Annotated in this window: 110 protein-coding genes, 3 tRNA genes and 2 pseudogenes (1 of these 115 only partly in view); 60 read left to right on the top strand and 55 right to left on the bottom strand. The window is 67.8% G+C overall.

Annotated elements, in window-relative coordinates:
- Positions 1–736: the 5' end (the start) of a site-2 protease family protein gene (locus tag ACT4MF_RS02610; protein WP_444681650.1), read on the bottom strand. 1136 nt of this gene lie to the left of the window's left edge; only the first 736 of its 1872 coding nucleotides appear in the window; the start codon lies at positions 734–736; its stop codon lies beyond the left edge, outside the window.
- A gap of 138 nt (positions 737–874) precedes the next feature.
- On the opposite strand from ACT4MF_RS02610, the gene ACT4MF_RS02605 reads away from it, so the two are divergent.
- Entirely contained in the window at positions 875–1114 is a 240-nt protein-coding gene (locus ACT4MF_RS02605) for a DUF8024 family protein (RefSeq protein ID WP_099253742.1), read from the top strand.
- A 22-nt stretch (positions 1115–1136) separates the two neighbouring features.
- Here the strand turns inward: ACT4MF_RS02605 and ACT4MF_RS02600 are convergent, their stop codons facing one another.
- The 3 genes from ACT4MF_RS02600 to ACT4MF_RS02590 all read right to left on the bottom strand — a co-directional run bounded on the left by ACT4MF_RS02600 (position 1137) and on the right by ACT4MF_RS02590 (position 4724).
- Positions 1137–2822, bottom strand: a complete 1686-nt coding sequence (locus ACT4MF_RS02600) for a methyl-accepting chemotaxis protein (RefSeq protein WP_444681825.1) — start codon at positions 2820–2822, stop codon at positions 1137–1139.
- Positions 2823–2982: 160 nt separating this feature from the next.
- Positions 2983–3966 carry a 5,10-methylenetetrahydromethanopterin reductase gene (locus ACT4MF_RS02595; protein ID WP_444681649.1) on the bottom strand — a complete coding sequence of 328 codons (984 nt, stop codon included), beginning with the start codon at positions 3964–3966 and terminating at the stop codon, positions 2983–2985.
- A gap of 2 nt (positions 3967–3968) precedes the next feature.
- Positions 3969–4724: a coenzyme F420-0:L-glutamate ligase gene (locus tag ACT4MF_RS02590; protein ID WP_444681648.1), complete on the bottom strand. Its 756-nt coding sequence runs from the start codon at positions 4722–4724 to the stop codon at positions 3969–3971.
- Between the two features lie 477 nt (positions 4725–5201).
- Here ACT4MF_RS02590 and ACT4MF_RS02585 point away from each other — a divergent pair, with 477 nt between their 5' ends.
- The 5 genes from ACT4MF_RS02585 to ACT4MF_RS02565 all read left to right on the top strand — a co-directional run bounded on the left by ACT4MF_RS02585 (position 5202) and on the right by ACT4MF_RS02565 (position 8034).
- Positions 5202–5705: a DUF367 family protein gene (locus ACT4MF_RS02585; RefSeq protein WP_444681647.1), complete on the top strand. Its 504-nt coding sequence runs from the start codon at positions 5202–5204 to the stop codon at positions 5703–5705.
- Positions 5706–5766: 61 nt separating this feature from the next.
- The gene (locus tag ACT4MF_RS02580; RefSeq protein ID WP_099253738.1) at positions 5767–6240 is read left to right on the top strand and encodes a redoxin domain-containing protein; all 474 of its coding nucleotides are present in this window, start codon (positions 5767–5769) and stop codon (positions 6238–6240) included.
- A gap of 115 nt (positions 6241–6355) precedes the next feature.
- Positions 6356–7342 carry a hypothetical protein gene (locus ACT4MF_RS02575; RefSeq protein WP_444681646.1) on the top strand — a complete coding sequence of 329 codons (987 nt, stop codon included), beginning with the start codon at positions 6356–6358 and terminating at the stop codon, positions 7340–7342.
- Positions 7343–7427: 85 nt separating this feature from the next.
- Positions 7428–7727, top strand: a complete 300-nt coding sequence (locus ACT4MF_RS02570) for a WNWW family protein (RefSeq protein WP_099253736.1) — start codon at positions 7428–7430, stop codon at positions 7725–7727.
- Positions 7728–7857: 130 nt separating this feature from the next.
- Positions 7858–8034 (top strand): hypothetical protein, encoded by a 177-nt coding sequence (locus tag ACT4MF_RS02565; protein WP_180271678.1) that lies wholly within the window; start codon positions 7858–7860, stop codon positions 8032–8034.
- A gap of 53 nt (positions 8035–8087) precedes the next feature.
- On the opposite strand, the gene ACT4MF_RS02560 is transcribed toward ACT4MF_RS02565, so the two are convergent.
- Positions 8088–9152 (bottom strand): type II glyceraldehyde-3-phosphate dehydrogenase, encoded by a 1065-nt coding sequence (locus tag ACT4MF_RS02560; RefSeq protein WP_444681645.1) that lies wholly within the window; start codon positions 9150–9152, stop codon positions 8088–8090.
- 177 nt (positions 9153–9329) lie between these two features.
- Between ACT4MF_RS02560 and ACT4MF_RS02555 the strand changes: the two genes are divergently transcribed.
- Entirely contained in the window at positions 9330–10280 is a 951-nt protein-coding gene (locus ACT4MF_RS02555) for an aminopeptidase (RefSeq protein WP_099253755.1), read from the top strand.
- A gap of 22 nt (positions 10281–10302) precedes the next feature.
- Here ACT4MF_RS02555 and ACT4MF_RS02550 read toward each other — a convergent pair whose 3' ends face one another.
- Positions 10303–11196 (bottom strand): HVO_0234 family beta-propeller protein, encoded by an 894-nt coding sequence (locus ACT4MF_RS02550; RefSeq protein ID WP_444681644.1) that lies wholly within the window; start codon positions 11194–11196, stop codon positions 10303–10305.
- 120 nt (positions 11197–11316) lie between these two features.
- On the opposite strand from ACT4MF_RS02550, the gene ACT4MF_RS02545 reads away from it, so the two are divergent.
- A complete protein-coding gene (locus tag ACT4MF_RS02545) occupies positions 11317–12300 on the top strand; it encodes a nucleoside recognition protein (protein ID WP_099253733.1) in 984 nt (327 codons plus the stop codon).
- A 71-nt stretch (positions 12301–12371) separates the two neighbouring features.
- Here ACT4MF_RS02545 and katG read toward each other — a convergent pair whose 3' ends face one another.
- Together katG and ACT4MF_RS02535 are read right to left on the bottom strand one after the other, a co-directional pair.
- Positions 12372–14513, bottom strand: coding sequence for a catalase/peroxidase HPI (gene katG / locus ACT4MF_RS02540; protein ID WP_444681643.1), 2142 nt, complete (start codon positions 14511–14513; stop codon positions 12372–12374).
- Positions 14514–14837: 324 nt separating this feature from the next.
- Positions 14838–15224, bottom strand: coding sequence for a cupin domain-containing protein (locus ACT4MF_RS02535; protein ID WP_099253754.1), 387 nt, complete (start codon positions 15222–15224; stop codon positions 14838–14840).
- 169 nt (positions 15225–15393) lie between these two features.
- Here ACT4MF_RS02535 and ACT4MF_RS02530 point away from each other — a divergent pair, with 169 nt between their 5' ends.
- On the top strand, positions 15394–15627 hold the full coding sequence (locus ACT4MF_RS02530) for a DUF2249 domain-containing protein (protein WP_099253753.1): 234 nt from the start codon (positions 15394–15396) through the stop codon (positions 15625–15627).
- 56 nt (positions 15628–15683) lie between these two features.
- On the opposite strand, the gene ACT4MF_RS02525 is transcribed toward ACT4MF_RS02530, so the two are convergent.
- A complete protein-coding gene (locus tag ACT4MF_RS02525) occupies positions 15684–16049 on the bottom strand; it encodes a glutamyl-tRNA reductase (protein ID WP_444681642.1) in 366 nt (121 codons plus the stop codon).
- Positions 16050–16184: 135 nt separating this feature from the next.
- Between ACT4MF_RS02525 and ACT4MF_RS02520 the strand changes: the two genes are divergently transcribed.
- The 3 genes from ACT4MF_RS02520 (at position 16185) to ACT4MF_RS02510 (ending at position 19484) form a co-directional block, all read left to right on the top strand.
- A complete protein-coding gene (locus ACT4MF_RS02520; RefSeq protein WP_444681641.1) occupies positions 16185–17504 on the top strand; it encodes a phosphoribosylamine--glycine ligase in 1320 nt (439 codons plus the stop codon).
- A 98-nt stretch (positions 17505–17602) separates the two neighbouring features.
- Positions 17603–18175: a helix-turn-helix domain-containing protein gene (locus ACT4MF_RS02515; RefSeq protein ID WP_099253730.1), complete on the top strand. Its 573-nt coding sequence runs from the start codon at positions 17603–17605 to the stop codon at positions 18173–18175.
- An 82-nt stretch (positions 18176–18257) separates the two neighbouring features.
- Positions 18258–19484 carry an HD domain-containing protein gene (locus tag ACT4MF_RS02510; RefSeq protein WP_444681640.1) on the top strand — a complete coding sequence of 409 codons (1227 nt, stop codon included), beginning with the start codon at positions 18258–18260 and terminating at the stop codon, positions 19482–19484.
- A gap of 29 nt (positions 19485–19513) precedes the next feature.
- Here the strand turns inward: ACT4MF_RS02510 and ACT4MF_RS02505 are convergent, their stop codons facing one another.
- On the bottom strand, positions 19514–19918 hold the full coding sequence (locus tag ACT4MF_RS02505) for a universal stress protein (RefSeq protein ID WP_444681639.1): 405 nt from the start codon (positions 19916–19918) through the stop codon (positions 19514–19516).
- 135 nt (positions 19919–20053) lie between these two features.
- On the opposite strand from ACT4MF_RS02505, the gene ACT4MF_RS02500 reads away from it, so the two are divergent.
- From ACT4MF_RS02500 to ACT4MF_RS02485, 4 genes are read left to right on the top strand one after another with little or no spacing between them, the layout of a single operon-like run.
- Positions 20054–21298 (top strand): HD domain-containing protein, encoded by a 1245-nt coding sequence (locus ACT4MF_RS02500; protein ID WP_444681638.1) that lies wholly within the window; start codon positions 20054–20056, stop codon positions 21296–21298.
- Between the two features lie 57 nt (positions 21299–21355).
- Complete coding sequence (locus ACT4MF_RS02495) at positions 21356–22420, top strand: amidohydrolase family protein (protein ID WP_444681637.1); 1065 nt, start codon at positions 21356–21358, stop codon at positions 22418–22420.
- 49 nt (positions 22421–22469) lie between these two features.
- Positions 22470–22925: a hypothetical protein gene (locus ACT4MF_RS02490; RefSeq protein WP_444681636.1), complete on the top strand. Its 456-nt coding sequence runs from the start codon at positions 22470–22472 to the stop codon at positions 22923–22925.
- 58 nt (positions 22926–22983) lie between these two features.
- Positions 22984–23610, top strand: a complete 627-nt coding sequence (locus ACT4MF_RS02485; RefSeq protein WP_099254334.1) for a thymidine kinase — start codon at positions 22984–22986, stop codon at positions 23608–23610.
- A 33-nt stretch (positions 23611–23643) separates the two neighbouring features.
- Here the strand turns inward: ACT4MF_RS02485 and ACT4MF_RS02480 are convergent, their stop codons facing one another.
- The 4 genes from ACT4MF_RS02480 to ACT4MF_RS02465 all read right to left on the bottom strand — a co-directional run bounded on the left by ACT4MF_RS02480 (position 23644) and on the right by ACT4MF_RS02465 (position 26412).
- Positions 23644–24822 carry a PAS domain-containing protein gene (locus ACT4MF_RS02480; protein WP_444681635.1) on the bottom strand — a complete coding sequence of 393 codons (1179 nt, stop codon included), beginning with the start codon at positions 24820–24822 and terminating at the stop codon, positions 23644–23646.
- A 71-nt stretch (positions 24823–24893) separates the two neighbouring features.
- Complete coding sequence (locus tag ACT4MF_RS02475) at positions 24894–25166, bottom strand: DUF6199 family natural product biosynthesis protein (RefSeq protein ID WP_444681634.1); 273 nt, start codon at positions 25164–25166, stop codon at positions 24894–24896.
- 75 nt (positions 25167–25241) lie between these two features.
- Positions 25242–25751 (bottom strand): transcriptional regulator FilR1 domain-containing protein, encoded by a 510-nt coding sequence (locus ACT4MF_RS02470; protein WP_444681633.1) that lies wholly within the window; start codon positions 25749–25751, stop codon positions 25242–25244.
- Positions 25744–26412 (bottom strand): class I SAM-dependent methyltransferase, encoded by a 669-nt coding sequence (locus tag ACT4MF_RS02465; protein WP_444681632.1) that lies wholly within the window; start codon positions 26410–26412, stop codon positions 25744–25746. Before ACT4MF_RS02465 ends, ACT4MF_RS02470 begins: the two co-directional genes overlap by 8 nt.
- 59 nt (positions 26413–26471) lie before the next feature.
- Here ACT4MF_RS02465 and ACT4MF_RS02460 point away from each other — a divergent pair, with 59 nt between their 5' ends.
- Complete coding sequence (locus tag ACT4MF_RS02460) at positions 26472–26999, top strand: CinA family protein (protein WP_444681631.1); 528 nt, start codon at positions 26472–26474, stop codon at positions 26997–26999.
- A 43-nt stretch (positions 27000–27042) separates the two neighbouring features.
- Here ACT4MF_RS02460 and ACT4MF_RS02455 read toward each other — a convergent pair whose 3' ends face one another.
- A complete protein-coding gene (locus ACT4MF_RS02455) occupies positions 27043–27246 on the bottom strand; it encodes a hypothetical protein (protein ID WP_099254329.1) in 204 nt (67 codons plus the stop codon).
- A gap of 184 nt (positions 27247–27430) precedes the next feature.
- Between ACT4MF_RS02455 and ACT4MF_RS02450 the strand changes: the two genes are divergently transcribed.
- The 3 genes from ACT4MF_RS02450 (at position 27431) to ACT4MF_RS02440 (ending at position 30448) form a co-directional block, all read left to right on the top strand.
- A complete protein-coding gene (locus ACT4MF_RS02450) occupies positions 27431–28675 on the top strand; it encodes a tyrosine-type recombinase/integrase (protein WP_444681630.1) in 1245 nt (414 codons plus the stop codon).
- Between the two features lie 704 nt (positions 28676–29379).
- Positions 29380–29967: a nucleotidyltransferase domain-containing protein gene (locus ACT4MF_RS02445; protein WP_444681629.1), complete on the top strand. Its 588-nt coding sequence runs from the start codon at positions 29380–29382 to the stop codon at positions 29965–29967.
- Positions 29960–30448 (top strand): DUF8154 family protein, encoded by a 489-nt coding sequence (locus ACT4MF_RS02440; protein ID WP_444681628.1) that lies wholly within the window; start codon positions 29960–29962, stop codon positions 30446–30448. The genes ACT4MF_RS02445 and ACT4MF_RS02440 overlap by 8 nt, the downstream gene beginning before the upstream one ends.
- Before the next feature lie 791 nt (positions 30449–31239).
- Here ACT4MF_RS02440 and ACT4MF_RS02435 read toward each other — a convergent pair.
- Both ACT4MF_RS02435 and ACT4MF_RS02430 read right to left on the bottom strand, forming a co-directional pair.
- A complete protein-coding gene (locus ACT4MF_RS02435; RefSeq protein ID WP_444681627.1) occupies positions 31240–32586 on the bottom strand; it encodes a restriction endonuclease in 1347 nt (448 codons plus the stop codon).
- A gap of 87 nt (positions 32587–32673) precedes the next feature.
- On the bottom strand, positions 32674–33954 hold the full coding sequence (locus ACT4MF_RS02430; protein ID WP_444681626.1) for a PD-(D/E)XK nuclease family protein: 1281 nt from the start codon (positions 33952–33954) through the stop codon (positions 32674–32676).
- Between the two features lie 123 nt (positions 33955–34077).
- Here ACT4MF_RS02430 and ACT4MF_RS02425 point away from each other — a divergent pair, with 123 nt between their 5' ends.
- The 3 genes from ACT4MF_RS02425 to ACT4MF_RS02415 are packed head-to-tail and all read left to right on the top strand — an operon-like array spanning position 34078 to position 41416.
- Complete coding sequence (locus tag ACT4MF_RS02425; protein ID WP_444681625.1) at positions 34078–34269, top strand: hypothetical protein; 192 nt, start codon at positions 34078–34080, stop codon at positions 34267–34269.
- A 3-nt stretch (positions 34270–34272) separates the two neighbouring features.
- Positions 34273–38472 (top strand): Eco57I restriction-modification methylase domain-containing protein, encoded by a 4200-nt coding sequence (locus ACT4MF_RS02420; RefSeq protein WP_444681624.1) that lies wholly within the window; start codon positions 34273–34275, stop codon positions 38470–38472.
- Complete coding sequence (locus ACT4MF_RS02415; RefSeq protein ID WP_444681623.1) at positions 38465–41416, top strand: helicase-related protein; 2952 nt, start codon at positions 38465–38467, stop codon at positions 41414–41416. The genes ACT4MF_RS02420 and ACT4MF_RS02415 overlap by 8 nt, the downstream gene beginning before the upstream one ends.
- 720 nt (positions 41417–42136) lie before the next feature.
- On the opposite strand, the gene ACT4MF_RS02410 is transcribed toward ACT4MF_RS02415, so the two are convergent.
- The 4 genes from ACT4MF_RS02410 to ACT4MF_RS02395 form a co-directional block, all read right to left on the bottom strand.
- Positions 42137–44257, bottom strand: coding sequence for a DUF7845 domain-containing protein (locus ACT4MF_RS02410; RefSeq protein ID WP_444681622.1), 2121 nt, complete (start codon positions 44255–44257; stop codon positions 42137–42139).
- Between the two features lie 138 nt (positions 44258–44395).
- Positions 44396–44469, bottom strand: a tRNA-Thr gene (locus tag ACT4MF_RS02405).
- Between the two features lie 91 nt (positions 44470–44560).
- On the bottom strand, positions 44561–45109 hold the full coding sequence (locus ACT4MF_RS02400) for a GNAT family N-acetyltransferase (RefSeq protein ID WP_444681621.1): 549 nt from the start codon (positions 45107–45109) through the stop codon (positions 44561–44563).
- A gap of 101 nt (positions 45110–45210) precedes the next feature.
- On the bottom strand, positions 45211–45825 hold the full coding sequence (locus ACT4MF_RS02395; RefSeq protein WP_099254327.1) for a CBS domain-containing protein: 615 nt from the start codon (positions 45823–45825) through the stop codon (positions 45211–45213).
- Positions 45826–46027: 202 nt separating this feature from the next.
- On the opposite strand from ACT4MF_RS02395, the gene udk reads away from it, so the two are divergent.
- Positions 46028–46723, top strand: a complete 696-nt coding sequence (gene udk / locus ACT4MF_RS02390) for a uridine kinase (protein ID WP_099254326.1) — start codon at positions 46028–46030, stop codon at positions 46721–46723.
- A 66-nt stretch (positions 46724–46789) separates the two neighbouring features.
- A complete protein-coding gene (locus ACT4MF_RS02385) occupies positions 46790–47185 on the top strand; it encodes a hypothetical protein (RefSeq protein ID WP_444681620.1) in 396 nt (131 codons plus the stop codon).
- A 22-nt stretch (positions 47186–47207) separates the two neighbouring features.
- Here ACT4MF_RS02385 and ACT4MF_RS02380 read toward each other — a convergent pair whose 3' ends face one another.
- Positions 47208–48605 (bottom strand): DEAD/DEAH box helicase family protein, encoded by a 1398-nt coding sequence (locus ACT4MF_RS02380; protein WP_444681619.1) that lies wholly within the window; start codon positions 48603–48605, stop codon positions 47208–47210.
- Positions 48606–48654: 49 nt separating this feature from the next.
- Between ACT4MF_RS02380 and lipP1 the strand changes: the two genes are divergently transcribed.
- The 3 genes from lipP1 to ACT4MF_RS02365 all read left to right on the top strand — a co-directional run bounded on the left by lipP1 (position 48655) and on the right by ACT4MF_RS02365 (position 51546).
- Positions 48655–49638, top strand: coding sequence for a LipP1 family hormone-sensitive lipase (gene lipP1, locus ACT4MF_RS02375; RefSeq protein WP_444681618.1), 984 nt, complete (start codon positions 48655–48657; stop codon positions 49636–49638).
- 121 nt (positions 49639–49759) lie between these two features.
- Positions 49760–50131: a hypothetical protein gene (locus ACT4MF_RS02370; protein ID WP_444681617.1), complete on the top strand. Its 372-nt coding sequence runs from the start codon at positions 49760–49762 to the stop codon at positions 50129–50131.
- Between the two features lie 209 nt (positions 50132–50340).
- Positions 50341–51546, top strand: coding sequence for an inorganic phosphate transporter (locus ACT4MF_RS02365; protein WP_444681616.1), 1206 nt, complete (start codon positions 50341–50343; stop codon positions 51544–51546).
- Between the two features lie 11 nt (positions 51547–51557).
- Here the strand turns inward: ACT4MF_RS02365 and ACT4MF_RS02360 are convergent, their stop codons facing one another.
- Both ACT4MF_RS02360 and ACT4MF_RS02355 read right to left on the bottom strand, forming a co-directional pair.
- Positions 51558–51989, bottom strand: a complete 432-nt coding sequence (locus ACT4MF_RS02360) for a universal stress protein (RefSeq protein WP_099255340.1) — start codon at positions 51987–51989, stop codon at positions 51558–51560.
- A gap of 76 nt (positions 51990–52065) precedes the next feature.
- Entirely contained in the window at positions 52066–52515 is a 450-nt protein-coding gene (locus ACT4MF_RS02355; protein ID WP_099255339.1) for a universal stress protein, read from the bottom strand.
- An 81-nt stretch (positions 52516–52596) separates the two neighbouring features.
- On the opposite strand from ACT4MF_RS02355, the gene ACT4MF_RS02350 reads away from it, so the two are divergent.
- Together ACT4MF_RS02350 and ACT4MF_RS02345 are read left to right on the top strand one after the other, a co-directional pair.
- Positions 52597–54192, top strand: coding sequence for an amidohydrolase (locus ACT4MF_RS02350; RefSeq protein ID WP_444681615.1), 1596 nt, complete (start codon positions 52597–52599; stop codon positions 54190–54192).
- Between the two features lie 85 nt (positions 54193–54277).
- On the top strand, positions 54278–54529 hold the full coding sequence (locus ACT4MF_RS02345) for a SelT/SelW/SelH family protein (protein WP_099255337.1): 252 nt from the start codon (positions 54278–54280) through the stop codon (positions 54527–54529).
- Between the two features lie 7 nt (positions 54530–54536).
- On the opposite strand, the gene speB is transcribed toward ACT4MF_RS02345, so the two are convergent.
- From speB to ACT4MF_RS02325, 4 genes are all read right to left on the bottom strand, one after another.
- Complete coding sequence (gene speB, locus ACT4MF_RS02340) at positions 54537–55367, bottom strand: agmatinase (protein ID WP_099255336.1); 831 nt, start codon at positions 55365–55367, stop codon at positions 54537–54539.
- Positions 55368–55376: 9 nt separating this feature from the next.
- Positions 55377–55754: a translation initiation factor IF-5A gene (locus ACT4MF_RS02335; protein ID WP_099255335.1), complete on the bottom strand. Its 378-nt coding sequence runs from the start codon at positions 55752–55754 to the stop codon at positions 55377–55379.
- A gap of 86 nt (positions 55755–55840) precedes the next feature.
- A complete protein-coding gene (locus ACT4MF_RS02330; protein WP_099255334.1) occupies positions 55841–56116 on the bottom strand; it encodes a hypothetical protein in 276 nt (91 codons plus the stop codon).
- Position 56117: 1 nt separating this feature from the next.
- On the bottom strand, positions 56118–57239 hold the full coding sequence (locus ACT4MF_RS02325; protein ID WP_444681614.1) for an aminotransferase class I/II-fold pyridoxal phosphate-dependent enzyme: 1122 nt from the start codon (positions 57237–57239) through the stop codon (positions 56118–56120).
- A gap of 154 nt (positions 57240–57393) precedes the next feature.
- On the opposite strand from ACT4MF_RS02325, the gene ACT4MF_RS02320 reads away from it, so the two are divergent.
- The 9 genes from ACT4MF_RS02320 (at position 57394) to ACT4MF_RS02280 (ending at position 66410) form a co-directional block, all read left to right on the top strand.
- Positions 57394–58422 carry an AI-2E family transporter gene (locus ACT4MF_RS02320; RefSeq protein ID WP_444681613.1) on the top strand — a complete coding sequence of 343 codons (1029 nt, stop codon included), beginning with the start codon at positions 57394–57396 and terminating at the stop codon, positions 58420–58422.
- Between the two features lie 70 nt (positions 58423–58492).
- Positions 58493–60163 (top strand): succinic semialdehyde dehydrogenase, encoded by a 1671-nt coding sequence (locus ACT4MF_RS02315; protein WP_444681612.1) that lies wholly within the window; start codon positions 58493–58495, stop codon positions 60161–60163.
- A 66-nt stretch (positions 60164–60229) separates the two neighbouring features.
- Positions 60230–60502: a hypothetical protein gene (locus ACT4MF_RS02310; protein ID WP_444681611.1), complete on the top strand. Its 273-nt coding sequence runs from the start codon at positions 60230–60232 to the stop codon at positions 60500–60502.
- A 57-nt stretch (positions 60503–60559) separates the two neighbouring features.
- Positions 60560–61390 carry an orotidine-5'-phosphate decarboxylase gene (pyrF, locus tag ACT4MF_RS02305; protein ID WP_099255330.1) on the top strand — a complete coding sequence of 277 codons (831 nt, stop codon included), beginning with the start codon at positions 60560–60562 and terminating at the stop codon, positions 61388–61390.
- 207 nt (positions 61391–61597) lie between these two features.
- Complete coding sequence (trmY, locus tag ACT4MF_RS02300) at positions 61598–62266, top strand: tRNA (pseudouridine(54)-N(1))-methyltransferase TrmY (protein WP_444681610.1); 669 nt, start codon at positions 61598–61600, stop codon at positions 62264–62266.
- A complete protein-coding gene (locus tag ACT4MF_RS02295; protein WP_444681609.1) occupies positions 62247–62672 on the top strand; it encodes a CHY zinc finger protein in 426 nt (141 codons plus the stop codon). Before trmY ends, ACT4MF_RS02295 begins: the two co-directional genes overlap by 20 nt.
- 95 nt (positions 62673–62767) lie before the next feature.
- A tRNA-Pro gene (locus tag ACT4MF_RS02290) sits at positions 62768–62840 on the top strand.
- A 428-nt stretch (positions 62841–63268) separates the two neighbouring features.
- Entirely contained in the window at positions 63269–65497 is a 2229-nt protein-coding gene (locus ACT4MF_RS02285; RefSeq protein ID WP_444681608.1) for a PGF-CTERM-anchored ABC transporter substrate-binding protein, read from the top strand.
- Between the two features lie 211 nt (positions 65498–65708).
- On the top strand, positions 65709–66410 hold the full coding sequence (locus tag ACT4MF_RS02280; RefSeq protein ID WP_444681607.1) for a TVP38/TMEM64 family protein: 702 nt from the start codon (positions 65709–65711) through the stop codon (positions 66408–66410).
- Between the two features lie 30 nt (positions 66411–66440).
- Here ACT4MF_RS02280 and ACT4MF_RS02275 read toward each other — a convergent pair whose 3' ends face one another.
- Together ACT4MF_RS02275 and ACT4MF_RS02270 are read right to left on the bottom strand one after the other, a co-directional pair.
- The gene (locus ACT4MF_RS02275; RefSeq protein WP_444681606.1) at positions 66441–66863 is read right to left on the bottom strand and encodes a GtrA family protein; all 423 of its coding nucleotides are present in this window, start codon (positions 66861–66863) and stop codon (positions 66441–66443) included.
- Positions 66863–68365, bottom strand: a complete 1503-nt coding sequence (locus ACT4MF_RS02270) for a sulfatase (RefSeq protein ID WP_099255431.1) — start codon at positions 68363–68365, stop codon at positions 66863–66865. Before ACT4MF_RS02270 ends, ACT4MF_RS02275 begins: the two co-directional genes overlap by 1 nt.
- A gap of 276 nt (positions 68366–68641) precedes the next feature.
- Here ACT4MF_RS02270 and ACT4MF_RS02265 point away from each other — a divergent pair, with 276 nt between their 5' ends.
- The 3 genes from ACT4MF_RS02265 (at position 68642) to ACT4MF_RS02255 (ending at position 70459) form a co-directional block, all read left to right on the top strand.
- Positions 68642–69628: an alpha/beta fold hydrolase gene (locus ACT4MF_RS02265; protein ID WP_444681605.1), complete on the top strand. Its 987-nt coding sequence runs from the start codon at positions 68642–68644 to the stop codon at positions 69626–69628.
- A 79-nt stretch (positions 69629–69707) separates the two neighbouring features.
- Positions 69708–70034: a cupin domain-containing protein gene (locus tag ACT4MF_RS02260; RefSeq protein WP_099255429.1), complete on the top strand. Its 327-nt coding sequence runs from the start codon at positions 69708–69710 to the stop codon at positions 70032–70034.
- Positions 70034–70459 (top strand): rhodanese-like domain-containing protein, encoded by a 426-nt coding sequence (locus tag ACT4MF_RS02255; RefSeq protein WP_099255428.1) that lies wholly within the window; start codon positions 70034–70036, stop codon positions 70457–70459. Before ACT4MF_RS02260 ends, ACT4MF_RS02255 begins: the two co-directional genes overlap by 1 nt.
- Before the next feature lie 10 nt (positions 70460–70469).
- Here ACT4MF_RS02255 and ACT4MF_RS02250 read toward each other — a convergent pair whose 3' ends face one another.
- The 4 genes from ACT4MF_RS02250 to ACT4MF_RS02235 all read right to left on the bottom strand — a co-directional run bounded on the left by ACT4MF_RS02250 (position 70470) and on the right by ACT4MF_RS02235 (position 75323).
- Positions 70470–72605: a hypothetical protein gene (locus ACT4MF_RS02250; RefSeq protein ID WP_444681604.1), complete on the bottom strand. Its 2136-nt coding sequence runs from the start codon at positions 72603–72605 to the stop codon at positions 70470–70472.
- A 141-nt stretch (positions 72606–72746) separates the two neighbouring features.
- Positions 72747–73658 carry a Vms1/Ankzf1 family peptidyl-tRNA hydrolase gene (locus ACT4MF_RS02245; RefSeq protein ID WP_444681603.1) on the bottom strand — a complete coding sequence of 304 codons (912 nt, stop codon included), beginning with the start codon at positions 73656–73658 and terminating at the stop codon, positions 72747–72749.
- Between the two features lie 237 nt (positions 73659–73895).
- Complete coding sequence (locus ACT4MF_RS02240; protein WP_099255425.1) at positions 73896–74240, bottom strand: DUF5802 family protein; 345 nt, start codon at positions 74238–74240, stop codon at positions 73896–73898.
- Between the two features lie 159 nt (positions 74241–74399).
- Complete coding sequence (locus ACT4MF_RS02235) at positions 74400–75323, bottom strand: decarboxylating 6-phosphogluconate dehydrogenase (protein WP_099255434.1); 924 nt, start codon at positions 75321–75323, stop codon at positions 74400–74402.
- Between the two features lie 154 nt (positions 75324–75477).
- Here ACT4MF_RS02235 and ACT4MF_RS02230 point away from each other — a divergent pair, with 154 nt between their 5' ends.
- Positions 75478–75954, top strand: a complete 477-nt coding sequence (locus tag ACT4MF_RS02230; RefSeq protein WP_099255424.1) for a cupin domain-containing protein — start codon at positions 75478–75480, stop codon at positions 75952–75954.
- Positions 75955–76045: 91 nt separating this feature from the next.
- Positions 76046–76759 carry a helix-turn-helix domain-containing protein gene (locus ACT4MF_RS02225; RefSeq protein ID WP_444681602.1) on the top strand — a complete coding sequence of 238 codons (714 nt, stop codon included), beginning with the start codon at positions 76046–76048 and terminating at the stop codon, positions 76757–76759.
- Positions 76760–76804: 45 nt separating this feature from the next.
- Here the strand turns inward: ACT4MF_RS02225 and gcvPB are convergent, their stop codons facing one another.
- The 4 genes from gcvPB to fen all read right to left on the bottom strand — a co-directional run bounded on the left by gcvPB (position 76805) and on the right by fen (position 81274).
- The gene (gcvPB, locus tag ACT4MF_RS02220) at positions 76805–78235 is read right to left on the bottom strand and encodes an aminomethyl-transferring glycine dehydrogenase subunit GcvPB (RefSeq protein WP_444681601.1); all 1431 of its coding nucleotides are present in this window, start codon (positions 78233–78235) and stop codon (positions 76805–76807) included.
- Positions 78236–79564 carry an aminomethyl-transferring glycine dehydrogenase subunit GcvPA gene (gene gcvPA / locus ACT4MF_RS02215; RefSeq protein ID WP_444681600.1) on the bottom strand — a complete coding sequence of 443 codons (1329 nt, stop codon included), beginning with the start codon at positions 79562–79564 and terminating at the stop codon, positions 78236–78238.
- A 150-nt stretch (positions 79565–79714) separates the two neighbouring features.
- Positions 79715–80098, bottom strand: coding sequence for a glycine cleavage system protein GcvH (gcvH, locus tag ACT4MF_RS02210; protein WP_099255420.1), 384 nt, complete (start codon positions 80096–80098; stop codon positions 79715–79717).
- 198 nt (positions 80099–80296) lie between these two features.
- A complete protein-coding gene (gene fen, locus ACT4MF_RS02205; protein ID WP_444681599.1) occupies positions 80297–81274 on the bottom strand; it encodes a flap endonuclease-1 in 978 nt (325 codons plus the stop codon).
- Positions 81275–81382: 108 nt separating this feature from the next.
- On the opposite strand from fen, the gene fer reads away from it, so the two are divergent.
- Entirely contained in the window at positions 81383–82039 is a 657-nt protein-coding gene (gene fer, locus ACT4MF_RS02200; RefSeq protein ID WP_099255418.1) for a ferredoxin Fer, read from the top strand.
- A gap of 73 nt (positions 82040–82112) precedes the next feature.
- On the opposite strand, the gene ACT4MF_RS02195 is transcribed toward fer, so the two are convergent.
- Positions 82113–84242, bottom strand: a complete 2130-nt coding sequence (locus ACT4MF_RS02195) for a DHH family phosphoesterase (RefSeq protein ID WP_444681598.1) — start codon at positions 84240–84242, stop codon at positions 82113–82115.
- Between the two features lie 122 nt (positions 84243–84364).
- Positions 84365–84979 (bottom strand): YIP1 family protein, encoded by a 615-nt coding sequence (locus ACT4MF_RS02190; protein ID WP_444681597.1) that lies wholly within the window; start codon positions 84977–84979, stop codon positions 84365–84367.
- Positions 84980–85117: 138 nt separating this feature from the next.
- Here ACT4MF_RS02190 and ACT4MF_RS02185 point away from each other — a divergent pair, with 138 nt between their 5' ends.
- Positions 85118–85573: a type IV pilin domain-containing protein gene (locus ACT4MF_RS02185; protein ID WP_444681596.1), complete on the top strand. Its 456-nt coding sequence runs from the start codon at positions 85118–85120 to the stop codon at positions 85571–85573.
- A 51-nt stretch (positions 85574–85624) separates the two neighbouring features.
- Here ACT4MF_RS02185 and ACT4MF_RS02180 read toward each other — a convergent pair whose 3' ends face one another.
- Together ACT4MF_RS02180 and ACT4MF_RS02175 are read right to left on the bottom strand one after the other, a co-directional pair.
- Positions 85625–86758 carry a Gfo/Idh/MocA family protein gene (locus tag ACT4MF_RS02180; RefSeq protein WP_444681595.1) on the bottom strand — a complete coding sequence of 378 codons (1134 nt, stop codon included), beginning with the start codon at positions 86756–86758 and terminating at the stop codon, positions 85625–85627.
- Positions 86759–86792: 34 nt separating this feature from the next.
- Positions 86793–87521: pseudogene (locus ACT4MF_RS02175) on the bottom strand (sugar phosphate isomerase/epimerase family protein).
- A gap of 174 nt (positions 87522–87695) precedes the next feature.
- Here ACT4MF_RS02175 and ACT4MF_RS02170 point away from each other — a divergent pair.
- On the top strand, positions 87696–88625 hold the full coding sequence (locus tag ACT4MF_RS02170) for a PspA/IM30 family protein (RefSeq protein ID WP_099255413.1): 930 nt from the start codon (positions 87696–87698) through the stop codon (positions 88623–88625).
- A 67-nt stretch (positions 88626–88692) separates the two neighbouring features.
- Here the strand turns inward: ACT4MF_RS02170 and ACT4MF_RS02165 are convergent, their stop codons facing one another.
- The 4 genes from ACT4MF_RS02165 to ACT4MF_RS02150 form a co-directional block, all read right to left on the bottom strand.
- Positions 88693–89739, bottom strand: coding sequence for a dipeptide epimerase (locus ACT4MF_RS02165; protein WP_444681594.1), 1047 nt, complete (start codon positions 89737–89739; stop codon positions 88693–88695).
- Positions 89736–90794 (bottom strand): N-acetyltransferase DgcN family protein, encoded by a 1059-nt coding sequence (locus tag ACT4MF_RS02160; protein ID WP_444681593.1) that lies wholly within the window; start codon positions 90792–90794, stop codon positions 89736–89738. The genes ACT4MF_RS02165 and ACT4MF_RS02160 overlap by 4 nt, the downstream gene beginning before the upstream one ends.
- Positions 90795–90911: 117 nt before the next feature.
- Complete coding sequence (locus tag ACT4MF_RS02155; protein ID WP_444681592.1) at positions 90912–91835, bottom strand: bifunctional methylenetetrahydrofolate dehydrogenase/methenyltetrahydrofolate cyclohydrolase; 924 nt, start codon at positions 91833–91835, stop codon at positions 90912–90914.
- Positions 91836–91937: 102 nt separating this feature from the next.
- Complete coding sequence (locus ACT4MF_RS02150; protein ID WP_444681591.1) at positions 91938–92702, bottom strand: aldo/keto reductase; 765 nt, start codon at positions 92700–92702, stop codon at positions 91938–91940.
- A 272-nt stretch (positions 92703–92974) separates the two neighbouring features.
- On the opposite strand from ACT4MF_RS02150, the gene ACT4MF_RS02145 reads away from it, so the two are divergent.
- Together ACT4MF_RS02145 and ACT4MF_RS02140 are read left to right on the top strand one after the other, a co-directional pair.
- Positions 92975–93571: a hypothetical protein gene (locus ACT4MF_RS02145; RefSeq protein WP_444681590.1), complete on the top strand. Its 597-nt coding sequence runs from the start codon at positions 92975–92977 to the stop codon at positions 93569–93571.
- A gap of 91 nt (positions 93572–93662) precedes the next feature.
- Positions 93663–94460: a hypothetical protein gene (locus tag ACT4MF_RS02140; protein WP_444681589.1), complete on the top strand. Its 798-nt coding sequence runs from the start codon at positions 93663–93665 to the stop codon at positions 94458–94460.
- 19 nt (positions 94461–94479) lie between these two features.
- Here the strand turns inward: ACT4MF_RS02140 and ACT4MF_RS02135 are convergent, their stop codons facing one another.
- Entirely contained in the window at positions 94480–95163 is a 684-nt protein-coding gene (locus ACT4MF_RS02135) for an HAD family hydrolase (RefSeq protein WP_099255406.1), read from the bottom strand.
- A gap of 265 nt (positions 95164–95428) precedes the next feature.
- On the opposite strand from ACT4MF_RS02135, the gene ACT4MF_RS02130 reads away from it, so the two are divergent.
- A complete protein-coding gene (locus ACT4MF_RS02130) occupies positions 95429–96568 on the top strand; it encodes a CBS domain-containing protein (RefSeq protein WP_444681588.1) in 1140 nt (379 codons plus the stop codon).
- A 135-nt stretch (positions 96569–96703) separates the two neighbouring features.
- On the opposite strand, the gene ACT4MF_RS02125 is transcribed toward ACT4MF_RS02130, so the two are convergent.
- The 3 genes from ACT4MF_RS02125 to ACT4MF_RS02115 all read right to left on the bottom strand — a co-directional run bounded on the left by ACT4MF_RS02125 (position 96704) and on the right by ACT4MF_RS02115 (position 98357).
- Positions 96704–97225, bottom strand: coding sequence for a PGF-CTERM sorting domain-containing protein (locus tag ACT4MF_RS02125; protein WP_444681587.1), 522 nt, complete (start codon positions 97223–97225; stop codon positions 96704–96706).
- A gap of 25 nt (positions 97226–97250) precedes the next feature.
- On the bottom strand, positions 97251–97958 hold the full coding sequence (gene radB / locus ACT4MF_RS02120) for a DNA repair and recombination protein RadB (protein ID WP_444681586.1): 708 nt from the start codon (positions 97956–97958) through the stop codon (positions 97251–97253).
- 192 nt (positions 97959–98150) lie between these two features.
- Positions 98151–98357, bottom strand: a complete 207-nt coding sequence (locus tag ACT4MF_RS02115) for a cold-shock protein (RefSeq protein WP_004595330.1) — start codon at positions 98355–98357, stop codon at positions 98151–98153.
- Between the two features lie 349 nt (positions 98358–98706).
- Between ACT4MF_RS02115 and ACT4MF_RS02110 the strand changes: the two genes are divergently transcribed.
- The 6 genes from ACT4MF_RS02110 to ACT4MF_RS02085 all read left to right on the top strand — a co-directional run bounded on the left by ACT4MF_RS02110 (position 98707) and on the right by ACT4MF_RS02085 (position 102454).
- A complete protein-coding gene (locus tag ACT4MF_RS02110; protein ID WP_444681585.1) occupies positions 98707–99402 on the top strand; it encodes an SCO family protein in 696 nt (231 codons plus the stop codon).
- Positions 99399–99944 (top strand): TlpA family protein disulfide reductase, encoded by a 546-nt coding sequence (locus ACT4MF_RS02105; RefSeq protein ID WP_444681584.1) that lies wholly within the window; start codon positions 99399–99401, stop codon positions 99942–99944. The genes ACT4MF_RS02110 and ACT4MF_RS02105 overlap by 4 nt, the downstream gene beginning before the upstream one ends.
- Before the next feature lie 16 nt (positions 99945–99960).
- Positions 99961–100626 carry a cytochrome C biogenesis protein gene (locus ACT4MF_RS02100; protein WP_444681583.1) on the top strand — a complete coding sequence of 222 codons (666 nt, stop codon included), beginning with the start codon at positions 99961–99963 and terminating at the stop codon, positions 100624–100626.
- 95 nt (positions 100627–100721) lie between these two features.
- Entirely contained in the window at positions 100722–101378 is a 657-nt protein-coding gene (locus tag ACT4MF_RS02095) for an AIM24 family protein (protein WP_444681582.1), read from the top strand.
- A 45-nt stretch (positions 101379–101423) separates the two neighbouring features.
- Complete coding sequence (locus ACT4MF_RS02090) at positions 101424–101618, top strand: hypothetical protein (RefSeq protein WP_444681581.1); 195 nt, start codon at positions 101424–101426, stop codon at positions 101616–101618.
- Positions 101615–102454 (top strand): glycerophosphodiester phosphodiesterase, encoded by an 840-nt coding sequence (locus tag ACT4MF_RS02085; protein WP_444681580.1) that lies wholly within the window; start codon positions 101615–101617, stop codon positions 102452–102454. Before ACT4MF_RS02090 ends, ACT4MF_RS02085 begins: the two co-directional genes overlap by 4 nt.
- Before the next feature lie 69 nt (positions 102455–102523).
- Here ACT4MF_RS02085 and ACT4MF_RS02080 read toward each other — a convergent pair whose 3' ends face one another.
- The gene (locus ACT4MF_RS02080) at positions 102524–103879 is read right to left on the bottom strand and encodes a sodium-dependent transporter (protein WP_099254360.1); all 1356 of its coding nucleotides are present in this window, start codon (positions 103877–103879) and stop codon (positions 102524–102526) included.
- Positions 103880–104073: 194 nt separating this feature from the next.
- Here ACT4MF_RS02080 and ACT4MF_RS02075 point away from each other — a divergent pair, with 194 nt between their 5' ends.
- The gene (locus ACT4MF_RS02075; protein WP_099254361.1) at positions 104074–105462 is read left to right on the top strand and encodes an NAD(P)/FAD-dependent oxidoreductase; all 1389 of its coding nucleotides are present in this window, start codon (positions 104074–104076) and stop codon (positions 105460–105462) included.
- A 33-nt stretch (positions 105463–105495) separates the two neighbouring features.
- Here ACT4MF_RS02075 and ACT4MF_RS02070 read toward each other — a convergent pair whose 3' ends face one another.
- Positions 105496–106617 carry a M24 family metallopeptidase gene (locus tag ACT4MF_RS02070; protein WP_444681579.1) on the bottom strand — a complete coding sequence of 374 codons (1122 nt, stop codon included), beginning with the start codon at positions 106615–106617 and terminating at the stop codon, positions 105496–105498.
- A 169-nt stretch (positions 106618–106786) separates the two neighbouring features.
- On the opposite strand from ACT4MF_RS02070, the gene ACT4MF_RS02065 reads away from it, so the two are divergent.
- The 3 genes from ACT4MF_RS02065 (at position 106787) to ACT4MF_RS02055 (ending at position 107945) form a co-directional block, all read left to right on the top strand.
- A tRNA-Val gene (locus tag ACT4MF_RS02065) sits at positions 106787–106861 on the top strand.
- Between the two features lie 117 nt (positions 106862–106978).
- Positions 106979–107326: a 4a-hydroxytetrahydrobiopterin dehydratase gene (locus tag ACT4MF_RS02060; protein WP_444681578.1), complete on the top strand. Its 348-nt coding sequence runs from the start codon at positions 106979–106981 to the stop codon at positions 107324–107326.
- A gap of 136 nt (positions 107327–107462) precedes the next feature.
- Positions 107463–107945 carry a hypothetical protein gene (locus ACT4MF_RS02055; RefSeq protein WP_099254368.1) on the top strand — a complete coding sequence of 161 codons (483 nt, stop codon included), beginning with the start codon at positions 107463–107465 and terminating at the stop codon, positions 107943–107945.
- A 71-nt stretch (positions 107946–108016) separates the two neighbouring features.
- Here the strand turns inward: ACT4MF_RS02055 and ACT4MF_RS02050 are convergent, their stop codons facing one another.
- From ACT4MF_RS02050 to ACT4MF_RS02040, 3 genes and pseudogenes are all read right to left on the bottom strand, one after another.
- Entirely contained in the window at positions 108017–108922 is a 906-nt protein-coding gene (locus ACT4MF_RS02050; protein WP_099254369.1) for an ATPase, read from the bottom strand.
- Positions 108919–109248, bottom strand: coding sequence for a DUF5827 family protein (locus ACT4MF_RS02045; protein WP_099254370.1), 330 nt, complete (start codon positions 109246–109248; stop codon positions 108919–108921). Before ACT4MF_RS02045 ends, ACT4MF_RS02050 begins: the two co-directional genes overlap by 4 nt.
- 150 nt (positions 109249–109398) lie before the next feature.
- Positions 109399–109494, bottom strand: a pseudogene (locus ACT4MF_RS02040) (superoxide dismutase); the annotation flags it as partial.

The following is a 109494-nucleotide window of genomic DNA, read 5'->3' as shown; positions in this document are numbered from 1 at the left end:
GCCGGTCGCCGTGCGCGATGTCGACTCCCGCAGCCGGCGACTCGGGGGCGACCTCGCCGACGGCGTAGCCCGGGGCCGGCGCGATCGCGCCGACGACCGGGCCGAAGAGGAGCGCGAAGACGAGGACCGTGAGGATCGTGTTCGCGGTGACGCCGGCGGCGAACATCCGGGCGCGGGCGCCGCGAGTGGCCTCTTGGGTCGCCTCCTCGTCCGGCTCGACGAAGGCGCCGACCGGGAGCAGCGTGAAGAAGACGAGTCCCATCGACTCGATGTCGATCCCCTCGACGCGGCACAGCAGGCCGTGTGCGCCCTCGTGGACGACCATCGCGATCGCGAGGCCGGCGACGATCTCGGGCGCGACCGAGAGGGGGAGGAAGTCGTTCACGCCGGGGATGATGAGGAAGTTCTGCGGCTGCTGGATCGCGGAGGGCTGGACGGTACGGACCGCGGAGAGCGCCGACGAGAGGATGAGGACGAACGATCCCACCATCGCGACGAGCGCCCCGCCGAGCCCGAGGTTCGCGACGGCTCGCCAGAGCCGTCTCGGGGCGGCGAGGCGGTCGAGAAACACTCGGCCGCGGAGGGTCCTGAGGGTCAACACCGGTCCGGAGACGCGGACGGCCTCGGGGAGAATCCCGCGCTCTCGGAGCCACATCGCGGCCGCGGAGTACGCGAGGATCCCCGTGAGGACCCACAGCAGCGTGTTCTCGGCGAACAGCTCCGTCAGGGCGTTCATGACGAACAGGTCCGTGTCCGTCGGGTGTAAGCCGTTCGGTTGTCGAAACCGTTCGCCGGCCCGGTGCCGGCTCGCGGTTACGGGGGAGGATGGGCCGCGAACTCAACACCCAAGTACCCCCCGCTCCAACTGCCGGGCATGATGGCGCTCATCGACTTCGTTTCGCGTCTCGTCGGCGATATCGGTCGCTTCATCGACATCTTCCTGAACGACCTGATCCTCGGCGCCGGCGACCCGGTGTCCGCGCTCTTGGTGGTCGTCGGGCAGGTCCTGCTCGTCGGCGCGGTGGCCGTGTTCGGCTACGCGGCGGTCGGCGCGCTGTTGCGGGAGATCGGCGTGACGCTGCCGTCGCTCGGCGGTCGCGGCCCCGCGGAGTAACGCGTCGCGCTCCGGCCCCGTTTCAGTCGTCGTCAGCGGCCGGGGGCGACGCCCCGGGACCCTCGGACCCCGAGGCGGGCGCGGTCCCCTCGGTCTCGGAGACGACCCCAGCCCCCTCCTCGCCGTCGGGGACCTCGAACGCGTCGAGCGTCGCGAGCAGCTCGTCGGACTGGTCCGAGAGCGCGTGGACGCGGCGAGTGACCTCCGAGACGGTGGCGGTCTGCTCCTCGGCCGCGGCGGCGACGGTCTCCGCCTCGGTCGCGGTCTGCCGGCTGACCGACGCGATCCCGTCGACCATGTCGACGACCTCCTGGGTCGTCCGGGCTTGGTCGTCGGTCGCGTCGCTGATCTCTTGGACCGTCTCGTCGACGGTCGTCACGTCCTCGACGACCTCCTCGAACTCCCGGAGCGTCGACTCGATCGTGTCGACGCCGTCCGACACCTGCGACTCCATCGCGTCCACGTCGGCGGCGGTCTCCGTCGATGCGGCCTGCACTTCGTCGATGCGCCCGGAGATCGCCGCGGCCTCCTCGCGGGTCTCCTCGGCGAGCGCCTTCACCTCGTCGGCGACGACCGCGAAGCCGTCCCCGGAGCCGTCGGCCCGCGCCGCCTCGATGGAGGCGTTCAGCGCGAGCAGGTTCGTCTCCTCGGCGATCCCGTCGATCACGGAGGCGATCTCGTCGATCTCGCCGATCCGGTCGACGAGGTCTTCCACCGCGGTCGCCGTCTCGGCGATCCGGGCTTCGAGCGCCTCCAGCTCCGCGATCGCCTCGGTCGCCTCCTCGCGACCGGCCCGCCCGCGCTCCGCCGCGCTCCGGGCGGTCGCCGCCGCGTCGTCTGCCGACGCCGCGATCTCCTCGACGGTCGCCGAGAGCGTGCTCATCTCGCCCGAGACGGACTCCAGCTTCTCGGTCTGCTCGGCCGCGCCGTCGCTGATCTCCTGGACCGAGCGCGCGACCTCCTCGCTGGCGCCGTCGACCTCGTCCATGCTCGCACGCACGTCAGCGCTCGCGTCGGCGACCTCGCCGGTGAACGACGCGACGTCGCCGACCGTTCCGCCGAGGGTGGTCACGAGCCGATTGTAGTTCTCGATGAGCTCGGCGTATCGGTTCTCGTCGGTCGCCAGCGCCTCGTCGTCGATCGTCGCGGTCAGGTCGCCGTCCCGAGCGCGCCCCGCCGCGTCGCCGAAGGCGTCGACGAGCGACTCCAACTCCGTCGTGTACGCCTCGAGGTTCGCGGCCATCTCGTCGAGCGAGTCGCCGAACGCGCCCGGAACCTCCTCCTCAAGCGCGGGATCGTCGAACTCCTGTGCCGCGAGCGCCTCCGCCTGCGACGAGACGACCCCGAGGTAGCGCTCGACCTCGACGAACGAGTTCACGAGCTTCCCGATCTCGTCGGGCTGATCGCTTCCGGCCAGCCCGGACTCGGGGAGGTCTTTCGATTCGCGTATCGCGATGTTGCCCGCCGCGATCGCGTCGGCACCGGTCTCGAGCTGCCGGATCGGCGCCACGAAGTCCCGGCGCACGATGAGGAGGGTGTTGTAGATCGCGACGACGGCGCCGAGGAACAGGGCGCCGGAGAGGACGTACGAGAGCACCCCGGAGACGAGAAACGGCACGAGAAAAATTCCGACGGTGACGAGAAACTGGATTCCGACGGCCGTGACGACCTTACGCTCTATCGACTCGGAGATGCCGAGCCGGTCCATCGCCCCCCACAGGAGGGCTTCGTACCGCCCGCGGAGTCCCGGGCGCCGCTGTCGTGTCGTCGACATGGAAGGAACTCGGCGGGAGCGGCTTATGAACCTCACCCCGGAGTTATCAGGGGCGATTCTCGATTCCCGGCGGGCGGGAACTCCGGCGTCCCGTTTAAAAGTGGCCGTCGACGGCTTCCGCCGCGAGATCGACCGCGTCCTCCAGGTCGGGGCCAAGCGGCGATCCGACGACCAGCCCGTCGGCGTGGTCGGCGACGGCGGCCGCCCGTTCGCGGACGGTCTCGGGGTCGCCCGCCATACAGAACGCCTCGATCATCTCGGGCGTCACGCGCTCGAAGGCCGCGGAGAACTCGCCGGCCGAGACGTGCTCGCCGATCTCGGCGGCCGCGTCGGGATCGATCCCGTGGCGCTTCAGGACCGGGGGAGCCGCCCCGCCGACGATGAACGCGACGGGCGGGCGGGCGGCCTCGCGGGCCGCTTCCGCGTCCTCGGCCACCGAGACCGCGGCGTACGCGATCAGGTCGAAGTCGCCGCGGCGGTCGGGTCGGTCGCCGAGCCCGTCGTCGACCTGCTCGCGGGCCCACGCGAGGTCCTTCGGATGCGAACCGTTGTACAGCAGGCCGTCGGCGTGTTTCGCTGCCATCCGGCACATGTGTGGCCCCTCACCGCCGACGTGGACCGGGATCGACGCGCCCTGCGGCGGTTCGTAGTTGAGCCCCGCGCCGGCGGCGTCGAAGGTTCCCTCGTGGTCGACGCGCTCGCCGGCCCACAGCTTCTGGGCGGTCTTGAACGCCTCCAGAACGGGGCGAAGTCCGCGCTCGTCTTCGAGGCCGAGGTTCCGGAGCGTCGACGGATCGCCCGGGCCGAGACCGAAGACGGCCCGGCCCTCGGAGAGCTCGTCGAGGGTGGCGACCTTCGAGGCGAGCGTCGCGGGGTGGGTCTCGTACGGGTTGGCGACGCCCGGGCCGAGCCGGACCGACTCCGTGGCGGTCGCGAGCTGCGAGAGGAACGCCCACGGGTCGCGGTTGTTGTAGTGACACGTCGAGTAGACGGCGTCGTAGCCGGCCTCCTCGGCGCGGACGCCGAGGTCGACGAGGCGATGCAGGTCGTGTTCGGGGGTGAGTTCGATGCCGAGCATGGTTACTCCTGAAAGCGCCACTGCCGGAGGGCCTGCCGCACGAAGTCGCCCTCGACCGCGCGGAAGTGGTTGTCCGAGCCGTCGTGGTCGCCGAACGTCCAGTCGCGAACGACGACGACCGGGGTGCCGCCCGCCCCCTCGCCGGCGACGAGGTTCGCCGCCGACGCGAGTTCGTCGATCACGTTCTGGACGGTGACGCCCATCTCGCGCCCGTCGCGGTCGCGCTCGCCGCGCCAGTCGCGGCTGGCGGGCAGCCCGGCCCACCCGATCGCGACCCCGCGCTGGCCGTGTCTGAAGGGGCGACCGCAGGTGTCGCTGACGACGACGCGGTCGGTCGCGAGCCCCTCGCGGATGCGTTCGGCGCTCTCTGTCGGGCGCTCCGGGAGCAACAGCAGGTCGCCGCCGGGGACGTTCGACCGGTCGATACCCGCGTTGACGCCGATGTGGCCGAAGCGGGTCGCGGTGAGGAGGAACGGCGCCTCCATGATCAACTCCGTCGACTCCTCGATGACGGCCTGCGCGAAGCGCGGGTCCTTCTCCTCGCCGGCGATCGCCGCGAGCCGGTCGGCGATCTCCTCCGCCCGCGGGCTCGCCGGGAAGTCGTCGAGGTCGACGGTTCGCCCTTCCGCCTTGGAGACGACGGTGCTGGCGACGACGACCACGTCGTCGTCGCGAAGGTCGACGCGCTCGTCGATCATGGCCGCCAGATCGTCTCCTTCCCGGATCTCCGGGAGGTCCGGGACGGCGAACAGCTCCATACGCATTACTGCGTGGCGATGACGAAAAACCCCGCCGGTACCGGGCCGGTTTGACGGTATTCTGAAACCGGGTGCGAGCCGCCGGAGCGGGGTGCGGAGATTCACCCGTCGCTCGCGGCGCCCAACTGCTCGCCGCGCAATTCAAAGAGTAATCAATTAAACACCGAACACCAACTTGTTCATAAAGATAGGAGACACAGTAGGAAACGTATATTAGGAGATAACCGGAATAATGATTCATTCTTGCAAGCGCTTTTGTGTACGAACACGCGAGCACCGCCCGCGATGAGCGAACCACCGACCGACGACGAGACCGCACCGATCGAGACGCAAACGCGTGTACCGGCAGAAAGCGACGACCCCGAGCCGATCGTGACGCAGACGCGCGCCCCGTGATCGGGCGCGGCCGACGGTTCTGCCTATTTTTGCGCCGGGTCCCTCCGCACGGCTTATACACGGCTCCCCCGAACGCCGGGTGTGGACCTGCACGTCCGGTACGAGGGCGACGACGACCCCGACAAATGCACGGCGCGGAAGCTCGCGCGGTTCGACCTCGCGGAGCTCCACCGCTCCGATCGCGCCACGCCGTACGGCGTCGTGCTCAACCCCCACGCCGAGCGCGCGCTCTCGCCGGCGGACGCCGACCTCGCCGCCGAGAACGCGCTCGTCGCGCTCGACTGCTCGTGGGAGTCGGCGGGCGAGAAGATGTTCAGCCTCCCGGGCGAGCACCGCGCGCTCCCGTACCTCGTCGCCGCCAACCCCGTGAACTTCGGGCGCCCGATGCAGCTCACCACGGTCGAGGCGTTCGCGGCCGCGCTCGCGATCCTCGGCGAGCCCGACCACGCCGAGCGGATCATGGCGAAGTTCACCTGGGGCGAGACGTTCCTCGACCTCAACGAGGAGCCCCTCCGGCGGTACGCGGCCTGCGAGGACTCCGCCGAGGTCGTCGCGATCCAACAGGAGTACCTCGACCGGGAGTAGCCCTGCCCGCTGTCGGGGGACGCGGCAAGCCTTTTGGGTGAATCGGCCCTATCCGATACCGATGGTATCCACAGGCGACGCCGCACCCACGTTCACCGCGACAGTCGGCACGAGCGACCACGAACCGTTCGACCTCGACGACCACATCGGCGACGGACCGGTCGTGCTCGCCTTCTTCCCGGGCGCGTTCACGCCCCCGTGCACGAACGAGATGGTGGCGTTCCAGGAGCGCGCCGCCGCGTTCGAAGACGCGGGTGCGACGCTGTTCGGCGTCAGCGCCGACTCCCCGTTCTCGCAGGGCGCGTTCCGCGAGGAGCACGGGATCGAGTTCGACCTCGTGAGCGACATGGGCGGCGACGCGATCCGGGCGTACGGGTTGGAGATGGACATCGCCGACCTGGGCCTCCACGACATCGCGAACCGCGCCGTGTTCGTGATCGACGACGACGGCGAGGTCGTCTACGACTGGGTGGCCGACGACCCGACGAACGAGCCTGACTACGACGCCGTTCTCGACGCGGTCGAGAGCGCGTAGGACGCACTCGGTCGCCGGGGAGCGGCTTCGGTTCCGGGCTCTTTCGCGATCACAACTCATCTTCTGCCCGGCGCGACGACCGGAGTTTAACTTCTCGCTGGCCCAACAAGCGCTCATGCCCTCCGAGTCCGGTGCGTCGATCGACGGGATCCGATCGCCGGCGGATCGCGAGCGCGTCGGGGACTCCGGTCCCGATTCCGACTCGGACCACGATCTGGCTCCCGTCGAGTGGGGCCCGGTACGGTTCGAGCGCCTGCGGTCGCTGGCGCTCGGGGCGAGCGTCACCGCCGGCGTGGTCGTCCTCGCCGCGCTGGTGGTCCTCGCCGTCGGCGTCGCCGCCTCGCTGCTCGAGGGGGGTGGCCCCCCGGCGTCGACGTGGGCGGTGCTCGTCGTCCTCCTCGTCGGCGGGCCGGTGTCGCTTTTGTACTGGATCGTGGCATACGGCCAAACCTCTCCGGAGCGGCGCCGAGAGCTCCGATCGCAGTTCGGCGACTACTCGTTCGATTCGTCTCGGTTCCGGCTCGGCTGGACGCTCGCCGGCGCGGGCGCCGTCGTCGCGGTCGGGGCGGCAGCGGTCGGGCCCGGTCCGTTCTCGGCCGTGCCGTCGCTGCTCTCGGGGCTCACCCCGCTGTTGATTTCTCTCCTCGTGTTCCTCCCGATGATCGCTGGCTCGCGGGGGAGCGACGTGCGCCTCGACCCGGCCGCCGAGGCGATCGAGCGGACCGACCGGAGTCACGACCGGACGCGCTCGGACGACCTCGGGTCCGTGGTCCGGACGCGGCGGATCGACCTCCCGTGGGTGACCGTGTTCCTGCTCGCGTACCGCGGAAACGCGTGGTACCGCTCGACGCCGTGGCTGTTCGTTCCAACCGACCTCGCCGACCGCGTCGAGCGGGGGCTGGACGCGACCCTCGCGCGGAGCGACGGACCGGATCGGGCCAGCGTCCCGGAGCGCGTCATCCTCGCGATCGTGGGCTCCGCCTCTCTGGTCGTCGGCCTCGCGATGGCAATTGCGGCCGGCGAGCCCGCGGCCGGAGCGCTGTTGGCGCTGCTGACGGCGCCGTTCAGCCTCCTCTTCCTCGCGCTCGCGGCCCGGCTGTGACTCGGTGCGGGTCGCACTCGCGCCGACACCGGATGTGCTACCCCCTACCACGCGACTCATATACTCGGGCCCCGTAGGTCCGTTCATGGACCGACAGCGTCTGGAGAAGGCCTTGGAGTCGGAGTTCGGCGGGACCGAGGCCGAGCGGCGGGCGGTCGCTCGGGCGGCCCACGACCTCGCCGACTCGGGGCGGCCCTCCCGAGACCGCGGGCACGCACTCACCGTGCCCGGCGTGATCGACCACCTCGGTGACGCGCCCGACGGCTCCTCGATCGTCGAGCGCTGGAACTGGTGGTTGGGCGCGCTCGACGCCGCCTACGGCGGCTACGACTACTTCACCGTGCGGTTCGTCGAGGGCGACGAGGAGGCGGGGCTCCGACGGTAGTCCGCGTCGCTGGCCGAACGTCGCGAGCGGCGTTCGGAACATCCCCGCCTTCGACCCGCTGAGACCTCCACTTTCACTTTCACTCCGCGGATGGCTCGCTTATACGGGCGTTCCGGCCCTCGGGAGACGTATGAGCGCAACGAGCCGCGATCAGCCGCGATACGCGACGCCGACCAAGGTTGATGTCACTGAGTGCCGGACCGACCGGATCCCCGACCGCGCACGGCTGAACCGCGTCCGCGGCAGCGAGGTCCACCTCGAACGCCGCGGCGGCCGGACGTTCCTCGTGACGACGCCCGCGGAGTGAGGCGGGGAGAGAGGGCGAGACACCCGGTCACCCGTCCGAAACGAGACCCCCGGTCAGTCGTCCGCAGCGACCTGATCGCGGGAGGGACCGCCGCCGGACAGCAGGCTATCGAGTCCGACGCCAAGCGCCTCGTTGGTCCGCGTCACCGACGCTTCACGGGACGCGTCGCTCGCCAGCGTGCGGATCGCGTCGACGTTCTCGGGCACCACGTCCGCCTCCTGGTGGACGTTCTGGAACAGGTACAGGTCTCGCCCCTCGGCGCGGATCGACTCCTCCCAGATGCAGTTCTCCCAGAGGTCGCCGCGGGGACGCCCCACGTCGGCCGCGTAGTCTTTCAGCGTCCCGGCGCCGTCGATACCGGAGCCCTCGGGAATCAGGAACAGCCGCGCCTCCGCGCGGAGCAGCTCGCGCACCTCCGCGGAGGTCGGCTGCTCGTCGAGCGTGACGTTGACGCTGTGGGTGTGCATCCCGGTGACCGGGGCCTTCAGCGCGGCCGTGTCGATGTCGACGTCCGGGAGGATCGTGTTCACGTCGGGGCCGTGGTGTGAGGGGACCGTCTTCGGATCCGGCACCACGTCGTTTATCGGACCGCGATCGGTTTCGCTCGGGTCGCCGCCCCGCCGCACGAGGGTCACGCGTGCCTTCTCCACGCCGTACGCCTCCTCGAGCGGGGCGAGCAGCCGCGACAGCCCCGTCGTGTTACAGGAGACGACGCGGAGCGAGTCGGCGTCGCTGATCTCCGGACTCCCGCGAGCGTTGAACGAACCGTCGGCGAGGGCGGCGTCCTCGCCGCCCTGGTAGATCGCGGAGACACCGTGGGCCTCGTAGGTCGGCCGATTGCGTTCGCCGACCCCGGCCGGCGCGCAGTCGACGATCACGTCGACGGCATCGAGGAGATCCCCGAGGGTCCCCGCGATGCCGAGGCCGGCGTCCTCGAACGCGCCGCTTCGGTCGTCGATCGCGGCGTACAGGTCGTATCCGCGCCGGATCGCGGCCTCGGCGCCGTAGTCCGGACTCGTCTTCGTCACGCCGACGACCTCCATGTCGGGCTGGGCCGCGACCGCGTCCGCGACGCGCTTCCCGATCGTCCCGTACCCGTTGACGCCCACGCGTATCATGGATACCGCTCGCTCGGGGAACCGCATAATGTTTTCGAGTGATGCGAAGAGAAATTAACTACGGCGAGAGTAATCCGTCAGTTAATTCCGCGCCCCGACAGTGAAACTGAATTACGAAACAAAGTAAATTAGTCGTCGATGGGAAGGACTAACGCCCGCCGTCCCCGATCGACGGACATGTCGAGCGATCTTGCGGACGCCGCCGAGACCGCCGTCGAGCAGTGCCTGCGCGTCGCCCCGGGAGAGTCCGTCGTCGTCGTCACCGACGACGAGCGGGCGCCGATCGGCGAGGCGCTCTACGAGGCCGCGAGCGCCGTCACGGACGACGCGACGGTCCTCCGGTACCCGCCGGCCGACCAGCACGGGACCGAGCCGCCGGCGCCGGTCGCGGCTGCGATGGCGGACAGCGACGCCTTCCTCGCACCGACGACGAAGAGCCTGAGCCACACCCGCGCCCGCGGGAGCGCCTGCGAGGCCGGAGCGCGCGGCGCGACCCTCCCCGGGATCACCGCCGACGTGTTCACCACGGGACTCGATGCCGACTACGCCGCCATCGACGCGGCCTGCGACGACGTGCTCGCGGAGGTCGGCGACGCCGACGAAGTCCGGGTGACCTCGCCCGCGGGCACTGACATCACGTTCGAGGTCGGCGACCGCGAGTGGCTCGCGGACACCGGGATGGTCCACGACCCCGGCGACTTCTCGAACCTGCCGGCCGGCGAGGTGTTCGTCGCCCCCGAGGCCGCGACCGGGACCTACGTCGTCGACGGGACGATGATGCCGCACGGCCTGCTCGACGAGGGGCAGCAGTTGACGTTCGAGGTCGAGGACGGGTTCGTCACGTCCGTCAGCGACGACGCGGTCCGCGCGGAGATCGAGACCGCCGCGGAGTCGGTCGGCGACGCCGCGTACAACCTCGCCGAACTCGGGATCGGGACCAACGTCGGCGTCGACGCGCTCGTCGGCTCCGTGCTCTTGGACGAGAAGGCGGGGGGAACGGTCCACATCGCGATCGGCGACAACGCCGGGATCGGCGGCGAGACCGACGCGCCGATCCACCTCGACGGGATCCTCCGCGATCCGACCGTCTACGCCGACGGCGAAGCGATCGACCTGCCGAGCGCCTGAGACCGACCGCCCCTTCGACGCGTCACTCGACGAGCGCGAGCGCGACGCCGGCGACCCCCCGCACGCCGACGACCTGGTGTCGCCACCCGTCGCCGGCGTCGACGCAGAGCGTGCCGGCGTCGGTGACCGCGACCGACACGCCGGGGCCGTAGCCGAGCGCGACCGGCTCCTCGTCGACCGGCAGCGCCGCCGCGGTCCACGCCTCTGCGTCCCACCCCTCGCCGTCGCTCGCGTGGACGAACAGGTCGCCGTCGACGACCGCCATCGCGTGGCCGTCGCCGTCGGCTGCGACCGCGGTCGCGTCGCCCTCCAGCGCCGTCATCCACCCGTTCCCCAGCCAGTAGACCCCGGACGCGGTCGCCGCGAGCGGCACGCCGGCCCCCGCCACGTCGCGGGCGTCGTCGAGGCCGACCGCCGCGAGGGCGCCGCTCGCACTCGCGCCGTCGCCCTCAGTGAGCCGGTGGACCCCGTCGCCGGCGGCGACGAGTGGACCGTCGATCGCGCGCGGGTCCGACACGCTCCCGAGACGAGTCGCTGTCGGCTCGGAACCCCCGTCACCGAGTTCGATACGGTCGATTCCGCCGTCCTCGCCCGCGAGGACGAACGCGCCGTCGTGAACGCCGACCGCGACGACGGGGTCGTCGGTGACGGGTCCGAACTCGGGGTCGTCGACGCCGGCGACGCACAGGCCGTCCGCGGTCGCGATCCCGACGCGGTCGGGGCCGCCGTCGCGGGCGAGGACCGCCGCGTCGCTGGCGGGGTCGCTCGCGACCATGTCGAACGCGCCGATCTTGTCGGCCGAGAGCGCCACCCGGACCACGCCGCTCTCGGTGGGGACGTACGCGTCGGTCCGGCCCGCCGTCCCGGCGTACACGCGCTTCTCTTCGATCGAGATGTCGTCTTCGGCGGGTGCCATTGTCGGGGGTTCGGTCGGGGGTCTCATAAGCCCCGCGCGGCGCCCCGAGCGCGGAGCGGGACGGGCGGGCCGCCGGCCCCTTCCGATGGCCATTAGGTCGCCGGCCGCGTAGCGGCGGTAGTGCAATCGGTCGCCGTCGACATCGTCTCCCTGCTCGCCGAGGTGGCCCCCCGGCTCGCGCGCATCGCGGCGTTCATCGCGGCCGGCGTCTTCGCCGCCAACGTCGCGGTCGCGTTCGGGCTGATCCGGTACGTCGCCGGGCTCGCCGGGTGGCTCACCCGCCCCGCGAACCTCCCCGACGAGGTCGGGACCGCGATCCTCACGACCGCGGCGTCGACGACGGCCGGATACGCCACGCTCGCCGAGTACCGAGAGTCCGGCCTCCTCGACGACCGGGCGACGCTGGTCGCGGTCACCATCAACACGTTCTTCGGCTTCGTCCAGCACGTCTTCACCTTCTACATCCCCGTGTTGATCCCGATCTTGGGCGTCCGGACGGGGACCGTCTACGTCTCCGCGCGCGCCGGGATCGCGCTGGCGATCACCGTCACCGGCGTGCTCGCGGGCGGGGTCCTGCTGTCCGAGCGCAACGTCGACCGGAGCGCGCTCGCCGAGGTCGACGCGACCGGTCCCGACGCCGACGACCGCACGAGCCGAGAGCGGATCCGCGAGGCCGGAGCGAAGTCGTGGTCCACGCTCCGCCGGATCGTCCCGCGGCTCGCGGTCGTCTACACCCTCGTGATCGGCCTCGTCACCAACGTCGACGTGGAGGCGCTCACGAGCGTCGCCGAGCCGATCACCGGGGTCGTCGGACTCCCCGGCGAGGCGATCCCCGTGATCGCCGTCTACACCCTCGACACGACCGCCGGCGCGGTGACGCTGGCCGGCACCGCCGAGGGGGTCTTCACGGTCCGAACCGCGGTCGCGAGCCTGCTCATCGGCGGCATCCTCTCGTTCGCCGTCTCCACCTTCCGGCGGTCGATCCCCTTCCAGTACGGGATCTGGGGCGCCGAGTTCGGCACCAAGGTGATCGCCGTCAACACGGCGCTGAAGCTCGTCTTCATCTCGATCGCGGTCGCGCTGCTGCTCGCGCCGGTGTGGTGATGCAGCGTGTCGGCGCGGCTCCGGACGGTCGGTGAAAAAATCTCCCGCGAAGGCGGCGACGGGTCGACCGACTACAGGTCGAAGCGGTCGAGCGTCATGACCTTGCTCCAGGCGTCGGCGAAGTCGCGAACGAACTGCTCCTCGCCGTCGGCGGCGCCGTAGATCTCGGAGACGGCGCGGAGACGGGAGTTCGAACCGAAGACCAGGTCGAGCCGCGTCGCCGTCCACTCGACCTCGCCGGTCTCGCGGTCGCGAAGCTCGAAGACCTCCTCGTCCTCGTCGACGGGCTCCCAGTCGCGGTCGAAGTCGAGCAGGTTGACGAAGAAGTCGTTCGTCAGCGTCTCCGGCTCGTCGGTGAACACGCCGTGATCGGAGCCGTCGTAGTTCGCGTCGAGGACGCGCATGCCGCCGACGAGCACCGTCATCTCGGGGACGGTCAGCTTCAGCAGCTCCGCCTTGTCGACCATCTCGTGTTCCGGCTCGGTAGGCAGGTCCTCGCCGAGGTAGTTGCGGAAGCCGTCCACTTCCGGCTCGAGCGCCTCGAAGGACTCCTCGTCCGTCTGCTCTTGCGTGGCGTCGACGCGGCCCGGCTCGAACGGGACGTCGACGTCGTGGCCGGCGGCCGCGGCGGCCTCCTCGACGGCGAGGTTACCGCCGAGGACGATGAGGTCGGCGAGCGACACCCGCGTGTCGTCGTCGCGGAGCTCGTTGAACTCGGCCTGAATCTCCTCGTAGGTCTCCAGCACGGACGCCAGCTCCTCGGGGTGGTTGACCTCCCAGCTCCGCTGGGGCTCGAGGCGGATGCGCGCGCCGTTCGCGCCGCCGCGCTTGTCGCTGTGGCGGAACGTGGACGCGGAGGCCCACGCCGTCTTGACGCGCTCGGAGATCGAGAGGTCGAACTCGGCGATCAGCTCCTCGAGCTCGGCGATCTCCGCCTCGCCGACGACGTCGTAGTCGGCGTCCGGAAGGGGGTCCTGCCAGAGCATCGTCTCCTCGGGGACCTCGGGGCCGAGGAACCGCTCCGGCGGGCCCATGTCGCGGTGGATGAGCTTGTACCACGCCCGCGCGAACGACTCCTGGAACTCGTCGGGGTCGTCGCGGAACTCCTCTAACACCGCCCGGAAGTCGTCGTCGTGCTTCAGCGCCACGTCCGTCGTGAGCATCATCACGTCCTCCTTGTCCGTGGGGTCCTGCACGCCGGGGGCGGCGTCGTCGAGCTCGTCGTTCTTCGTGGTCCACTGCCACGCGCCGCCGGGGCCCTTCTCCGGCTCCCACTCGTAGCTGAGCAGGTTGTTGACGTAGCTCAGGTCCCACACGGTCGGCGTGGCGTTCCACGGCCCCTCGATCCCGCTGGTGATCGTGTCGGGGCCCTTCCCCTCGCCGAACTCGTTGTCCCAGCCGAGCCCCTGCAGGTCGATCGGGGCGTCCTCGGGCTCCGGGCCGAGGTTGTCGCCGGAGTCGGCGCCGTGGACCTTCCCGAAGGTGTGGCCGCCGGCGATGAGCGCGACCGTCTCCTTGTCGTCCATCGCCATGTGGCTGAACGTGTCGCGGATGTTCGCCGCGGATCCCTCCAGATCGGGCTCGCCGTTCGGCCCCTCCGGGTTCACGTAGATGAGGCCCATGACGGTGTTCCCGAGCGCGTCGTCGAGGCGCTCGTCCTCGTCGAAGCGCTCCGTCGAGGTCGACTCCCACTCGTCTTCGGGGCCCCAGTCGACGGCGTCGTCGGGCTTGAAGTCGTCCTCGCGGCCGCCGGCGAAGCCAAACGTCTCGAAGCCCATCGACTCGAGGGCGACGTTGCCGGTCAGCACGATCAGGTCGGCCCACGAGAGCTTGCGGCCGTACTTCTGCTTGACGGGCCAGAGCAGGCGCCGCGCCTTGTCGAGGTTGACGTTGTCCGGCCAGCTGTTGAGCGGGGGGAGCCGCTGTCGCCCGCCGGAGGCGCCGCCGCGGCCGTCGTGGGTCCGGTACGTGCCGGCGCTGTGCCACGCCATCCGGATGAACAGCGGCCCGTAGGTCCCGTAGTCGGCCGGCCACCAGTCCTGCGACGTGGTCATTACCTCTTCGATGTCGGCTTTCACCGCATCGAGGTCGAGCTCCTCGAACGCCTCCGCGTAGTCGAACTCCTCGTCGAGCGGGCCGGGGTTTCCGGCGTGCTCGTCGAGGACGTCTAGGTCAAGCTGATTCGGCCACCAGTCGGTGTTGTCTCTTGGCATTATGGATGAGTTTCCGTGGTTAATTCGCTCGCAACCGTACCGAAAGCGCTCGTACGGGGGATCCGCCGGTCGAAGGCGAACGTGCCGAAAACCGGTACCGACGGCCTGCGGAGGGCCGGCACGCGGCGGTCGGCGACGCCCGCCACGGAAGCGGAGCAGTCACGCATTCGGCGTCGTCAATTCTTTATCCACCTCAAATAAAAAGCTGGCTACTGGCCGTCGTGGTATTTAGTAATTAGAAGGAATCTTTTGACTTCATAAATAAGAATTTGAAAAGATGAAACCACTGTCGAGGGTTGCGACGCACGCGTTCCGCCGGCGGTGTCACTCCGAACCGGCTCGCGGATCGAACTCCCCGCGTCGGAGCCCCGCTCTGACGGGGTCGTGTTCCGCGTCCGTCGGCGGCGGCGCGGTGACGAGCGTCGCCTCCAGTCGCTCCTCGTCGTCCGCCTTCACGCCGCGCGCGGTCCCGGCGGGCACGACGACGATATCGCCCGGCCCGACCCGGTGCTCCGTCTCGCCCTCCCGGACGACGCCGGAGCCGGAGCGAACGGTGATCGCCACGTCGCTGTCGGGCGCGTGGACCGGGATGAACTGCCCCGGATCGAAGTAGCCGCAGACGACTTTCATTCGGTCGCTGTTGAACACCTCGCTCGTCGCGAACCGCTCGTCGTCGTACCTCCGCTCGGCGTCGAAGCCGGTCGCCGGCACGTCACTCACCCCTCCGGACGGACGGCGCGCGGCTGTCTGTCCCGATACCGATCGACGGATCGGACGTAGTGTCGAACACGGGTGATCGGTCGGGAGCCCCGGGCGAGTGCGTGTCCCCGAACGTATTCGGCTCAACACGGAATCGGGTCGGGTGCGACTCTCCGATCGCATGCCTACACTGGATGTCCGCGAGATTCCGCCGGTGAACCGTCACGACACGATCCACGAGGAGTTCGACGGGATGGATCCGGGCGAGACGCTCACGATCGTCAACGACCACGAACCGAAGCCGCTGTACTACGAGATGGCGGCCGAGGTCCCCGCGTTCGACGAGGAGGCGTACGAAGTGCGACAGAAGGCGCCCGACGAGTTCGTCGCGGAGTTCCCGAAGACCGAGGAGTGAGCTCGTCGACGGGGGACGGCCTTCCGGAGACGCCGTTTCGGCCCCCGAACCGGACGCTACGCCTCGTCGATTTCGAAGAGCCGACGGATCGCTCGCGCCCGCTCCCGCTCTCGCTCTCGCTCCCCCGCCTCCTTGACCCGATCTGCTCGCTCCAGCGCCCGCTTCGGGGCGACCGTCACCCCGTCGACGATCGCGGACCCGAGCTCCCGAACGGTCTCGCGCTGCTCCTCGGTGAGGTCACCCCGCGCGTCGAGCGCCGAGACGGCCTCCTCTACTTCGCGCCGTTCGATCTCGGCGATTCGGTGCCGAAGACGTCTCCGGAGTCGCTCCGGATCGGGTGTCGATTCGACCCGCCCCGGGTCGGAGCGGGTCGCAGCCACCTCTGACCGCGGAACGGTCACGTCGGGCCCGTCGGTGCTCATACCCCATCGTCGGTCGGCGCCCGGGTGCGTGTTCCCCCGAACGTATTCGGGAACAGACCGAGTGCGGAAGGCGCAGCCCCGTCGAAACCCGTGGCCGGCACGCACACTCAAGTCCCAGCCGCGAGACGGCCCGGCATGGACACCGAACGGTTCCTGTTCGTCTCCGCGGACGCCGCGCTGATCACCGACCTCGCCTGGCAGGTCCACAGCGAGGGTCACGACGTGAAGTACTACATCGAAGCCGAGGGCGATCGGGAGATCGGCGACGGCTTCGTCCCCAAAACCGACGACTGGCGCGCGGAGGTCGACTGGGCCGACGTGATCATCTTCGACGACATCTGGGTCGGATCAGATATCGGGACGGGCGAGCTCGCGCAGGAGCTCCGCGAGCGAGGGAAGGCCGTCGTCGGCGGCACGCCGAACACCGACCACCTCGAGGAGGATCGGGGATACGCGATGGAGGTCCTCGAAGAGCACGGCGTCAACACGGTCGAACACCACATCTTCCACGAGTTCGACGCCGGGATCCAGCACGTACAGGAGCACCCCGCCCCGTACGTCATCAAACCCCTCGGGGAGGTCCAGAACGTCAAGCGGCTCCTCTACGTCGGCAACGAGGACGACGGCAGCGACGTAGTCGACGTGCTGAAAGCGTACAAGAAGGCGTGGGGACACCGCATGAAGGGGTTCCAACTCCAGCGGAAGGTGGAGGGGGTCGAAGTCGCCATCTGCGGCTTCTTCAACGGAAACGAGTTTATTGACCGGGTCAATTTCAACTTTGAGCATAAGAAGCTGTTTCCCGGAAACATCGGCCCGTCGACGGGTGAGATGGGAACGTCGATGTTCTGGGCCGGGAAGAACAAGCTGTTCAACGAGACGTTCGGGAAGATCGAAGGATGGCTCGCCGACGAGGGGTACGTCGGGAGCATCGACATCAACTGCATCGTCAACGAGACCGGGATCTACCCGCTGGAGTTCACGCCGCGGTTCGGCTATCCGACGATCGCCTTACAGGAGGAGTCGATCGAGTCGTCGACCGGCCGGTTCTTCGCCGATCTCGCCCACGGCAACGAGCCCGAGGTCGAGGTACACAACGGCTATCAGATCGCGGTTCGGGTCGTCCTCCCGCCGTTCCCGTTCGACGACGAGAAGACGTACGACGAGAACTCCCGGAACGCGGCCGTGGTGTTCGAGACGGACAGCCGCGAGGGGATCCATATCGAGGACGCGAAGAAGGTCGACGGGCAGTGGCGCGTCGCGGGCGACAACGGGATGCCCGTCGTCGTGACCGGGAAGGGCGAGACGATGCAGGCCGCGCGCGAGCAGGCGTACGACCGGATCGACGACATCGTCATGCCGAACCTGTACTACCGCGACGACATCGGCGAACGATGGGTCAACGGTGACGGCGACCGACTCCAGGCGTGGGGGTATCTCGGCCCGCAGACGGAGTGACGGCGTCCGCTCCGGCTCAACGCGCCGATGGCCGACGCTTCCGGACCGACGCGGGACGCTCCACGACCTTTTAACGATCGGGGGCCACTACTCGCGGTATGGCGAAGTACTCGACGGGCGGTGGCGGCGGCGGAGACGACGGCGACGCCTGCGAGCTGTGCGGGCGCGAGACCACAGACCTCAAGCGGGCGACGGTCGCCGGAGCGAAGCTCCTCGTCTGCGCCGACTGCCGCCCCCACGACGACGCCGGCAACGCGCCCAGCGGTCACGGCGGAAGCGGCGGGTCGGGCGGGGGCCGGGGTGGAAGCTCCGGGGGGAGCCCCGGCGGCGCAAGCGCCGAGTCGGGCGGCTCGGAGAGTCGGAAGAAGGAGCTCGCCCGCAAGCAGGCGAAGATGTACGACTCCGCGACCGGCGACTCCAAGCACTGGGAGGAGGGCGGGACCAACTACGAGTCCGACCGGCTCCCGTACCTCGTCTCCGGCTACGGCGACGACGTGGCCGCGGCGCGACAGGACGCCGGACTCACCGTCGAGGAGCTGGCCGAAGAGCTCGACGTCGACGAGGACGACCTGTTCGCGGTCGAAGACGGACGGGCCGCGACCGCCGGCGTCGGCGGCTCCGTCGTCCGCGCGCTCGAAGAGCGTCTCGGCGTCGAGATCGTCGACGAGTAACGCTGCGAACAGGGTCGACGGCGGCTCCTCGCTCCGACCGCGAGCCGAAACGACCAATTCCGCGGCGGGAGACCATGGAGTGATGAAGGCGATCAAGGACAGCGTCCACGGTCACGTCCGGCTCGGCGACCTCGCGACCGAGCTGGTCGACACGCCCGCCTTCCAGCGGCTGCGTCACATCAAACAGCTGTCCACCGTCCGGCTGGTGTATCCCTCCGCGAACCACACTCGCTTCGAGCACTCGCTCGGCGTCTACCACCTCGCGCGCGGCGCGGTAGACGGGCTCGGTCTCGACGCGGACACCGCCGCCCACGTCCGCGCGGCGGCACTCCTTCACGACATCGGACACGGCCCGTACGGCCACCAGACCGAGGGCGTCATCCGGCGCGCGACGGGGCGCGATCACGACGACATCGCGTGGCTCCTGACCGACGCCGACCGCGAGGTGTGTCAGATCCTCGAGCGTAACGGGCTGGACCCGGACCGCGTCGCCTCGCTGATCGCGGGCGAGGGCAGGCTCGGCGACCTCGTCTCCGGCGAGCTCGACGTGGACCGGATGGATTACCTGGTGCGCGACGCCCACCACACCGGCGTCCCGTACGGCACGGTCGACACCGGCCGACTCGTCAACGAACTCCGGCTGGCCGGGGACCGGGGGGTAGAGGGGCGTGACGGGGGCGACTCGGTCGACGACGACGCCGCACTGGTGCTCGCGGAGGGGAACGTCCCCACCGCCGAGAGCCTGCTCGTCGCCCGGTCGCTGATGAACGCCGTGGTGTACCGGCACCACGTCTCGCGGGTCGCGGGCGCGATGCTGGAGCGCGCCTGCGAGCGCTACCTCGACCGCAGCGACACCGACACGGCCGCGTTCCGCCGGATGGCCGACCACGACCTCCTCGTCGCCCTCCGGGAGGAAGTGCCCGCGCTCGGAGAGCGGATCGAACGCCGCGACCTGTACAAGCGGGCGGTGTGGGTCGGACTGCCGGACGTGCCGGCGGGGTCCGTCGACGCCGGAACCGACGAGGAGCGCGCGGCCGAACGCGAGATCGCCGAGGCGGTCGGGCTCGACCGCGAGGCGGTCGTCGTCGACGTGCCCTCCCGCCCCGGCCTGAAGGAGTCCGGCTCGACCGTCGTGGTCGACGGCGTCCCCCAGCGGCTGGAGGACGCCTCCGAGCTGGTTGCGGGACTTCGCAGCGCCGAGCGCCGGCGCTGGACGCTGGGGGTCTACTGCCCGGCCGAACACGTCGACGCGGTCGGCGAGGCGGCCCGCGACGTGCTCGGACTCCGCGGCGTCGGCGGGCGGCGATAAGGAGAGAGCCGTCCCCTGGGAGCGGTCGTTCAGTCGTTCTGCGACGCCGGGACCGTGAACACCGGACGGTCGGTCCCCAGGATCACGTCCTGCGTCACGCTCCCGAACACGGCCTTCCCGGTCGGGCGTCGCTTTCGTCCGGAGATGCAGATCGCGTCCGCGTCGATGTCGGCGGCGGCGGCGAGCAGCTCGTCCGCGGGGTCGCCGCTCGCCTCGTAGTGGACGCAGTTGACCCCGGCCTCTTCGAGCGTCTCGCGGGCCCGTCGCACGGCCGAGATCTGGTGGACAGAGGCCCCCTCGGGATTGTCTTGGAAGACGTGGCACAGGTGGGCCGTCACCGAGCCCTCCTCGGCGGGGAGGTTCGCGACCGCCTCGGCCTGCGCGACCGCTCGGCTGTCTTCCGTGTTATCGATCCCGATGAGTACATCGTACATGGTCGACCGTTTGCGCACCGGACGTATAAATCGTACCGAACGTTTCACATTCCGGTAACGTTCCGGCTTTCGGGGGTGGACGCCCTCATGCACCGACGCACGCCGCTTTTAACCCATGCCGACGAACGTCGGCGCATGATTACGGTCAAGGACACCGTCCACGACCACATCGAGATCGACGGTGTCGCCGCGGACCTCCTCGACACCCCCGCCGTTCAGCGCCTCCGCCACGTCAAACAGCTCGGCACGGTCCAACTCGTGTACCCCTCCGCGAACCACACCCGCTTCGAGCACTCGCTCGGCGTCTACCACCTCGCCAGCCGGGCGCTCGACCACCTCGGGATCGAGGGACTGCGCGCGGACCGGATCGAGGCCGCCGCCATGCTCCACGACGTGGGGCACGGCCCCTTCAGCCACAACTTGGAGTCGCTCACGCACCGCCGCACGGGGAAGTACCACGACGACGTCGACGAGCTGCTCGCGACCGGCGCGGTGGGCGAGACCCTCCGCGACCACGGCCTCGACCCCGATCGGATCGCCGGGCTCGTCGCCGGCGAGGGCCCCTACGGCGGGCTCGTCTCGGGCGAACTCGACGTGGACCGGATGGATTACCTGGTGCGCGACGCCTACCACACCGGCGTCCCGTACGGCACCATCGACACCGAGCGGTTCGTCCGGGAGCTGACGTTCGTCGACGACGGGACGGGTGACGACGCGCTCGTGTTGGACGAGGGGAACGTCCAGACGGCCGAGAGCCTCCTGCTGGCGCGCGCGCTGATGAACCCGGTCGTCTACACCCACCACGTCGCGCGCATCTCGAAGGCGATGCTGCGGCGGGCCGCGAGCGACCTCCTCGACGCGACGCCGACGACCGCTGCGGAGCTTCGCCGGATGGACGACCACGACTTCCTCGCGGCGATCCGGAGCTGCCCGGAGACCGCGGAACTCTCGCGGCGCTACGACGAGCGCGACCTCTACAAGCTCGCCGTCTGGGCCGAGTACGACGACGTGCCCGCCCGCGTCCACGAGGCCGATCACGACGCCGAGACCTCGCTGGAACGCGAGATCGCCGAGGCGGCCGGCGTCGCCCGGCAGCACGTGATCCTCGATGTCCCCCCCGAGCCGTCGATGCGGGAGTCGACCGCCCGCGTCACCGTCAACGGCGAGGTGCGCCGGTTAGAGCGCCAGTCGCCGCTCGTCTCCGCGCTCCGGACCGCCCAGCGCAACCAGTGGCGCCTCGGCGTCTACGCCCCTCGCCCCGCGACCGACCGCGTCGGGCGCGCCGCCGCGGACGTGCTCGGCCTCGACCCCGACGGGCTCGTCGCGGAGGTGCGCGGCGCGATGCCGACGACGCTCGACGAGTTCCACGACGGGGCGTGACCGCTCGGCTCGCACCCCTGTCGTGACCTTTTACTCCCGCGCCGGCGACTCGCGGGTATGCATCTCGAAGGGACCGTTCTGGTCGGTCCGGAGTTCGAGCCGGTCGAGGGGCGGGTCGTGGTCGCCGACGGCGAGATCGTCCGGGTCGAGGAGACGAGCGTCGACAGCGACGACGTGATCCTCCCGGCGTTCGTCAACGCCCACACCCACATCGGCGACTCCATCGCCAAGGAGGCCGGCGAGGGGCTCTCGCTCGACGAGCTGGTCGCCCCGCCGGACGGTCTCAAACACCGGCTCCTGCGGGAGGCGAGCCGCGAGGCGAAGGTCGCGGCGATGGCGCGGAGCCTCCGGTACATGGAGTCGACGGGGACCGGAACCTTCCTCGAGTTCCGGGAGGGCGGGGTCGAGGGGGTCGGCGCGCTCCGCGACGCCGTCGCGGGCGAGGGCGTGGAGTTCGGCGAGCGCGCGATCGAGCCGGTCGTGTTCGGCCGCGACGACACGGACGTGCTCTCCGTCGCCGAGGGGTACGGCGCCTCCGGCGCCCGCGACGCCGACTTCGACGCGGTGCGCTCGGAGGCCCGCGAGGCGGGCAAGCTGTTCGGCATTCACGCCGGCGAGCGGGACGCCGACGACATCAACGCCGCGATGGATCTGGACCCGGATTTCCTCGTTCACATGGTCCACGCCGAGGGGATCCACCTCGACCGGCTCGCAGACCGCGGCACCCCCGTCGTCGTCTGCCCGCGGTCGAACCTCGTGACGAACGTCGGCGTACCGCCGATCCGCGACCTCGCCGAGCGGACGACGGTCGCGCTCGGCACCGACAACGTCATGCTCGACTCGCCGTCGATGTTCCGCGAGATGGAGTTCGCCGCGAAGCTCTCCGATCTCCCGGCCAGAGAGATCCTGCGGATGGCGACGGTGAACGGCGCGTCGATCGCGGGGCTGAACCGGGGCGTCGTCGCGAAGGGCGCCGACGCCGACCTGCTGGTGCTCGACGGCGACTCCGACAACCTCGCCGGCGCGCACGACCTCGTCCGCGCGATCGTCAGGCGGGCGGGCGCGGCCGACGTGTCTCGGGTCGTGATCGGCGGCGACGCGGTCGGCTCGGCGGCCGACTGAGGTCGCGTGGTCGGGGGACTGAAGCGTCTCGCGGCCGTACGATCCGTCGATGGCCACGTTCTCGCTGCTGTTCGGGCTCGCGCTCGGCCCCGTCGTCGGACTGCTCGCGACGCTCGCGATGGACCGCGTCATGCCCCGGCTCCCGGAGGGGACGACCGCACCCCGCGTCGCCGCGGGAGTGCTCACCGATACCCCGGTCGACAGGGCGCCGGAGCGGCTGGCGACGTGGACCCACTACGTCGCCGGCGGCGGCGCCGGCCTCCTGTTCGTGGGACTCGTCTCGGCGGTCCAGGCGGCGCTCGGCGTCGGCACCGCCGTCGCGCTGGTCATCGCCGGCCCCGCGATGCTCGCGCTGATGGTGGGTTTCTTCGCGCTGATTCCGCTCCCCCGTGCGAGGGGGCTCCCCCGCCAGCGGCTCTCGACGATCCGGCGCGACTGGGCGCTCGCCGCCGCGACGTACGTCGTCGCCGCGTCCCTGCTCGTCGCGGCCGCGGGCGGGGTCTGACCCCGGCGAGCGGGCCGGGAGAGAAACGGTTTAGTCGCTGGCTCGTGCCCGTCAGAGCATGCACGCGATCACTCGATCCGGCTGGATCGAGGTCATTTCTGGCTCGATGTTTTCGGGGAAGACGGAGGAGTTGCTTCGGCGGCTCCGGCGGTCCGAGATCGCCGGCCAGTCCGTCGCGGTGTACAAGCCGGCCATCGACGACCGCTACGGCGAAACGTCGATCGGATCCCACAACGGGCGGCAGTGGGACGCGACCGTCGTCGACAACGAGGGTGACGGCCCGCTCGCGATCCTCGACGACGACCCGTACCCGGAGGTCGCCGCGATCGACGAGGCGAACTTCTTCTCGGACGCCCTCGTCGAGGTCTGTAACGTCCTCGCCGACAACGGGACCCGCGTCATCGTCTCCGGCACCGACCAGACGTTCCGCGGCGAGCCGTTCGAGCCGCTCCCGGAGCTGATGGCGACCGCCGAGTACGTCGATAAGCTGCAGGCGATCTGCTCGCAGTGCGGCGAGCCCGCCTCCCGGAACCAGCGGCTCATCGAGGGCGAGCCGGCCCACGTCGACGACCCGACGATCCTCGTCGGCGCCGAGGAGTCCTACGAGGCGCGGTGTCGCGACTGCCACGTGTTGCGGACCGGCGAGCGCTCGGGGGCCGAACGGGCGTACCTGACGGACGACTGACGGAGTCGCCTCCACGGCGACGGGACCGTCGTCCTACTCGCCCGTCGCGTCGCGGTAGGCCCACAGGTGTCCGTGCCCGCCCGGCAGGTCGACCGGTCGATACGTCTGGAGGAGCGCGCGACCGTCAGCGAGGGCGATCCGCTCGTCGTCGACGGGCCGTCGCGCGTCGATGATCGCTTCGATCCGGTCGACGAACGACTGGGGGTCCTCGAACAGCTCGCTCATCTCGACGGCGAACCGCGCGCAGTCGCGGCCGATCGCCGCCGACGGGTCCCCGTCGAGATCGAAGAGGCCGTACAGGTGGCGGTTGACGCGGAGGACCTGCCTGTCCGCGTCCTCGATGAGCACCCCGACCGGGAGCGTGTCGAGCACCGTCGACAGGACGGCGTTCGTGCGTTCCACCTCTCGCTTGCGGTCCGTCCGCTCGGTGACGTCTTCGAACTGCGAGAAGACGCGGATCACCTCGCCGTCGTCGTCGGTCACCACTTGGTTGTGCCACGCACAGCGGATCCGCTCGCCGTCCGCGCGCACGTTCTCGTTGATGCTCTGGTAGCCGCCCTTATCGGAGAGGAGCTGCCGCTCGACCTCCGCGACGTGGCGGTGGAGCCCTTCGGGGACGAACCGCACCCACGTCCCGCCGATCAGCTCCGACTCGGAGTAGCCGAGGATCTCCTCGGCGGCCGGATTCGCTCGAACGATCTGAAACGTCTCGTCGTACTCGATCGTTCCGAGCGGCGACTGCTGGATGAACCGCGAGAGCCGCTCTTGGCTCGCGGTCAGCGCCGCCCGTGAACGGGACTGATCGACCGCGTTCCGGACCCGATTCGCGAGCACCGTGTACTGATCGGTCCCCGAGCGCTTCTGGATGTAATCCGTGACGCCGGCGGAGATCGCCTCGCTCGCGATCTCCTCGCTCCCCTTCCCCGTGAACAGGATGAACGGGACCGTCGGATCCCGCTCTCGAATGCGATCGAGAAGGTCCAGCCCGTCGGTTCCGGGCATCTCGTAGTCGCTGACGACGCAGTCGATCGACCCGGACTCGACGGCCTCGAGCGCGGCACCAACGTCGGTCTCCGATTGGACCTCGAACGCGCCGTCCATCCGTTCGAGATAGGTGGCGACCAGTTCGAGGAAGGCCGGCTCGTCGTCGACGTGTAATACTCGGACGGCCGAACCACATTCCCCGTGCGGGCGATGGGGCGGCTCCGACATTGCAACCTACTACCACGACATCGTGGAAATACGTTCGGGTCGGTGTGCGTTTTAGAGCGCCTATCAGTCAGTCAGGCGTCAGTTTCCGGATCGGCCGCAACCGCGGCTTCGTCCTCGGCACTCGCCTCGCCGTCCTCGGCGGTCGCGACACCGTACAGCCCGAAGAGCGCCGCGAGGACGATCAGCGCGCCCTCCGCGCGGGTGGCGACGTACACCCACTCGCGGGGCTCCGCCTCGCCCGCGTTCCGGTACACCGCCTTCGCCCACGCGCGTACGACGGTTCGCGGAAGGAGCGTTTGGACCAGTCCACCGATTCCGGCGACCAACAGCAGCAGGGCTTTCATACCTCTCCTTCGCGGGGTGCGTCCAAAAGCGATGCGGCGCGCGGTGACGCACGCGCAACTCGCGCCCGGCGCGCGTCACACCGGGTCGGCCGCCGAGAGGTAGCGCCGGCAGGTCGCGGCCGCCCACTCTCGGACGGGCGGTGCGTCCGACCACAGCAGCGCGGCGAGGCCCCGCTCGTCGAACAGCCCGACGACGGCGCGATCGCCCACGAGGAACACGGCCACCGGGGAGTCGCCGTCGTGGCGGTACGTCTCGACCCCGCGCTCGGCGAGGACCGACCGGAGTAGGGGAGCGGAAGCCCCGGTGAGTCGTGCTTCGGCCCCGCCGGTGAGGACGAGTCGGAGCGTCCCGCTGGTGACTTCGCCGTCGTTCAGCAGCTGCCGCGCGAGACCGGGATCGGCGCGAGGGACGACCCCGACGATGGACCCACCAGCGCCGGCGAGCGCCGGGAGTCGAGCCGCCGGCCCCGGGTCGTCGCCCCGCTCGGCGATCTCGGCGTCGTCGCGGAGCGCGTCGGCGTCGACGCCGGCCGCCTCCGCGACCAGTCTCCGGAGGGCCGCGCCGGGCGTGTCGGCGTTAGCCATCCGTTCGCTCCGCGGTCCGGTCGTCCCTCCGGCCGCCCTCCGCCAGCGGGTCGCCCTCGTCCGGACGCGGCGGGTACGTCTGCCGCCCGCCGCTCGATCGGCGTGCGAGGAGCCGGGCGGTCGCGCGGCGACGGTCGTCGGGGCGTTCCTCGGTCGTCTCGTCGTAGTACAGTACGGTCAGCCCGAGCCCGGCCCGCAGGAGTTCGTTGGCGGCGAACCGGTAGCGGTCGTTACCCGGACCCGAGGGCGTCGCGTCGGTCGACCGGAGGTGCCCCTCGACGAACAGGTACCCGCCGGGGGCGAGCGCCTCGGTCAGGTCGGCGAACCGGTCGAGCGCGTGGAAGAAGCTCATCGTGATCAGCTCGTACGCCTCGGGTGGGAACCCGTAGGTGGAGGCGTCGGCCTGAATCGTCTCGATCCGATCGGCGACCCCTCGCTCCGCGGCGCGCTCGCGGACGATGGAGAGCCCCTCTCGAGACGCGTCGAGGGCGTCGACGGCGTAGCCCGCCTCCGCGAGAGCGATCGCGTTGCGACCGGTGCCGGCGGCCACGTCGAGCGCGCGGCCGTCGGGGATCGCGGCCACGTACGAGCGCAACACGGCTGACGGCTCCGGCTCGCGGGGGTAGTCGCCGGATGCGAAGCGGTCGTCCCAGTCGGTCATGACGGCGATTGCGTCGCGGCGAGCGTAAACCCCACGGGCGTCGGGGTCACAACGGGAATATGGACGAGAGCGACGAGTCGGCGCCGATCGAGGTGACGCTCGGTGAGCTGTTGACCGAACGCGGAGAGAGCCTCGCGACCGCGGAGTCCCTGACGGGCGGGCTCGTCGGGTCGCGCGTGACCGACGCGCCGGGCGCGAGCGCCTACTTCGACCGCGGGTTCGTGACCTACGCGTACGACGCCAAACGCGAGATGCTCGGTGTGTCCCGCGAGTCGCTCGACGCAGAGGGCGCCGTGAGCGCGTCCGTCGCCGAGCAGATGGCGGCGGGCGCGCGCGACCGCGCCAACACGACGTGGGCGGTCGCCACGACGGGGATCGCGGGACCGAACGGCGGGACGGCGGAGAAACCAGTGGGACTCACGTACGTCGGCGTGGCCCACGCGGCGCCGTGGGGGACCGAGGAGTCGTTCGTCCGCACGGAGCGCGTCGTCCTCAGCGGCGACCGCGCCGCGGTGAAGCGGAAGGCGGTCGACACCGCGCTGGACGCGCTCGTTCGGGCGATCCGCGAAGTCAACGACGAGGAGTAAGGCGACTGCGTCGGCGCTTCGGCCGGGCGATCGCGCCGCTCGCTCAGTCGATGTACGTGTGTCCGACGACCGCGACGAGGAGCGCGGCGACGACGATCCACGCCAACGGCTCGACGGCGAGCAGCCGGATCGGCCGGGCCGCGGATTCGTCGAAGCCGAACAGTGCTCCCGCCGACAGCGCCCCCGCCAACACGAGCGCGGCGACGACGCCGGAAACGCCGAGGAGTAGGGCGTCGGTCCGGTCCATACCGCAGATCCGCGAGGGACGTACATAAACGGATCTCCGGTCTGCATCGCTCCCCCGGTTCGGATCGCTCACCGGCTCACATGCTCCCCGCTTTTTGCGACACGTCGTTGCGGCGAAAAAGCCAGGGCAGGGACATAACCAGAAGGTTCAAAGTCCAACTTATTAAAGATAGGGTATCCCAAAAATGCCAGACATCAGGAAACAAATCAGAAATCTCCAAGACAGAATCGAGGAATCTAGTGACATCAGCGAAGAAGATAAGGAGGTACTGCTCGCGTTCAGTGACCGCCTCGACCTCCTGAAATCGGAGTATACCGACCACCGGCACAACAAACTCCTCAGGCACTGCACCATCATGGCCGAGGAAGTTGGTGGACTCGCTGAAGCGCTTGAGGATCGGTCCACAACGGAAGATATCGTTCGATGGATCAATCGGACTTACGACAACGAGAACACCAACTCGGACTACCGAACCGCCCTCCGTGTTTTCGGGAACCGCGTTACTGAAGGCGAGGGATATCCCCCCGGCATCGAATGGATCCCGTCTGGGACCTCGAACAGCTACAACCCCGTCCCTGACCCGTCGGAGATGCTCGATTGGGACGAAGACGTCGTCCCAATGATCGAGGAGACTCGAAACACTCGTGACGCCGCGCTCATCGCGATGGCGTTCGACTCCGGAGCTCGGAGCGGTGAACTCCAAGACCTCACTGTCGGAGACGTGAGCGACCACGAGTACGGCCTCAGGATCCGAGTCGACGGGAAAACTGGGCAGCGATCCGTCTCTCTTGTGCCGAGCGTGCCGTACGTCCAGCGTTGGATGACCGACCACCCGGCATCGGACGACCCCGGCGCTCCCCTCTGGTCGAAGCTGTCGAAGCCCGAGAGTCTCAGCTATCGACAGTTCAAAAACTGTTTTGAAGACTCTGCTGACCGTGCAGGCGTCACGAAGCCCGTCACCCCGACCAACTTCCGGAAGTCGAACGCGACCTTCCTTGCCCGTAAGGGGATGAGTCAGGCCCGTATCGAGGATCGACAGGGACGGAAACGGGGGAGCGATGCGACGGCCCATTATATCGCCCGGTTCGGAGGGGAGGCCGACTCCGAATACGCGCGGATACACGGAATGGAGGTCGAAGAAGAGGAACCCGAGCCTATCGGACCGGTGGAGTGCCCCCGCTGTCACGAACAGACCCCTCGGGAACATGCGACATGTGTCTGGTGTAACCAGCCGCTGGAATACGGAGCTCTCGGATCGATCGAGGAAGAAGAGCGGGAGGTTCGAGACGCCGTCTTCAAATTCGTCAAAGACAACAACGACCTTCTCGACGACCTCGAACAGTCTCGGGCGTTCTCCGAACTCGTTGAGGACCATCCCGAGCTTGTCGAAGACGCTCGGGAGTTCGCAGAGGCGCTCTCGGAGGAATAGCGGCTGAACGATACCTCTCCATCGGTGAGTATAGGCAGACAAAGTGGCTTGCTTCACAGTGGTGTGGTGCTAATGTGAAAACGGTCTGTTACCGGATTTCTCTACGAATCTCGTCCAACTGCGCCTGAACCTCGTCTATCGCCTCAACAGAGCCACTGTTGGCGAGGAGTGCGAGTGCGTACGCTCTCGCTTCTTCATCGCCGTGGGCGAGGACACGCGAAATAAAATCGGTGTTTCTACTCGCATACTCGGTTAGACTATCTGTTCTCTCTCTAGGCATGACAGCCTCCCGTTGTACCGAGTTGATGTGGTTTAGCGGCGATGCGATCGCGATTGTTGACACTGGTGGTATTGTTTGACATGGTGTGTCGGGCATTCTCAATTACCGGCTGAGCGAGCCGGCGAAAGCACACAGTATAGTTTCACGACGGAAACGTCGTTCTGCCGTGTGTGCCGTGTCCTTAGCTTACTGTAGCTATGTCTGGGTGCCGTAGTATTATAAAAATGAGCTTCTGAGTGGTTCCGGATTTCTTTGCCGGAACCGCACTAAGAGAGCCGAATCCAGCACGTCATAATTGGAACAGTTCACCGCCAGAGTTTTCAGACTATTTCCTAATAGGAATTGTATGCCTAATAGGAAAGATTCTATCTCGATAGAGTTACAATATCCGTTTCCGGAGGATCGAGTATTCCGATACCAAGCGATGCAGGACGTTCTCGACATTCTCATCGACCAGCCGTATGCGACGTACTCGATGAGCGAACTCGCGAACCTCACAGGGGCAAATCAAGGAACGATCTCAAAGGCGGTTAGGCTACTTTCCGATCTCGATGTCATCGAGACTACACAGGACGGGCGGACCCAGCAGGTCCGGATCAACCGTGACCGGCTCACAAAACCGGACCCAGTTCTCTCGATTCCGCAGGACGAGTTTCATCAACCAGTCCGGGCATTTCTGCAACAACTCCAGGACGAGTTGGACGAGTTAGTCGGGGTCGTCCTGTTCGGAAGCGTCGCTCGGGGGGAAGCAGATAGGACCAGCGACATTGACCTCTTGGTGATCGTCGACGAAGATAGAACGGCAGCTCGTCGGATCGTTCAGTCAGTCGTTAGTGATCTCGAAGATCAACGGTTCGAGGGGAATCGGTATACGTACCAGCCGCTCGTCGAATCAACAGGCAGCGTCCAACGAATTGGTGACCAGCTCCGCCCGCAGTTCGACGACGGGATTACCTTGGTGGGCTCCGACCAACTCTCCGAGCTCCGGACCGAGGTGTACGCCGATGAATGATGATATCCGAGATCAATTGGTGGAGGCCGAGCGGACCTTCGAGGGCAGTCCCGGAACGATCGAGGAGGGATTGGACGTCGACGACGCAGAGTTGGTCCAACTTCGCCGTGCCTGCCGGCTGTTGGAGGTCGGCTCGAATCTCCTCAAGCAAGGGTACTACACGGTCGTGATCGAGTCGGCGTTCGTCGCCATCGAGCGCACTATCCAGTTCCGGTTGATCCACGACGGGGCCATGTCCGCAGCAGAGGTCATTAGCAGCCACCGACGACTCTACCAACGTGGCGCCGAGATTGGCCTCTACGACGACGCGTTCGGGGAGGATCTTGCCGAGCTGTGGAACCGGAACCGAACGAAGACCTACTACAGGCTCGGTATCGCGACGAGGGAGCAGGCCGAGGCGATGTACCGGCTCGCCGACGACATCCACCGGCACCTCGTCGATATGACTCGGGTATCACACGAATGTCTTTGTCGGGGGTGATTGGTACTCCACGAGTAGATAGGGCCGCCACTGAGGGCTGGGGGAGCCGGGTGAGAGAACAGGAGATCGACGGTGAGGAAGATCCCCGGTGACGGTAAATTCGATCTATCCGTAGAAACGGAACCTCGCTCGGTCGGAACGTCGAAATTCGGATTTGGAGATACGGGTGCTGCCGTTGGGGGACTCGGGGGTAGCGTCCCCGGCTCATCGGAATAAATTGGTCGGGTAATGCCGAAAGCTAGCAGGCTTCAGTGAACAACCCATGAACGGGTCAGCGAATAACCCCGTTCTGTCGGGAGAATCGCCTTTCTCGCCGGACGAAACAGCCGTATTCGTTTTTCCGGAGAGGCGGGACTATTCCCTATCGAGCCGGGGTGAGATGGTTGAAGACCAACCCATCGACTCCGGTAATCGCCCGGGGCTCCCCGATGGCGACGAAGATCGTCTTCGGTTTCAAACGTTGGGATCATTCCATCCGCTAAACCGCTATCTTCGCCGGGCGAAACGACCGGATCTGTATTATACAGGGGCCCGGCTCGTCACCTATTAAGCCGGGTGCGGTTGGTCGGGGTAATTGGATGTCAGTTGAACACGGACTCGTGGTACCGAATTCTTCGGGTAAACGGTCTTTTCCGCCGGTCGAAACATCCGAATTCGGTTCGAAGAACGCATCCCAACGTCCCGGGTCGGCCATGTTGTTCGGGGACCGGTATGGAAGTCGTCAGCAACCGGTGCGTCCGAGATATCGACGTAACAGACTGGTACAAACAGAACAGGCCGGAAGCTCCGACCTATTCTTTCTCCCTTGGTGGTTGTACGACCTCCCCAAGGGACCGGACCAATTGTACCCCGTTCTCGTAGTCGGTGGTGGCCCGATACCCCTCTTCGTCCTGTTCGACGACCCCCACAGTGGGGTGGGCGAGGAGCTGGAGGGCGGACCGGACCTCTTCGGTGGTCGGGACGTCGTCAGAGTCCTCCATGCCTACAACGATCCACCGGACGTCCTCCGCCGTCTCCACGGGGCCATCTGCCCGTTCGAGGGCCCGAATGACTGCGAGGAGGGTCTCCCCGGCGTCGGTACGATCCTGAATGGATTCGTCGAGGAGGTCAAGCCTGTCGTCCTGGAAAGCCCCGGAGCGAGTCAGGAGAGCAAGGGTTTCCTCCGGGGGAACGGCGTATCGGTCCCGGCGGTCGAGGAGCTCGACGAGGTCGTCGACGGCAAGGGTAGTCAGGTCGGTCGTCTCGGCGTTGTCGATGACCTTCGGGGCGAACCCGGAGGCGACCACGATGGCGTGGTCGGCCCCACGCTGGCGTCGGTGCTTATCCACGTTGGTGACCTCCAGGGAATTGACTCGCCCGTTACCCCGGGCTTTCACTTCGACCACGATGTGTTCCGGGGACCGGATCTCTACATCGGTATCGCCTCCCCCCTCGATCCAGTCGGCAGTACAGCCCAGCCGAGAGAAGGCTTTCGCGACGAGTTTCTCGAACTTCTCATGGGCATTTCCATCCGTGCTGGCCGCCCGAAGTTGGTCGGCGAGGTCGGGAGTTGGTCCGTTGTCTTGGTCGTCTTCATCGTCTTCGTCGTCGACGGGGTGGACACGCTCGCCGGCATCGGTCAGGTCGGCGATGGCGGTCTCGACCGACTCCTCCCTGGCAAGTTGGTCGAGGCGCTTGTCGGCGACTCGGGTGAATCCCTGGGGACGGTAGGTCTCGTCGTAGCCGACGAGCTCGTTGAACTCCTCGATATCGACGTCGACCTCCTCGACATCAGTGAGGAAGGTCATGTACTCCCAAGGACTCTCATCGTCCCATCGGCCGTGATCGACGTTCTCCTTCCAGAGGTACTCCGCAAGGTTGGGGTCGTGCCGCAGTTGAAGGACTTGACCCCTCGCGACGAACTCTCCATCATGGTAGACGAGAACGATGTCGTTGCGCTCGACGTTCCGCCACGCACCGTCTACCGAGGTGCCCCAAACGTGGACGAGATCGTCGTCAGATGTGGTCCGAAACAGTTCGAGGTCATCCTCGTCGAGATAGGATTCGATGTCGTCAATCGGATGTCCGTCTCGGATGAACCGCTTGTAGTCCTCGAAAGCGTCGTCGCGACCAGCGGGGAGAATCACGATTCCGGTCATTCATTAAGAGCTACTTTCCGAGACAGATTAATAGCTAGGAACATCCGATTCTGGATTTTGTATTGTGAATTAAGAGAGACGAATTATCTACGATGAGAGATGGGTGGAGTAGTCGTTTTCTGAAAGCGTTTCTGAGACTAGGTCGGAGACAGGTGTAAAATCGATAAGTGCCGTGGCAAGTGACGAATAGTACTCTTCTTCATTTCCTGGCTGGAATTTATACATTGCAGATAGCAGCTTCTTTTTGCTGCTAGAAGGATCGATCTCTACATTCAGTTGTGATTCATCATAGTCTGATGACTCAATTACCTCGGGTAGCGCCGCCAGCAGATCATTTCGGAATGCGTGATATTGGGGTCCAGAATCTTTTGTAATCCTACCACCATCTTGTTCCTCAAGCTCGAGAAGGAATTCGAGGCGGCCGGTTTTGAAATGCTCCACCCGTGGTTTATGCTCAAAGTGGATATTGAGACGACTTTTTCCATCCTTCGCTGAAATCCAATCGGGTAGACGCAGCTGTCCATAGCTATGTCCCACTGCGTCGCACTTCCAGTCGCGGTTTGTTGTGCGATTTTCTTGAAGTTCCTTCTGTAGACCATCTCTCCATTCATTTCGGAGAACGTCTTTCACGAACGGCTCAATCGCTCCATTAACCGACTCAATTGCTTCTCTATACTCGAAGTACAAGTCTTTCTTGTGTTGAGTTTCTTTGTCAATTTTAGTCATCATTAGCTCTGATTTGACTGTGTTTCTAAACTCAATCAGCTGCGCAAGTGTGGTGGTCGGAATCTGATTCGACCGACTGGATATAACCGAGTCAAATACTGGTATCAGATCTGTCCAATTGACATCGACGAATATTTTTGATTTACTCTTAGAAGCCTGCTTTGGGCTGACATAGAGGTATTCCGATTGATCATATACGTCTGTAGAGAGTGGTACAATATCGGTATCGCTCGCGTAACGCTCTGTTTGTGAGTGCTCACCACCACCTTCGGTAGAATCAATTTTCAATTCGAGACAGAGAAACCACTTTCCCTTGTCGTAAACAACAATATCTGGTCTGTTACTGTTCTCCGTGGACACCTCTTGTTCAACAGTAACTGTACTGAGTAGGTACGGATCCGTTGGTGGTCCGCTGTCTGATATATACCCTAACATACGAAGGTGTTCAATAAATTTGCTCAGAAAATCTGTTTCAAGTCCGTGAGATTGTGAGGGATCTAAAAAGTACCTAAGATACGCTTGCCAAGCTCCCTCCTCACGTGTGAGGCTAAACACTTCAAATGAAGTCTTGGGCGGGATTTCCTGCTCTGAGATCTGTTCGACCTCAGATTGGAGAGACTCGAGTTGCTGTTCAATCGTCACGTAAGCATACGCACATCCGGTTGCAATAAAATACAGTATTTGACAAATACTCGTAACTAGAATTCTCCGAGTTAGTCTAAGAAAAGTCTATACGGCTGCCCGTATTCGACCGTGTCATACGTGATGACCCGCAAACAAGTCGGGCGAAATGCCGGGAACTCGGGGCGGATCAACGTCTCCGGTTCCGAACTCGAGAAACTCGGTCTCGAGATCGGGGACGCGGTCGACGTCGAAGTCGCCGATGCGACAGCCGTCGCACATGCCCTCATCGACAGCAAGGACTCGGACGAATTTCTCATCGTAACTCCTGTCTGACGAATGCAAAGTTCATTCACCTACCGCACGAATCGTGACCTGTTCTCTAACTACTACCTCGACGAGCATCTCCCCGAGACGGAAGAATGGAACGAGGTCGACGACGATGAACTAGAAGCCGCCTACGACGAGATCGTCGCTCTCTACGATCGGGAGAAGAGCACGGCCCCGAAGCGGAACGAGTCCCAGCTGGAGGAGAAGTTCATCCGGCCGATGTTCCGGAAGTTGGGGATTCCCTTCGAGGTCGAGGAGAGCACAAGCCGGACGCAGCGCCGGCCGGACTACGGTTTCTTCGAGACCGAGGACGCCGCGCGTGACGCCTTCGAGCGCCGCGAAGGGGGAGGCGACTTCTACGAGAACGCGGTCGCTGTCGCCGACGCTAAGCGCTGGGGACGCCCGCTTGACACGCGGGGGAGTGGTGAGCACAAGCGAGATTTCGAGAACCCGAGCTACCAGATCCACGTCTACCTCCAAGAGACACCTGCCCGGTGGGCGGTGCTGACGGACGGGAAGAAGTGGCGGCTCTACTACGGGCCGACGAGCCACCGGCTTGACTCGTACTACGAGGTCGATCTTCCCACGGTCCTCGAAAAGGGCGATATGGAGGACTTCAAGTATTTCTACCTCTTCTTCCGCCACGGCGCGTTTCTCGAAGACGCTGGAGGCGACTGCTTCCTCGACGACGTCTACGACGAGTCCAACGTCTTCGCACAGGACCTCGGAGAGGACCTTCAGGATAACATCTATGAGGCGATCAAGATCCTCTCCGAGGGGTATCTCCAATACCCCGACAACGACCTCGACGAGGATGACCTGGACCTCGTCCACGACTCCTCGCTGATCTACCTCTACCGGCTCATCTTCGTCCTGTACGCGGAAGCTGAGGGGCGGGACCTGCTGGACACGGACAACGAGATCTACGAGCAGTCCTACAGCCTGAACTCCCTCAAGCAGGAGGTAGCCGAGGAGCTCGATAGCGATGATCCGAAATATCGCGACTGGCAGGACGACCTGAGCTCGCGGCTCGACGAGTTATACGAGCTGATCGACCAAGGGAGCAAGTCGCGCGGGATTCCTAAGGAAGACCTACACATCCCGGCGTACAACGGTGGCTTATTCCGGACTGATCCGGATGAGGACGACGACCCTGAAGCCCGATTCCTCGCGAAGCACACGGTGGGCGACGCCTACCTTGCCCGTGTCATCGAACTGCTCACGCGGAGCAAGCAGGGGAGCAGTGGCGGGAAGATCTTCGTGGACTACTCGTCGCTGGACGTCCGCCACCTCGGCAGCATCTACGAGGGCCTGCTTGAGTACCAGCTACACGTCGCTGACGGACCGTTGGCGCTCGAAGACGACGAGTACGTAGAGGCGGAGGAGGATGACGAGGTCGCCGTTGAGGAGGGAGAGGTATACCTCACGACGGGAAGCGGTGAACGCAAGGCGACGGGCTCGTACTACACGCCTGAGTACGTCGTCGAGTACATCGTCGACGAGACGCTCGGACCGCTGGTCGACGACATCCGTGAGGACTTGGTCGGATACGACTCATACAGTGAGGGCGGATTCGCGGAGGAATTCGCGGAGCGGATATTCGAGTTGAAAATTCTCGATCCGGCGATGGGAAGCGGCCACTTCCTGACAAGCGCGGTTGACTATCTCGCTCGCGAGATAATCGATGCACAAGAGCGACAAGCGGCCCAGCAAGGAATCGAAACGGTCGAGGAGGACCACGACATCAACTGGGCGCGGCGGAAGGTGGCCCAGCGGTGTATCTACGGCGTGGACCTGAACCCGCTCGCGACCGAACTCGCGAAGGTGTCGCTGTGGCTGCGGACGCTTGCTGCTGAGCAGCCGCTCGCCTTCCTCGATCACCACCTGAAGACCGGGAATTCTCTTGTCGGCAGCGATATTGAGGACGTGCTCGCCAACGGCGATGACAGCGAGGCCGGTGACGGACAGTTGACCTTGGAGCAGTCATTTGCACACACGCGCCAGCAGGCCCTCGAACACGTAATGGAACGTTTCGAAGACCTCCTGTCCATCGACAATGAGACGCTTGAAGACGCCAAGGAGATGGAAGATGTCTACGACGCGGTTCGAGACGATCCATTATACCGGCACCTGCTTGCGATGGCGAACGTTCACACTGCCAAGCGTTTCGGGCTGGACGTGCCAAGTGATGCCGATCAGCGAATGGCTGGGGCACTGCGGAGCGATTCATGGAGTAGCATTGAGGGGCAGGACTGGTTTGAGAGCGCGCAGGCAATGGCCTCAGAGGAGCGCTTCTTCCACTGGGAGTTAGAGTTCCCGGTGGCGTTCTACAGTGTGGATGGGGAGAGAGTCAAAGGTGGTGGTTTTGACGCTGTAATTGGCAATCCACCGTATGTACGACAAGAAAAACTTGCTCAAATCAAGGAATATGTTAAATCAGAATACAGTGTTTATGATGGTAAAGCAGATATTTATTCATACTTTTTTGAGTTATCCCTATCTAAAACGCGTAATAACGGTCGCATAGGTTATATCTCTTCTAATAGATTTATAACTGCTGAATATGGGTCTCGGCTAAGAGACTATATATCAGAGAATAGCCACATGAAACAAATAGTAGATTTCAACGACCAACCAGTATTCCCCGGTGTGACAACATATCCTGCAATTTTTGTTTTCCAGAACACCTCAAAAAGAGGTAGTATAGAATATTCCGAAATTAATACACTAGAGTTTGAAGATCTACAAGATTATGTTCGAGAAAATACCTCGACACTTCCAGAAAAGAATCTCAGTGGTGCTGAGTGGAAATTACGTTCTGCAGAAATCAATTCGCTTCTTGACAAATTAGAAGATCTTGAGCCACTGGGAGAATACCTGACAGAAGAGATTAATCGAGGTGTTGTTACCGGACTCAATGATGCATTTATTATCTCTGAAGAAAAAAAGCAGGAGCTGATTTCCAAAGATCAAAAATCAAAAGAAATCATTAAGCCAATAATTTCTGGTAGCGAGATACGTCGATATTATAATGAAGAGGTAAATGAGTATCTAATATTTTCTCGTAGAGGGATAGAAATTAATGAATATCCAGAAATTAAAAGATATTTGAACCAATATAAAGATCGGCTAAAACCAGAGCCACCTTCTAATTCGGGATCCTGGGACGGACGCAAGCCTGGTGATTACAAATGGTATGAAATCCAAGACACCGTCGATTATTGGGAAGATTTTGAGTCTAATAAGATCATTTATCCAGAAGTCTCGAAGGATGTCCGATTTACTATAGATGATACTAAAATATATCCAAATAAAACTGCATTCCTAATCTCAGATGATGACTATCACCTGCTATCTATTCTAAATTCAAATGTGTGTAAACTATACCTTCATGAAGTCAGTTCTAGAATGAGAGGTGGATATTATATGAACAGTAAAATCTATGTTCAACAAATCCCCATCCCTGATCAAAATGAGGTTTCTTATCCCCAACACAAAATCCCATTTGATATAGATAGGCTATCCACGCATACTGACGTGACAATAGGTGGAGATAAAATTGTATTTGAATCTCTTACTCCTCTTAGTAAAGAAATGGTGAAGTTGTGTAATCAAAAGGAGAGAACTAACCTCAACCTTCTTGATTATCTCGGAAACTACGTAGATGGCCCAGATCTCCCCGATATTGGTGCCTTCCAGCCAACCGGTTCAAATATTCTTGACGCGACAACTGAAGAGTACGAGAAGCTTCGTGTTGGTGACGTACGCACCGAGCGTGACGGGGGGACAGTCACGATTTCGATGACTGCGCGCTACAAGCCCGAAGACGAGGATGCTCACGAGACCGACACTTACGGCTACACCGAGACCAAGTTCCACGAGACGTTCACCCTGATGAACCTATCCGAGCAGGAGGCCGAGCTCGTGGAAGCATTTGTCCCCATCGCCGTCGACAAGAAGATGGCCGGCTTCCGGGATAACGCCACCAAGACGAACTCGCTCGTCGACCGCCTGAAGGCGATCACGCTGCCCGATCCCGACGACGTGGCCGACGATCTCCGGCGCTACGTCGAGACGAAAGAACGCGCCGACGAACTCGACGCGAAGATCGAAGAAACCGACCGCCTCATCGACGAGATCGTCTACGACCTCTACGACCTGACGGACGAGGAAATCGAGATTGTCGAATCCGCAGTCGCAGATGACTAACTACGCAGTCGGCAACCACGTCACATTTGCCGGCGGACAGGGAGAGATTACCAAGATCGAGGAGCGCCCGAATGGGAGCCATCTGCTCCATGTTTACACCACGGAAGGCCAACTCCGCAAACTACCCAGCGGCTTGCCTCATATCGAGAAGATCGACTCTATTGTCGACCGACTTGCGGCCAAGCGGGTTGATGATCCGGTTCACTACGATCTGCGGGAGCGTGCGACCCGTCTCGACCTTGCATATCGCTACGACCGGTTCCTTTCGTTGACGAACAACCGTATCGAGATCGAGCCCTACCAAGTCCAAGCCGCCTACGAGATCCTCAACTCCTACGACCACCGCTACCTCATCGGTGACGAGGTCGGCCTCGGGAAGACCATCGAGGCCGGGATCGTCATCGAGGAGCTCATCGCTCGAGGTCGCGCAGACCGTGTTCTCATCGTTGCGCCCGCCCCCCTCACGGTCCAGTGGCAGGAGGAAATGCGCGAGAAGTTCGACCAAAACTTTGTCATCTACGACCGTGAGACCGTCCGGTCGAAACGCCAGTCGCATCCGAATCAGAACGTCTGGGCACAGGAGGATTTCATTATCACCTCCGTCGATTTCGCCAAGCAGTCCACCGACGAGACGGGTTCAGACGCTGTCTCGCCTATCGACGCGCTCGACAACCTCGAACCCGAGTGGGACGTCGCCGTATTCGACGAGGCCCACCACCTGACCGCCAGGCGGTCGAGCGACGATTCGATGGAACGCACTCAGCGCTACCGCGTCGGCGAGGCTGTCGCGAACAACTCTGACGCTTTGCTGTTGCTCACCGGGACGCCACACAAGGGCAAGTCCGACCAGTTCTATTTCCTCATCAGCCTGCTCGATCCGTACCGCTTCGGCCACGAGTCACAGATTGAACCCGAGGCGCTCGACGATCTGATGATCCGCCGGCTGAAGGACGACATGTACGAGACGGACGGGACCCGTATGTTCCCCGAGAAGAACATCGAGGCTCTCGGCGTCGAGATGTCCGCCGCCGAGCGCAAGCTGTACGACGACGTCACCGAGTACATCCGCGAGTATTACAACCTCGCTCGCCAGGAGGAGAATCAGGCCGCAGGCTTCACGATGGTCATCTACCAGAAGCGGCTGGTGTCGAGCATCTACGCCATCCGGAAGTCCCTCGAGAACCGCATGCGAGCCATTCAAAACGAGGGGACTGGACAGGAGCTACCCGACGACGTCCAAGAGCTCATTCCACAATACAGCACCGAACCCGAGACCCTGACCGACGCAGAGCGCAATCGGGTTGAGGAGGCCCTAGAGACAGTCACAATCACGCAGAACCCCGACCAAGTACAAGCGGAGCTTGACCGGGTCAAAGAGCTCTGGCAGCAGGCCAAGGCCATCGAGACCGATTCGAAGGCCCAAATTCTCAAGCAGTTCGTCGGCCGGATCCTCCGTGAGGATCCCGACGAGAAGATCCTCATCTTCACCGAGTACACGGACACTCTCGAGTACCTCCGAGACGAGATCTTCCCCGAGCACGATATCGCTCAGGTGTACGGCGACCTCAACCAAGACCGTCGCCGCCGTGAGATGGAGAAGTTCGAGGAAGAGGCTAACATCATGCTCGCGACCGACGCGGCACAGGAGGGGCTCAACCTCCAGTTCGCCCACATCATGGTGAACTACGACCTTCCGTGGAACCCGATCCGCATCGACCAGCGGATGGGTCGTCTCCACCGGTACGGCCAGGAACACACCGTTGAGATTCGCAATCTCTTCTTCAAGGATACTCGCGAGAGCGAGATCCTCTCACTCCTCCTCGAGAAGACCGACCAGATCGAGGCCGACCTTGGGATGCGTTCCGACGTGATGGGTCGGGTCCTCGAAGACGTCGACCTCGACGAGACCATCATGGCCGCCATCGCAAACGATACGCCTACCGGCGAAGTCGTCGCGAACATCGAGGCGACGATAGAGGAGCGTAAGGACGCCTTGGAGACGGTCGAAGAGCAGTTCCTCATCCGTGATCGATTCGACCTTTCCGACGAGGACAAGGAGGTACTCGACGTCATCGAGCGAAGTCAACACGGCGAGGTGAGCGAAGACGACATCGAGATCCTCGTCCGCGAGTTCTTCGACGCCTTTGAGGGGGACATCAAGGGTGTCCGCCCCGGACCCGCTCGCTCCGGTGGCGACGTCTATCAGCTGGATGTTCCCAACGTGCTCTCCGGCGACCAAGTCAAGCAGCGATATCCGATGGCGACGTTCACGAGAGAGGTCGCAATGGAACAGGACGACGTCGACTTCATCGCGCTTGACCATCCGCTCGTCCAGTCACTCATCGACTTCTGTCTCGACTCAGACCGTGTAGAGGGGAAGATTGCCCTCAAGACGACGGAAGACAATTCTGCACCCGGTATTCGTTTTACCTACCGACTGGGATACATCTCTGGAGCTGGGGATGTAGTTACCGAGAAGCTCGTCAGCCTGTACGTTACCACAGATGGAGCGGTCACCACGTCGCCGCCCGAGAACGTCGATACCCTACCGCCCTCGGAAGCGAGTGCTATCGAGGGACTCGACCGGCTGGCGTCGATGGCTGATGATCTGCATCAGCAGGCGGAGATGGAGGCCTGGAACCAAGTCGAATCGTTCGCTCAGGAGGCTCGCGAAGAGCGCGAACGCGAAACGGAGATCAAACGCCAACATGCAGAGCGGCACTTCAAGGAAGAGACCAGCCGTTGGGAGGAGCGACTTGAGGCATACCAAGCGCGTGATAGGCAGGGTGAAGACATGTCGGCGCCCATCGGAAACGCGAAACGACAACTCGAATCGCTCCGCCGCGAACGTGATGAAGAATTCACCCGACTCGAAGAAGAAAGACACGTCACGCCGGAAGAACCAGAACTCGTGATTGCATCTTTTATAATCTCCTCGAGGTAACTAGGGTGATTCAGTATGGTAGAGATTCGGTTGCCTGTGGAATATTGTACCCCTCACGCGATACAGACCCGCTATCAACGTGTAGGAACCGCGCGACTCTGTCGGTAGCGTTCTGCACCATGGTAATCGATTAGTTGGAGTGGATTCCCTACAGATCAACTAATTCAACTTCCGCTCGCCGAGATTCTTCGGGCTCTCAATTGACAGCGGTGACTTCGACGACTATTGCTCCCGAAATTGGTTGGTGTAAGCGTAGGCCTCCGACGGTAATCAGGATTGGATCTCTCTAACCAGTATTTAAAGTCGACTCAGGGCCTACAAAACGCGGCATTTGCCACGATCTTATGCCCTTTGCTTACAGGAATTAGTCCTGCTCACTAAGTTTAGATTTTCTCGGTTATACTTAATAATGCCCATACGTGTCTGTGTTCACAGTAAATTTAGATGTGCCGAGGCGCGCCGAGTCAGGCGCGCCGACCCCCTGCGTTTCTGCTGTAATCTGCCGAGCGAAGCGAGGCAGTGGTTTCTCCCAGTGGCTCCTTAGCCACACACGTAACTGAGAGTTGGGTACCCCACCTCGAAGTTACGACTGTGAGGGAAACGGTGCGGACGCTCAGAGATCACATCATCAGCGAACCGCTCGCGAACACCCGGCGAAAAGCAGCAAAATAACCCTCTAAACGACCAAATCGATAGTGATGCCTCTCAGGAGCCCCCGTGCTATCCGGGCTTTCCTAACGCGTCGGCAAAGCGACGGGGTTCGTATACGCGACCGTCCACGAGAGTGATCTTCGGTGCGAACTCGAACGCGAACTGCCGAAGGTCCTCGCCCGTCACTTTCGACCACTGGCTCGCCCCACTCCGGAGGAGCCGACGCGCCTCAGCGAGGGAATCAGGCTGGAATCCGATGTCAAGCGTGTCTGGATCCGGCCCCTCCGTTCGGCTGATTTCTCCGCCGTACTTGTCGAGCCACCGACTCCACGGGTCGTCGTCACCGCCGTGAGCCTCCGCTCTAGTGAGCCCGTCAAGCGCATTCTCAAGACCGGACTTGATGCTGTCGGACACTGAATCAATGTAGCCCGTCAGTTCTTGGGCGATGTATTTTGATCCGATTTGAACCTCTCCGTAGGTATGATCCACGAGCGGAGAGAGCCGCTTGAGAGCGCGATAGACAGTATCGAGATGAACGCCAATGGAACGTGCCAACTCTTTCGGCGACGTCTCTCCGCCGTCTGTGAGCAGCGTCTCGACTAACTCTGTGTCCGTCTCGTTCATTTGCGTCGCCGTCCCGAAGATCTGATCGTCTTGTTTGGTCTCAATTCGGGGCAACCGATCGGGAAGGATCTTCCGCCACCGACGAGACCCAATTACCTCGAAGTAGTCGTCCTCAACAAACATCTGCCCGTCCGGACGAGTAGGAATGTTCGACCAGTTGAGAACATTCAACAGCGCCTCGTCGAGTTCGGTGACGAGCGTGTCGAGGTCTCTCCAATACAGCGTGCCGTCGTGGATCGAGTGCTGGAAGGAAACACCAATTTTTGGGTTTTCGAGCGCTGTCCCCTTGACGGCGTCGGGGTTTCGCATATGATAGTGTTTGAACTCCTTCGCTAGCTCGTGACTACCGACTAACTCACCGGCACGACGGGAGTCGATGGTCGCGGTATGATAGTAACCAGGACACTCCCGGTCGTCACGGACCGACTTCGTGTACCCCTCTCGATCACCGGCGAGCAACAGGGATATCTCGTGAAGCGTCCCGTCGTACGCGATGACCTCGCCAGTCTCCCCTTTGAGCACTCTGACGTACAGCTCCGCGTCGATGATATTCGACGAACTATGGAGCCGGTCTTCGTCGAAGTCGGCTGGGTAAATGGGGGTGGGACTGTTGAACCGGAATCCCTGACGCGTTGCGAGCGCATCGAGCGACTGCCGGAGCACCGTTGGGTACTGTCTGAAATTCCAGTAAGAGCCCTCAACCTCTACGTTGTACCCTTCCAAACCGGTGTCTGACATCGATTTGTTACCTTCTTTCGTCTCGATGCCCGGCCAGCGAGGGGATATACGAAAGTAGGCACGCTTCCGCGCTTCTGACTTAGCGGCACCCCACGAATCGTAGCCCTTCGGATACACGTATACAAGATACTCCCTTACCTCTTCCAGCTGGAAGTTCTCGGCGTCACGCGGGGCAAGCCCGGAAGATTTGAATGCGAACTCAACGTTCCACTCGGACCCGTCGATTTCGGCTGTCGTCCTGAGTTGCCCGTGCTGCTCGAAGTCATGCTCTCCCTGGAGGGAGCGTAGGCCGAAGTACGATCGGAGCGGGTTAACGAGATCCTCACAGCTCCATTTGAGATAGGCATGGAACTCGTGAGGCTGGGGGTCGATGAACGTACGGGCGAAGTGCTCGTCACCAGGGTCGGTCGCCTCGGTGGCTTCGTCAGTGTTGGTCGGTTCCGACTCACCCTCTTCGAGACGTTCTTCAGCGCGCTTGTACGCCTTACACGTCTTGAGATGGTGCGGCGGGTCGTCGTCTCGGGTATGCGTCTCGCGGCAGTATCGACACTGTGAGACTGCTTCAGCGTCGCACCTGCCCTCATGCCTCACCGCGATACGGTGTTGTTTGAATTTACACCGACAGAATCGACATCTAGCAATGTATCGAGGGTTAACGATTCGTCGCCGTGGCTCCGTGGATGTGGTTGAGTTGGCTGTCGTATCCGCATCCGACCGGAGTGCGTCCGCTTCCGTCTGTTCGACCGTCGTTTCGATAGAGTCCGTCTGATCATCAGTGACCGCTTCGGCCTCGTCGAGCTGCTCGAAGAGGTCGTCCGGGTCGGTCACTACGGCCACCCCCCTTCGTTGCCGCTGGCGCGCGGAGCCACTGTCCGGCTCGCGCGACACCCCATTTTATTGGGGTGGACACTAGTCGTATCAGGTGCGAACTCCCCTTTAGCGGGGGAGATTGAACGAATCGTTTCAAGCCAGGGCAGGGATTTGAACCCCGGAAGTCTCGATTACAAGTCGAGTGCATGAACCGCCCATGCTCCCCTGGCGCAGGCTGGCGTACTCGGTCCTCCTATGAGTGCGTGTCGCTTTCCGCGAAGGTGACGGACCGTCCGGCACCGCCGCGCCGCCGGGCCGCGGTCAGTCGGGTTCGCTGTCGTCGTTCCCCTCCGCGTCACCACCGATCTCGTCGCCGGCCGTCAGCGATTTCGTCAGCTCGACGCGGTGCGGCTCGTACCCCCGTTCCGCGTAGAACTCGCGGGCGCGGTCGTTCGCCGCGAGCGCCTCCAGCGCGACGGTCTCGGCGCCCGCTTCGCGGAGCGCTCGCTCGGCGGCGTCGAGCAGGTCGCCGCCGATCCCCTCGCCTCGGCGTTCGGGGACGACGAACAGGTTGCTCACGACGCCGCGGGTGCGGTCGCGTTCGTAGCCGCCGTGATCGAGCGCGAACCCGACGAACCCGACCGGGTCGCCGCCCGCCTCGCCGTCCTCGCCGCCGCCGCGCGCGACGAGGAGCTCACCGGTGACCGCCGAGCGCGCGACCCACTCGCGGACCGCGGCGCGGTTTCCCTCCGCGAGCAGCGTCGACCCGTGGGTCCGCTGGCTCTCCGCGAGCGCGATCCACAGGTCGGTGACCGGGTCGACGTCGGCGGCGGCGGCTGGCGTGACGCGCACGCTGTCGCTGTCGGCCATTCGTTCGACCTTCGGCACGCTGGGCGTTTGAGCCTACCGGCGGGGCGGCGGGCGGCGCGGAATCGGCGAGAGAACAGACGGTGAAACAGAGCGGTGTCGCGTCACACCTCGCGGCACTCCGGGCAGACCGCCTGTCCGTTCGCGCTCACGAGGTCGGGGACGAGCGCCCCGCAGCTCTCGCAGACGCCCTGCGTCGGCGAGCCGGACGCGTCGGTCGACGCGGCCTCGACGGCGCGGTCGACGCCGCCGTCCGCCCCCGCCATCGCGGCGTCACCGCGCCGGGGCTCTCCGGTCGCTTCCTCGTCGCTGAGGGGATCTCGGACCCCGTCGCCGCTCCGGGGCGCGCCGGCGGCGAGCACGTCGCCCGCGGTGACGACGCCGACCGCCTCGTCGTTTTCGACGACGACGACGCGTTCGGCTCCCTCGGCGACGAGCCGCTCCTCGACGGCGGCGAGCGCGTCGTCGGGCGCCACCGCCGGGAGCGGCGGCCCCATGACCGACCCGACCGTGGGGTCGTCGGCGAGCCCTTCGTCCAAGAGCGATCCGAGGGCCTCCTGCCAGCCCAGCCGACCGACCGGCTCGCCGCCCCGGAGGACGACGAGGCAGTTCGTCCCCTCGTCGACCAGCAGCGCCGCCGCGTCGCGCAACGAATCCGACTCGCTCACCCCGAGGAACTCGCGGTGCATCACGTCTCGAACTGTGGTATTTGTTCGCATGAGCCGTGATTCCGTAGCGAACGGCTAAAAGGTGCCCCCGATATCGTTATACGTATTCCTCGCGTAGAGTGCCGATCGGTCCGGAAAACGCGGGAGGCGCCGAGGAGCGCGGACCGCTCGCCGGGGGCAGGCGGCTCGCGATCGCACAGGCTGACGGCGACGAAAAGGAGGCTTCAAACCCTCCGGCGCCCGAGCGGGTGGTATGACCATTCCCTCGTTCGTGATCGGGATCGCGGGGGGGACCGGTGCGGGAAAGACGACCGTTTCCCGGCTCGTCACCCGCGATCTCGGCGACAGCGTCACCCGCATCCCGCTGGACAACTACTACGAGGACCTCTCGCATCTCGACTTCGAAGAGCGTCAGTCGGTCAACTACGACCACCCCTCCGCGTTCGAGTGGGAACTGCTCCGAGCGCACCTCGAAGCCCTGTTAGAGGGGCAGTCGGTGGAGATGCCCCAGTACGACTTCGAGATCCACAACCGGAAGGAGGAGCGCGTCACCGTCGAGCCGACGGACGTCATCGTGCTCGAAGGGATCCTCGCGCTGTACGACGAGGAGATAAACGAGATGATGGATCTCCGGCTGTTCGTCGAGACCGACGCCGACGTGCGCATCCTCCGGCGGATCCGCCGGGACGTGATCGACCGCGGTCGCGACCTGGAGGGCGTCATCGATCAGTACCTCTCGACGGTGAAGCCGATGCACGAGCAGTTCATCGAGCCCTCGAAGAAACACGCAGACCTGATCATTCCGGAGGGCGCGAACAGCGTCGCCGTCAACCTCTTAGAGGAGAAGCTTCGCGCCGAGGTCGACGGCGACGCCGTTCGGAGCTGGGAGCGCGGAAGCTTAGAGGAGGAGCTCGGCGAGAAGCGCTCGCTCGACATGGACGACGACTGACGCCGCGTTTCTCACAGCGATAGAACCGAAGGTACAGCTAACTGGCCTCGGCGCGTCTTTTCGGCCATGCTCCGAGCGATCATCGGCCTCCTCGGCGGACTCACCGCGCTGGCCCCGGACCGGATCGTCGCCGCGTTCGAGCGTCTCGCCGTCGACAACCCGGACGAGGTCGAACCGAGACCGGGGATCGCCGCGGCGCTTCGGGCCGAAGGCGCGGCCATCGTCGCGATATCCCTGATCGGCGGTCGCGCCTACGCGTGGACCATGTACGTCACCGGGGCGTTCGGTGCCCTGCTCCTCGCCGTCCCCCGAGCGTACCGCGAAATCGCGGTGCGGGTCCTCTACGACGACCCGGACGCGGTTGCGTGGAGCGGCGGGTTCGATTCCGTCCTCCGGCTCGTCGGCGCGCTGTATCTGCTGGTGGGGATCCGTGAGTTTCGGCGCGGACGGAATACGGAGTGACTCGGCCGGCCGCCGTCGCCCGTTACCGCCGTCGGCTCGCCACCCGTTCCTCCGCGGTCTCCGCGCTGACGACCTCGTAGAGGATCGCCCGGCCGTCGTCCTCCTTCGGACGGAGCACTCGCCCGAGCCGCTGGGTGAACTCCCGCTCGCTGCCCGACCCCGAGAGCACGACCGCGACGTTGGCGTCTGGCACGTCGACGCCCTCGTCGAGGACGTTGGCGGCGACGACCCGGCCGTACGTCCCCTCGCGGAAGCGCTCCAGAATCTCGCGGCGCTCCTTCGCGCCCGTCTCGGCGGTGATCGCCGGCAACAGGAACCGCTCGGAGAGCCGGTAGACGAGGTCGGTGTGGGCGGTGAAGACGATCACCCGGTCGTCGCGGTGGCGGTCGAGGATCGATTCGAGGCGGGCGACCTTCCGACGCGCGTTCATCATGATCTCGCGGGCGTCCTGCTTCGCGAGGAGGGCCTCGCGGGCGGCCGGGTCGTTGCCCGAGCGCTTGACGAGCTCCCGGTAATCGCTCCCGCTCGTGAACGTGATCCCGGCGTCCCGGACGTACTCGACGAACGTGCCCTGCTTCTCGTCGTAGCGCTCGCGCTCGTCGGGCGTCAGCTCCACCTCGATCCGGCGGATGTCGTACGGGGCGAGGTGGTCGCCGGCGAGGTCGTCCACGTCGAGCGCGTACACGCGGTCCCCGATCAGCTCCGCGACGGTCTCGTGGGCGCCGTCGGGGCGCTCGAAGGTGGCGGTGAGCCCGAGCCGCGCCGGCGCCGCGAGCAGGCGCGCCACGTCGCGGTACCCCTCGCCGCCGAGGTGGTGAACCTCGTCGAAGACGACGAACTCGAAGGCGTCGCCGACGTCTTCGGCTTTCAGGTACGCCGAGTCGTACGTCGACACCGTGATCGCCTCCCGGCGCTGCTCGCCGCCGCCGAACCGCCCGACCGGCACGTCGAACTCGGCCTCAAGCTCCCGCTGCCACTGGTCGAGCAGGTCGACGGTGGGCACCACGACGAGCGTCGGCACGCCCAGTTCCACCATCGCGCGGATCGCGATCACGGTCTTGCCGGCCCCGGTCGGCAGTTCGAGCACGCCCCGATCGCCGGCGTCGCGCCACGCGTCGAGCGCCTCGCGCTGGTACTCCCGGAGGTCGTAGTCGGTCGCGAGCCCCCCGTCGAGCCCCGCGGCCTCCGCGACCCGGTCGCTCGCGTCCAGCACGCGGTCCTCGACGGTCGCCCCGGCGACGGCCAAGGCCCGGCGGATCGCGGCGTAGCGGTAGGCCGGGGCGCGCCCCGTCCCGGACCGCGGATCGCTCTCGACGCCCGGAAGCGGCGGGAGCGACGCGAAGGCGTCGCCGTCGGGGTCGTCGCCGCCGCGGGCGGCGACCCGGATCGTCCCGTCCTCGTAGGTCAGCCGGACGTCCATCGGCGGACATTGCCGACCGACTTACAAAGGGGCACCGCCTGCGTCCGCCATGCGCGCGGACGAACTCGACCCCGAGATCGCCGCCGTCGTGGACGAGATCGCGGCCCTCGGACTCCCCGAGTGGCACGAACTCTCAGTCGACGCGGCGAGGCGCGTCGAAGACGAGGTGTTCTCCGGCGACCCCGAGCCACCCGTCGCCGACGTGCGGGACCTCGCGTTCGACGGCCCCCACGGCGCGGTGCCGGCGCGGGTGTACCGACCGGAGGCGGCGATCGACGAATCGACGCCGCCGACCCGGACCCTCGTCCACTTCCACGGCGGCGGGTGGACCCTCGGCACGCTCGACTCGATCGACGGGCCGTGTCGCGAACTGGCGACGCGCGCGGACGCCGTCGTCGTCTCCGTCGACTACCGGCTCGCCCCCGAGCACCCCTTCCCCGTGGCGGTCGAGGAGGCGGCCGCGGCCGTCGCGTGGGGCGCGCGAAACGCGGCGACGTTCGGCGGAGACCCGGAGCGGCTCGGGGTCTCCGGGACCAGCGCCGGCGGGACGCTCGCGCTCGCGGCGGCGCTGCACGCTCGCGAGTTCGGAGGCGACCCCGCCGGGGAGGGGCCCGATGGGACCGCACCCCCCGAGATCGCCGGGCAGTTCCTCCTGTACCCGATCGCGGGTCGCGACTTCGAGACCGACTCGTACCGCGAGAACGCCGACGGGCCCCTCCTCACCCGCGCGGATATGCGGTGGTTCTTCGACCAGTACCTCCGGAGCCCGGTCGACGCGCGCAACCCCTTCGCCGTGCCGCTCCGCGCCGCCGACCTCGGCGCCCTCCCGCCCGCGACGGTCGTCACCGCCGGCTTCGACCCCCTCCGCGACGACGGCGTCGCCCTCGCGGAGCGGTTCGACCGCGAGGGGACACCGGTCGAACACCGGCACTACCCGGCGATGGCGCACGGGTTCTGTAGCCTCGCCGACCGCGTCGACGCCGCGGAGGCGGCGCTGTCGGCGGTCGCCGGCGACGTGCGGGAGCGGCTCTGAGAGGTGAGTCAAGGCCCCCGGCCGTGAGGCGAACGCGTCGCGGCACGGCGGGCAAAGCGGGCGGACGGACGCCGCTCCCGGCGCCGACGCCCCCAAGTGGCTCGCCTCGAAACCCGTCTCCATGAGTCTCATCGGATCGGCGGTCACGTTCGCCGTCGGCCTGCTCGTCGGCGGGCTGGCCATCTTCATCGCCGCCGCGGTCGTCACCGGGACGCGCGACTACGGCCACGCGGTGTTCACGGCGCTCGTCGGTGCGATCGTCTGGGGGGTCGCCGCGTTCTTCCTCTCGTGGGTCCCACTGATCGGCGATGTCATCCCCCTTCTCGCGTGGATCTGGGTCATCCGGGCGCGTTACGGGGCCTCGTGGGTCCACACGGGGATCATCGGCGTCATCGCGTGGGCGTCGGCGGTGCTCGTGCTGGCGGTACTTCCGTTCGCCGGCGTCACCGACGCGGTCGGCGTCCCCTTCGACCGGTCGCTCGGCGCGATCTGATCCGAGCCGTGTCCGATGAACCGCCCGCGTTCGCCGCGTTCACCGCATTCACCGCGTTCGAACGCCCGTTTCGGAGTGCGTGTCCGGATCGGCGCATCACGCGTCCGGAGCGACGCGTCGCAGCGCCGGGCGCGTGGGGAACGTTTAATCACCGCCTCCGTTCAAGTGGGTATCATGGCTCGAACTCCCGTTAGCGGAGGGCGTTGAGCGTGGCGGGAGCCCTCTTCTGGGCGCTCGTCGTGCTGGCGACGCTCACCAGCCTCGCCACGGCGTGGGCGCTCGGCGCGAACAGCAACTCGCCACCGTTCGCGCCGGCGATCGGGGCCAACGCCATCTCGACGATGCGAGCGGCGTTCCTCATCGGGATCCTCGCCGCGCTCGGCGCGCTCACCCAGGGCGGCGCGATCTCCGAGACGGTCGGTGCGGGGCTCATCAACGGCGTCCAGATAACGTCGCTGGCGGCGACGGCGGGGCTGTTGACCGCGACCGGCTTCATGGCGTTCGGCGTCTACACCGGCTATCCGGTCCCGGCGGCGTTCGCGACGACGGGCGCGATGGTCGGCGTCGGGCTCTCGCTCGGCGGGGATCCCGCGATCGACACCTACCGCCGCATCGCGCTCTTTTGGGTGCTCGTCCCGCCCGTGTCGGGGGGGCTCGCCTACCTCACCGCCACCATCCTCCGACGCGACGACATTCCGGAGACGGTCGGCGTCCCGCTGCTCGCGGCGGTCGTCGGCGGCATCATCGCCAACGTCCAACTGGGCGTCATCCCCTCGCCGCCCGACGCGACCCAGAGCTCCGTCGCGGGGTTTATCGCGCGACGGGTGGGGCCGCCGACGGTCGCCGATGTCGACCCCGTGGTGGCGCTCGTCACGCTGGCGGCCGCCGCGGCGTGGTTCCTGGTCATTCGCCGGCGGACGCAGGCGTCTGTCGAGGGCGGGATCCGGACGTTCCTCATCGTCCTCGGGAGCGTCGTCGCCTTCTCCAGCGGCGGCAGTCAGGTCGGGCTGGCGACCGGGCCGCTCGAGAACCTCTACGGGGTCGAGCTCGGACTGCCGAGCATCGTCCTGCTCGCGCTCGGTGCGGTCGGCATCCTCGCGGGCGCGTGGATGGGGGCACCCAAGCTGCTCCAAGCGACCTCCCGCGAGTACGCGCAGCTGGGAGTCAGGCGCTCGATCGCCGCGCTGGTCCCCGGATTCATCATCGCGCAGCTGGCGATCGCACTCGGGATCCCGATCTCGTTCAACAACATCATCATCTCCGGCGTCATCGGCGGTGGACTCGCCGGCGGCTCGGCGGGGGTCTCCCGCCGGAAGATCGGCGTCACGCTCGCGTTCTGGCTCATCACGCTCGTCGCCTCGATCGCGATCGGATTCGGGCTCTACAAGGCGTTTGCCGCGGTGCTCGGCGGATAAAGTGAGCCGATTCAGCGGACGACGGTCACGGTTACCGGGGCCTCGCTGACGACGGTCGTCGCCACGGTCCCGAGCAGCCGCCGAGCGAGCTCTCCGCGTTCACCGCCGTGCCCGCCCATCACGACGTGGTCGACGTCGTGCTCCGCGACGTACTCCAGGATGGTTTCGGCCGCGTCGCCGGTTTCGACCACCGTTTCGACCGGTCTGTCGGCCTCCGTAGCCCGCTCCTTCGCCCGTTCGACGACGCGGGTGGCGCGGTCGCGGGCGGCCTCGCGACGCTCTGCGCCGGGTTCGAGGACGCCGCCCTCGCTCATCGCCGCGTCGATCGGCGTCACGACGTTCAACACCGTCACCCGACAGTCGAAGAGTTCGAGCGCCTGCGTGAGCGCCTCGTCGGCTAGCGGCGATCCGTCGAGTGGGACGAGGACGTGCGATGGCGCCATACACCCGCTTGAACCCCCTCACACATATCGGCGGTGATCGGTGAGGAGGGGCGCGACGCCCGTCGTCGGTCCAGGCCTACTCGGAGACCGTCGTCTTCACGATGCTCACCGGCGCGGTCGACTGCCGCGAGACGCGCTCGGTGACGGAGCCGAGCATCCGGCGGTAATCCCCGGACCGGGTCTTCGACCCCATCACCGTCAGATCGATGTCCTCGTCGTCGATGTAGCTGAGGACCGCCTCGTGGGGGACGCCGTACACCAGTTCGGTCACCGTCTCGACGCCCGCGTCCGCGGCGTGGGACGCCACCTCGTCGAGCGCCTCGCGGCCGCGTTCCTCCAGCGTCTCCGAGGCGCCCTCCGATCCGTCGACGAACTCGTCGCCGGAGTACGCGTTGACCACGTCGCTGTCGACGACGTACAGCACGTGGAGGGTCGCGTCGTAGCGCTCGGCGGCGTCGATCGCGTGGTCGATCGCGCGGTCGACGCCCTTGCTGCCGTCCGTGGGGAGCAGTATTCGGTCGTACACGCGTGGAGCTTCGATCCGTCACCGAATAAATCGGTCGCCGTTTCCCGAACGGTTAACACGCTCCCACTCCCGGAATCGCTCATGACCGACGCCGCGGACCGACTGTTCGTAAACGGGGAGATACACACGCTCGCGACCCCCGACGAGACGCACGAGGCGGTCGCCGTGCGGGACGGCGAAGTCGTCCGCCTCGGCCGGAGCTACGAGCTCCGGTTCCTCGAAGGGGTCGACACCGAGGTGATCGACCTCGACGGCCGCGTGCTCCTCCCCGGCTTCGTCGACGCGCACACCCATCTGACGACGGTCGGGCGCTACCTCGTCCACGCCGACCTCTCCGCCGCCGACTCGCCGAGCGAGGCGGTCGATCTGCTGGCGGAGCGGGCCGAGGAGGTCGAGAGCGGCGACTCGGACGCGTCGGGCGACGGCTCCGACGACCCCGCCACCGACTGGGTGCTCGGCTACGGCTACGACGAGTCGACGTGGGACGATGCCCGCTACCTGACTCGCGCCGACCTCGACCGCGTCTCGACGGATCGCCCGGTCGCGGCGTTTCGCGAGGACATGCACGTCGCCGCGGTCAACGGGGTCGCGCTCGACCGGTTCGCGGACGAGTTGGCGGGTGTCCCGGACGAGACCGTGCCGACGGGCGACGGGAGCGAGCCGACGGGCGTCCTCCTCGAGAGCGCGATCGACCCGATCTACGAGGCGGTCGAGCCCGGCCCGTCGGCGACCCGCGAGGTCGTGGCGGCCGCGCTCGACGACTGCGCCGCGAAGGGGATCACGGGGTTTCACGACATGGTGCGGAACTCCCACGCCCCGCGCGTCTACCGCGACCTCGACGCCGACGGCGATCTGACCGCGCGCGTCCGGATCAACTACTGGAGCGACCACCTCGACGCCCTGCGAGAGGTGGGCCTGTCGACGAACGCCGGAAGCGACATGGTCGAGACCGGCGCGATCAAGTCGTACACCGACGGGAGCTTCGGCGGACGGACCGCGCGGCTCTCCGAGCCGTACGCGGACGCGCCAGAGGAGACCGGCCAGTGGGTCGTCGACCCGGACGAGTTGGCGGCGACGGTCGCGGACGCGACCGCGGCCGGCTATCAGTTCACCGCCCACGCCATCGGCGACGAGGCGATCGACGCCGTCCTCGACGCCTACGAGGGCGACTCCCACACCGACCCCGAGGCGGCCCGCCATCGCATCGAACACGTCGAACTCGCCGACGACGGCGCGATCGAGCGGCTCGCGCGGACGGGCGCCGTCGCCAGCGTCCAGCCGAACTTCCTCAAGTGGGCGGGCGACGACGGGCTCTACGACGCCCGGCTCGGGGACCGGCGGACCGAGACGAACCGCTACCGCGACATGCTCGACGCGGGCGTCCACCTCGCGTTCGGCTCCGACGGGATGCCGATGGACCCCCTCCTCGGCGTCCACCACGCCGTCAACGCCCCCGCCGAGGCGCAGCGGCTCACGGTGACCGAGGCGCTGCGCGCGTACACCCGCGGGGCGGCGTACGCGGGGTTCGACGAGGACCGGCTCGGCACGGTCGCGCCCGGCAAGCGCGCCGACTTCGTCGCCCTCGACTCGTCGCCGTGGGCGGAGTCGGCGGCGATCCGCGACATCGACGTGGCGATGACCGTCGTCGACGGCGAGACCGTCTACGACGGGCGATGAGGGGGATCCCAGTCGGCTCGGGCCGAACTCTCGCAAGCGCTGCCAGAAGACAGTAGTTATTAATTATGTAGATTCTATTGGGGATATGGCAGAGATCGCCATCGAGTACGCCGCGGGCAGTCGCCTCCGGTCGGAGGCGGAGACGGCTCGACGCCTGATCGACTCTTACCTCGGCGACCGCTCCGACGTAGACCGGGTCACGCTCGCCCCGTCCAGCGAGTCCGTGTTCTGCGTCAGCGTCGAGGGCGACCGCATCTGGTGTACGAACCCCCGCGAGTGGATCGACGCCGTGGAGGCGGTGACCGCGGTACGACGGCGGCTCTCGGAGCTGTCGTAGCTCGGGGTCAGTCGTCGAGCGCCGCCGCGTGCGACCGTACGAACTCTCGGAGAAGCTTGCCCGCCAGCGCCGCCGCCTGCCCGTCGTCGCGGTCGTTCACCTCGACCACGTCGAACCCGTCCGCGACGGGCGCGACCGCGCGGACGAGATCGCGAACCTCTCTCGGGGCGAGCCCGAACGGCTCCGTCGTCCCGGTTCCCGGCGCGAAGCCGGGGTCGAGCCCGTCGATGTCGATCGAGCAGTACACCGACTCGTCCTCGAACGCGTCCGCGCCGAGCCCGTCGACCCACGCCCGGGCGTCCTCCGGCGGGACGACCGTCACGTCGGCGGCGGCCGCGCGGTCCCACTCCTCCTCGGAGCCGGTGCGCGCGCCGACGATCACGGCGCGCTCGACGCCGAGGTCGTCGAGCGCGCGCCGGGTGACGCAGGCGTGGCTCAGCGGATTGCCGTCGTAGGCGTCGCGCAGGTCGAGGTGGGCGTCGCAGACGACGAGCGCGTCGGGATCGACCGCCTCGACCCCGGCGTGCGTGACGGTGTGTTCGCCCCCGAGAGTGAGGGGAACGGCGTCGTCGTAGGTGACGCTCCGCAGCTCGGCGGCGAGGTGATCGAGGTACGCCGCCACGTCGTCCCACGGGCGCACGTCGCCGGCGTCACGGACGCCGAGCGCGGAGAAGCGGCTCTCCGTTCGTTGGTCGTAGTCGTCGTAGGTCTCGGCGAATCGCCGGATCCGGTCCGGTCCGAACCGGGTGCCCGGCTGAAACGTGGTCGTGGCGTCTAAGGGAGCGCCGACGACCACGTACGAAGCGGCGTCGCGGTCCGCCGTCGCTCCCGGAAACATCGGCTTCGATTACCCGACGACCTTGCGCTGGCCCTCGTACTCCAGGTACTCGATGTTGTCGTCCGAGGAGAAGTCCTCGTTCTCGGGGATGCGCATGGTGAACGTCTCGTAGGTGTCCAGGTCCATGACCTGGGCGTCGTTTCCGGAGACGGAGACGACCTGGCCCTGCTTCCGCTGGATGATCGGGACCCAGACCTTCGCGTCGACCGGCTGCGAGAGCGAGCGCTTCTTCTCGTCGAAGACGCCCTTGCCCTCGACGCGCGCCTTCGCGCTCCCGTGTTTCCCGGGTTTGGCTGTGCTGTAGTGGTTGATCTTGCAGGGCGAGCTGTCCATCATGACGTAGCTTCCCTCCTGCAGTTCGCGAACCTGCTTCTGCTCTCGCGGCATGAGCGCTACTTTCCCCGGCGCGGGTATAAACGGTTTGGAACGGCGTTGTGCGGGGCGGACTGGGATCGGTCCGGTGAGTCGGTCGGCTACGGGTCCATCTCGTCGACGTACTCTTCCTCCTCGTCGGCGTTACCGTCCGGGGGGACGAACTGCCCGGTGATGAGGTAGCTGGCGACGAAGAGGCCGATGAAGCCGACGCCGACCGCGGCGGTCGTCCGAACCACGAACGGGAAGTCGATCCACCAGAGCGCGCGGTCGGCGATGATCATGACGACGACCGCGACGAACAGCGCCTTCTGCTCGTCGGTCGGGTCGCGGACGAACCCGACCACGTCGTCTTTGATGTCGCTGAAAAAGCCCATCTCAGGCACCCCCCTCTGCGCCCTCGATGACGCGACTCACGCGGGCGAGCCCCTCCTCGAGCGTCGCGGTCGGGAGGCCGAACCCGATCCGGAACCGGCCCGGGAAGCCGAACAGCCCGCCCGGCGCGAGCACGACGCTCTCCTCCTCGACGACGGCCCGACAGAACGACTCGCCGTCGTCGAAGCCGTCGGGCACCGTCACGAACCCGTTGACGCCCACGGGGTCGTACCAGTCGAGGTCGTGGCGGTCGAGCCAGTCGGCGACGATCGCGCGATTGGTGGCCGCTAGCTCGCGGTTCTCCTCCAGGATCCGCGGTTCGCGCCGACCGAGCGCCTGCTTCGCGACGTGTTGACCGAACAGGCTCGGCGAGATCGTGGTGTAATCCTTCCAGCGCCACGCGCGGTCGACGACCGCCTCGGGGCCGGCGATCCAGCCGAACCGGAGGCCGGCGAGCCCGTACGCCTTCGTGAGGCTCGTCGTCGAAATCCCGTGGGAGCCGAAGCTCGCGACCGGCGGCTGCGGCTCCTCGGCCAGCAGGCGGTACACCTCGTCCGAGAGGAGGTACGCGTCGTGCTCGACGGCGACGTCGTAGACGGCTCGCATCGCCGCCTCGTCGTGGTACCGGCCGGTGGGGTTGTTCGGGTTGTTCACGACGATCACGGCGGTGTCGTCGCGGGCGGCGTCGGCGACCGCCTCGGGGTCCAGCTCCCACTCGGGCGGCGCCAGTTCGACGCGGGTCACCTCCCCGAACGCCTCGGGCACCGCGTGGAGGGCCTGATACGTGGGCGTGACGACGACCGCGTGCGTCCCGGAGCCGACCTCCCCGTCGCCGCTTCCCCCCACGCCGCCGTCGTCGCCGAGCAGCGAGAGGAACGCGAGGAAGTTCGCCTCCTGCGTGCCGCAGGTGAACAACACTTCGTCGGCGCTCCGACCGTAGCGGTCGCCCACCGACGCGCGGAACCCGGGGTCGCCGTTCGTCGGGATGACGTAGTCGAGCCGGCCCGGATCCAGGTCGAACCGGCTCGCGTCGAGCGACCGGATCCCGCTCTCGGCCAACATGATGTCGGCCTCGTGCTCGTACTCCGCGAACCAGCGTTCGAGGCCGAACGGATCGATGCGCATACCCGACGTGAGGGTGGCGCGAGGTTATGTGCTACGGTCCCTCGTGGCGATTTCCACAGGGCGGGGGTGCGACGGCGAGCGTCGGTTCCGGGGCACCGATCCCGCGAAACGCCACCATCGCAACGACTTTTGTCGGCGGATGCGAGACACCGGCATGGTTCTCAAGCGGCGGCGACTGTTGGGCACGCTGCTCGTCGCGTTGGCCGCGCTCGCGGCGGTGGTGTTGGCGGAGGTGCTCCGGACCGTCGTCTTCGCGGTCACCGTCGCGTACGTCCTCTATCCGGTCCGTCAGCTGTTCGTCGAACGGGGGGTGTCTCGCCGGATCGCGTGCGTCGTCGCCACCGGCGTCGCATTCGCCGGCGCCACGCTCCTCGTGGCGCCGCTGTTGTACTCGCTGTACCGACGGCGCTCGGACCTGATCGACCTCGTCGGGCGGATCCCGGATGTCGTCCCGATCAGCGCCGGCGGCTTCGAGACGACCGTCGAGATCGCGCCGTTCGTCGCGGCCGCCGAGACGTGGATCCGGCAGGTCGCGCTCGCCGTCGCGAGCGCGGCGCCGGTGCTCGTGTTGGAGCTCGTCGTGTTCACGTTCCTCGTGTACGGCATCCTCTATCGACCGGGAGCGGTCGGAGCGGCCGTCTTCGGCGTCGTTCCCGCGGAGTATCACGACATCCCGGAACGACTTCACAGGCGGACGCGAGAGACGCTGTACTCGATCTACGTCCTGCAGGCGGCGACGGCGGCGGGGACGTTCGCGCTCGCGTTCGCGGTGTTCTGGGCGCTGGGGTACGGGTCGCCGGTCCTGCTGGCCGTTATCGCCGGCGTGCTCCAGTTCATCCCCGTCGTCGGCCCGAGCGTCCTCGTCGTCACCCTGGCCACGGGAGACGTTCTCCTCGGGGAGACCGGGCGAGCGATCGGCGTGTTGGTGTTGGGGCTCGTCGTGGTGTCCTTCGTCCCCGACGCGGTGATCCGGACCCGGCTCGCAGGCTGGACCGGGAAGATCTCTCCCGGCCTGTACTTCGTCGGGTTCGTCGGCGGAATCCTCACCGTGGGCGCGGTCGGGATCATCGTCGGCCCGCTCGTCGTCTCGCTGCTGCTCGAAGTGATCGACATGCTCTCCGAGGACGACACGGCGGCGGACCCGGTCGGGGGGCCAGGCGACTCCGGAGAGCCGGGAGCGTGACTTCCCGCTTCGCGGGCTGTCCACCCCACCGGCACGGCTTTCCCTCGTCCGACCGTCCGTCCCGTATCAGATGTCCCCGACGGATCCCCCCGCCGCGCTCGACGACGCCCCGACCCTCGCGGCGCGGCGCCTCGACGACCTCGCCGACCGCGTGGCGTGCGCGAACTCCGCGAACGCCGCGGGCGCCGGCGGCGACCGCGATACCGCTGACGGCGGTACCGCTGACGCCGCGCTCGACGTGTTCGCCCCGGCGACCGCCGAGCGGATCGGGTCGGTGCCGGCCTGCGACACGGACACCGTCGACGCCGCGGTGGAGCGCGCCCGCGAGGCGCAGGCGGAGTGGGCGGCGACACCCGCGAGAGAGCGCGCGGCGGTGCTCGACCGGTTCGGCGATCTCGTGCTCGACCGCCGCGAGGAGCTGCTCGATCTCCTTCAGATCGAGACCGGGAAGTCGCGCCGGACCGCGGTCGAGGAGCTGTTCGACGTGCCGACGGGCTGCGGCTACCTCGCCGAGACGGCGCCCGGCGTCCTCGCGGACGAGCGGCGGGCGAGCGTCGCGCCGGGGGTCACGACCGCGACCGTCACCTACGATCCGGTCGGCGTCGTCGGCGTGATCTCGCCGTGGAACTACCCGCTGACGCTGTCGATGGCGGACGCGCTCCCCGCGCTGGTCGCCGGCAACGCGGTCGTGTGCAAACCCGACGAGAAGACCCCGTACGGCGCCCTCGCACTCGGCGAACTGCTGGAGGTGGCGGGGCTCCCGGACGGCCTCTTTCAGGTCGTCACCGGCGAGGGGTCGACGGTCGGGCCCGCGCTCGTCGACGCGGTCGACCACGTCGCGTTCACCGGCAGCACCGAGACCGGTCGGGTCGTCGCCGAGCGCGCGGGGCGGAACCTCGTCGACTGCTCGCTGGAGCTCGGCGGCAACAACCCCCTCGTCGTCCTCGACGACGCCGACGTCGACGAGGCGGCCCGCGGCGCGGTTCAGGCCTGCTTCTCGAACGCGGGACAGCTCTGTCTGTCGGCGGAGCGGATCTACGTCGCAGAGCCGCTGTACGACGCGTTCGTCGACGCCTTCGTTCGCGAGACGGAGCGGCTCACGCTGGGGACCGGCTACGACTACGACGCCGCGGTCGGCTCGCTCATCGACGCCGCCCAGCTCGATCGCGTGCAGAGCCACGTCGAGGACGCCCGGGAGCGCAGCTCGACCGTGCTGACGGGCGGCCGCGCCCGCCCCGACGTGGCGCCCTACTGCTACGAGCCGACGGTCCTCGCCGACGTCGACCCGGACGCGACCGCCGCGTGCGAGGAGACGTTCGGGCCGGTGGTCTCGGTGGCACCCGTCCCCGACACTGACTCCGCGATCGCGGCCGCCAACGACTCGCCGCACGGGCTCAACGCGAGCGTGTGGACGGGCGACCGCGACCGGGGAGTCGACGTCGCCCGCGAGATCGACTGCGGCACCGTCAACGTCAACGACGCGTTCCTCGCGACGTGGGGGGCGACGGACGCGCCGATGGGCGGGTTCGGCGACTCGGGGCTGGGTCGCCGCCACGGCCCCGAGGGGATCCGCCGGTACATCGACTCCCGGACGATCGGCGTCTCGCGCGTCGGGCCGCTCACGTTCCCCGAGCGCGTCCCGACCGAGTGGTTCGTCCGGGGGGCGTTCGCGGCGCTCTCGCTCGGGCGGCGGGCGGGTCGCGCAATGCGGCGGCTGAAACGGCGGATACGGGGGCGGTAGCCGAATGCGCCGGGATCGTCGGTCGCCACCGATCGAGACGGGACCGTCGGTTCACCGCTCACGCTCATGCACACGACACCTCAGTTCAGCGACGGCGTCGCGGCATTCGCGTCGCGGGGAAGCCGTCCCGCGAACGCCGCCCTCGCCGCGTTCGTCTGGCTGAACGGCCGGCTGTTCGACGTGAGCGGCGGCGACCCGCTCGGTCAGCTCGGCTCCCGGACGACCGGGGCACATCGGGCGCTCGCCGACGGCGCGGCGACGGTGACGAAGGAGCGGTACCTTTGCGGGACGATCGCGATGAGCGCCGGGGACGGGTGCGCGGGCGGCCGACGCGGCTGACGCGCGACCCCCGAGCGGAACGCAACGTTTAGCGCGTCCCCGGACGCAGTGGCGGCCATGAGCTTCTTCGAGACGCTCGGGGACCGGATCGAATCGACCGACAGCGTCGTCTCGGTCGGACTCGACCCAGACCCGAGCCGACTGCCCGACGCCGTCGCCGACGCCGACCTGCCGCGGTGGGCGTTCAACCGCCGGATCATCGACGCGACCCACGAGCACGCGGCCTGCTACAAGCCGAACGCGGCGTTCTACGAGGACGCCGACGGCTGGCGCGCGCTCGAGGAGACGATCGCCTACGCCCACGGCAAGGACGTGCCGGTCCTGCTGGACGCCAAGCGCGCCGACATCGGCAACACGACCCGACGCTACGCCGAGGCGCTCGACCGCGCGGACGCGATCACGGTGAACCCGTACCTCGGGCGCGACTCGCTCCAGCCGTTCCTCGACCGCGAGGAGAAGGGCGTGTTCGTCCTCTGTCGCACCTCGAACCCGGGCGGCAGTGACCTGCAGGACCTCGAACTCGCCTCCGGCGAACCGCTCTACGAGCGCGTCGCCGCGCTCGCGGACGTGTGGAACGGGAACGACAACGTCGGGCTCGTCGTCGGCGCGACCGCGCCCGAGGAGCTCGCCGAGGTCCGCGAGATCGTCCCGGAGATCCCCTTCCTCGTCCCCGGCGTCGGCGCACAGGGCGGCGACGCGGAGGCCGCGGTCGAGCACGGGCTCGCGGACCGCCCGGACGCCCCCGTCGGCGTGGGGCTCGTCAACTCGTCTCGCGGGATCATCTTCGCCGGCGAGGAGTCGAGCCGACCGGGCGACGAAGCGACCTACTTCGGCGCCGCCGGCGACGCCGCGAAGCGACTGAAAAAGCGGCTGAACCGGCACCGGTAGGCGGTCGTCGGCGTCACTGTTGGGGGCCCTTCGCGCACGCCGTGCAGGCCCCGGCGGCGGCGTTCCAGTGGTCAGCACAGACCGCGCGACCGCACCGCGGACAGCCGTGGCGCGCGGGTGCCGCCTCGCAGATCTGACAGATCCCGGTGACGCTCATGGGCTCCCTCCGGTCGGGTCGCTTATGAGTGTCGGGGGCGACCGCCGCGTATGCGCCAGTTCGTCGTCATCGGCCACGACGTGCCCGCCGACCCGGACGCGATATCGCTCTCGGACCTCCCCGGCGCGGGCCGGCTCGACCTCCTCTGTCGGTGCGTCGCCGCCGGCGTCTTCCTCTCGCACGGGATCCGCGAGGCCGTTCGGGTTCACCTCGTCGTCGGGCGAAGCCCGACTGACGGAGGCGCGGAGCGCCCCGCTGTCGGCGCCGACGCGTTCACGATCACCTTCGACGCGGACAGCCTCCGCCATCTGCACCCCGACGAGCGCAACGTCGCCGCGCGGATCCGGGACGCGCTCGACGCGCGCGACGACGCTATCGGGCACATGCCGGCGGACGTTTCGCCCGGCGTCGAGCTCCGCCGGATGGGGCTCGACGCGACGCTCGATCGGCTGCTCGACGCGTCCGGCGCCGCAGGGGCCTCCACCGACCCGACCCTCGTCCAACTCCACGAGGACGGCGACCCCCTCGTCGACGCCGCGCCGCCGAGCGACCCCGTGTTCGTGCTCTCCGATCACAACGACTTCGCCCCGGCGGAGCGCGATCTGCTCGCGGACCGCGCGGAGCGCCGCGTGCGGGTCGGGCCGAAACGTCTCCACGCCGATCACGCCGTCTCCGTCGTCCACAACTGGCTCGACACCGATGGGTACGCCTCCTACTGACGACCGCCGCACGACGACGGCGCCCGCGACCGACGACCGGTTCGCGGTCCCGCTCCGGGGCGTCGCCGTCGGTCCCGAGACGCGCTGTGCCCATTGGGACGACCCCGTCGACGTGATCGCGCTCCGGTTCGGCTGCTGTGAGGTGTACTACCCGTGCGACGCGTGCCACGACGCCGCGGCCGACCACGAGGCCGAGCCGTGGCCCCGCGATCGGTTCGACGAGCCGGCGGTCCGCTGTGGCGTCTGCGGCGCGACGCTCTCGGCCCGCGAGTACCTCTCCGGCGACAGCGAGGCGCACCGCGCCTCTGACAGTCGGGCGAACCCCGACGACGATGCCTGCCCCCGCTGCGAGGCCCCGTTCAACCCCGGCTGTCGGGCCCACCGCGATCGGTACTTCGAGGCGTGAGTCGGTCGTTCGGTGTGGGGTCGCGGTCCGATCGACGACCGATCGTTCCCGATTTTCGGAAAGGTTAAAAGAACGAGCGGCCTTCCTGAGAATGCGGGCCGGTGGGGTAGCTTGGTATCCTTCGGCCTTCGGGTGGCCGTAACCACGATTCAAATTCGTGCCGGCCCACTTCTCCCGCATCCGTTTTGGAACGGACTAACCCTAACACAGCGTTAGCTCCGGCACCACAGCACCGCTCCGCCGTGGTTGATTCGGATTGCGTCGCAACCGCGCGTCTCCGTGGTCATGCGGTTCCGTCTGGAGTCGACCTCCCAACACTCGACTCCTCTGTCCGCTCCGGTGAGTGAAAACGCTCCCTCGAGAGCGTTCACGGAGTCGATGGTATTTTGCTCGGCATCTCCGACCAGCACCAGATTCATCCGGCTAGCACTGGCGGGCTGTTCACAACCCGAGATAGAGGCGATCCGATCCGCCGATCACCGGCTTCGCCAGGTGGACAAAATACCTCGTTTGGTACACTCCTTTGGCCGCTGTATAATCTAGGCAAGTAGGATTTCAATAATCAAATTTATATTGTAAAGGTTCTGCGTCCAAGTGTGCAGAATTCGCGTGCAATTCTACTGGCGGTACTCGTGGTGACGGCACTTGTCGGCGCCCCCGGAACCGCCGCCGGAGCGGAATCAGTAGGAGCAGAGCTCGAACAGTCAACAGATAACGCACCGTCCACCGATGTCGACGGTCACGAACCACTACAGACGGCGAGCAGCGGTACCTGTGATTTTCCGCTCAACGTGACTGATGCAACGGGGACGAACATCTCGCTCAATGAGCGTCCAGATCGGATCACGACGACGAATCCGTCTGCCGCTCAGACGCTTTGGGAGATCGGCGCACAGGACCGGGTCGTGGGTGTAACTCAATACGCCGGCTATCTGAACGGGACTGACAACAAAACGAACGTCTCGGCCGGATTCGGCGTGAGCGTCGAAAAGGTGGTTGCAACTGAACCCGATCTCGTGTTGGCACCCAATGCGTCGGCCGGCCAGGTCGATGATCTCCGCGCACAGAACCTCACGGTCTACCATTTCTCGGAAGCAACTGACGTCGACGACATCGCAGCGAAGACGGAACGGACGGGTCGCCTCGTCGGCAACTGCGACGAGGCCGCTGAGGTCAACGACGAGATGAACGAGACTGTGGCTAACGTTACGAATCAGACCGCTGATTTCGACCGTCTTGGTGCGCTTTATCCACTGGGCGGTGGTTACGTCGCTGCTAACAACACCTTCATCAACGAAATGATGGACATCGGTGGGACGATCAATGTTGCTGCTTCAGAGGGAGACGGATATCCGCAACTTTCCGACGAGGTGATTCTTAAAACAGATCCCGAACTTATACTGGTAACCGATTCGGAGGCCGCTATTCTCGATCGAGAGCCATACGCCAGTACGACGGCGGGTAGTCAGGGGAATTACGTAGTAATGAACGAGGACTACCTCAACCAACCTGCACCCCGTAGTGTGATCGAGTCGACGAAGAGCCTCGCAACTGCCGTCGAAAAACTTCAAACGGAGAGCAACGGAGAGGAAGCGACTGATGGCGGTAACACGTGTGGGTTCCCGCTTAACGTGACAGACGCGACGGGGACGAATATCACGCTCAATGAGCGTCCAGATCGGATCACGACGACGAATCCGTCTGCCGCTCAGACGCTTTGGGAGATCGGCGCACGGGATCGGGTCGTGGGTGTCACCCAATTCGCCGGGTATCTGAACGGGACTGACAACAAAACGAACGTCTCGAGCGAAGGGTTCGGCGTCAGCGTCGAGCGCGTCGTCGCCACTGAGCCGGACCTCGTGCTCGTCCCGAACGCGTCATCGGCGGGCACGGCAGAGACCCTCCGCGGACAGAACCTCACGGTCTACCATTTCTCGGAGGCAACTGACGTCGACGACATCGCAGCGAAGACGGAACGGACGGGTCGCCTCGTCGGCAACTGCGAAGCGGCCGCAAATATCAACGACGAGATGAACGACACCGTGGCCGACGTTGAGAATCGGACCTCCGATCTGCGTCGCCCTGCTGCACTCTATCCGCTCGGTGGCGGTTATGTCGCTGCCGACGAGACATTCATCAATGAAATTATGCACATCGGTGGCACCAATAACGTCGCTGCCACAGAAGGTTCGGGGTATCCAGTACTCTCAGACGAAGTAGTTCTCCGAACGGATCCTGAACTGATCATCGTAACGGAGTCAAACCCATCGATTCTCGATCAGGAACCGTATGCCAGCACCAGCGCGGGTGTACATAACAACTACGTGGTCTTAGATAATAACTATCTCAATCAGCCCGCCCCCCGTAGTGTCATCGAGTCCGTAGAAACGCTCGCTACCGGCGTCGAAGAACTCCAGTCCGAGAGCGGAACAGGAAGCCGTGGATCTGACAGTTCAAGCAGCAGTTCGGGCAGTGACGACAGTTCAAGCAGCAGTTCGGGCAGTGACGACAGCTCAAGCAGCAGTTCGGGCAGTGACGACAGCGACGGCGAGAATAAAGAACAAAGCGAGGGGAACGAAACGGCCACCGACGGGAACGAAACAGCCGTAGATACACCTACTGGAGAAAATACCACAGCAGTCGATTCTGACGAGGAGAGCGATGAAGCCGGTGGGTCCGATGATACTGCTGACCAGGGGGACGAACAAGACGGCGTATCAGCCGACACGACAGATGACGAGACGGAATCGGAGACTCCGGGTTTCGGATTTGTCGTGACCGCATTGGCGATCCTCGGGTTCGCGTACGTGCCGCTACGGAACTAGCGTTCGATAACGGAAAACGGGCCGGCTATTGAGCCGGTTCGACGAGTCGGTCTCGTCCGCAGGGTGCCCGCGGTCTCCGTAGCGAGCGATCACCGGAACGAGCGAACACTATCCGAACGCGCGGGCGAGCCTCGTCTGCCAGAGGAGAGTCATTCCCGACAAGTTCAGTATTGACAAGCTTCAAGTCCACTGCTGGCCGGGTGTAACACGAATGAGACTCTTTGCCTCGGCGTCGGACAGACGGCGGGGGATCCTCGCGCTCGTCGCCGTCGCAGTCGGGTTCTTCGCCCTCTACCTCTTCGTGCGCGAGTACGCTGGGTTCATCACGAACGCCGAGGCCCTGCGGGTGTGGCTCCGGCAGTTCGGCGCTCTCGCCCCCCTCGTGTTCATCGTCATCCAGGCCCTCCAAGTCATCGTCGCGCCGATTCCCGGACAGGTCGTCGCCCTCGTCGCGGGCTACCTCTTCGGCCCGTTCTGGGGCACCATCTACAGCCTCACCGGCGTGCTGATCGGGAGCACGATCGCGTTCTCGCTCGCGAAGCGGTACGGCCGGTCATTCGTCGAGGACGTGCTCCACGAGGACGTTGTCGCGCGCTTCGACGGCTTCGTCGACACCGTCGGCGTTCCGGGGCTGTTCGCGTTCGTGATCATCCCCGGGCTGCCGGACGACGCCATCTGCTTTCTGAGCGGCCTCACGAAGTGGAAGCTCCCCACCTTCATCGCCGTGATCAGCGTCGGCAGGCTACCCGCGTACGTGTTCACCGTCTACGCCGGCGGCAGGATCGCCGACGGGCGGCTCCTCTCCGGGCTCGCGATCATCGCGCTCGTCGTCGTCGCGTCGATCGTCGGCTACTACAAACAGGAGACGGTCAGGGATCTCGTCGCTCGCCTCGAGCCGCGACTCCCCTTCTAAGATCTCGCACTCGCCGCAAGCCGCGGCGGGTCACCCCCACGTCCACTGGGAGTCGAGGACGAATCGATACAGCCCGCTGAGGAAGATGGCGATCGCGTTCGCGATGAGGTACATGAGACTCGCCCACTCCACGAGCACGTAGAGGACCCCGAGCTGGATCGGGATCGCCGTTCCGCGGACGAGGTTCGTCTTGAGCAGGCCGCCGAGGTACTCGGACACCCCCGTGTTCTGGCTCGCCTGGAACGTCCACGCGTTGTTGAACACGTACGAGAGGATGATCGTGATCTCGATCGCGATCGTCGCGCCGATCAGGTAGTTCAGTCCCGCGACGTCGACGAACAGCCACAGCAGACCCATCTGTATCCCTGCGGTGATCGCGCCGACGACGACGAACCGACGCATCTGAACGGCGATCGGGCCGGTCGTGAGATCCCTGAGTACGGCACGGATCATCACTTGTAGCCGAGCGCTTCGAGGCGGGCTTCGAGGTCCTCGTCGACCTCACCGTCCCCGCCCTCCCCGGCGTCCTCGGCGGCCGCCGCGTCCGCCTGTCTGTCGCGGAGCTCGGCGACGTGCTCGGCGGCGATCGGCGCGAAGCGCTCGACGACCGCGAGCGCCTCGTCGGACGGGTCCGCCGACAGGTCCTCCTGCTGGGTCGGGTCCGACGGCCGGTGGTACAGCTCCGTGGTGCCGTCGTCGGCGTTCTCGATGTAGGTCCACTCGTCGTCGCGGACGCTCACGAGCAGGTCGCCGTCGGACAGCGACCGCGGGATCGGCTGTTCGGTCACCTCGTCGCCCCGGACGGTGACCGAGACGACGGGGTCCTGGTCCGGCGACTCCCCGTCGGTGACCGTCGGTGCGAGCGATTCGCCCCGCCACTCGGCCGGCGCGTCGACGCCGAGCAGATCGGCGACGGTCGGCGGGATCGCGTCGAGTCCGACGTGTTCGGAGACGCGGCGGCCGCCGTCCTCGCCGGGGACGTTCACGATGAGCGGGACGCGGATCAGCTCGTCGTACAGTTTCGGGTAGTGCGCGAGGTGACCGTGCTCTTGGAACTCCTCGCCGTGGTCGCCGGCGACGACGATCGCGGTCTCGTCGGCGATCCCGGCCGCCTCGAGCGTCTCGAGGAGCCGACCGACGCTGTCGTCGACCTGTCGCACCGTCGCCTGATACAGGGTTCGGAGCTCGCGGAGCGTCCGCTCGCCGACCTCTAGGCCGAAGCTCGTTCGCGTGTGGGCGTGGAGCATCCGGTGGGTGCCGACCAGCCCGTCCGAGACCTCGCGGATGTACCGCGGCGCCGGGACGTACGGGGTGTGGGTGTCCATGTAGTGGACCCACAGGAAGAACGGATCGTCGGTGTCGTCGACGAAGTCGGTGGCGGCGTCCTCGACGTCGAACATCCGCGAGGCGTCGAGGAAGGGTCGGTCGTCGCTGTCCCCCCGGAGCTTGGAGCCGAAGCGGCGGAACGGGGACGTGGCGAGCTGGATCCACGCCTCGACCGTCGGGTGGGCCGCGAGGTACCGGCTGTACCGACTCGACCCGACGCTCGTGACGAACGGTTCGAACTCGTCGAACCCGTCGGGATACCCCCAGTGAGAGGTGAGGAAGCCGTTCGCGGCGTTGAAGCCGCCGGTCGCGATGCCCGCGTCGGAGAGCACCGACGCGAGCGTGCGGGCGTCCTTCACGCCGATGTCGCCGTTCCGGGCGAACACCGGCTCGGAGGCGAGGATCGACGGGAACGAGAAGGGGGTCCAGTTGCCGGTGGCGAACGAGCGGTCGAAGACGGTCCCGTCGGCGGCCAGCTCCGAGAGCACCGGCGAGTGCCGGTCGTCGTCGTATGGGCCGATCGCGTCCGTTCGGAGCGAGTCGATCGTGACGAGGAGGACGTTGGAGACGTCCCCGTCAGAGGAGGGAGCCGATGCCGCTGTGTCCGAGGTCGACGTGTCCGATGCCATATTATGCGAGGGGGAATTCTGACGCCGCCGAACCGCGGTCTGGCCCGATCGGTCGCGCCGCGCTCCGCTCCCGCGAAGAGCGGAACACACTCGTCCGCCGAGTCGGGGGGCCGGTGAGGCCCCCTCGGCTCGTCGGGCCGACCGTCAGAATCACTAGTATACCCGACGGCGGTCTGCCAGCGGCTTGAGGATTTCGGTTCCGGGGGCGACACCGGGGCGTGGCGCGTCCCTTTCACCGAACGTAGCTATTTGACGGTCGCGACCCGAGTGGGAGGTATGCGCGACGCGTCGAGCGATGCGAGCCGCGAGGGAGAGTCGGGCGGCGACCGCCGCCACGGAGCTGAGGCGCTCGACGAGACCGTGCCGCCGGACGAGATTCCCGACGGCGTTCCCGGGAAGTCGCGAGCGGTCGACGTCGGAGACGTCCGGATCCACGTCGTCGAGGCCGGCCCCGAAGACGGGAAGCTCCTAGTCCTGCTCCACGGCTTCCCGGAGTTCTGGTACGGCTGGCACGAGGCGATCGCGCCGCTGGCCAACGCGGGCTACCGGGTCGTCGTCCCCGACCAGCGCGGCTACAATCTCTCCGGGAAGCCGTCCGCCGTGAGCGAGTACCGAATCGACGCGCTGGCGCGGGACGTTGTCGGCCTGATCGACGCGTACGACCGCGAGACGGCCGCCGTCGCGGGTCACGACTGGGGCGCCGCGGTGGGGTGGTGGCTCGCGCTCCACCACGCCGACCGGGTCTCGGAGTTCGTCGCGGTCAACGTGCCGCATCCGACCGTCTTCGAGCGCGCCCTCCGGACCTCGTGGGATCAGCGGCTCAAGAGCTGGTACATGCTCGCGTTCCAGCTCCCGAAACTCCCCGAAGCGATCGCCAGCGCCGGGAACTGGCGCCTCGCCGTGCGGGGGCTCCGGGAGTCGAGCGATCCGGGGACGTTCAGCGAGGAAGACTTCAGGCGCTACCGCCGCGCGTGGAACCGCGAGGGGGCGTTCGAGGCGATGGTGAACTGGTACCGGGCGATCGTCCGCGACCGACCGACCCCGGCGACGGAGACCGTCGAGGTCCCGACGCTCGTGATCTGGGGCTCGAAGGACCGCTTCCTCTCGACGCGGCTGGCCGGCCAGAGCGTCGACCGCTGTACCGACGGTCGGCTCCTCACCCTCGACACGGCGACGCACTGGGTCGTCCACGAGGAGCCCCACCGCGTCGCCGAGGCGATCGCCGACCACGCCGACCCGCTGCCGCCGGGCGCGCGGGAGTGACCCGCCGCGGGCGGAGCCGGTCGCGCGGCGCTTCCGTCCCGCCAAACGCCTTTTGTATCGACGCCCGCGACGGGAGGGTATGACACTCGATCGATACGCCGACGCGGTCGACGGGCTCGCCCCCGACGACGGAGCGGTAGAGACGGCCGAGCTGGCGGTCACCGACGACGTGCTCGTCAAGGCGTTCGTCCTCGGGCCGGGCGCGACCGTCGACCCGCACGAGCACGGCGACGCCACGAACGTCTTCCACGTGCTCGAAGGCGAGCCGACGCTCGTTCGCGGGGACGACGAGGAGTCGCTCGCCGCGCCCGCGGTCGTCCTGAACGAGCGGGGAACCGTCCACGGCGCCCGGAACGACACCGACGAGCGCGCCGTCATCACCGCCAGCCTCTGCCCGCTCCCCTGATGGACGGCGAGATCGATCCCGACGAGCTGGCGGCCCTGCTCGACGGCGCCGACCGCGACTCGGGCGGCGTGGAGTCGGCGGAGCGCGCCCTCAGAATCGTCGACATCCGCGACCGGCGCGCGTTCGACCGCGGACACGTCCCGGAAAGCGAGTGTATCCCCTTCCCGGAGCTGACGACCCGCGTCCCGGAGTTGGAGGGCGCGGCCCGGATCGTCACCGTCTGCCCGCACGGGGTCGCCAGCCGTCAGGCGGCCCAGCTGATCGGGAGCTACGCGGGAACTGACGCGCGCGTCGAGAGCCTCCGCGGGGGGATCGAGGCGTGGGAGCGCGACGCCGGCGAGCTGGTCCCGACGGCGGCCGCCGACGATGGAACGGGAGGCGACGCGGGACCGGACGCCGACGAAGGGCCGGACGCTCCGTTTTAACTCCCGGCGGCTATCTCTTCCGTCGACGGCGCCGCGTGAGCGCCGCGCTCGCGACGATCACCGAGACGAGGGCGACCGCCGGGCCGAACCCGGGAGCGCCGTCCGTCGAGATCGGGCCGTCCCCCTCGACGGTCACCGTCGTCGACGCCTCGTCGACCGGGCCGACCGCGCTTACCGTCACGTCCCCGGATCCGAGCGATCGATCGTCCCCGCCGAGTTCGATCTCGCGGTCGATCGTCGCCTCCTCGCCGGCGTCCAGCCGCACCGGAACGGTCGCGGCCGGCTCTCCGCCGACCCGGAACTCGAGCGCCCCGTCGGCGGGCAGGCTCGCGTCGTTGCCGACGGTCGCGGTCGCGACGACCGACTCGCCGGCGGGCGCGCGGTCGCGGTCGGTCGAGACGCTCCGCACGCGCGGCCGCGCCGGCTCGGAGACGGCGACGGTCAGTCGCTCGCTGCCGATCCGCACCTCGTACTCGCCCGGGTCGTCGAAGCGGTGTTCGAAGCGCTCGACCGTCTCGGCGCCGGCGTCGAGCGTCCCCGACCGGTTCGCGACTCGCTCGCCGTCGACCGAGAGCGACAGGTCGTATTCCCCGGTCGCGCCGCCCGTGTTGGACGCGACGACCGTCGCTTCCAGCGACTCTCCGACGACGAGCTCGACGGGGGCGCGTTCGACGGTCCGGTTCCGGTACGCCCCGGTCGCCCGGACCCCGTCGGCAGCGAGTTCGTACCCGACCTGCGCGGGCGTCTCGCCGAACGCCGCCGCGTGCGCGTCCCGGCCCCACATCTCGGCGGTCGCCCGCGTCGTCGTCAGGCGCTCGGCGTCGTCGCGGACCGCGGCCGCGGTCGCGTCGTCGGCGCCCTCGGCGGCCGCCGCCTCGACCGCGTCGAGGATGTCCTCGTTGGTGATCGGCTCGTCGGCCTCGTTGAGTTCGCGGAGGACCGTCGCCAGGGACGCGGCGCCGTCCGTCTCGGTCCGGAGTCGGCGGTCGATCTCGCCGGCGACGAGCGCCCCCTTGGTGTAGTCGGCGTTCCGATCCCACGTGCTCGGGTCGGACAGGACCGCCGAGGCGGCGGGCTCGCGCTCGCCGCGCGCCAGCGTGACCTCGAACTCGCCGAAGTCGGCCGCGCCGCGCTCGAGCGCGAACAGCGCGGCGTAATGCGTCGCGCTCGCCTCCGTGATCCATCGGCCGCTCGCTTCGGTGCGGTACGCCTGTCGGGTGTGGACGTACTCGTGGGTCCAGACGTCGGCGGCCGTGCCGGCGGGCTCCTCGTCGCGGACCCACAGGTCCGCGTCGCCGACCTGGAGCCCGCGGACGGCCCACGACACCTCTCCCGCCGGTGCGGCGAACGCGACCACTTCCTCGTCGCGGGCGCCGACCTGCAGCGCGGTCGAGGCGTCCGCGAAGACGTCGAACACCGCCGCGGGCGACGCGACCGGGTCCGCGGCGTCGGGGACGATCAGCCGGTATCGCTGGCCGGCGGCCTCGCGCACGTGCTCCTCGTGCGGCCCGAGGAACGCCATCGACCGCGAGGCGACGCCCTCGCCGGGGACGGTCGTCTCGCGGTCGAGTCGGACCTGTCCCTCGTACTGCCCGGTGTACGACCACGCGGCGGCGACGCGGGGCGTCCGGACGAGCGCCCACTCGCCGGCGCCGACGAAGCGATAGGTCCCGTCGATCGCGAGGGCACCCTCCGGCTCGGCGGTGACGTTCGCCTCGGTGCCGTACGTGAGCGAGGGCTCCGCGGTCTCGCCGTCCCACTCCCAGACTGACCCCTCGGAGCCGGCGTCGTCGACCGGAACGAACCCGTCGGCCTCGATCTCGGCGTCGGGGGCGACGCTGAGCAGGGTCACTTCCAGCTCCGTGACCCGGTCGGGGATCCGCGCCCGCGTCGTGACGCCGATCGTCCCGCGCTCGTCGGTCCGGGCCAGCTCGTTTCGCAGTCGGATCACGTCGGCGTCGTCCCCGGAGGTCTGGAGGGTCGGCCCCGCGCCGGCGCTTCCCGAGAACGATTCGACGGCGGAGCCCCTCTCGTCGGCGGAGACCGGAGCGCCCCCCGCCGCGGCCAGCGAGACCGTCAGAAGGGCGACGACCGTGAGCACGGCGACCGCGGCCCGCGCGCCGGAGAGCGGCTCGGATCGGCTCATGGATGCCATACCGCTCGCGCCGGGTTTAGGGTTGTCCGTGGAGGCGTCGACGCGACCGGGACGCCGTCGGAGCGGGGGGCTCGTCGGACGGTTCGCGCACTGTCACCGCCTCCGAGCCCGCGTCGCGTTCGCGAACCGGCTTCAGATCGCGCGGAGCCGCGTCGTCCAGAAGTCGCGGAACGCGTCGCCGAGGGCCTCCCGCGGCTTTCCGGTCGCGTCGGAGACGTCTGTGGTGTCCGCGAGATGGCGGACCTCGCCGAGCACGCTGCGCTCGCCGACGACGATCGTCCGGTCGAGCGGGTCGTCCGACGCGTCCACTTCCGACAGCGCCGCGGTCGCCTTCTTCAGGTGGTCGTCGATCTGGCCCTCGCGCCGGCGTTCGAACCGCCCCTGCGAGAAGCCGCCCTTCGAGTGCGCCTCCTTCACGTCGGAGGTGAACCCCTCGAACTCGACTCGCTCGTCGCCCTCGTAGACGCCGAGCGCGAAGGTGTCGGAGCGAACGAGCGCGAAGGCGAACCGCCCGGCGGGGCGGAACCACGACTCGTCGAGCCGGAACCGGTCGCTCCACCGGTCGAACGGCTCCGGCGCGATCGGGGGCGACAGCGCCGCGCTCACCGCACCGGTGTCGTCGGCGACGACCACCGCGGGCGCGGCGCGCCTGACGAGCCGGGTTCGGTCGCCGAACCACTCCGCGACGCTCGACGGCACCGCGTCTCCGTCCGGGACGAAGGCCGTGAGGAGCCCTTCGGGATCGCCGCTCTCCACCGCTCGGAACCGACCGAGCGCGTCGGCTACCCTCGAGCCGCGGAGATCGCTGACGCGGCGGAACTCGATCGACTCCTCAGTGCCCTCGGTGCGCTCGAGGCGCTCCTCCAGCGACTCGATCCGGTGTTCGAGTTCGTTGACGCGCTCCTCGGCGCGCTGGCGGTCGGCGACCGCGTCGGATCGGCGCTCCTCCTCGGCCTCCGCGCGGCGTTCGAGGTGACGCTTCTCCTCCGCTAACTCCTCGATCCGCTCCTTCAGCTCGGCGCGCCCGAGCAGCCTGTCGATCATACCCGAACGGCGACACTCCGCGGCCTAAAAGGTGCGTCTGCGGCGGCGTGGGGTGCGAGGAGTCGAAGGAGCGGCGAGGGATTCACAGCAGTGAGGCGCGAAGCGACTCCGGCGGCCGGTGGCACCGCCGCCGGCGACGGGGCTGCTGGCCGCGTTCGTCGCCCCTCTATCGCCGATCTGCACCTGTAAACGACCGATCGTGGCGTCGCCGTCGCCGAAAGCGGTCGTACCGTCGCCCTACGCGTTCACGTGCGGCTCCCACCCCTCCCAGCGCAGCAGGGCCTCGGCGCGGTCCGCGTCCGCCAGCAACACGTTCCGTCGGTCCGGGAGGGTCTCGTCCGCGATTTCTCGGGGGATCGCGAGCGTGCCGCTCGGCACGTCGTCGTCGCCGGCGACGGGGATGTGACCGCCGCCGACCTTCATCACGAGCGGTGCGTCGAGTCGTTCGACGCCCTCGCCGTCGGCGTACAGCTGCTCGTTGACGTGTTCGTGGTCGACCCGCTGGATGACGGCGCGCTCGCCGTCGTGGGGTTCCACGTACAGTTCCCCAAGGTAGTAGCCGCTTGAGAATCGCTCGAACATTCTGTGCATGTCACTCTCTACCACGGAAATACATAAGTGTTTCTCGGCCGGGAACACCCGTGATACTCAGGAGACGTGAACGTCGGCGTCAGCGCGGCATCGACCGGTCGGTCGCGACGGGGTACCTCCGCGGGCCGGCGTCGCCCGCTCCGTCCGGCGTCACTCCGCGTCGGAGCGTCGCGCGACCTCGTGGCGCCCGAACCCGTACCGCAGTCGGTTCGCGAGCCGCCGGGAGAAGCGCCCCTCGTTCCGCGAGTCGAACCGCTCCGCGAGCGCCTGGTAGATGAGCGGAACGGGGACCTCCTGTTCCAGCGCCTCCTGAACCGTCCACGTCCCCGTCGATCCGCCCGAAACGTGGTCGGCCACGTCGCCGAGGTCGGACCCCTCCTCGCGGAACGCCTCCTCGCAGAGTTCGAGGAGCCACGACCGGATCACGGCGCCGTTGTTCCACGTGCGCGCGACCGACTCCATATCGAGGTCGTACCGCCCCTCGGTGAGCAGTTCGAACCCCTCGCCGTACGCCTGCATCAGCGCGTACTCCACGCCGTTGTGGACCATCTTCACGTAGTGGCCGGAGCCCGACTCGCCCATGCGGTCGTGACCGTCCGGACCGGTGGCGACCGCGTCGAACACCGGGACGAGCGCCTCGTAGGCCCACTCCGGGCCGCCGATCATCAGCGAGAACCCCTCCTCGGCGCTGGCGGGGCCGCCGGACGTGCCGCAGTCGAGGTACGCGGCGTCCGTCTCCTCGGCGCGTCGGACCGACTCCTCAAAGCGCGAGTTGCCGCCGTCGACGACCACGTCGTCCGCGTCCAGATGCGGCTCCAACTCCGCGAGCGTGGCGTCCACCGCGTCGCCCGCGGGGACCATGAGCCAGATGCGTTTGCCGTCGCTCCCGTCGTCCCCTCCGTCGAGCCGGTCACACAGGTCCGCGACCGAGTCCGCGGCCGTCGCGCCCGCCTCCGCCGCGGTCGCGGTCGCCTCCGCCGAGAGATCGAACGCGACCACGTCGTGGCCCGCGTCGAGCGATCGATTCACCACGATCTGCCCCATCCGCCCGAGTCCGATGACGCCGAGTTCCATGCGCGAGGGGTGGCGACCGCTCGCCGTAGTGGTTCCGGTTCGGTGGCCGACCGCCGATCGCGGCTCGCCGCCGACGCACCCCACCAACTCCGCGACGACGCGACGACTCGCGCGGCCCCCGAACCGTTTTGCCCGCGGGCGGTGTGCCGCAGCCATGGGACGCGTTCGCGAAGGCGACCTCGACTGGACCGAGACGGACCGCGGCGAGACCCGATTCCGGCGGAAACAGCTGGCCGAGGCGGCCGGCGGCGAAGAGATCGGCTGTAGCCTCTACGAGCTGCCCGCCGGCGCGAAGTCGTGGCCGTACCACTACCACGCGGCCAACGAGGAGGCCATCTACGTCCTCGCCGGCGAGGCCACACTCCGTCACGGCGGGGAGACGGAAGCGATCGCGGCCGGCGACTACGTCGCGTTCGCGACGGGCGACTCCGGCGCGCACCGCGTCGTCAACGAGGGGGACGAGCCCGTGCGCTACCTCGCGATGTCGACGATGACCGAGCCGGACGTGACGGTGTATCCCGATTCGGAGACGTTCGGCGTCTACGTCGGCTCGCCGCCCGGCGGCCGCGACGAGCGCTCGCTGTCCGGCTACTACGACATCGACGACACCGTCGACTACTGGGAGATGTAGACGCTCGCCCCGTCGAGACCGCGGGGTTCACTTATAAAACTGAAACGAATGAAGGGGTACGGAGAGGGAACGGCGGGTTCTATTCGTAGCTATGACCCGACTGACGCTCCGGCTCGACTTCCCGAGCGGCTCGTGGCTCGGTGACGTATCACGACGCCATCCTGATGCGACGCTCCGCGCGACCGAGACGGTCGCGGCCGCGGAGGGCGAGGTGACCGCGCTCGTCGTCGCCGGCACCGACCGCGCGGCGACGGTGGAGTCGCTGCGCGAGCACGACCGCGTGCGCCGGCTCGACGTTGTCGACCGGACCGGGCCGGCGACGCGGCTCCGAGTCGTCGCGCCCGCGCCCCCGCCGCACGCCGCGGCCGTCCGGGAGGTCGGGCTCCCGATCGAGGAGCCGGTCGCGGTGAGGGACGGGTCCGCGACCGTCGAGGTCGTCGGCGAGCGTCCCCGCCTCACGGCGTTCAGCCGGCGGCTCACGGGAGAGGGAGTAACCGTGGAGATCGAGGCGAGCGACGCCGGCGAAGAGCCCGTCCTCACCGACGCGCAGCGGGACCTCGTCCTCGCCGCCGTCGCGGCCGGGTACTACGACACCCCGCGCGAGTGCACGCTCACGGAGCTCGCCGAGGCGCGCGGGCTCGCGAAGTCGACGTGTAGCGAAACGCTCCACCGCGCAGAGGGGCGCATTCTCCGCCGGTTCGTCGAAAGCGCTTGGCCGATCGATCGCGAGCCGTCCCGAGAGGTGGAGAACGCCACCAACCCTGTCGACACCGAGCCGACCGGCCCGGCGGCACAGGAGTCCTAGCTGACGCGGGGCACACGACTGCAACGGCGGGCCGCCGAGACCGCGTTACTCGTCGTCCAGCGCCTGCCACGAGAGCCGCGGGTCCCGCGCGGCGGCGACCTGATCGATCCGACTCGCGGCCGTGCGGTTCGGCGCCGCGTCGAGCGCCTCGTCCGAGTCGGCGTACGCGAGGTTAAACGCCGCCGCGAGGTCGTCGAGCGACGACTGTCCCTCGATCTCGGTCGGCTCCGTCAACATCGCCTCGGGCACCATCTCCGGCCACTTCGTCGTCGGCGGATGGACGCCGAAATCGAGCATCCGCTTGGCGACGTCGGCGGCGTCGCGGTCGCCGGCCGTCGCCGCGAACTCGTGGTGGAAGGGGCCGTACGGCACCTCGAGGTCGATCTGCTCGGCGAGGTAGTTCGCGTTGAGCACCGCCTTCGCGGCCGCGTCCGCGAGCCCCTCGTCGCCGAGCCGGGCGATGTAGGCGTACGTCTTGACGAGCACGAGCCAGTTCCCCCCGAAGCCGTGGACCTTCCCGATCGTCTCGTCGGGGTCGAAGGGTTCGTACCCGCTGCCGCTCTCCCGCTTGCGGACCCGCGGAGCGGGGAGGAACTCGGCGAGTTCGTCGACGACGCCGACCGGGCCGGCGCCCGGTCCCCCGCCGCCGTGCGGGGTCGCGAACGTCTTGTGAACGTTGTAGTGCATCACGTCGAACCCCATGTCGCCGGGGCGCCCCCGGCCGAGCAGGGCGTTGAGGTTCGCCCCGTCGTAGTAGAGCAGCCCGCCCGCGTCGTGGACGATGTCGGCGATCTCGGTGATGTCCCGCTCGAAGAGCCCCACCGTGTTCGGGTTGGTCAGCATGAGGGCGGCGGTGTCGTCGCCGACGGACGCCTCCAACGCCTCGACGTCGACGCGCCCGTCGTCGCCGGAGGGGAGCTCGACCACGTCGTAGCCCGCCATCGCGGCGGTCGCGAAGTTCGTCCCGTGCGCGGAGGCGGGGATCACCACCTCCGACCGGTCGTTGCCGTGATGCTCGTGGTACGCCTTCGCGACCGCGATGCCGGTGAACTCGCCGGCGGCGCCCGCGGGCGGCTGGAGCGTGACCGCGTCCATCCCGCCGATCTCGCCGAGGAACTCCTGGAGCCGGTACTGGAGTTCGAGGTTCCCCTGTGCGGACCGCGCCGAGCGGTCCGGATGGATCGCCGCGTTCGGGTCGGCGGCCACGTCCTCGGTGAACTTCGGGTTGTACTTCATCGTGCAGCTCCCGAGCGGGTACGGCCCCGAGTCGATCGCCCAGTTCATCTGCGAGAGCCGGGTGTAGTGGCGGGCGATCTCCGGCTCCGACGGCGACGGGAGCGTGAGCTCCTTGCGCGTCAGGTCGTCCGGCAACGGCGACGCCTCGCGCACGTCGACGGTCGTCTCGCCTTTCTCCGAGAGCAGCGGCTCGTGAACGCTCTCGTCCTCACGAACGTAGTCGGCCTGGTCGTGGATCACTCAGATCACCTCCTCGAAGGCGGCGACGAGCCCGTCGGTCCGCTCCGCGTTCAGGTCGGTGACGCACACCTGCAGCAGGTGTTCGCCGATCGGGTGGACCGCGAACCCCTCCGCCTCCAGGTCCTCGGCGATGGCCGCCGCGGGCTGGTCGACGCGCACGACGAACTCCCGGACGTGGTGGCGGTCGTGGACCGGCGCGGCCGCGCCCTGCACGTCGCCGAGCCGGTCGGCGAGCGATTCCGCCCCTCTCACGCAGTCGTTGGCGAGGTCGACGAGCCCGTCGGGGCCGAGCGTCGCCGCGTGGATCGCGGCGCGAAGCGCGACCCACGCCTGGTTGGTGCAGATGTTCGAGGTCGCCCGCTCCTTCCTGATGTGCTGTTCGCGCGTCTGGAGCGTGAGCGTGAACGCGCGGTCGCCCGCGGCGTCCTCGCCGGCGCCGACGAGCCGCCCGGGGACCTGCCGGAGGAACTCGTCGCGACAGGCGAAGAGGCCGAGCCCCATCCCGTAGGCGGTGGGGAGGCCGAGCGCGCCCGCCTCGCCGACGACCACGTCGGCGCCGACGCTCGCGGGCTCCTGCAGCACCGACAGCGAGACCGGATCCGAGCCGAGCGTGAACAGCGCGTCGGCGTCGGCCGCGACGTCGCCGATCTCCGCGAGGCGCTCCTCGACGCAGCCGCGGACGGTCGGGCTCTCGGCGTACACCATCACCGCGTCGTCGCCGGCGCGGTCGGCGAGCGCCTCGATGTCGGCGTTACCGTCCGCCATCGGGTACGATTCGACGGTCAGCTCGGCGCCCGCACAGTAGTTCGACAACACCGCCCGCTTCCCCTCGCGGAGGTGGTCGGGGACGAGGACCACGTCGCCCGACGTGGAGCGAACTCGGTCCGCCAGCGTCGCCGCCTCGCCGAGCGCGGTCGCGGCGTCGTACATCGAACAGTTCGCGACCGGGAGCCCCGTCAGCTCCACGAGCATCGACTGGTACTCGAACAGCGCCTGGAGGAACCCCTGTGACACCTCCGGCTGGTACTGGGTGTAGCTCGTGAGAAACTCCGCGCGGTCCGCGAGGTGGTCGACGACGCTCGGCACGTAGTGCCCGTAGTGGCCCCGTCCGAGGAACTCGACGAGGTCGTCGTTGCGCGCGAACATCCGCGAACACTCCGCGCGGATGTCCCGCTCCGAGCGGGGCTCGATCCCGAACTCGCCGTCGAACGCGACGGCGTCGGGGATGTCGAACAGTGCCTCCTCGCCGTCGACGCCGATCGCCGAGAGCATCGCCGCCGTCTCGCTGTCGGTGTGGGGCGCGTACGGCGTCCCGCCGGTCCCGCTCATCGGAGCGCTCCCGCGAGGTCGTCGTCGCTCTGTCGGCCGGTTCCGGGTCGTCCGTCGAAGGCTGCGGTGGGGTCGAAAGCTGGTGTTGTCATGGTCGTGTGTCCGCTGGTGGGTCCCGCTCCGGGGGTCGGTTCGGGTTGCGTGGGCTCGCTACGCGATCTGGTCGTCGTACTCGTCGGGGGCGAGCAACTCCTCCGCGTCGCCGCCGTCGGCGGCGGTGACCTCGAGCATCCACCCGTCCTCGTACGGGTCCTCGTTGACGAGCTCCGGGCGGTCGAACAGCTCCTCGTTGACGGCGACGACCTCGCCGGAGACCGGCGCGTACAGGTCGGAGACGGCCTTGATAGACTCGACGACGCCGAACGCCTCGCCGGCGACGATCTCGTCGCCGACCTCGGGTAGCTCGACGAACACCACGTCGCCGAGCTCGTCCTGCGCGAAGTCGGAGACGCCGATCCGGACGGTGTCGCCGCCGGTCGTCGCCCATTCGTGCGATTCCAGGTACCGCCTGTCGTCGGGTACTTCGAAACTCATTGGTCAGGTGTCGTCGCGGTCCGCTTCCGGACTCGGCGCACTCGCACTGCCGGAGCAATATCCGACCTGTCGGTCGGTCACGGGCGGGATCCGAGGTCGAAATGCGATCCGCGACACGTGTGCGTCACCCTTCTGACGACGAGGAAATAAAAGGTATGTTCGCGGCGGCTCACGCCCGTCGTCGAGGCCGGCCCGAGCTCACGTCCAGCGGTCGAGGCCGGTCTGCACCTGTGACTCCGCGATGCGCTCGAACCCTCGGGTCACCTCGTCGGCGGCGACGCCCCACTCGTCGACGACGTACTCGCGGGCGGCGTCGACGTCGGGGTTCACCGCGGTGTCGACCTCCGCGTCCGTCGCCGGCGGGTTCATGAACAGCTCGCGGACCGCCTCGGCGTTCGGAATCTGGGCGCCGCGCGCGTCGAGAACGCCCCAGAGGTCGCCGTGCTCGCGGACCTCCTTCACCGCGGTCTTCGGCCCGATCCCCCGGACCCCCTCGTTGAAGTCGGTGCCACAGAGCATCGCGGCGTCGACGAGCGCCTGCCGGTCGAAGCCGAGGTCGTCGAGCGTCGCGGCGAGGTCCATCAGCTCCGGGTCGCCCTTGCTCGTGAGCTGGCGGAGGGTCGTGGGCGCGCCGAACAGCAGGGTGTCGTAGTCCTCGCTGCCGGCGTGGTCGACGGTCCCCGTCGCCGCCATGTGCGCGCACTGCGCTTCGCCCTCCGCCGGCGCCTCGACGATCGGCACGTCGAGCAGGGAGAGCAGCTCCCGGGTCGTCTCCTGAATCGCGTCGGTGAGCCGCTGCGTGCGCGCCTCCAGCCGCGCGGCCTCGACCGCGTCGCCGCGCTCCGCGGCGGCCGCCCGGCGCTCTTCGGCCTGTTCGCGCTTCTCGCGGCGCTCGGCGATCTCGTCGGCCTTGAGGTCGGTGACGGCGCCGTCGAACACCATCACCGGGATCAGGTCGTGCTCGAAGAACTTCGGGAGCCCCTGGACGACGCCGATGAGGTTCGCGACCTCGACGCCGTCGGCCGTGGTGTACTTCTCGTCGCTCGTCCACTTCACCGTCGTCGTGAGGTACCGGTACAGCCAGTTGTGCGCGTCGACGGCGACGACGCTCCCCTCAATCTCCGTGAAGGCGACGTCGCGGATCGCCGCGAGGTCGCGTAAATCCGCGTTTCCCATCACCGATCCGTCGTCGTCGTGGGTCTTAAAACATCGATTCGGGACCCGCGTCGGCCTGCCGGCTTGTGGGGCGTTTATGTGCCTGAGCCGCCTACCGATCGGTACCGAATGGTCTCGCCGTTCGATGTGCTGGATATCGACGAAGACGCCGACGAGGCGGCCATCGAGCGGGCCTACCGCGACCGCGTGAAAGAGGCGCACCCGGACCAGGGCGGGACCGTCGAGGAGTTCCAGCTCGTCAGGCGCGCCTATCGCGAGCTCGACGAGCGGGACCGAAACGGTGAGGCCGACGAGGGGACCGACCCCGCAGACATCGACCTCACCGACGAGGAGGGCGAGGCCGACGCGGTGCAGCCGGTCCGGGTCGAGTTCCTCGACTACGAGGCGCTCGACGACTACGGCTGGTCGTTGGAGGACGACGACCTGTTTCGGAAGGCGTCCCACGCCGACCTCGACGAGTCGGCGCACGGCCGGCTGTTGGTCCAGCCCGACGAGAGCCTGCTGGAGGCGGCCGAGAACCGCGGGTTCACGTGGCCGTTCTCCTGTCGCGGCGGGGCGTGCGCGAACTGCGCCGTCTACCTCGTGGAGGGAGAGCTCTCGCAGCCGACCGACCACATCATGCCCGATGATCTGGCGGAGCGCGGCTTCCGACTCTCCTGTAACGGCTACCCCGTGAGCGACGAGCTGAAGGTCGTGTTCAACGTCAAACAGCTCCCGGAGCTCGACGACCTCATTCTCCCGCCGGGACCGTTCACGCGGCGGTGACTTCCTCCCCGCGTTAAGCGGCGGGGCCTTCGCCTCGGACTTCCCTACTCGCCGCAAAACCGCGTCAGCCGACTCAGAACTCTTCGGCGACGGCCGCGACGACCGCGTCCTCGACCGCGTCGCGCTCGCCGGAGAGGAACTCGATCTTGCCCTCGCGGAGGCCGGCGGTGGCGACGTCGGCGTTCGGCGCCAGTTCGGCCGCGCGCTCGGCCACGTCGCGGACGGACACGTCGGCGGTCGTCCGGATGTACAGCTCGTCGGTGCCGACGCCGACCGTCGCGTACGCCTCGCCGTTCGCGCTCCGCCGGTGGAGGTCGTCGAGGAGGAGCGGCGTCGGCGGGAAGTCGTAGCGGTGGGTGTAGCCGTCGGTGTCGAGGACGGCGAACTCGACGCCGTCGACCGCCTCGGTGACGACGTTCTCGGTCGCGGTCTGGAGCTCCGTCTCCAGCTTCTCGCGGAACTGCTCGGAGACGTGGGCCGCGAGGTTGCCGCTGTCCTCGAAGAGGAGGTCGGCGACGAGCTCGCGCTTGTCCTGGTACGACTGGTAGTAGGCCTCCAGAGCGACCGCTTCGCGGAGCTCGGCGACGCGCTCAGCGTCGTAGCCCGCGTCGCGTGCGAGCTCGACGTAGCGGTCGGGGGTCTCCGCCCAGTAGCTCACCGCCGGCAGGTGTCGGAGGTCCCCGCGGACCTCGTCGTTGACCGCGGAGGCCAGCGAGGCGACGAGCGCGCCCGTCGACAGGTCGGCGTCGACGCCGTCGATCTCGGGCGAGACGAGGGTGTCGACGGCCTCGCGCGTCTCGGGGTCGGCGACCTCGGCGTCGACGACGACCGCGTCGACCCCGTACACGGACAGCAGGTCGATCCCGTCGGCGGACTCGACCGTGGAGCCGGTGCCGACCAGCAGGAACAGCGGGAGCTGCTCGTCGTGGCGGTCGCGGTCCTGCAGCATGCGGGTCGCGTCGTTGGTGGCCGCGTCCATCCCGTACACCGGGTCGTCGAGCGGCCGGCGGGTGAAGTAGTGGTACTCGGCGTCGCTCTTCGCGTGTTCGTCGCGGATCAGCGGGAGGACGGCGCGCTCGACCGCGGCGCCGGCGACGTAGCCGTCGGCGGTGGCCGGGTGGCGCACGACGATCGGGCGCGATTCGAGCACGGCGCGGCGGATCGCCTCCGCGGCGTCGAGCAGCCCGTCGGCGAGCGCCGCGACGGCCTCGTCGCCCGCGAGCGGCTGGAGCCCCTCCGGACGGGCCTCGGCGGTGAGCGCCTCGGCGAGTCGGCGACGGACGGACTCGGCCTCCTCGCCGTCGAGGAGGACGAGCGCCTCGGACTCGACCTGCACGTCGCCTCGATGACTCTCGACCTCGCCGTCGATCCGCACCGTGTCGCCGACCTCGATTTCGGGGTAGGCGCGGACGCCCGGTTCGACGAAGGCGGCCACGTCGACGACGCCCGTCTCGTCGCGGACCTCGAAGACGGTCGGCCCGCCGGTCTGCCGGACGCTGACGACCTCGCCGTCGATCCGCACCGCACTGCCGACGGCGTCGGTGAGGGTGCCGATCCCGACGCGCTCGCGGTCGTCGTCGAGGTCGTCATCGGCGGCCTCGTCGGCGTCTTCCTCGGCGTCGGCGGCGTCTTCCTCGGCGGCGTCTCCATCGGTGTCTGCGTCGTCAGCGTCGTCAGCGTCGTCAACACCGCCATCGTCGACCTCGGCGGTCTCGTCAGCGCTCTCCGATTCGGCGGGCTCGGCGGCGTCTTCGTCCGCTTCGGCCGTCTCCGCTGGCTCGTCCGGCTCGGCGTCGGCCTCCGGCTCCGCGCCGTCCTCCTCGGGAAGGTACTCGTCGTCGCCGTCCTGCACGAGCACGCCGCGGAACTCGCGGTCGGCCTGCCGGATCGACCACGCGAGGTCGATGTTCCCGTTGTCGCGAACGCCCTTGACCTGGACGAACACTTCGTCGCCCGGCTCCCAGTCGAGGCTGTCGAGCCGCTGGTCGAGCTCCGACCGGTGGAGGAGTCCGGTCACGCCCGGCGCGAGATCGACGAACACGCCGAACTCGGCGTAGCCGTCGACGACGCCGCGGTAGAATCGGCTCGGAACGATCTCGTCGGGGGAGTCGCCTCGGAAGTCGAACGCGACGTCCTCCTGGTGCGGATCGCAGATGCGACCGCCACCGTCGACGTCGACGCCACAAATGATACAGGATCCCATTTGAGTACACCGAGAGTCTCGGGCTTAAAACGGTTGTCGAAAGCCTCGCGGGAGCGAACGGCCGGATACGGGCGTCCGGACGGGCGCCTCCGGTGACCGCCCGCGACCCCACCTCGAGCGTGTCACCCGATCAGGGATCGGGCCGCGGCGACGACCCGGTAACCGACGCCGTATCCGATGAGGGCCGGCGGGACGCCCGCGACGAGCGTCCGAAGCGGGCTCGTCCCGTGGACGGTGCGGAAGCCGATCAACAGCAGGAGCGCCGCGTAGACGCCGCAGGCGACTCGAAGCAGCGGGATCGGCGCGCCGGCCAGCGCCATCGGCGAACTCGCGTACGCCACCACTTGGACCGTCTCGCTGACGCCGCCCCGGTCGCGGAGCGCGAGGCCGCCGTCGTACTCGACGCTGGCGAGGATCACCGACAGCGTGGCGACCGCCGCGGTCAGGTGGAGCCCCACCGGCGCGGCCAACACGACCACGAGCAGGAACAGTATCGCCGCGGAGACCGGCACCGAGACGACGATCCCGGGAACGACACTCGGGTCCGAGACGATCCAGCCGAGCGCGTAGACGCCGGCGACGGCGACCGCGAACGTCAGCGCCGGGGCCTGATCGCCGGGGGACACGCCGTTCGCGAAGAGGCGACGGGGCCGGATCAGCGCCTCGACCCACGCCCGAGCGAGCGCGCGCGGTCCGCGAGCCCGACCGCCCTCCGGGTTCTCGATCCACGATGTCACGGCCGTCCTTCGGACGGGTGGAATAACGGGGTTCCGGTTCGGGGCGGCTCCGCCGGAACGGGCCGAGACGACCCGCATTATCTCGCCTGATAGCCGGCGCGTAAAGCCTTATACCGCCCCTCGCGGAGTGACAGGCGAATGAGTACGTTCCGGAGCGACGAGCGGGGGTTCACCCCGATAGCCGGCTCGGGGATGCTCGTCGGCATCGTCGTGGTGCTCCTGGCGCTCGTCGGCGCCGCGGTCTTCGGGATGATCGACGGCGTCGCGCCACCCGACGCGGAGTTCCAGGTCGAGAACGAGGGAACCGACCTCGTGATCGTCGCGGCCGGCCCCGAACCGGTTCCGGCCGAGGAGCTGTACGTCCGCGGCGAGGACCCGAACGAGGAGGTCCAGTTCGGCGCGTGGCCCGGCGACGGCGTCGTGCGACCGGGCGACCGCGTGACCGTGCCAAACGCCACCGGGAACGAAGATTTCGAGGTCGTCTGGGAGCCCGTCGCCTTCGACACCCACGAGACGCTCGGCACCTACAACGGCGAGAGCTCGGCGATCGAGGGCAGCAGCGGACGGGACCCCCTCGGTGCGACCGGCGTCTGATCCGTCCGAACCGACGCTTTCGCTCCGACCGACGGGCACCCGCTCTCGGCGCTACTCGACCGACACCCACTCGCCGCGCTCGTCGGCGCGGACGATCGCGTCGAGGAGCTTCTGTACCGCGTACCCCTGCTCGAACGACGGCTCGAACTCGCGGCCCTCCGCCACGGCCGAGAGGAACTCGTAGTTCTCGTGGACGAAGGTGTGCTCCCACCCGATCACGTGCCCCGGCGGCCACCAGTGGTCGACGTACGGGTCGACCTCGTCGGTGACGAGCACGGTCTGATAGCCGCGGTCGCCCTCGCGGAGCACCTCCAGCTCGTTGAGCCGCTCTAAGGAGAACTTCAGACTCCCCTTCGACCCGTGCACCTCGATCGCGTGGTCGTTCTTGTGGCCGTCCGCGAAGCGGGTCGCCTCGAAGCTCCCGATCGCGCCCGACTCGTAGGCGACCTGCGCGGTGTAGGCGTCGTCGACCGTCACGTCGCGGTACTCCGCGACATCGCCCGCCTCGTCGTACACCGGTCGCTCGTCGACGAAGGTCTGCAGGTGGCCGGAGACGCGATCGATACCGCCGACCGCGTCGCCGACGAGGAAGTCCGCGAGATCGAGCGTGTGCGCGCCGAGGTCGCCGAGCGCGCCGGAGCCCGCCATGTCGGCGTCCATCCGCCACGCCCACGGCGCCTCGGGATCGACGAGCCAGTCCTGGAGGTACCGCCCGCGGACCTGCCGGATCTCGCCGAGCTCCCCGTCGTCGATCAGCCCCTTCGCGTACCGGATCGCGGGGACGAACCGGTAGTTGAACGCGGTCCCCGTGGGCACGTCGGCGTCGGCCGCCGCGTCGCGCATCGCCGCGGCCTCGTCGAGCGTCGGCGCGAGGGGTTTCTCACAGAGCACGGGAACCCCCGCCTCGAGGGCCGCGATCGACGGCTCCGCGTGGACGTGGTTCGGTCCGAGGTTGTAGAACACGTCCACCGCGGCGACGGTCTCCTCCCAGTCAGTCGCGGTGTGTGAGAACCCGAACCGCTCCGCCGCGTCCGCGAGCGCCTCCTCGTCGCGTCCGACGAGGGTGTGCCGCTCGATGTCGGGCGCGTCCGGGAAGAACATCGGCAGCCGCGCGAGCGCGTTCGAGTGCGCCTTGCCCATGAACCGATACCCCAGCACGCCGATCTGCAGTGGCTCCTGTGTCATTGGTGGGTTTCGCGTCATCGAGGTGTCCTCCGTCTCACTCCGCCCAGTAGGCGTCTCCGGGTCGGGTCTCGAAGACGGCGCGGTCGAGCACGTCGACCGCCTTCTCTAACCCCTCCCGCGAGGAGGTGAGCGAGTCCTCGTGTTCGATCGACAGCGCGCCCTCGTAGCCGACCATCCGGAGCGTCGAGACCACGTCCTTCCAGTGGCTCTGGTGTCCTTCGCGTGGACGTGGTGGATCGCGTCGTGATCGCCCAGAACGCGGATCGCCTCGGTCACGTCGATCCCCTGCCAGTAGAGGTGCGAGGGGTCGAAGTTGGCGCCGATCCGCTCGTTGGTCGCCTCCCGGAGCGCGAGCATGCCCGTCGGCTCGTACACGAGCATGTTCGGATGCATCTCGATGGCGACGTCGACGCCGTGATGTGCGGCGTGTTTCGCCAGGTCCCGCCAGTACGGGATCGCGACCTCGTCCCACTGGTAGTCGAGCGCCTCGGCGTGCTCGGTCGGCCACGGCGCCGTGATCCAGTTCGGCGTGGAGTCGCCCGGCGCGCCGCCGGGGAGCCCGGAGCCCGTGTTCGTCGAGCAGTCCGCGCAGCTCCGCGCGCGCCGACTCGTCGGCGAGGAGCGTCTCGCGATCGACGTGATCCTCACCCGGCCACCCGCCGACGCCAAGCTCGACGGCGCTGACGCCGATTTCGTCGAGATACGCGGCCGCGTCGTCGATCGATTCACCGCCCAAGGGAACCGTTAGCACACCGATGTCCATGCGAGATGCTTGTACAACCCCCCGAATAAACCTTCAGGAACTGTCACCCGAGTCGCCGGCGCCGGACGTGCGGACGCTGTGCGACCGCCGGACACCGTCTCTCGCCCCGTCACGGCGAGCGACGGGGGGTGTGAACCACATGAGGTTTTAACGGGTGGAGCGTGTATGACGGGTATGGGAATCCTCTCGCGCGCCTCCTACGTCGTCCGCTCGAAGCTGAACGCCCTCCTCAACCGGGCGGAGGATCCGACGGAGTCGCTCGACTACTCGTACGAACAGATGCGCGACGAGCTCCAGGACGTCAAGCAGGGGATCGCCGACCTGACGACCCAGAAGAAGCGGCTGGAGATCCAGAAGCGAAAGCTGGAGGAGAACGTCGAGAAGCACAACCGACAGGCCCGCGAGGCGGTCCAGCAGGACCGCGACGACCTCGCGCGGAAGGCCTTAGAGAAGAAGAAGTCGAAGATGAGCCAGATCGAGGAGCTGGAGGGACAGATCGCGGAGCTGAACAACACGCAGGAGCAGCTCGTCGAGAAGAAGAACAAGCTCCAGAACCGCATCGAGGAGTTCCGCACGAAGAAGGAGACGATGAAGGCCCGCTACGAGGCCGCGGAGGCGTCCTCGCGCGTCTCGGAGGCCATGACGGGCGTCGGCGACGAGATGGAGGACGTGAGCCGGTCGATCGAGCGCGCCGAGGAGCGCACCGAGGAGATGGAGGCGCGGGCGGAGGCGATGGACGAGCTGGAGGACTCCGGCGCCTTCGAAGACGCGCTCTCGGACAAGGACAGCATCGACCGCGAGCTGGAGAGCCTGTCGACGAACAGCGAAGTCGACGCCGAGCTGGAGACGCTGAAGGGCGAGCTCGGGAAGGGCGAGCCGGCGAGCGACGACGACGCGGCGAGCAGCGACGAGGAGATCGACGACGAGCTGGCGGACATCGAATCGGAGATCGACTCGGACGACCTCGAAGCCGACCTCGACAGTGAGGCGCAGGGCGCCTCCGGCAGCCGGACGCAGTCCGGCGACGGCGACACGGATCTCGACGAGGAGGTCGACGTGGAGCTCGAGGAGTCCGAGGTCGACGCCGACGAACAGCGCACCTGACGGCGCGCGATCCGCGATCGGTCCCCGACCTCCCCCCGTTTCTCCCCCGCGATTCCGTGCTACTCTCCTACTCCGACCGCAGCCGCGCGCCGGTCCCCGCGCGGTCGCGGTCGCCGAGGCGGATCTCTCCCTCAGTAAGGGCGACGCCGTCGTAGGGGTCCTCGGCGAGCAGCAGCGACCCGTCGAGGTCGGCGTAGTCGAGCAGGGGTGCGAGCTGCGCGGCCGCCGCGATCGACGCGTTCGACTCGATCATACAGCCGCACATCACCTCCAGCCCGTGAGCCCGCGCGGCGGCGATCAGCCGTCGCGCCTCCAGCAGGCCGCCGGCCTTCATCAGCTTCAGGTTCGCGATGTCGCAGCGGTCGGCGATCGCGGGAACGTCCGAGAGCGTCACGCAGGACTCGTCGGCGGCGATCGGAAGCGCGGAGCGCTCGTAGACGAACCGGAGCCCCTCGGGGTCCTCAGCGGGCACCGGCTGCTCGACGAACTCCACGTCGCGGTCGGCGAGCCACGCGCTCTTTTCGACCGCCTCGCGGGGCGTCCACGCCTCGTTGGCGTCGACCCGGAGCCGGGCGTCGGGCGCGGCGTCGCGGACGGCGTCGATCAGCTCGCGGTCGCGGTCGGTGCCGAGCTTGATCTTGAGCACCGGGTAGCCCGCCTCGACCGCGGCCGCGGCCTTCTCCCGGACGCGCTCCGTCTCGTCGAGCCCGATCGTGTAGGACGTCACCGGCGCGGTCGACGGGTCGAGCCCCCAGAGGCGGTGGAGGGGGACGCCGAGCCGCTTCGCGGCGAGGTCGTGGACCGCGATCGAAACGGCGGTCCGGGCGGCGGGGTTGTCGCCGACGACGGTCGCCAGTTCCGCCTCGATCTCGTGGAGGGCGTGCGGGTCGCCGACGCGCTCGACGGCGTCGAGCAGGTCCGGGAGGACCGCCGCCACCGTGGCGGCGGTCTCCCCGTAGTGGGCGGAGGGCGCCGCGCCGCCGACGCCGGTCATCCCGCCCTCGTCTTCGATCCGTACGATCACGTTCTCGGCCTCGGTCTGGGTCCCCCGCGCGATCGTGAACGGGTTCTCTAAGGGGAGCGAGACCCGCTCGAAGGTCGCGTCGAGGCTCATTCGCCGCCGAGCCCCGCGCCGACGATTCCGTCGACAATCCGATCGGCGCCGTCGCGGACCGGGTCGGCGGCCGGAGCACCGAGCGCGTCGCCGAGTTCGGCGACCGCGTCGGCGGCGCTCGCGTCGTCCTCGACGTCTTTCGTGTTGAGCGCGCCGGCGACGACGGTCGCCTCGCTGACGGGCGCCGCCAGCCCCTCGTAGAGGTCGACGTAGTCGGAAAGCGGCGGCAGCGAGAACGACTCGTAGCCGTGGACCGCGTCTCGGCCCGCGGCGTGACAGAGCACGAGCGCGTCGGCCATCGACCCGTGGAGGATGCCGCAGGTGACCGCCGAGTAGGCGGGGTGGATGATGCTCCCCTGCCCCTCGACGACGAGGAGGTCGTGGTCGTCGCCGACCTCGACGAGCATGTCCTCGACCGCGCCCGCCGTGAAGTCCGAGACGACGCGGTCGATCGGGTTCCCCCACCCGGCGATCATGATTCCGGTCTGGCCGGTCGGGACGAACGCGGCGTCGATCCCCCGCTCGCGGGCGGCCGCGACGATCTCCAGCGACGCGGTCATCTTCCCCACCGAGCAGTCGGTGCCGACCGTGCACACCACGTCGGCGTCCACGTCGCCGGAGGCGCCCGTCGCGACCGTGAGGTCGTCGTCGGGCTCGCGCACGTCGACGAGGTCGACGCCGTGTTCGTCGGCCAGCGCGGCCAGCGACTCGTCCTCGTTCAGGAAGTAGTGGAGCCCGCTCACCACGTCGCAGCCGGCCTGAATCGCGGCCTCCACGTCCGACCGCCACGACTCGTCGAAGCCGCCGCCGATGGGCGCGATCCCGATGTATAAGGCGTCCACGTCGCCGTCGGCGGCCGCGTACGTGTCGTCGAACGACTCGACGATCGGGGCGTCCGAGACGCCGGAGACGTGGTCGCTGACGCGGTCGCCGGCGCGGTCGCGGTCGAGCACGGCGCGCACGTCCTGGTCGCCGTAGCGCAGCACGCCGAGGGCGGTCTTCGCGCGGTCGGGGAACTTCTCGTGGGCGAGGATGACGATCCGGTCGTCGCTCATGGTGGGTCGCTCGCTCCGGGCGTTCTTAAAAGGGTCGAGCCGCGGGCGGCGGTAACAGGCGGAGCTGACAGAACCGAGTCGCACGCGGCGGCGGTCCGCGCCGGCGACGGACCCGCCTCAGTCGAGCTCGATCGACACGTCGGACTGAAGTCCGGCCGCCTTCACCGTATTATAAAGGAGCATCGCGCGCGTCATCGGACCGACGCCGCCGGGAACGGGCGTGATCGCGCCGGCGACTTCCGCCGCCGACTCGTACTCCACGTCGCCGACGAGCTCGTACCCCTTCTCGGTGTCCGCGTCGACGCGGTTGATCCCCACGTCGATCACGGTCGCACCCGGCTTGAGCATCGAGCCGTCGATGAACTCCGGGACCCCGACCGCGGCGATCACGATGTCGGCGGTCGACAGCTTCGCCGCCAGGTCTTTGGTCCGGGAGTGGCAGACGGTCGTGGTCGCGTTGCCGACCGGCCCCTTCTGGACGAGGAGGTTCGCCATCGGCTTCCCGACGATGTCCGACCGGCCGACGACGACGGCGTCGGCGCCCTCGGTCTCCACGTCGTACGCCGCCAACAGCTTCTGGACGCCGTGTGGCGTGCACGGCTTAAACCGGGCGTCGCCGGCGACGAGCCGCCCGACGTTCTCCGGGTGGAACCCGTCCACGTCCTTCTCCGGGGCGATGCGTCGGAGCACGCGCCGTTTGTCGACGTGGTCGGGGACCGGCAGCTGGACCAAGATGCCGTGCACGTCCTCGCGCTCGTTGAGGTCGTCGATGGTCTCGTACAGCTCTTCGGCCGGGGCGTCGGGGTCGATCTCGACGTGGACGCTCTCGATGCCGACCTCCTCGCAGTCGCGCTGTTTCATCGAGACGTACGTCTCGCTCGCCGGGTCGTCGCTCATCAGTACGGTGGCGAGCCCCGGAGTCACGCCCGCCTCGTCCAAGGTCTCGACGTGCGCGGCCACGTCGTCACGCACGTCGGCGGCGACCGCCTCGCCGTCGATGATCTGCGTCCCGTCGGCGTCCCCGCCGGTGGTCTCGGTCATACCGAACCCGAGGGCGAGGCGATATAAAAACGACGCGGGATCGTGTGCATCTCTCGTTTCTCTCAGGATCAAATAATCAGAAACGTGGATCGATCTCGGCGATCACTCCGGGAACAGCTCCGCCTCCCGTTCGACGGCGTCGATGGCGGCCGTCTCCTCGGGCGTCAGATCGAGGTCGACCGCCGCCAGATTCGCGCGGAGGTGCCGTTCGCTCGACGCCTTCGGAATCGCCACGACCGGCTCCTTCGCGGTCGCCCACGCGATCGCGACCGCCTCGGGCGTCGCGTCGTGGGCCTTCGCGACCTCGACCACGGGGGCGACCTCGCTCACGCGCCCGCCTGCCAGCGGCGAGTAGGCCACGACCGTGTACCCGTGTGCGCGTGCGTGTTCCAGCAGCTCCGGGCGGTAGAACAGCGGGTGGAGCTCCGTCTGGTGGGCCGCGAGCGGCGCGTCGAGAGCGTCGATCGCGCGGTCGATCTCGTCGATCTCGAAGTTGGAGACGCCGACGCGGTCGACCCACCCGTCGTCGACGAGCCGGTCGAGCGCGGGGAGGGTCTCGGCCGGGTCGTACGCCCCTCGCGGGCGATGGACGTACAGGAGGTCGAGCGTCTCGACGCCGAGCAGGTCGGCGCTCTCGCGGGCGGTCGGCGCAACGTCCTCGGCGCCGAGGTCGTCGACCCACAGCTTCGTGGCGACGGTGACCGCGTCACGGTCCGCGTCGCTCGCGGCGAGCCCGTCGCCGACGACCGCCTCGTTGCCGTAGATCCGGGCGGTGTCGAGGTGGCGATAGCCGAGCGAGAGGGCGGTTTCGATCGGGGTGGGGTCGTCGATCCCCATCGTCCCGAGACCGACGGGCGGGAGGTGCATGCGAAGAGGTCGACGGGACGGGCCAAAAGTCTCCCGCGTCGATGTCGAGGCCGAACCGCGCCGTCGACGCGTCGCCGGCAGCGGGCGGCACGGGCGGTCGTTCGCACGGGCCTCGCCGGTTGGCCGAGAGGTTTACCTTGGAGGCCGAAGGATGCACACCCGTCAATGCGATCGTCCCTCCTCCGCCGACGCGTGCTCCCCCGCGCGTCGACCGACCCCTCCTCGCCACGCTCTCCGCCTCGCGACCGCCCCTCACCCGTCCGTCGGAACGGATGAGACGGGTCGGGACGTGGTCGTTCTCGACGGTCACCGGGAGCGTCACCGTCGCTCCGGACGAGATACGCATCCGGAGACGGCTCCGGACCGCCGTCGTTCACGCCGGGCGAGCCCTCTCGCACGGACGCGTCAGTCCCGTCGTCGACGCGGTCGGGTGGTCGGGGATCGGAGCGGCGTTCACGGTCCTCGGCGCGCTCCCGCGGCTCCTCTCCGTCGGGGACGGGAGCGGGACCCTCTGGCTGACGGTGCTCGCGGCGCTCACCGTAACCGGCACTCTCGCCGCGACGGTCGTCCAGGGGCGCCGCACGACGATCCCGCTCCGGGCGGTCGAGCGCGTCGAGTTCGACGGCGACGAGATCGTCGTGGTCCACGAGGGGCCGGACGACGACCGGTTCGGAGGGCGGTTGGGGCTCGGCGACCCGGCCGATGGCGACGAGAAGACGGAGACCCGTATCCGTCCGCTCGACGCCGCGGAGCGCAGCGACGCGGCGCTCGCACTCCGGCTCCGCGGCGTCGACCTCCGCGGCGCCGAGGGTGCAGAGGGTGTCACCCGGACGGCCCTCGACGCCCCGAGGACGGAGCTGCTGGAGTGAGTCCCGCGTCAGCGAGGCGCTCCGCGCGACGACCTCGTACCTTGCGCCGCCCCGGCGAAACGCCTACAACGCGACCGCGAGACGACCGACCATGCCCCGGCCCTCCACCGGGACGCTCCTCGCCGGCCTCGGCGGCGGAGCGGTCCACCTCTCGGTCGTCGAGCTGCTGTTCCGCGCGCTGAACCACGCGCCACCCGAGCGGTGGCCCCTGTCCGACCCGAGCCGCGCCGCCGGCCTCTTCGCGGCCGGGTTCCTCGTCGCGCTCGCCGTCGCTCACACCCGGCTGCTCTCGCCGGCCGCGGGGCTCGCCGCGGCCCTCGGGTGGGCGGCGCTCCGAGACGGGGCGGCCCCGCCGCCCGAGTGGTCCGAAGTCGGCGGGTTCCTCGTGGTCGACCGGAGCGTGTACCTCTCGGCGTACGCCGGCGGCTGGGCCGTCGTCGTCGGCCTGCTCGCCGTCGCCGCCGGCGTCGAGTTCGGGCTGCGCCGCCGACACGGCATCGGTGACGAGTGGCTGGCGAACCTCCCGGCCGCACCGTCGCGGGTCCGCGCCGCAGCGCTCGTCGGCGTCGCGCTCGGGGGGATCTTCGGCGTCGCCGCGACCGCGCGGGTCGCTGCGTTCGGCGTCTCTCCACGGACCGCCCTCCTGGTGATCGCCACGACGACCACGGTGGCGGCGGCGGTGCCGGTCGCCGCGGCGTCGCTCGGACTCGTCGCCCCGGCGGCCTGTTTCGGGCTGCTCGTTCCCCCGATCGCCCGTGCCGTGATCACGGGCAACGAGGGCGGTCCGGTCTTCCTGGTGCTGTTGGGACCGGCAGCGGTGGCGCTCGCGGCGGTCGCCCTCGTCGAGCGCTGGCTTCGGCGGCGACTGGACCGCGCGCCGGCGGAGTGACCGGGATCCCGACGCCTCCTCAGATCGAGTCCCGCTCGCCGACCGGCGCCCGTCCGCAGATGCTCACGAGGTCGTGGAGGTCGTCGATCTCGTAGGTGGGCTGACAGGAGAGTTCGGTCGACCGCCGGTGCGGGCGCCGGACGAAGGCGGAGTCGATGCCCGCGTTGTCGGCGGCGCGCACGTCCGACTCGTTGTCACCGACGAAGATCGCGGTCTCGGCGCCGATGTCCTCGAGGGCGCGCTCGAGGTAGTACGGCGACGGCTTCTTCCGCGACAGGCTGGCGATCGAGGGTTCGCGGCCGTACGCGACCTCGAACCGCCCGGAGAGCCCGAAGTGGTCGAGGACCGCGTCGACGGTCGCCTGCTGGTTCGAGGAGACGACCCCGAGCGAGGCGTCGAGGTGGCGGAGGGCGTCGACGTCGTCGTAGGGGGTCTTCTGCCCGCTCCGGGCCGCGTCGACCTGCGCGGTCGCGGCGGTCTCGTCGCGGACCCGCCAGAACTCGACCGGGTCGAGCCCGTAGCGCTCGCAGATCTCCGTCAGGGTGGCGGGGTCGACGCCGACGGCGATGTCGTCGACGTGGGCGAGGTCCGGGTCCTCGACGCCGAGGCTCACGAAGGCGTCCCACGCGGCCTCTCTGAGGGTGTCGAACGGGGTCCGACCGATCAAGACCCCGTCTTTGTCGAGGACGACGGCGTCGTACACACTCCCTCTCCGTCGGTTACCGGCAAAAATCTTTCACCGGCCCGCGGAGTCACGCGTCTCGTCGGTTCACGGGCCCAGCAGCCTGCATACGACCCCGACGAGCAGGAGCCCGATCACGATCAGCGCCGGACACGGTCGCATGGATGCGTCTTGCCGCCCGGATGGAACGGTATTGGGGCGCACGGCGTCGACAGAGGCCGATCTCACTGTCGGGCACGCCTCCCGCACTTTCAATACCCGGCGCGTCCAACCCTCAGATTGGACCATGAATATTGTTGATATCGCGGTGCCGGAGTACGTCGAAGTCGACGTCAGCGAACGACTCGCTAAGGTCCGGTCTATCTTCGAGCGCGAGAATCCGAAGGGGATCGTCGTCACCGAGGACGGCGAGTACGCGGGCGTCGTGGGCGAGAAACAGCTCATGCGCTCCCGGATGGAGGACGACACCAAGGTGTCGGCCGTGATGAAGTCGGCCCCGTCGGTCGACCGCCACGAGGACCTCCGCGAGACCGCCCGTCTCCTCGTCGAGGGCGACGTGAAGATCGCGCCGGTGTACGAGGGCGAGAAGCTCTACGGGATCGTCACCGTCGACCAGATCCTCGAGGCCGTCCTCGACAGCCTCGACGCGATCACGGTCGGCCAGATCTCGACCGAAGACGTGATCGGGATCAACGAGAAGGACAGCGTCGGGAGCGCGATCAACCGCCTCCGCGAGAACGGGATCTCTCGGCTCCCCGTCCTCGACGAGGACGGCCAGCTCGTCGGCGTCGTCACCACCAACGACATCGTCGAGTTCGTCGTCCGCGATCAGGAGCGACAGGGCAGCGGCGACCGCGCCGGCGACATCGATCGGATGCTCGACATCCCCGTCTACGACATCATGTCGAGCCCCGTCGTCACCGCGACCGCCGACGAGACCGCCGAGTCCGTCGTTCAGCGGATGTTCGACAACAGCGTCTCCGGACTGGTCGTCACGCCGAATGGCGCCGACACCGTCGCCGGCATGGTGACGAAGACCGACGTGTTGCGCGCGCTCACGTTCACCGAGCAGGACTCGATGGACGTGCAGATCACCAACGTCGAGCTGCTGGACACGACCTCCCGCGAGCACATCGTCGAGTCCATCGAGCAGGTCGCGAACAAGTACGCGGACATGCACGTGATCCACGCGCACGTCCGACTCCACGCCCACAAGGAGAAGCTCCGCGGCACCCCCCTGATCCAGTGCCAGATCCGCCTCCGGACCAACGAGGGTCAGGTCGGCGGCTCCGGCGAGGGGTACGGCGCCGAGCACGCCTTCCACGTCGCGCTCGACAAGCTGGAGCGCAACGTCCTGGAGATCAAGGGCGTCAACGCCGACGAGGAGTACCGCGGCCAGCTCCTCCGCAAGCTCGGCCAGCTGTAAGGCGATAGCGCCCGATCAACGGGCTTCGCGTCGCCTCTTCCGACCGACTCCGGCGTTTCGCCGCGACGATCTCGCTGCCGTCGCCGTCTCCGTTTTCGCCTTTTCTGCCCCGATCAGACGGTCGACGAGCGACCGCTATCCGCCGCGTCCACCGCGCCGTCCGGCGAGGAGCGACGCCGCGAGGGCGGCGAGGACGCTGACAGCGGGACCGAAGCCGGGGGCTCCGTCCGTCGAGCCGTCTCGGCTGGTGGTGTCGTCGCCGCCGGACTCCCCGTTCGTCGACCCATCCGCATCATCGTCTCCCTCCGCTGTCCCGATCTCGTCGTCGCCGCTCGCCGGCTCGTCCTCGACCGGCTCGGTCTCGCCGCCCGTCGGGTCATCCGTCCCGTTGATCGGCCCATCCGTCTCGTTGGTCGGATCCTCGGTCTGGTTCGTGGGTGCCTCAGTCTCGGTCGTCGGCTCGTCCGTCTCGTTTACGGGGCCGTCGACGGTCGGCTCGCTGTCACCGCTGGAGGGGGCACCGCCTCCGCCGCCTCCGCCACCGCACCCGGCGCGACAGCGGCGACGAGCAGACAGACGACGAGAAGGACCGCGACGGCGGTCACGAATGAGAACGGCGACTGGTCGCTCACTACCAGTTACGTCGGCGGGGCGCACATAACTCTCACGCCGCGCGCGACGCTTACGCGTCCGTCCCTTCGGCGAGTCCGTCGCCGACGATCCGGAAGGTGGCGGTGTCGCCCGCGGGCTTCGATCGGTGCTTTTCGAGCGTTACCCGGCGGTTCCCGCCGCGGAACCGGTCGACGCGGACGATCGCGCCGGTCCAGTGGTTGAGGGTGTTACCGCCCAGCGCGCGGTCGCGGTCGCTGTCGGGGTCGGTGAACACCTGATTCGTGATGACGACGGCGATGTCGTGCCGCCGGGCCAGCGACAGCAGGTGAGTCACCTGCTTTGCGACCTTCCGGAGCGACTGGCCGCCCTCGGTGTCGCCGGCGCGCTCCAGACGGTAGAAGCCGGTCGCGGAGTCCAACACGATCAGCTCGACCTCCTCCGCGAGCTCCTCGGCGTCGCGGACGGCCTCGCGCTGGTCGTCGAAGTCGTACGCCTCCGAGATCACCAGCCGCGAGGCGATCTCCTCGACCGTCTCGTCGGCGTCGGGGCGGTCGGCCCGCCCCGCGGCCATCTGCTCGAACCGGTCGATCGAGAGTCCCTCGGTGTCGATGTAGAGCGCGCGGTCGCCGCCCGCCGCGACCTCGACGGCCGCGGCGAGCGCGAGGTTCGTCTTGCCGGCCGCGGGCGGGCCGTACACCTGCGTGACGACCCCGCGCTCGAACCCCCCGCCCAACAGGTCGTCGACCGGCCGACAGCCGGTCGGGATCGGATCGCTCACTACTCGCGAGTTCGCTCGCACTCGTATTTAAACGGTCGATCGCGTCGCTCGTCGGAGCAGAGGCGCTGTCAGAGCGCTCGCGTCGCTCGTCGAGAGTTGCTACGTGTGAAAGAAACGGAGATGGCGTCGATCACGTCGATCGACAGCCGAGATCCGGTGTTGCGTGCGGACGCGCCGTCCGCGACTTGGGGGTTAGTTGCGGACGAGGTTCGTCGCGCGCGGTCCCTTGGGGGACGATTCGATGTCGAACTCCACTTCCTGACCCTCCTCGAGGTCCGGGCCGCCGACGTCTTCCATGTGGAAGAACACGTCTTCGTCGTCGTCGAGGTCGCCGTCGTCAGTCGAGATGAAACCGTAGCCGCCAGTGTCGTTGAAGAAGTCAACCTTACCGTTTGCCATTGCAAACAAACGTACTGCCCGTTCGGGGATAACCCTTGCGAGGGTCACGGTACCATGACCGTTGCAGTCGGTGCGAACCGGCGGCATCCGCCGAAACGCCGGTCGTTTCGGGGGGTTCGGCGCGGTTCGTTACGCACATCTACCCGTCACGGCTCGCTGTTGTCACTTGTTGGTGTGGCTCACGACAACAGACATCCAAGTCGTCCCGCGAGAGCCAGTTTCGAGTGCAGCCGGCGGCGACGCCGGTGGCGACCGACGAACGGGACGCACGACCGCGCTCGTCTGAGTTCAGCGCGTGCCATCAGCCGCGGGGTTCATTTACGCGCGACCACGTAGGTCCGGTAACGACATGGATCGCCGTACCTACCTCCGCTCGCTCGCCGCCACCGGCGTCGCCGCCGGCATGACCGCCACGGCCGGCTGTGCTGGGGTCCTCGGCGGCTCCGGCGCTGAAGGGACGATCCTCGGTCCGCCGGAACAGGACCTGAGCGAGGCCGTCCACCCGAGCTACGGCGACGAGATGCCCGACTTCACCGTCCCCGATCCGATCGCGGGAGAGGCGATCTCGATCTCGGAGTTCGAGGGCGACCGAGCCGTGCTGTGGACCTCGTTTTACACGAGCTGTCCCGACGGCGTCTGTCCGGCCCTGATCCTCCGGCTCCGGCGCGCACAGGAGTACGCCGCCGAGCAGGGGTTCGGCGACGAGGCGGCGTTCCTCCCGCTCACGTTCGATCCCGAGCGGGACACGGCAGACGTACTCCGCGAGTACGCCGCTCAACAAGCCGTCGACCTCGACGCCGGCAACTGGCACTTCCTGCGCCCCGAGAGCTACGAGGCCGGGAAAGAGCTAATGATGGACAACTTCGGGTTGAAGATCGAGAAGACCGACGGTGAACAGTACGAGGGGTTGGAGTACGCGTTTCCGCACTACGGCCTCATCTTGCTCGTCAACAAGAGGGGGATCGTCGAGCGCGCGTACCCGAGGGGGCCAAGTACGGACATCGAGACGCTCGTGGACGACTTCGAGCGGGTGGTCACCGCGTGAGGCGCCGAAACCTTCTCGCCGGACTCGCCAGCCTCGGCGCCCTCGGAGGGGCCGGCGCGGTCGCGAGCGGGCGCGCCCCTGTCGCGCTCGGCGGCGAGGGCGCCCGCGACCCCGTCGATCCGGTGACGCTCGACACGGTCGAGGCGCCCGGCAGCCGCGACGGGGAGGTGACCATCCCGGCCCCCGACCGGCCCACGTTCGTCGACTTCTTCGCGACGTGGTGTGCCCCCTGCGTCGAGCAGATGCCCGACCTCGTCGAGGCGCACGATCGGCTCGGCGACGAGGTGTTGTTCGTCTCCGTGACGCCGGAGGATGTCGGCGGAGCGGTCAGCGAGGAGGCGGTCGCCGACTGGTGGCGCGAGAACGACGGCGACTGGCTCGTCGCCGCGGACGTGACCGCCGAGCTCGCGGCTCGGCTCAACGTCGGCGGCTACCCGAGCGCGCGCGCCATCGACAGCGCGGGGCGGGTCCGCTGGGCCACCTCCGGGACCCACACCACGGAAGAGCTCGTCGACGGCATCGAGAGAGTGCTCGACCGATGAAGCGGCCAGCCCGAGCATGACCGACGTCTCGCTCGCGACGAACCTCCCGTTCGCCGTGACCGCGGGGGTCGCGACCTTCTTCTCGCCGTGTGCGTACCCGCTGTTGCCGGGGTACGTCGGGTTCTACGTGAACTCCGTCGAGGCCGACGAGGCGTCGGTGACCGGAGCGGGGGTCCGGGGGATCGCGGCCGCGATCGGCGTGCTCGCGACGTTCGCGCTGCTCGCCGGCGCGACGGTCCGGGTCGGGCAGTCGACGCTGTCGAACATCGCCGTCTTCGAGACGCTCGTCGGCGGGCTGCTCGTCGCCTTCGGGCTCCTCGTTGTCGCCGGGCGGGCCCCCTCGATCTCCCTGTCGCTGCCGAAGCGACGCACCGGCGTCCTCGGGTTCGGGCTGTTCGGCGCGGGGTACGCGCTGGCCGGCGCCGGCTGCGTCGCGCCCATCTTCCTCGCCGTGATCGCCCGCGCCATCGCGCTGCCCGGCGACGCCGCCCTCCTCGTCCTCTCGGTGTACGCCGGCGTCGTCGCGGTCCTGATGGCCGCGACCACCGTCGCGACGGGCGTCGGGCTGGTCAGCAACGCCAACCGGGTGATGGCGCACGCCGGCCTGCTGAAGCGGATCGCGGGCGCGGTGATGGTCGTCGCGGGCGTCGGCCAGCTGTATCTCTCGCTCGTCGTCTACTGACCGCTCCGCCGGCGTCCCGTTGGCCGACCCCCATCTTCATATTCGATGGCGAGGAATAGCCGCCTAGCCGAACCGACGCGTTCGGTCCCCAAACCATGGATCTCGATCAGTTCACCTCCGAGAACGCACCGACAGACAGCGCGGAACCGTTCCAGCGCGAGAACAGCTACACCTTGGACGTCGACGTCGACGGCACCGTGATGGCGAAGGCCGGGTCGATGATCGCGTACACGGGCGACATCTCGTTCACCGGGAAGGCCTCGGCCGAGGGCGGACTCAAGGGCTTCCTCAAAGAGGCGACGACGGGCGAGGGGACCCCCATCATGGCCGTCGAGGGCGCCGGTCACGTCTACTTCGCGGACGACGGCAAGAAGGTGCAGGTCGTCGAGCTCGAGGCCGGCGAGTCGATCACGGTCAACGGCGAGGACGTGCTCGCGTTCGACGAGTCGCTCTCCTACGAGATCAGCACCATCGACAGCCTCGCCGGAGCGCTCGCCGGCGGCTTCAGCAACGTCTACCTCGAAGGACCGGGCTACGTGGCGATCACCACCCACGGCGACCCGATCGTCTTGGAGCCGCCCGTCGCGACCGACCCGAGCGCGACCGTCGCGTGGGGCGGAACCTCTCCGGACATCGAGGTGAACCGGAGCCTCTCCGACATGATCGGTCAGGAGTCGGGCGAGCGCTACCAGATGCGGTTCGACGGCCCGGACGGGTTCGTCGTGGTCCAGCCGCGCGAGGAGCACGTCTGAGCGCGACGGCCATCTTTTTGCCTCGTGGCTCCGAGCCGCCGATCGATGGACGAGCGGGCAGCGCCCGACAGCGTGTCCGATTCGGCGGACGCGCCCCGAACTGAGGGAGCGGGGCGGGATCGCGACAACGACGACGGAGACGACAGCGACGCGAAGTCGTCGGACCCGTTCGCGCGGGCCAAGTCGATCGGCACCGAGGCTGTCGGCGCCGTCGTCGACGCGGTGCTCGATGCGATATGACCCGGACCGTCGACGGCGAGCCGCTCCTGTTCGCCCACCGCGGATTCGCCGGGGAGAACCCCGAGAACACCGTCGCCGCGGCTGAGGCGGCCGCAGGCGTCGAATCGACCGCGTGGATCGAGATCGACGTGGTCCCCACCGCCGACGGCGACCCGGTGGTCTTCCACGACGCGGCGCTCTCCGGGCGAGGCGGTCCGCCGGGCGCTCCCGACGACCGCGGACTCACCGACGAGACCGGCGTCGTCTGGGAGACCGACACGGAGACCGTCACCGCCGCCGAGGTCCTCGACAGCGGGGAGACCGTGCCGCTCCTCGGCGACCTCCTCGACGCAGTGCCCTCTCACGTCGGCGTGAACGTCGAACTCAAGAACCCCGGGATAGACGCCTCCCTGCTCCGCCCCGACGAGGCGCTCGGACCGGACGCGCTGGCGGAGCTAAAAGGGGTTTGGCGCCCGTTCGTCGACCGGGTGGTGAACGTCGCCGAGCGGCGGGCGAACGACCTGCTGGTCTCCTCGTTTCACGAGGCCGCGCTCGCCGCGACCCGAGAGGTGTCGGAGTATCCGGTCGCACCGCTGTTCTCGGAGTCGATCGGCGACGCGCTGGCGATCGCCCGCCGACACGACGCGGCCGCCGTGCACCCCCCGATCGACGCGATTCGGGGAGCACCGTGCTTCGACGCGTCGCGGTTCGGCGATGCCGACGTGGTCGACGCCGCGCACGACGCGGGACTCGCGGTGAACGTCTGGACGGTGGAGACGTGGTACCAGACCGACCGGCTCGCGGCGGCCGGCGTCGACGGGGTGATCGCCGACTACTCGACCGTGCGAGAGCGGTGAACGGGGAGGCCGTGAACGCGGGAGGAGAAGTTGCCGAAATCGGGGAGGGTGATGGGTGTCGCAGTCCGCTTATCGCGCCGCCAGCCAGTCCGCGAAGCTCCCGGTGAGGAAGTCGGCGTAGTCGACGAGCCCGAGGTACAGCGAGACGATCACGACGATCACGATCGGGATCCGGACCGCCCAGAGCCACGCGTCGCCGAAGCCGCCGAGGCTGCCGATCCCTTTCTCCAGTTCGTCGCGGGCGAGGTCGGGAATCACCCACCCGACGAACAGGGCCAACAGCAGCGAGCCGAGCACGAGCAGGATGCCGTCGGCGAGCTTGTCGTACAGGTCGAGGAAGATCAGGTCGATAGTCACCGGCACGCCGAGGAGGAAGACGGCGACGCCGACCGCGACCGATGCCGGGATCCGGGCGACGCCGACCTCGTCGATCAGGTACGAGACGAGCACTTCGAGAATGCTGATCGCCGACGAGAGCGCCGCGATCCCGACCATGCCGAAGAAGACGACGCCGAGGATCCGGCCGCCGGGGATCCCGGCGAACGCCGACGTGAGGCTCACGAAGATCGCGCCGGGACCGCCCGTCCCGGGCTGGATACCGACGGAGAAGAGCACCGGGAAGACGACGAAGCCGACGAGGACGGCGACGAGCGTGTCAAGCGATGCGATGATGCCGGCGTCAGCAGCGAGGTTCCGGTCCTCGCCGAGGTAGGAGGCGTAGGTGATCATCACGCCCATCCCGAGCGACAGCGTGAAGAAGGCCTGCCCGGCGGCGGCCGGCAGGATCTCCGTCCAGTTGGCCGCGATCGTCCCGAAGTCGGGCGAGAGGTAGTAGCTGTACGCCGCGGTCGCGCCGTCGAGCGTGAACCCGTACGCGGCCAGCCCGAGGAGCAGCACCACGATCGCGGGGACCATGATCTTCACGCTCAGCTCGATGCCGCGCCTGACGCCGGCGGCGATGATGCCGATGACGAGCACCATGAACACGGCGTGGAACAGGAGCGTGTCGAGGCCCGTCGAGACCGTGCCGAACAGCGCGTTCGCCTCGGACGGATCGGTGAGCGTGAATCCCTCGGTGATGCCGATGAGGGTGTACCGGAGGAACCACCCCGCGACGACGCTGTAGTACGACAGGATGATGAAGCCGGTGACGACGAACAGCCAACCGGCGTACGACCAGACCCCGCTTCCCAGCTCCCGGAGCGCACCAACGGGATTCAGGTCGGTCCGGCGACCGATGACGAACTCGACGAGGATCGCCGGGAACCCGATCAGCGCGACGAACGCCAGATAGGTGATCAGAAACGACGACCCGCCGTACTGACCGGTGATGAACGGGAACCGCCAGATGTTCCCCAATCCGACTGCGCTACCGACCGCAGCGAGGATGAACCCCGCCCGTGTCGCCCATGTCTCGCGTGCCATGTGTGTACGAGACAAAATTCAGGACTGCTAAAAACGTGTCTCTCCGCCGCTCTAACCATTAACCATCGAATATGATCAATTGGTCACCTCTTCTCGAGCGAGCGGTTCGGCGTGTCGCGTCGGCTCCCGATCGGTTTCGCCGTCGCCCCGTCTGGGACCGTGAATTTAATAGCCGAACGGAAACCTCACGGGATATGGAACGCGTAGACGTCGCAATCGTGGGTGGCGGTCCGGCCGGGTCCTCCGCAGCGCACGCGGCCGCGACCGGCGGCGCCGACGCGCTCGTGCTCGAAAAGGGGGTTCCCCGCGCCGACCGCGACCGGCTCGGCCCCGACTCGACCGACGCCGCGGGCATCCTCGACTACTGGGTCGACATCATGGGGATCCACCCCGACGAGTTCGACGAGGGGGTCGTCCAGCGGGAGCTGACTCGCGCGGAGTTCCGCGGCCCGGACGAGTCGGCGACGCTCACGAGCACCGGGATCGACTCCTCGTACGACAACTTCGGCTACACCTTTCAGCGGGCCCGCTTCGACGACTGGCTCCGCGACCGCGCCGAGGACGCCGGCGCCGAGTACCGCACCGGCGTGTCGGTCCGCGGCGTCGACACCGACCCCGCCGTCTCGCCCGGGAGCGACGACCCCCGGCACGTCGTGGAGCTCGCCTCCGGCGACTCAGTCGGCGCCGACTTCGTCGTGCTCGCCGACGGCCCTCAGCGAACGGTGACGAACAGGGTGCTCGACGAGTACCTCCCCGCGGACGCCGCCGCCTCCGACCGCCTCGCGTCCCGGACGGCCAACCACATCGCGTATCAGGAGTACCGCCGCGTCCCCGAGGAGGTGTACGAGGAGGTGAACGACGCCATCGTCTTCTGGTGGGGCGTGATGCCCGGCGAGACCGCTTACCCGTGGATATTCCCGAACGCCGACCGAGTCTGTCGGATCGGGCTCACGATGCCGATCGGCCTCGACATCGACGAGTTCGACCGCGACGCATACGCGCTGCTCGACGCGGACGACGAGTCGATTCCGCAGGGCGGCGAGTACGTCCGCCGCCTCCTCGAGTGGCAGTACGGCGACGAGTACGACATCGACGAGGAGTTCCCCCTCGTCGATGAGGCTGGCAAGCGGAACGGCACCGAGACGTATCCGATCTCCTCGACGCGCCCCATCGACTCGCCGACCGGGGCCGGGATCGCCGTCGCCGGCGGCGCGATGGGCACCACCTCCGCCTTCCACGAGGGGGGCGACCACGTCGCGGTCCGAACCGGCGCGATCGCGGGCGAGCTCGCCGCCGCGGGCGACATGGCCCCCTACAACCGGCGGTGGAAGGAAGCGATCGGCGACGAGATCGTCCGGAACGTGACGATGGCGGACATGGTCGCGGAGTACGGTCCGGACGACTGGAACCGGATCATCGGCGCGGCCGACGCGATGCTCGCGGCGGAGGCCGGCGACGGACTGCTCTCGCACCCGTACCGCTCCGGCTGGGAGTCGGCGAAGCTCTTGGTGGGCTACAAGTGGAACAAACGGCGCGTGAAGAAGCACTACGTCGGCATCGACGAGAGCGAGTACGTCTACTGAGAGCGGGTCGCGCTCTGCGGTTCTCGGAGAGTCCTACCGAATGACCGGCGCGGAGAGCTCCCGCGGGTCGGTCGCGACCCCGTCGACATCGACCGGCTCGACCTCGTGTGTCGGCCACTGTCCCGTCTTGGTCAGCGTCTCGGTCAGATCGGGCGTCACGAGGTGGGTGTCCTCGCTTTTCGCTCCCCGGACGGTCGGATTCCACGCGTAGCCCATCGGCCACCGGACCGGCCGGTCGCTCTCGGGGGTAGCGATCCACTCCCGGCCCGCGAAGCCCGCCGCGCCGCCCTGGTGGTGTTCGCGCCACTCCTCCGCGAAGCCGACGGCCTCGTACGCCTCGCGGATCGCGTCGAACACGTCGCCGGCGGCGTCCGGTCCGTCGGCGTCGGTGAGGTCTCCGGCCGCGGCGGCTTCGGTTGCGGCGATCGCGGTCGCCTCGACGCGGGCGGCCGCGCGGTGACGCTCCTCCAGCCAGTCGGGGGCGTCGAACGCGACGGTGCGTGTCAGGGACGCGTACAGCCCGGCGCGCTCGGCGGTGACGGAGACGAGGGCGTAGTCGCCGAGCGCCGCGTCGCTCGGCGTGAAGTGGCGGTACCGTTGGGCGCGCTCCGCGCCCCCGACGAGCACGACCGGAGTGTCGACGTCGCGGGACGCCAGCGAGATGTCGATGCCGGCGGCGACCTCGTACTCCGGGTCCTCCGGTTCGAGGTTGCGGCAGACGGTCTCGACGGCGGCGGCGGCCTCGCGTCCGAGCTCGCGGTAGCGCTCGACGTCGTCCTCGGTGAGCGGCTGGCGGAGGCGGCTCCCGTCGACGCGCTCGAACCCCGGCACGTCGAAGTCGGCGGCGGCGGGCGTCGGGGAGCGCTCCGCCACGGCCTCGACCAGCGAGTTCGCGTGCCACGGGAACGACTCGACGGCGACGGCGTCGGGGAGTTCCTCGTCGGCGAGCCGGCCCGCCTCGATGTTGTCGGTGATCGCTCTGATCTCGCCGTCGTAGCCGGCGGCGGCGATCCCGGTGTCGGCGTCGGCGTCGACGACGTTGTCGCCGCCGGTGAGCCACGCGAATCCGTTCGGCTTGGCGAACCAGACCGCTTCGAGCCCGCGCTCGGCGAGATACGCGTCGAGCCTCTCGGTGCGGGCGGCGAGATCGACCATACCTGACGACTCTGCCCGAACCAGTAAAACCGGTCGAAACCGCTCCGATCCGCGGGAAACCCCGGCCCGAAACCGGAGAATCGGCTGACTGCGAACCCGTGCAGGCGACCGAAACGAAAGGTTCAATTATGTCCCCCGGATACGAAGAGATGCGTCAGTAAGCCCCTGCGGGTTGGTAGTCTAGTCCGGTTATGACACCTCCTTGACATGGAGGAGGCCGGCAGTTCAAATCTGCCCCAACCCACTTCTACTTCACTCCAGTTCGGTAGCGACCGATGTCCGACCAGGTTGTCGGAGGAGTGACCCTTTTCCCGAGTCGATCCGCGGAAGGTACAAGCCGCTCGTCGTGTAACGGTATGGCATGTCATCACCACTTGCGGACGAGCCGGTCGAGCCCGCAGACGAGGGAGCCGAACCGCTGACCGACGACGAGTACGCTGACCACCTCGCCGAGCTCGGTCCGGACTGGGAGGTCGTCGACGACCACCACCTCGAAGCGACCTACGAGTTCGACGATTTCGCCGAGGCGCTGGCGTTCACGAACGAGGTCGGCGAACTCGCCGAGGAGGAGTGGCACCACCCCGACATCCACCTCTCGTGGGGCGAGGTGGGGATCGAGATGTGGAGCCACGACATCGGCGGGCTCCACGAGTCCGACTTCGTGATGGCCGCGCGGATGGATCGGATCTACGACGCGTACGACGACTGAGTCGTGGGCAGTCGGGAGGGAGACGCCGAGTCGCCGCGGGCGGTCACCGCGTCGCCGTCGACTGGTTACCGAACCGCTCCGGCTGGCCGGCGAGGCAACGAACGGCTTTAAACCCCTCCCGACGGAAGTGGGAGTAATGAGCGCGAACGTCTTCCTGGTCCCGATTGACCCGGAGAACTTCGATCGAACGGTCCGGTCTGCGGTCGACCTCACCGAGTACGACGACCGGCCGGATGACCTCGCCGACCTCGACGAGGCCCGCCTGTGGGCCGTCGACGACGACAGCGGAAACGGCTCGACGTTCGAGCGGATGAGCGAGGGGGACCTCCTCCTCTTCTACCACGACGGCGAGTACCTCGCCACCGGTCGGGTGGGAACCACCTTCGAGGACGAGGACCGCTGGGTCTCCAGCACGTTCTGGACCGCGTTCCCGACGACGCGCGTGTACACCGTCACCGACTTCGCGGCCGTTTCCGCCCCGAAGCGTGCGGTCAACGCCATCTTCGACTACTCCAAGTCGTACACCCCCGGCTTCATGCGCGTCGCCGACAGCCGAGTGAACGCCGATCTTTCCTCGATCGAGTCCGCCATCGACCACTACTCGAAGCGGAACGCCTGATCCGACCGTCGGCGTTCGGCTCCGACCGCCTTCCCGCGCGGATCGGGGACCGACTTCGCTTCGATTCCCCGCTAAACCGCTTCCAACAGCGTCTCGTAGGCGTGCCCGTAGCGCTCCGCGACGCGGGCCGGGTCGCCGCGCTCGTCGCTCGAGAGCGCCGGCAGATCGACGGTCGCCAGCGGCTCGATCATCTCGGTGACGGTTCCGGTGTGCTCCTCCATCGTCCCCTCGCGCGGGCTGCCGGACGCGACCGTCCGCGCCTTCGCGTATCGGTCGCCGGCGTAGACGCGCGCACGACCGGGATCGACGACCGCCACCGCGTCGGGCGCGACCGGCCCCTCTCGCGGGAGCGCCCCGGCGATGTCCGCGTACGACTCGACGACGACGGGCACCGTCGCGGCCGCGACCCGCGCCGCGATCCGGTCGAACGCCGGGAGGTAGTCGGCCGCCATCACGTCGTTGAACGCCGCCACGTCGTCGACTCTGGTGGCCGCCGCGAGCGGGAGTCGGTCGGTGAGGCCGTCGGGGAGGAGTCCCGCCGCCTCCGCCGCCCCGTTGACGACGAACCGGGACCCGTCCTCGGTCGTCACCCGATCGCAGAGAAACGTCCGGTCCGTGTCGCCGAGCATCCCGGTCCGGCCGGGCGTCGGCCGCCAGAGGCGGTGGACCGGATTGATCGACTCCGGGGTGACCGCCTCGGGCCGGCGCCGCTCGTCGGGCACCGGCAGCGAGCGCGTGCTCGCTGCCGCGAGTCGCCGCGCGTCTTTCCCGTAGAGCCGGCCCGCATCGCTCGCGATCCGGTAGTCGTCGTGGTCGTACCAGTAGTCGTTGCCGGCGCGGGGTTTGACGCCGATCGCGTCGCCGGCCCGGTCGGCGAGGCTCGCCACCAACCCGGTCGAGAACGTCGTCTTGCCGGCGTCGACGCGGGCGCCGCCGGCGACGAGGACCACCGTCGCGTCGGATCGCTCCCGGCTCACGCTCCGTCTCGTAGGTCAGCGTTTTCGGCCTCTCCGTCGCTCTCTCCGCCGTCGACGGCGTGGGGCGCGACCCCGTAGTAGCCGGGACCGTCCTCAGCCAGCGGCTCCGCGATCACGAGATCGTCCGCGTGGGTCATCACCCACGGGATCGCCCAGTCGATCAGCACGGCCTCGGTGTCGGGGTCGATCTCGGCGTCGGGCTCCAACTCCTGTAGCAGCCGGGCGATCTCCGGGACCGTGTACATCTGATCGGGCTCGAACAGCTCCGCCGGCTCGTAGAAGTCACACGGATACGTCGCGTCGAACGTCGACTTCGGCTCGGGCATGGGCGCCGCTACGGCGTCGCGTCCGTAAACGCTGCCGATACGGGCGGCGACGAACCACTCTGCGGTCCGGGAGACGGCGCTAACGCTCTGTGGGTCGGGTGCGAAAAAATTCGGGGTTCGACGCGCGTCCGGGCGCGGTCCGGTGGAACGTTACTCGAAGAGTTCGACGGCCTGCTCGTAGCGGGTCGACGGCTCTTCCCAGTCGACGACCTCGAAGAAGTTGTCGACGAACTCGCCGCGGGCCGG

It is taken from the genome of Halorubrum sp. FL23 (genome assembly GCF_052439115.2).
Lineage (GTDB): Archaea > Halobacteriota > Halobacteria > Halobacteriales > Haloferacaceae > Halorubrum > Halorubrum persicum.
Note: the sequence above shows the minus strand (reverse complement) of the source record. Positions and strands in the feature narration are given on the sequence as shown.

What these genes read in the sequence shown, in the direction of transcription:
- ACT4MF_RS02180 (WP_444681595.1), bottom strand. Translation starts at nt 86,758, where the DNA reads ATGACACAGGAGCCACTGCAGATCGGCGTGCTGGGGTATCGGTTCATG.
- ACT4MF_RS02575 (WP_444681646.1), top strand. Translation starts at nt 6,356, where the DNA reads ATGCCCTCCGAGTCCGGTGCGTCGATCGACGGGATCCGATCGCCGGCG.
- ACT4MF_RS02520 (WP_444681641.1), top strand. Translation starts at nt 16,185, where the DNA reads ATGGACACCGAACGGTTCCTGTTCGTCTCCGCGGACGCCGCGCTGATC.
- ACT4MF_RS02465 (WP_444681632.1), bottom strand. Translation starts at nt 26,412, where the DNA reads ATGACCGACTGGGACGACCGCTTCGCATCCGGCGACTACCCCCGCGAG.
- ACT4MF_RS02245 (WP_444681603.1), bottom strand. Translation starts at nt 73,658, where the DNA reads ATGATCGACAGGCTGCTCGGGCGCGCCGAGCTGAAGGAGCGGATCGAG.
- ACT4MF_RS02480 (WP_444681635.1), bottom strand. Translation starts at nt 24,822, where the DNA reads ATGTCGGAGCCGCCCCATCGCCCGCACGGGGAATGTGGTTCGGCCGTC.
- ACT4MF_RS02315 (WP_444681612.1), top strand. Translation starts at nt 58,493, where the DNA reads ATGTCCCCGACGGATCCCCCCGCCGCGCTCGACGACGCCCCGACCCTC.
- ACT4MF_RS02425 (WP_444681625.1), top strand. Translation starts at nt 34,078, where the DNA reads ATGACCCGCAAACAAGTCGGGCGAAATGCCGGGAACTCGGGGCGGATC.
- ACT4MF_RS02055 (WP_099254368.1), top strand. Translation starts at nt 107,463, where the DNA reads ATGAGCGCGAACGTCTTCCTGGTCCCGATTGACCCGGAGAACTTCGAT.
- ACT4MF_RS02045 (WP_099254370.1), bottom strand. Translation starts at nt 109,248, where the DNA reads ATGCCCGAGCCGAAGTCGACGTTCGACGCGACGTATCCGTGTGACTTC.
- ACT4MF_RS02530 (WP_099253753.1), top strand. Translation starts at nt 15,394, where the DNA reads ATGCCTACACTGGATGTCCGCGAGATTCCGCCGGTGAACCGTCACGAC.
- ACT4MF_RS02345 (WP_099255337.1), top strand. Translation starts at nt 54,278, where the DNA reads ATGGCAGAGATCGCCATCGAGTACGCCGCGGGCAGTCGCCTCCGGTCG.
- ACT4MF_RS02495 (WP_444681637.1), top strand. Translation starts at nt 21,356, where the DNA reads ATGCATCTCGAAGGGACCGTTCTGGTCGGTCCGGAGTTCGAGCCGGTC.
- ACT4MF_RS02350 (WP_444681615.1), top strand. Translation starts at nt 52,597, where the DNA reads ATGACCGACGCCGCGGACCGACTGTTCGTAAACGGGGAGATACACACG.
- ACT4MF_RS02145 (WP_444681590.1), top strand. Translation starts at nt 92,975, where the DNA reads ATGAGACGGGTCGGGACGTGGTCGTTCTCGACGGTCACCGGGAGCGTC.
- ACT4MF_RS02295 (WP_444681609.1), top strand. Translation starts at nt 62,247, where the DNA reads ATGGGTACGCCTCCTACTGACGACCGCCGCACGACGACGGCGCCCGCG.
- ACT4MF_RS02595 (WP_444681649.1), bottom strand. Translation starts at nt 3,966, where the DNA reads ATGCTCGGCATCGAACTCACCCCCGAACACGACCTGCATCGCCTCGTC.
- trmY (WP_444681610.1), top strand. Translation starts at nt 61,598, where the DNA reads ATGCGCCAGTTCGTCGTCATCGGCCACGACGTGCCCGCCGACCCGGAC.
- ACT4MF_RS02195 (WP_444681598.1), bottom strand. Translation starts at nt 84,242, where the DNA reads ATGGGATCCTGTATCATTTGTGGCGTCGACGTCGACGGTGGCGGTCGC.
- ACT4MF_RS02380 (WP_444681619.1), bottom strand. Translation starts at nt 48,605, where the DNA reads ATGGACGTCCGGCTGACCTACGAGGACGGGACGATCCGGGTCGCCGCC.
- ACT4MF_RS02485 (WP_099254334.1), top strand. Translation starts at nt 22,984, where the DNA reads ATGCACGCGATCACTCGATCCGGCTGGATCGAGGTCATTTCTGGCTCG.
- ACT4MF_RS02460 (WP_444681631.1), top strand. Translation starts at nt 26,472, where the DNA reads ATGGACGAGAGCGACGAGTCGGCGCCGATCGAGGTGACGCTCGGTGAG.
- ACT4MF_RS02470 (WP_444681633.1), bottom strand. Translation starts at nt 25,751, where the DNA reads ATGGCTAACGCCGACACGCCCGGCGCGGCCCTCCGGAGACTGGTCGCG.
- ACT4MF_RS02080 (WP_099254360.1), bottom strand. Translation starts at nt 103,879, where the DNA reads ATGGCACGCGAGACATGGGCGACACGGGCGGGGTTCATCCTCGCTGCG.
- ACT4MF_RS02560 (WP_444681645.1), bottom strand. Translation starts at nt 9,152, where the DNA reads ATGATACGCGTGGGCGTCAACGGGTACGGGACGATCGGGAAGCGCGTC.
- ACT4MF_RS02570 (WP_099253736.1), top strand. Translation starts at nt 7,428, where the DNA reads ATGGACCGACAGCGTCTGGAGAAGGCCTTGGAGTCGGAGTTCGGCGGG.
- ACT4MF_RS02385 (WP_444681620.1), top strand. Translation starts at nt 46,790, where the DNA reads ATGCTCCGAGCGATCATCGGCCTCCTCGGCGGACTCACCGCGCTGGCC.
- ACT4MF_RS02265 (WP_444681605.1), top strand. Translation starts at nt 68,642, where the DNA reads ATGCGCGACGCGTCGAGCGATGCGAGCCGCGAGGGAGAGTCGGGCGGC.
- ACT4MF_RS02395 (WP_099254327.1), bottom strand. Translation starts at nt 45,825, where the DNA reads ATGCGAACAAATACCACAGTTCGAGACGTGATGCACCGCGAGTTCCTC.
- pyrF (WP_099255330.1), top strand. Translation starts at nt 60,560, where the DNA reads ATGAGCTTCTTCGAGACGCTCGGGGACCGGATCGAATCGACCGACAGC.
- fer (WP_099255418.1), top strand. Translation starts at nt 81,383, where the DNA reads ATGGTCTCGCCGTTCGATGTGCTGGATATCGACGAAGACGCCGACGAG.
- ACT4MF_RS02115 (WP_004595330.1), bottom strand. Translation starts at nt 98,357, where the DNA reads ATGGCAAACGGTAAGGTTGACTTCTTCAACGACACTGGCGGCTACGGT.
- ACT4MF_RS02240 (WP_099255425.1), bottom strand. Translation starts at nt 74,240, where the DNA reads ATGTTCGAGCGATTCTCAAGCGGCTACTACCTTGGGGAACTGTACGTG.
- ACT4MF_RS02150 (WP_444681591.1), bottom strand. Translation starts at nt 92,702, where the DNA reads ATGCACCTCCCGCCCGTCGGTCTCGGGACGATGGGGATCGACGACCCC.
- ACT4MF_RS02505 (WP_444681639.1), bottom strand. Translation starts at nt 19,918, where the DNA reads ATGTACGATGTACTCATCGGGATCGATAACACGGAAGACAGCCGAGCG.
- ACT4MF_RS02450 (WP_444681630.1), top strand. Translation starts at nt 27,431, where the DNA reads ATGCCAGACATCAGGAAACAAATCAGAAATCTCCAAGACAGAATCGAG.
- ACT4MF_RS02130 (WP_444681588.1), top strand. Translation starts at nt 95,429, where the DNA reads ATGAATATTGTTGATATCGCGGTGCCGGAGTACGTCGAAGTCGACGTC.
- ACT4MF_RS02160 (WP_444681593.1), bottom strand. Translation starts at nt 90,794, where the DNA reads ATGAGCGACGACCGGATCGTCATCCTCGCCCACGAGAAGTTCCCCGAC.
- ACT4MF_RS02235 (WP_099255434.1), bottom strand. Translation starts at nt 75,323, where the DNA reads ATGGAACTCGGCGTCATCGGACTCGGGCGGATGGGGCAGATCGTGGTG.
- ACT4MF_RS02580 (WP_099253738.1), top strand. Translation starts at nt 5,767, where the DNA reads ATGGTATCCACAGGCGACGCCGCACCCACGTTCACCGCGACAGTCGGC.
- gcvPA (WP_444681600.1), bottom strand. Translation starts at nt 79,564, where the DNA reads ATGAGCGGGACCGGCGGGACGCCGTACGCGCCCCACACCGACAGCGAG.
- ACT4MF_RS02475 (WP_444681634.1), bottom strand. Translation starts at nt 25,166, where the DNA reads ATGAAAGCCCTGCTGCTGTTGGTCGCCGGAATCGGTGGACTGGTCCAA.
- ACT4MF_RS02455 (WP_099254329.1), bottom strand. Translation starts at nt 27,246, where the DNA reads ATGGACCGGACCGACGCCCTACTCCTCGGCGTTTCCGGCGTCGTCGCC.
- ACT4MF_RS02275 (WP_444681606.1), bottom strand. Translation starts at nt 66,863, where the DNA reads ATGATCCGTGCCGTACTCAGGGATCTCACGACCGGCCCGATCGCCGTT.
- speB (WP_099255336.1), bottom strand. Translation starts at nt 55,367, where the DNA reads ATGTTTCCGGGAGCGACGGCGGACCGCGACGCCGCTTCGTACGTGGTC.
- ACT4MF_RS02185 (WP_444681596.1), top strand. Translation starts at nt 85,118, where the DNA reads ATGAGTACGTTCCGGAGCGACGAGCGGGGGTTCACCCCGATAGCCGGC.
- ACT4MF_RS02090 (WP_444681581.1), top strand. Translation starts at nt 101,424, where the DNA reads ATGGACGAGCGGGCAGCGCCCGACAGCGTGTCCGATTCGGCGGACGCG.
- ACT4MF_RS02605 (WP_099253742.1), top strand. Translation starts at nt 875, where the DNA reads ATGATGGCGCTCATCGACTTCGTTTCGCGTCTCGTCGGCGATATCGGT.
- lipP1 (WP_444681618.1), top strand. Translation starts at nt 48,655, where the DNA reads ATGCGCGCGGACGAACTCGACCCCGAGATCGCCGCCGTCGTGGACGAG.
- ACT4MF_RS02525 (WP_444681642.1), bottom strand. Translation starts at nt 16,049, where the DNA reads ATGAGCACCGACGGGCCCGACGTGACCGTTCCGCGGTCAGAGGTGGCT.
- ACT4MF_RS02110 (WP_444681585.1), top strand. Translation starts at nt 98,707, where the DNA reads ATGGATCGCCGTACCTACCTCCGCTCGCTCGCCGCCACCGGCGTCGCC.
- ACT4MF_RS02250 (WP_444681604.1), bottom strand. Translation starts at nt 72,605, where the DNA reads ATGAGCCGATCCGAGCCGCTCTCCGGCGCGCGGGCCGCGGTCGCCGTG.
- ACT4MF_RS02230 (WP_099255424.1), top strand. Translation starts at nt 75,478, where the DNA reads ATGGGACGCGTTCGCGAAGGCGACCTCGACTGGACCGAGACGGACCGC.
- ACT4MF_RS02600 (WP_444681825.1), bottom strand. Translation starts at nt 2,822, where the DNA reads ATGGACCGGCTCGGCATCTCCGAGTCGATAGAGCGTAAGGTCGTCACG.
- ACT4MF_RS02320 (WP_444681613.1), top strand. Translation starts at nt 57,394, where the DNA reads ATGGTTCTCAAGCGGCGGCGACTGTTGGGCACGCTGCTCGTCGCGTTG.
- fen (WP_444681599.1), bottom strand. Translation starts at nt 81,274, where the DNA reads ATGGGAAACGCGGATTTACGCGACCTCGCGGCGATCCGCGACGTCGCC.
- ACT4MF_RS02100 (WP_444681583.1), top strand. Translation starts at nt 99,961, where the DNA reads ATGACCGACGTCTCGCTCGCGACGAACCTCCCGTTCGCCGTGACCGCG.
- ACT4MF_RS02400 (WP_444681621.1), bottom strand. Translation starts at nt 45,109, where the DNA reads ATGGCCGACAGCGACAGCGTGCGCGTCACGCCAGCCGCCGCCGCCGAC.
- ACT4MF_RS02555 (WP_099253755.1), top strand. Translation starts at nt 9,330, where the DNA reads ATGTCGAGCGATCTTGCGGACGCCGCCGAGACCGCCGTCGAGCAGTGC.
- gcvH (WP_099255420.1), bottom strand. Translation starts at nt 80,098, where the DNA reads ATGAGTTTCGAAGTACCCGACGACAGGCGGTACCTGGAATCGCACGAA.
- ACT4MF_RS02260 (WP_099255429.1), top strand. Translation starts at nt 69,708, where the DNA reads ATGACACTCGATCGATACGCCGACGCGGTCGACGGGCTCGCCCCCGAC.
- ACT4MF_RS02140 (WP_444681589.1), top strand. Translation starts at nt 93,663, where the DNA reads ATGCCCCGGCCCTCCACCGGGACGCTCCTCGCCGGCCTCGGCGGCGGA.
- ACT4MF_RS02440 (WP_444681628.1), top strand. Translation starts at nt 29,960, where the DNA reads ATGAATGATGATATCCGAGATCAATTGGTGGAGGCCGAGCGGACCTTC.
- ACT4MF_RS02095 (WP_444681582.1), top strand. Translation starts at nt 100,722, where the DNA reads ATGGATCTCGATCAGTTCACCTCCGAGAACGCACCGACAGACAGCGCG.
- ACT4MF_RS02420 (WP_444681624.1), top strand. Translation starts at nt 34,273, where the DNA reads ATGCAAAGTTCATTCACCTACCGCACGAATCGTGACCTGTTCTCTAAC.
- katG (WP_444681643.1), bottom strand. Translation starts at nt 14,513, where the DNA reads ATGCCAAGAGACAACACCGACTGGTGGCCGAATCAGCTTGACCTAGAC.
- ACT4MF_RS02170 (WP_099255413.1), top strand. Translation starts at nt 87,696, where the DNA reads ATGGGAATCCTCTCGCGCGCCTCCTACGTCGTCCGCTCGAAGCTGAAC.
- ACT4MF_RS02550 (WP_444681644.1), bottom strand. Translation starts at nt 11,196, where the DNA reads ATGGCACCCGCCGAAGACGACATCTCGATCGAAGAGAAGCGCGTGTAC.
- ACT4MF_RS02325 (WP_444681614.1), bottom strand. Translation starts at nt 57,239, where the DNA reads ATGCGCATCGATCCGTTCGGCCTCGAACGCTGGTTCGCGGAGTACGAG.
- ACT4MF_RS02270 (WP_099255431.1), bottom strand. Translation starts at nt 68,365, where the DNA reads ATGGCATCGGACACGTCGACCTCGGACACAGCGGCATCGGCTCCCTCC.
- ACT4MF_RS02085 (WP_444681580.1), top strand. Translation starts at nt 101,615, where the DNA reads ATGACCCGGACCGTCGACGGCGAGCCGCTCCTGTTCGCCCACCGCGGA.
- ACT4MF_RS02490 (WP_444681636.1), top strand. Translation starts at nt 22,470, where the DNA reads ATGGCCACGTTCTCGCTGCTGTTCGGGCTCGCGCTCGGCCCCGTCGTC.
- ACT4MF_RS02060 (WP_444681578.1), top strand. Translation starts at nt 106,979, where the DNA reads ATGTCATCACCACTTGCGGACGAGCCGGTCGAGCCCGCAGACGAGGGA.
- ACT4MF_RS02565 (WP_180271678.1), top strand. Translation starts at nt 7,858, where the DNA reads ATGAGCGCAACGAGCCGCGATCAGCCGCGATACGCGACGCCGACCAAG.
- ACT4MF_RS02360 (WP_099255340.1), bottom strand. Translation starts at nt 51,989, where the DNA reads ATGGCGCCATCGCACGTCCTCGTCCCACTCGACGGATCGCCGCTAGCC.
- ACT4MF_RS02335 (WP_099255335.1), bottom strand. Translation starts at nt 55,754, where the DNA reads ATGCCGCGAGAGCAGAAGCAGGTTCGCGAACTGCAGGAGGGAAGCTAC.
- ACT4MF_RS02165 (WP_444681594.1), bottom strand. Translation starts at nt 89,739, where the DNA reads ATGAGCCTCGACGCGACCTTCGAGCGGGTCTCGCTCCCCTTAGAGAAC.
- ACT4MF_RS02590 (WP_444681648.1), bottom strand. Translation starts at nt 4,724, where the DNA reads ATGGAGCTGTTCGCCGTCCCGGACCTCCCGGAGATCCGGGAAGGAGAC.
- ACT4MF_RS02070 (WP_444681579.1), bottom strand. Translation starts at nt 106,617, where the DNA reads ATGGTCGATCTCGCCGCCCGCACCGAGAGGCTCGACGCGTATCTCGCC.
- ACT4MF_RS02310 (WP_444681611.1), top strand. Translation starts at nt 60,230, where the DNA reads ATGCACACGACACCTCAGTTCAGCGACGGCGTCGCGGCATTCGCGTCG.
- ACT4MF_RS02515 (WP_099253730.1), top strand. Translation starts at nt 17,603, where the DNA reads ATGGCGAAGTACTCGACGGGCGGTGGCGGCGGCGGAGACGACGGCGAC.
- ACT4MF_RS02155 (WP_444681592.1), bottom strand. Translation starts at nt 91,835, where the DNA reads ATGACCGAGACCACCGGCGGGGACGCCGACGGGACGCAGATCATCGAC.
- ACT4MF_RS02225 (WP_444681602.1), top strand. Translation starts at nt 76,046, where the DNA reads ATGACCCGACTGACGCTCCGGCTCGACTTCCCGAGCGGCTCGTGGCTC.
- ACT4MF_RS02500 (WP_444681638.1), top strand. Translation starts at nt 20,054, where the DNA reads ATGATTACGGTCAAGGACACCGTCCACGACCACATCGAGATCGACGGT.
- ACT4MF_RS02510 (WP_444681640.1), top strand. Translation starts at nt 18,258, where the DNA reads ATGAAGGCGATCAAGGACAGCGTCCACGGTCACGTCCGGCTCGGCGAC.
- ACT4MF_RS02415 (WP_444681623.1), top strand. Translation starts at nt 38,465, where the DNA reads ATGACTAACTACGCAGTCGGCAACCACGTCACATTTGCCGGCGGACAG.
- ACT4MF_RS02255 (WP_099255428.1), top strand. Translation starts at nt 70,034, where the DNA reads ATGGACGGCGAGATCGATCCCGACGAGCTGGCGGCCCTGCTCGACGGC.
- ACT4MF_RS02445 (WP_444681629.1), top strand. Translation starts at nt 29,380, where the DNA reads ATGCAGGACGTTCTCGACATTCTCATCGACCAGCCGTATGCGACGTAC.
- ACT4MF_RS02435 (WP_444681627.1), bottom strand. Translation starts at nt 32,586, where the DNA reads ATGACCGGAATCGTGATTCTCCCCGCTGGTCGCGACGACGCTTTCGAG.
- ACT4MF_RS02330 (WP_099255334.1), bottom strand. Translation starts at nt 56,116, where the DNA reads ATGGGCTTTTTCAGCGACATCAAAGACGACGTGGTCGGGTTCGTCCGC.
- udk (WP_099254326.1), top strand. Translation starts at nt 46,028, where the DNA reads ATGACCATTCCCTCGTTCGTGATCGGGATCGCGGGGGGGACCGGTGCG.
- ACT4MF_RS02075 (WP_099254361.1), top strand. Translation starts at nt 104,074, where the DNA reads ATGGAACGCGTAGACGTCGCAATCGTGGGTGGCGGTCCGGCCGGGTCC.
- ACT4MF_RS02370 (WP_444681617.1), top strand. Translation starts at nt 49,760, where the DNA reads ATGAGTCTCATCGGATCGGCGGTCACGTTCGCCGTCGGCCTGCTCGTC.
- ACT4MF_RS02280 (WP_444681607.1), top strand. Translation starts at nt 65,709, where the DNA reads ATGAGACTCTTTGCCTCGGCGTCGGACAGACGGCGGGGGATCCTCGCG.